Source organism: Neorhizobium tomejilense (assembly GCF_964254135.1).
Lineage (GTDB): Bacteria > Pseudomonadota > Alphaproteobacteria > Rhizobiales > Rhizobiaceae > Neorhizobium > Neorhizobium tomejilense.
Genome location: NZ_CAXUSO020000001.1, coordinates 3,775,268 through 3,888,875, shown reverse-complemented (window position 1 = coordinate 3,888,875; position 113,608 = coordinate 3,775,268). Strand labels below are relative to the sequence as shown.

Genomic DNA, 113,608 nt, shown 5'->3' with positions numbered 1-113,608 from the left:
CCATTGAAATGTTGAAGAGCTGGCCGTTGGTGCGCGGGTTGTCGATAGCAGCCAGGATCGCGCCGACCAGATCGTCGACATGGACGAAATTGCGCTTGAGGTAGCCGCCACCGGCATCGCGCATGACGGGCGCATAGCCGCCCTTGCGGCACTCTTCGAGCGCCTCTGCGTCGATCAGTTCCGCCCAGCTTGGACCGCCGAACTGGTCGTCGCCCAGGGCAAGCGCGAAGCGGAAGTCATCCTTTTCCATGATCCAGGGCGCCCGCAGGGTCGTCCAATTCACCCCATACTGGATGCCGAACTGCTCCAGCATCACCTCCTCCAGGGTCTTGGTCAGGGCATAGCAGCCCTTGTATGCACGGCGCGTCGAGGTTTCCGTGATCGGCTCATCGTAGCGCTGGAAGATATGGCCCACGGTGCAATCGCCGCTGAGAAGGATGAACTGCCGGGCGGTTTCGGATTTGCGGAACGCGTCGAGCAGCAGGAAAAGGCCCTTCAGCGCGACATCGAAGATCTGTTCCGGCGTCTCCTTGACGGCGGCCATGTGGATCACATGGCTTACGCCCTGCAAGGCCCCGGCGACCACGGCGGGATCCGACATGGAACCGGCGACGACGGACAGGCGGTCTGCAGGCATGACGGTCCTGTTGTTGCAAAGCGCCACCACCTCCCAACCCGCGAAACGGAGATCAGACAGGAACGCCGGCAGGAAAGCCTGCCCCACCTTCCCCGTGCCGCCTGTAACCAGCAGTTTCATGTCGCACTCCCCTGCAACATTTTTTGCATGAGGGATTTTGTTTACTAATAATATTAAGTCAAGTAATTAGTTATTAAATGCGCAAAACGGGAACGCCGGCGGGCAAAGAGCGGCCTGCCGGCGCGCCAGGAAACCATCGCGGGGAGGGAGAACCACGTGTCGCGACTTGTCTTTTCAGGAATTTCGAAAAACTTTGGGGCGATCCAGGCACTCAGCGACGTGTCGCTGTCCATCGAACCGGGAGAAGTGCTGGGACTGATGGGTGACAACGGCGCGGGCAAGTCCACGCTGGCCAAGATCATCGCCGGCAATTTCCGCCCGTCTACCGGCGAAATCAGCATCGATGGAATTTCCGTCGTCTTTCACAAGCCGATCGATGCGCAGCGCGAGGGGGTGGAGATGGTCTATCAGGACCTCGCGCTCGCCGACAATCTCTCGGCCGCCTCAAACGTCTTCTTGGGCAGGGAGCCGCTGCGCCGGTTCGGACCGATCCGATACATCGATTACAAGCGGATGAACACGGTCTCTGCCGACCTGTTCAAGCAGCTCAAGTCCGAAACCCGCCCGCGGCAGCTCGTGCGGCGCATGTCCGGGGGGCAGCGCCAGGCGGTCGCGATCGCCCGCACACTGCTGTCGGAACCGAAGATCGTGATGATGGACGAACCGACGGCGGCCATCTCGGTACGCCAGGTGGCCGAAGTGCTCGACCTGATCCGCCGCCTGCGCGACCGCGGCATCAGCGTGATCCTGATCAGCCATCGGATGCCGGACATCTTCAGCGTGTCCGACAATATCGCCGTCCTGCGCCGCGGGCGCTTGGTCTGCCGAAAACCGGTGGGCGCCTCGTCGCCCGAGGAAGTGACCGGACTGATCACCGGCGCCATCGACGCCGCCTAGGAGAAAAATAGCCATGACGACACTCGACGACATCATCAACAATTCCCGGCACGACAGCTGGTTTGCCCGACTGAAGAACCTGCAGGTCTTTTGGGTCTTCATAGCGGCCGTGCTGGCATGCCTGGCCCTGTCGCTGATGACCGATGCGTTCACCAGCGACCGCAATCTCTTCAATGTCGCCCGAAATTTCGCCTTCGTGGCGGTCATTGCCATCGGCATGACGGCCGTGATCGCATCGGGCGGCATCGACCTGTCCGTCGGCTCGAGCGTGGTGCTGAGCGCCATGGTGATAAGTGTGGCCATGGCCAGCGGCATGGGCTTCTGGCTGTCTGCCGGTCTTGCGTTGGGTGCCGCCCTGCTGATCGGCCTGTTCAACGGGATCCTGATTGCCTATGCCGGTATGCCGGCCTTTGTCGTGACGCTCGGGAGCCTGTCGGCCGCCCGGTCCCTGGCGATGGTGCTTTCGGACAACAAGATGATCTGGGAGTTCGGTCCCGATCACGACCTGCTGCTGTGGATCGGCGGCGGCTCGACACTCGGGCTTCCCCATCCACTATATGTGCTGTGCGTGCTGGCCGTGGTCATGTCGCTGGTGTTTCGCTGGACGAGGTGGGGCCAGCATCTTTTCGCGATCGGCGGCAACGAGAACGCGGCTGTGCTGGCCGGCATTCCGGTGCGGCGGCTGAAAGTCAGCATTTACATGTTTTCGGCCATGACCGCCGGGCTCGCCGGCATCCTGATGGCCGGCTGGCTGGGAAGCGTCACGACCAATCTCGGACAGGGAATGGAACTGACCGTGATTGCCGCCGCCGTGATCGGCGGCGCCAACCTGGCGGGCGGGGAGGGCAATGCGCTTGGCGCGGTGGTTGGCGCATTGTTGATAGAGGTGATTCGCAACTCCCTGATCCTGTTGGGCATCTCGACTTTCTGGCAAGGAATGTTCATAGGTACGTTCATAATCGTTGCTGTGGCATTCGACCGATTCCGGAATATGCGGAGATAGGTGGAAAACTTTGCGGTGTTGTGGCGAGCGACATGGAGAACGCCTTGAAACCAACCATGATGGATGTCGCGGCGCGAGCAAGTGTGTCACAGGCAACCGTTTCCCTGATCCTCAACGGCAGCGCCGGCGCCCGCTTCAGCGAAGCCACGCGCAAGAAGGTGATGGATGCGGTTCAGGAGCTTGGATACAGGCTCCCCAACAGGTCGCCGTCGGGCGACCTGTCCGACAGCAGGGTCATCTGCTTCATCACGGACGAGCTGACAACCGACCCCTGGATGGCGCTCGCTTTCGAGGGCGCGCGGGAAAAGGCGCTCGAATTCGGCATTATCGTGACGCTCGGCATTTTTCGCGCCGGCGAGGACCCCGAGGAGGACGTCTTTTCGCTGTGCCAGCAACAGCCCTTGCTGGGCTATATCTTCGGCACCATCCTGACCCGCAAGATCGATCCGCCGGCGGCCCTGTTCACCGTGCCTTCCGTGCTGGTCAATTGCTACGACCAGGACAGGCGACTGCCCTCCATCGTGCCGGGAGACGTCGCCGGTGGCCGCGCCGCCACGGAGCGGCTGATCCGTGCCGGCCGCAGCCGGGTCGCCTTGATCAACGGCCAGGAGGGTCTCGACAATCCGCGTGACCGGTTGCGCGGCTACAAGCAGGCGCTGGCCAGCAACGACTTCACCTTCGACCCGCAACTGGTGCGCTACGGAAATTGGGAGCCGTCTTCAGGCTATAGCGAAACCCATCTCCTGATGGATCTGCCCAATCCCCCCGACGCCATCTTCTGCGCCAACGATCTGATGGCGCTGGGGTGCGTCGAGGCGCTCAAGGAGCGGGGAAAGTCTGTCCCGAAGGACGTCTCCGTGATCGGGTTCGACAATCGCGACATCGCCCAGTTCATCCGTCCGCCGCTGACGACCCTGCACCTGCCGCTGTTCGAGATGGGCGCCATGGCCGTGGAAATGATCCACGACATCGCCGGCGGCCTGAAAAGCAGCCATGACCAGCTGAAGGTCGAATGCGCCCTCGTCGAGCGTGAATCCGTCTAATCGACCGCGGGATACAGCACGGTTTAGAGAATGCTTTTATTGCCGGACGCTTGCGAGAAACTGCTGAAACCTAGGTGATTTCGGAGACTGAAAAAGCTCCGCGGGAGAGCCTTCCTCTTCCACGGCTCCCTTGTGAAGAAAAACAACTTTATTCGAGACGTCGCGGGCGAACGCCATTTCATGGGTGACGACCAGCATCGTTCGTCCCTCCTCGGCCAGCGATCGCATGACCTTGAGGACCTCTCCGACCAGCTCCGGATCAAGCGCCGACGTCGGCTCGTCAAACAGCATAACCTTCGGGCGCTGGGCGAGTGCGCGGGCAATTGCAGCACGCTGCTGTTGCCCGCCGGATAGATGCGAGGGATAAAAATGCCGTTTGTCGGCTATGCCGACCCGGGCAAGCAGGGCCTCAGCCTCTTCGATACATTCGGCACGATTGCGCCTTTGCACGTGGACCGGAGCTTCGATCACATTTTCCAGGATCGTCATGTGAGACCAGAGATTGAAGTTCTGGAATACCATGCCGACATGCTGGCGGATGCGATCGACCTGGCGGCGATCGGCAGGTTCTGCTTTGTGCCGCCCTTTTTTCATGAGATATGCTTCCCCGGCGATCGAAATTTCGCCGCTATCGGGCACCTCCAGCATATTGATGCAGCGGAGCATCGTCGACTTGCCCGATCCTGACGACCCCAGAATGGAAATGACATCGCCCTCGCGCGCCTCCAGGGAAACGCCCTTCAGCACTTCCAGCGGGCCGAAACATTTGTGCAGGTTTTTCACCGAAACCGTCGGCGTCTTCGTGTTCTCGGTAGCCAAATTCATCCCTCTGCTCAGCATGCAGTTTCCCTAGGTCTCGGAGGCAGTGGCGGAAGGCGCAAATGCGGCGAAAGCCAGCGCTCCAGGCCGACGAGAATGCGCGTCAGCACGAAATTGATCAACAGATAGATGGCGCTCGCGACAATGAACACTTCGAACGCCCGGAAACTGTCGGCGATCAGCTTTCCCGCCAGGCCGGTGATTTCCATGATCGTGATAACCGATGCGAGAGCCGTCGCCTTTACCATCAGGACGATCTCGTTGCCGTAGGCCGGCAGCGCCTGGCGCAATGCGATCGGGAAAATGATCCGTCGAAACAGGAGAGCGCCGGACATGCCGCACGCGCGGGCGGCTTCCACCTGCTGCGCTGACACCGATTGAAGCGCACCGCGGAAAATTTCGCCCGAATAGGCGGCCGTGTTGAGGGTCAAGGCGATGACGGCGCACCAGTAGGGTTCGCGAAATATCGTCCATATACCGAGCGCCTGCAGGGACGGCCGGAATTGCCCCAGGCCGTAGTAGATGAGAAACATCTGAACGAGCAGCGGAGAGCCGCGAAACACGAACACGTAGGCGCTGGCGATTGCGCGCCCGGCCGTTCCACCCAAAACGGACGTCAACGCAATCGAAACGGCAAGAAGCGTCCCGGCGGTGATGGATATGGCGGCCATGCTCAAGGTCAGGGGGAGACCGCCCATCAGGGTCTGGAACGTCTGCGCGAGGAAGTCGAAATCCATCACAATGCCCTCCGAATTCCGCGCAAGCTTCGCATCTCCAGCCGACGAAAAAGAATGGAGGAGATCCAGGTGATGACGAGATAGAGAACGATGGCGGTGAGGTAGAACTCGAAGGGCTTGCGGGTGGAGCCGGCAGCGATCTGCGACTGACGCAGGATTTCAACGAGGCCGGTGACGGATATCAGCGCAGATTCTTTCAGCACCAGCTGCCACGTGTTGCCAAGACCTGGCACGGCGTAGCGAAGGACGAGAGGGGCAATGATCCTGCGGAACTTCAGCCATGGTCGCATGCCTATCGCGGTGGCGGCTTCGAGTTCTCCACGCGACACGGACTGATAGGCGCCACGCAAGACCTCGGCCTGATAGGCAGCGGAGACGACGCCGAGCGCGATCGTTCCGGTCAAAAACGCGGGCATGCCGATATAACCGTCATACCCGACCATTCCCCCCAGATGACCGAGGATGGCGCTGCCGCCGAAATAAAAGAGATAGATGACGAGAAGATCCGGCACGCCGCGCAAAACGGTCGTGTAACAGTCGCCCGCCCAGCGCACCGCGAGATATCGGGACAGCTTCATGGCAGCAACAAGCGAGCCGATCATGGTGCCTGCCAGAAAACCGCAGACCGAAACGGCGACCGTCATAAGCAATGCGGTCAGCAACAGGCTGCCCCAGCCGCCCTGACCAAAACTCACAAGTACCAAGTACTTCTCGATGGCTTCCATAGACTTTCCCGTGCGGCGTCTCAGCCCGAACCGACAGCGCGTCGGTGATGCCAAATACGTTCGAGTTTCGACATGTTCTTCAGTGAGCTCTGCACATGAGCGCTCGCCGCCTTGGCGGCTTCTTCGGGATCGCGAGCCAATATTGCGTCGGCGATCGCCTTGTGCTCGTCAAAGTCCGTGTGCTCCAGATCGACCCAAAGGACCTCCAGCCAAAGGGCAAGGCGCAGCTGCTGGTAGATCTGATCCGTTGCACGTACCAACGCATCGTTCTTTGTTGCCTCGGCGATGACCCGGTGGATATAAAGCCCGAGCTGCAGGTTTTGCGCAGCGTCCGATGGCGTTCGGTTGTCGGAAACCTTCAGGACCGCCATCTGTTCGATGACGTCACGAAGGCGCGCGAGATCCTCGTCCGTCGCCTTCTCGCATGCGAGCTTCGCGGCGCAGACGTCGAGCGCCTCGCGTACGACGAGGAGATTGCAGAAACCCGTAATATCAAGATCGGTGACCGTGTAACCGAGGTTTCGCTGCCCGACGACCAGCCCCTCTTCCTCGAGCTTCATCAACGCCTCCCGCAGAGGCGTGCGGCTCACGCCGAAACGTTTTGCAAGATTGTTTTCCGATAGGCGCTCCGATGGCCGAAGTTGGCCGTTCAGGATCAAATCCTTCAATTGGCTGTAGGTCGCTTCGCGCAACGAAACCTTTGGCTCTTTGTTTGTCGCAGACACCGAATCCCTCTCAATGCTTCCATCGCTCTCACACAAATAGCGTCAAACTTGATTTGTCATGCTCATCGTTTGGCCACTTGCATCTTTTTATGGAATACGATTATGTATACAATATTGCGCACATCAATCAATCGCTTTTGCGAGATTGTTTTTCATTGCGTGATCTGAGCGTGGTCAGGAGGTCGGATGATAGAAATTCTCGAGCTTGACGAATTGCGGGCCCGATACTCGGCGGCATCCGGTGGCGACATCTTCGATCCGGATTTCAGCAAGGTGGCGAAGCTTGTTTTCGGGGATGGCGACAGCCGTCAGGCGCCCTATTGCGGAGTGCCGTCGCTGTTGAAGGCGCCTTATCGACCTGACGCCGCGCCCGCTTTTGCCGGGATCGACGTTGCACTCCTTGGTATTCCCATGGATCTCGGCGTGACCAACCGGAGCGGAGCCCGGTTTGGGCCGCGTGCTGTGCGCAATGTCGATCGGGTAGGGCCCTATGAACATGTCCTTCGCGCAGTTCCGACAGCGCAAGTGCGGGTCGCCGATGTCGGCGACGTGCCATTCCGAAGCCGGTTCGATCTGGCTTCGTCGCATGACGATATCGAGAGTTTCGTAGCAGCCATCGTTGCGGCCGGTGTCGTGCCGCTGTCGGTTGGCGGCGATCATTCAATCGGGTTGCCCATCCTTCGCGCGGTCGGAAAGGAACGCCCTGTCGGCATGATCCATATCGACGCGCATTGCGATACAGGCGGATCATTCGAAGGCTGCAAGTTCCACCATGGCGGGCCTTTCCGGCAGGCGGTGCTGGACGGCGTTCTTGATCCGAAACGCACTATCCAAATCGGCATCCGGGGTAACTCCGAGTATCTCTGGGAATTCTCGTTTGCGTCAGGAATGACGGTGATCCATGCGGAAGAGGTAGACGAGTTTGGCCTGCAAGCAGTGATCCGCAAAGCGCGTGAGGTCGTGGGGGATGGACCAGTCTATGTCAGCTTTGACGTCGATTCGCTGGATCCGGCTTTCGCGCCAGGGACCGGCACACCGGAGGTCGGGGGTCTCTCCTCCGCGCAGGCGCTTGGCCTCCTGCGTGGTCTGAAAGGTCTTGATATCGTCGGCGGCGACGTTGTCGAGATTGCCCCGCAATACGATCCGACAACGAATACCGCACAGGTCGCAGCGCAGGTTCTCTTCGAGCTCCTGTGCCTGTCGGCAGAGGCGTTCACGGCTCGCGCGTCAGGAAAGGAAAATATCTGACGGGCAGATTTGGTTGCAACCGCTCCGTTCAAAACGGGGCACAAGAAAAGGGGAATGAACAATGAAAAAGACCATGATAGCAATCATCGCCACCATGCTGGCGGCTGGCACTGCCCACGCACAATCGAAGCCAACGGAAATCAAGATCGCCACGGAAGGTGCCTACGAGCCGTGGAATTTCACGGGACCAGACGGCAAGCTCCAGGGGTTTGAAATCGATCTCGCAAACGATCTCTGCGGCCGCATGAAAGTCAAATGCACGATCGTAGCGCAGGATTGGGATGGCCTGATCCCCTCGCTGAACGCCAAGAAATTCGATGCAATCATGGCGTCGATGATCGTCACCCCGAAACGCCTGGAGGTGATTTCCTTCAGCAAGCCTTATGCTTCAACGGCTGCGGCTTTCATGGTGCAGAAGGATGGACCGTTGGCAAACCTGCCGGGCACCGGCACGGTCGTGGACCTGAATGGTGACAGCGCAACGCTTGATGCCGCATTGAAGCCGCTTGAAGGCGCCCTCAAAGGCAGCAATGTCGGCGCCCAGGTATCGACCGCAAATGTCGCCTTTCTCGATAAGTATTTCAAAGGTGCCCTGAAAACACGCGAATACAAGACGACTGAGCAGCACGATCTCGATCTGCAGGCCGGTCGCATCGATGCCGTCGTCGCCCAGAAGACGGCTCTGACGGCGACGCTCTCGAAAGCCGATTTCAAGGACTACAAGATTGCCGGCCCGACATTCACCGGCGGCGTCTTCGGCCAGGGCATCGGCGCAGGATTGCGCAAGGACGATACTGCCCTGAAGGCGATGTTCGATGCCGCGATCGAGGCAGCCAAGGCCGACGGAACGATCGACAAGCTCGCCAAGAAATGGATCAAGACCAGCGTCGATTGATGCTTGGATCCGGAAAGCGAATGGACCCGGCAGGCGCGGAGCGCGCTTGCCGGGTCCCAACAAAACAGGCGCATCTGCGCTCGATAAATCAGGAGACACCAAGTGACGGTTTTGCCAAACTCCCTGGAAGCGCGCGATGTGGCCTTTGTATTGCACCCCTATACGAACGCATCGCAGCATCTGAAAGACGGGCCGCTGTTGATCGCGAAAGGCGACGGTGTCCACGTCATCGATAGTGATGGCAACCGCTACATCGAGGCCTTGGGCGGGCTCTTTTGTGCGTCGCTCGGATTCAGCGAGACGCGCCTCGTGGAAGCGGCATACCGGCAGATGCAGGAATTGCCTTTTTACCACAGCTTTGGCGGCAAGTCGCACGAGACGGCAATCGAATTGGCCGAGCGGCTGATCAAACTCGCGCCGGTGCCGATGTCGAAGGTGTTTTTTGCCAATTCGGGGTCGGAAGCAAACGACACGGCGATGAAGCTGGTTTGGTACTACCACAACGCCATCGGCAGGCCCGAGAAGAAGAAGATCATCTCGCGGATGAGAGCCTATCACGGTGTGACGATCGCCTCGGCAAGCCTGACGGGACTTGCGAACAATCATCGAGACTTCGACCTGCCGATCGACAGGGTCCTCCATACCGATTGCCCGGAATTTTATCGTTATGGGCTTGAAGGCGAGAGCGAGGAAGAGTTTGCAACACGATGCGCAGAATCGCTTGAGCGTCTCATCCTCCAGGAAGGCCCGGAGACGATCGGGGCGTTTTTTGCCGAGCCGCTGATGGCGTCGGGCGGATGCATCGTCCCGCCGGCGACCTACTATGAAAAAGTTCAGGCAATCCTGCGCCGCTACGATATTTTGCTGATCGCCGACGAAGTCATCTGCGGTTTTGGCCGCCTGGGAACGATGTTCGGATCGGAAAGCTTCGGCATGCAGCCGGACATGATCACCATGGCAAAACAGCTTTCAGCCGCTTACCAGCCGATTTCGGCAATCATGATCAACGACAAGGTTCATCAGGCGATCGTCGCGGAAAGCGAAAAGATCGGCACCTTTGGTCACGGCTTCACCTATAGCGGCCATCCCGTGGCCACTGCCGTCGCGCTGGAAACGCTGAAGATATACGAGGAGCGCGACATCCTTGGGCATGTTCAGTCCGTTGCGCCGCTATTTCAGGAGCGTCTGCATGCCCTCGGCGAACATCCACTTGTCGGCAACGCACGTGGCCGCGGCATGATCGGGACGCTTGAACTTGTCCGCAACAAAGCAACTCGGGAAGCGTTCAAGCCGACCGATGGCGTCGCGATTCAGGCCGGAAAACGCGCCCAGGCGCATGGCGTAATCACGCGTGCCCTTGGCGACAACTTTTCTTTTTGCCCGCCGCTGATCATGACGGAGGCCGAAATCAACGAGATGTTCGATCGGTCTCAAGTTGCCATCGACGAGACATACGGCTGGGCGAAAACGCACGGCCTGATTTGAGGGGGTCCATCATGCGGAATTTTGAAAAACCGGGACGATCGGTCGCCATCGGCCGCAATGGAATGGCAGCGACCTCACATCCGATGGCGACGCTTGCCGCGCTTGAAATCCTAAAGGCGGGAGGCGCCGCTATCGATGCGGCCGTCGGGGCTTGCGCTGTCCAATGCGTCGTCGAAGCGGGTTCAACCGGCGTCGGCGGCGATTGCTTCGCTCTCCTGAGCACCAATGGCGGGGCTGACGTGGTCGCCTTCAACGGATCGGGACGAACGCCCGCGGCTGCGGATCTGTCCTGGTACCAGCGTCAGGGAATCCGGACGATCGAACGATTTTCGCCGCATGCCGTGACTGTGCCCGGCGCCGTCGACGCCTGGACTCGGCTCGTTGTAGATCACGGTCGAATGCCGATGGAAGTCGTGCTGTCGCAGGCAATATCGCTCGCACGCGAGGGTTATGGAATAACGCCGCGCGTCGCCGCCGACATCTCGCACCAGGAGGAGTTGCTGAAGCGCGATCCATCTTGTCGGCGCCTATTCCTCGTTGACGGCAAGGCCCCTCGCGTCGGCGCGGTTCAATATCAGCCAGAGCTGGCTGGCACGCTTGAAGCCATAGGGCGCGAGGGCCGCGATGCCTTCTATCGTGGCGGCATCGCCGAAGAGATGGTTTCTCATCTTGCCGCGCATGGCGGCCTTCATACGACCGAGGACTTCGCCACCGCGGGCGGCGAGTATGTGAAGCCGATCAGCGCCAGCTATCGGGGCTGGGACGTCCATGAATGTCCACCCAATGGTCAAGGCATAATCGCGCTCCTGATCCTGAAGGTACTGGAGCGCTTCGCACCAGCCGGAAATCCGCTCGATCCTGAAAACCTCATCGTAGAGGTCGAAGCGACGAGACTGGCTTATGCGGCGCGCGACAGATGGCTCGCAGATGCTTCCACATCCGAAACTCCTGTCGACTTTCTCCTGTCCGATGAGCTTGCCGATGAACTTGCCGCAAAGATTGACCGCAAGGCCCCAGTGGATGCCAAGACCATCCTCGGCGGCGTCGAACACTCCGACACGGTTTACATTTCAGTCGTCGACAAAAATCGCAATGCCGCGAGTTTCATCAATTCGATATTCCACCCCTACGGAAGCGGCTTGATGGCGCCGAAATCGGGCGTGCTTTTTCATAACAGAGGCCAAAGTTTCGTACTGGAAGAAGGGCATCCCAACGCCATAGGCCCCCGCAAGCGACCGATGCACACGATCATCCCGGGCATGGTGACGAAGGGCGGGCGAACGATGATGTCCTTTGGTGTCATGGGCGGCCATTACCAGGCGATGGGGCATGCCCAGTTCCTCTCCAAGCTGATCGATTATGGCCTCGACATTCAGAGCGCCATCGACCTCCCGCGCCTCTTCCCGCTACCGGGAACGGCAACGGTCGAGATGGAAGAAAGCCTTCGCCAGTCTGCCGGCGACTATTTTACGGCCAGGGGCTTCAAAGTGCAGCCGCCGAACTGGGCCATTGGCGGTGCCCAGGCCATATGGATCGATTGGGAACAGGGAACGCTTCACGGCGCGTCGGATCATCGCAAGGACGGTTGCGCCTTGGGATACTAATCGCGGTAGGACGCCAGCCGTTATCATCGATTGGCGGAGCACCGATCTCGATATCGATGGCGGCTGGGGGAATGGCTCAAGGGAGTCCCAACCTTAGCCCCCGGCCTCCGGCGATGTCACAGGTTCGGCTATTGCAATCAACAATCGGCAGAAAACTCCCCGAAGCCTATCCGAAGGCGAGAGCGGAGCATCGCGTTTCAAATCAGCGCGACACAGCGTTTCGTCTCCACGACCGATCGCCGACCTCTTTCACATTCCCGCCACGAGATTCTATCCCGCCACCATCGTGAACTGGGAGGCATAGCCTCGGATGCTTGGCGGCAAAGCGCACGCCTTCACGCCACCTGAACCGCAGCCGTACCCCGAAGGTGCTGTCCGAGGCGAGGTATTTGATGACTGCGTAGGCAGCATTTTGAGGCATATGCCGAATTCATGATCAGCTAATGATATGAAAATACGGGCAACTTCGAAAAATACGCTATAAAAATATCAATTGACATATTACAGAAGATACTGGAGGCTCGCCGTGATTATCGAATAGGGCTGTGATGAAAATTCTTGTTCTCAATCCGAACAGTTCGGCGAAGGTGACCGAGGCAATCGCGGCAAGCATCGCGCCGTTGCAGGCGGTGACGGGGCACACGATCGTATGCGATCGCCTTCCCGATGCGCCGATCGGCATCGAGACCGACGAGGATGTGGCGCTTGTCGCGCCTATGGTCGTCGACGCGATCGCTGCAAGCGATGCGGATGCCTTCGTCGTAGCCTGCTTTTCCGATCCGGGTGTTGCTGCATCGCGAGCGGCGACGAGCCGACCGGTGGTCGGCATCGCGGAGGCTGCATATTATGCTGCCCTGCAGCTCGCACCGCGCTTCGGCGTCGTCTCGCTTGGAGCTTCTTCGGTTGCTCGCCATGCGGCCCATATCGAACGGCTGGGCCTGACTGCGCGTCTCGCAGCGGACAGGGCTGTCAACATGTCCGTGGCGGAAGCGAACGACCTGAACCTGGCCGGCGCGTCGGTCGCGCGCACCGCGAAGCTGATGGCGGAAACGGAGGGTGCCGGTGTCGTGATCCTCGGCTGTGCCGGCATGGGCGGTCATCGTCCCGTGCTGCAGCAGGAGTTGGGCGTGCCGGTCGTCGATCCCGTTCAGGCGGCCGTTGCGGCCGCGATCAACGCGCTCGATCTCCAATATTTCGCTAGGGGATGATCCGGTGGAGCTTGTCGTCAAGGGTCGCGTTGTGGTGCCGGATGGCATCCTGGAAAACGGCTGGGTCGCGATCTCCGGCGGTCGCATAGCCGCTGTCGGAACGGGCGAGGCGCCTGCAGCCGCGCGCATCGACGACCGTGGGAATGCGCTTATCCTCCCCGGTGTGGTGGATGGCCAAACCCATGCGACAAGCTACAAGGGCCTCCCCGGCATCGCCGACACGACGCGCTCGGCGATCGCAGGAGGGGTCACCACGCTGGTCGACATGCCGTATGACAATCCGGAACCGCTTGATCGGCCGGAGCGTCTGGATGCCAAGGTCGCAGCGATCGCAGCTTATTCTCATGCCGACATGGCGCTTTATGGAACGGCGACCCGTGAGACGGGCACGGCCAACTTGGTGGCGCTGATCGAAGGCGGCGTTGTCGCCTTCAAAATCTCGTCGTTCGAGAGCAATCCCGTGCGCTTCCCGCGGATCGGCGAGGACCTAGCGCTCGACCTGATGGAGTCGCTGGCTTCGACGCGCATTCCGCTCGGGCTGCACAATGAGGATCAGGAGATCGTCATGGCTCGCATCGCGCAGGCGAAGGCGGCTGGCCGCAACGGGATCGTTGCGCATGCACAAGCACGGCCGGAGGCGGCCGAGCTGGCGGCGACCGGCCAGTTTCTGGCTCTCGGCCTTGCAAGTGGCGCGCATGTCCATCCGGTCCATCTGACGACGGAAGCGGGCTTTCGCCTGACCGGAGCGGTCGCCGGACTTGGTGCTGCGGCAACAGGCGAGCTTTGCGTTCACTATCTCTGGCTGGATGCCGCGCGCGACGGCGATCGGCTCGGAGCGCGGATGAAGGTGAACCCGCCCATCCGTTCGGCTGCTATCGATGGCCTGTGGCAGTCGATTTCCGACGACCTCGTGGCATTCGTTTCCTCCGATCATTCGAGCTGGCCGATCGACAACAAGCTGACCGGCTCGATCTTCGATGCAGGTGCAGGCGTTCCCGGCCTCGAGACGCTCTTCCCGGCGTTCTTCACGGCTGCCGAAGCGCGTGGCTTCGACGCTGCGCGCCTCAGTGCCGAATATCTGGCTGAGCGTCCCGCCCGCTTCTTCGGCATCGACGACCGCAAGGGCGCGATCGTCGTCGGCCGCGATGCCGACCTAGTCGCACTCGAACAGGGTTCGTTCGTCTGGGACGAGACGGCCTCTCATGACGGCCTGAACTGGAGCCCCTTCCACGGCGAGACCTTCACGGTCCGCGTGGCGGCAAGCTGGCTGCGCGGGCAGCTCGTCTGGGACGGCAAGGACATTCTCAACAGCCCCGGCAGCGGACAATTCGTACCGCGCGCCACCGCGGGCTGGTATGCGACCGAAAAGGACTGACGATGGCACGTCTTGACGAAAAGGTGCGCGGCGTCTTCGTGATCTCGGCCACTCCGTTCCGGGATGACGGATCGCTCGATCTGGATAGCCTCGACCGCGTGACAGACTTCTACCTGGAGGCGGGTGCCGATGGTCTGACCGTTCTCGGCATGATGGGCGAAGCGCCCAAGCTGACGGGCGCCGAGTCCCGACAAGTCATCCAGCGCGTCATCGCACGGGCGCAGGGTAGGCCGATCGTGGTCGGCGTCTCGTCGCCCGGTCTCGCGGCGCTCGCCGAGGTCAGCCACGAGGCGATGGCACAGGGTGCTGCCGGTGTGATGATCGCGCCGCCGATGAGCCTGCGCACGGACGCGCAGATCCTGAACTACTACCGCCAGGCCTGTGGATTCCTGGGCAGGGACGTGCCGGTCGTGCTTCAGGACTTCCCGCTGGCGACGACGGTGCAGATCAGCGACGATCTGCTTGGGCGCTTGATCGACGACCTGCCGCAGATCGTCATGCTCAAGCATGAGGACTGGCCGGGCCTGTCGAAAATCTCGAAGCTTCGCGATGCGGAAAAGAAGGGTCGACGGCGCATTTCCGTGCTTTGCGGCAATGGCGGCGTCTTCCTGCCGGAAGAGGTCGCGCGCGGCGCCGATGGCGCCATGACCGGCTTCGGTTTCCCGGAAATGCTGGTGCAGGTTACTGATCTGGCGGGTCGCGGCGAGATGGATCGTGCTCAGGACCTTTTCGATGCCTACCTGCCGCTCGTCCGGTACGAACAGCAGCCCGGCGTCGGGCTTGCCGTTCGCAAATACGTGCTGGCCAAGCGTGGCGCGATTGCCTCGGCCGCGCAACGCCAGCCGGGCGCTCAACTGGATGCGCTGGCGCAGGCCGAAGTGGAGCGGCTGCTTCGCCGCCAGGAGAAACGCCTCGCGGAGCTGGGCTGATGGATTACGGATTTACCGGACGCAAGCCGCCGCTTTGGTGCGGTGCGCAATACGTGGAAATAAATCAGTAAGTAAAATCGAACCAACAAAAAGGGGAATGACATGATGAAAAAAACACTGTGCGTTGCTTTCCTTGCCATGATGACGACCTCCGCGCTGGCGGAGCCGACCCTCACCAAGGGAAAGATCTCGTTTGCCGCAGATTTCGCCGCGGCTCCGAACCAGTTCATCCGCACCGATGGCCAGAAGGACGGCCTCAATGTGGACATGTGCGGTGAGATCGGAAAACGCCTTGGGCAGGAAGTCGAATGGACCAACCTTGCGTTTCCCGGCCTGGTCCCCGGCCTCCAGGCAAAGCGCTTCGACAGCCTCTGCACCGCGATCTTCATCAACCCGGACCGCCTGAAGATCATGAACATGATCGCCTATGTTCAATGGGGTGAAGGCATGATGGTTCCGAAGGGCAATCCGGGCGGCATTTCGTGCGAAGGTAAGATCGGCGTGCCCGCGAGCTACAATGCCTGCTTTGACGGTTTGGCCGGCAAGGTCGTTTCGGTCGCAGCTGGCGGTACGACCAACAAGAACCTTCAGGCGCAGAGCGACCGCATGGTTGCCGCCGGAAAGAAGGCGATCGACATCCGCGCCTTCGATTCCAACTCGGAAGCCATCCAGGCGGCCGTGACCAAGCAGGTCGATGCGGCCTATCTGAACGACCCGCAGGCAGCCTATTACATCTCCACCAGCAAGGCGCCCTTCGACATGGCGTTCACCGGCAACGCGGCCAACCGCCTTGCGATCACGACGCTGAAGGACAATGCCGAGCTGGCGAACATGATCGTCAAGGCGCTCGAAGCGATGCGCGCGGACGGCACCTACAACAAGATCGTCCAGAAATGGGGCGTGGCTCCGGTCGATGCATTCGTCCTCAACCCGCAGTGATCTGATATAGGTTGACGATGCAGTTCTCGGTCGAGACATTCCTGCATTATCTGGCCCAGCCACGGTTTGCCACCGTGGCTGGCGTCACCCTGCTGGTCGCGATCGCGGCGCAGGCGATCGGAACCGTGATCGGGTTGATCCTGGCGCTGTGTGCCCTGTCGCGGCACAGGGTCTTGCGGATATTCTCAGGGACCTGGGTCTGGCTTTGGCGTGGCACGCCGCCGCTGGTCCAGCTTTTCCTTCTCTATTTCGGCTTGCCCCAGCTCGGCATCCGGCTCGGGGTGCTGGAGGCGGGGTTGATCGGTCTCGGTTGCTACTCGGGCGCTTACATGTCCGAGATCATACGCGGTGCATTGCAGAGCGTGCCCCCCGACCAGATGCAGGCCGCCCGGGCCATGGGCATGAGCTGGCTCGGAGCCATGCTGCACGTGATCCTGCCGCAATCGGTGCGGTTGATCCTGCCGCCGTTCGGCAACGAATTTTCCTCGATGATGCGCACCACATCGCTTCTTTCGGTCATTTCCTTCAGCGAGCTTCTGCGCGTCACGCGAACCGCCATCAACGAAACCTACGCTGTCGTCGAACTCTATGCGGTCGCCGCTTTCTGGTACCTGCTGATGTATTCCGCCTGGATCATCGTGCAGAGCCAGCTCGAACGTTACGCCGCAGCCGGCAACGTCAAACGAAACATGACCAACGTCACGACCCCGGTGGCGAAAGGTTGAGACACTCGTATTGCGGAGAAACTGAATGAAGACCGCTGTTCTGTTCGGCGTCGGCGCCATGGGCGGGCGACTGCTGCGCGTACTCGAAGCCGACTATCCTTGCGTCGAGATCGTCGCGGCCGTGGACGCCGATGCCGCGAAGATCGGCCGCACGCTGGCCGACGTCACGGGCTATCAGCGTTTCGGCAGCGTAAAGATTGTCGGCGATCTCGCTTCGGCGCTCGCCGGAATTTCAGAGAAGCCGGACGTGCTGGTGCATATGACGGAGTCCAAGCCTCACCTTATCAAGGAGCAACTGCTTGATGCCCTGAATGCAGGCCTCAATGTGGTGTCGGCTGCCGAATCCATGTTCTATCCCGGCCTTCGCTATGGCGAGTTTGCTGAAGCGCTGGACAGCGCGGCGCGGGCTAACGGTGTGTCGATCACCGGCACCGGCATCAATCCCGGTTTTTCCTACGATGTGCTTCCGCTGGTTCTGGCGCGCGGCACCAGCGCCGTAAAACGCCTGACCATCCATCGCTGCATCGACGTCACCGGCACGGGGCCAGGGGATATCGAGCATGTCGGATACGGCCTGACGCCCGAGGAATTCAACCGTCGGATCGCAAATGGCCGCGTCGAGGGTCACATGGGTGCGCCGGAATCGCTGATCCGCATCGCAGATGCCCTCAATCTGGAGATCGATGAGATTACCGAGGCATGGGATCTGGAAACGGCTGATTTCGAGGTCGACAGCGGCGACCCGACGCTCGGCATCCTGCCGCCCGGCCGTGTCATCGGCATCACCCAGCGTGCCCGGGCGCTGGATCAGGGCAGGGAGGTGCTCAGCACCTCGCTTGCCATGTACTACCAGCCGGAAAAGTTCAATCTCGTCGAGGAAGACCGTATCGAGATCGACGGCGCCATGCCGGTGAAGATGTCGATCAAGCCTGCCATGCAGTCGCTGTTCGGTGCGGCCAATATCATGGCCAATACGATCGTGCCGCTGGCCGAGGCCCAGCCGGGTCTCGTGTCGCCGCTGGATCTGCCTACGGGCGGCACCGTGCGCGGCGTTTCGCGCTACGCGGTGGATCCGTCGCGCCAGGCGAAGCCCGGTTACCTGCCGGTGACGAGAAGGGTCTGATTTCGTGGGTTTCGACGCTGGCATATTCCTGGATATCGTTCAGTCGCCTCTGCTGCTGAAGGCGGCCTGGGTGACGATCTGGGTTGCCGTCGTCGCTCAGACGATTGGAACGGTCCTCGGCTTTGTCCTGGCAGGCATGCTGGCGGCGCCCAAGCTGCTGCGCTGGCCGGCACTCTGCTTCATCTGGGTGTTCAAGGGCACGCCGCTCCTGGCGCAGATCCTGTTCTTTTATTCTGCACTGCCGCAGATGGGCGTTCCCTTGAGCCTGATCGCAACCGGCCTGCTGTCACTGGGCCTGAACGAAGGGGCCCGCATGGCCGATATCGTGCGCGGCGGCCTGATGTCCGTCTCGCGCGATCAACGCGAGGCAGGCCTGGCGCTGGGACTTCATCACTGGCAGATCTTCCTCAAGGTGGTGTTCCCGCAGGCGATAAGGGCAATCATACCACCGCTCGGAAACAATTTCAGTTACATGATCAAGGCAACATCGCTGCTCGCTGCCATCTCCTTCGCCGAGCTCCTGCGCGTCTCCCAGCAACTCGCCCAGTCGACCACCCGCGCGCTGGAAGTCTATCTGGCCGTCGCGCTCTGGTATCTCGTCATCCTGACGATCTGGATGCTGATCCAGCACCGGATAGAAAAGGCGGTTGCGCTGAAGACCTCCAGTCACGTATCCGCACCGCCGCCGATCGTCGAGCGCAGCGTGGTGCGAGGCGGCCTGGGACCGGATGCGCCTTCTCGTCGCGACCCGGTGCTCGAGGCGCGCAACCTCACCCGCAGCTTCGGGCCGATCAAGGGACTGGACGATGTCTCGCTTTCCGTCGGCAAGGGTGAAGTCGTGGTCATCCTCGGACCGTCGGGGTCGGGCAAGAGCACGCTGCTGCGCGCGCTGAACTGGATCGAGCCGGCGGACAGCGGCGATGTCCTGCTTGCTGGCGAAAGCCTGCCGTGGGCCGACGCGGCCCGCCACATCCCGCGACCGGAGCGTGAGCTTGACAAGCGCCGCCGGCGCATCGGCATGGTGTTCCAGAGTTTTGCCCTGTTTCCGACGATGACGGCGCGGCAGAACGTTGCTCTCGGCATGCGCAGGCTTCTCGGCATTGCGAGGGCGGAAGCACTGGCGGCTGCGGACGGGCTGCTCGACAAGGTCGGTCTTGGTGACAAGGCGCAATCCTATCCCGTGGAACTGTCCGGCGGGCAGCGCCAGCGCGTCGCCATTGCCCGGGCATTGTCGATGAAGCCGGATGCCCTGCTTTTCGACGAACCCACTTCCGCGCTGGACCCGGAATCAACCGGGGGCGTGCTGGGTGTGATGGCTGAGTTGGCGAGGCAGGGTTTGACGATGGTGATCGTCACCCACGAGATCGGCTTTGCCCGACGAATAGCCGATCGTATCGTCTACATGGAGCGTGGGCGACTTCTGATGGATCTGCCGCGCGAGCAGGCTTTCAACGATGAAGCGCCTGATTACTTTCGTGCCTTTCTGTCTCGCGAATAGTCAGGGATAAGCCATGTGGAATTGCTTGCCGGCAAGGAACGCTGTCTATCCGTTGCGCTTTGGACGTGCATATCTGCTTGAACAATCGCTGGATTGCAGGCCGAAACGCTGAGTTACATATAGGAGAATGCATGGGTGAGGTAACCCCAATCAGGAAGAGGCGGCGCGTGGTGCAGCCGGCAAAGCCGGCCTCGCTGACCGAGCAGGTCTATGATGCGCTGCGAACCCAGATTCTGACATGCGTCATCCGGCCAGGTCAGGAATTGAACGAGGCCGAAGTCGCGGAGCGCTTCGACATATCCAAGACGCCGGCCCGCGAGGCATTGGCCGCCTTGCGGCAGGAGGGACTGGTCAGGTCCTTTCCGCGCCGTGGCTACCAGGTCACGCCGATCACGTTTGCAGACATGGACGAACTGTTCGATGTGCGAACCATCCTGGAAGCGGGAGCGGCCGAGCTCGCCTGTACGAAGCTGACGCCGGAGCAGATAGATCGCCTGAATTCCCTGGCCGATGCGACCTACAATCAGGGCGAGGAGCTCAGTCTGGCTACGTTCATAAGGTCCAACCGCGAATTCCATCTGGCGATTGCGGAAGCGACCGGTAATGGAAGGCTCGTCCAGCTGCTCACCCATCAGATCGATGCGCTGGAACGCTTCTTCTATCTCGGCGCCCAGTTGCGGGATGTGAACAACGAGACCAACGTCTCCCACCACCAGATCGTGGAAACCCTGGCCCGCCGTGACCAGGCAGCGGCGCGGGAAATCATGATCCGTCACAACGAGCAGACCCGCCAGGGCCTGTTCCAGGCGCTTGCAACGGGGCGAGGGTACGACCTGATCAACCTCTAGCGCTGGGAGATCCGCACCGAAATTTTGAAGGCGCGGGCCAAGGTCCCGCATGAACAGGAATGAAGATGGAAGTCGGGTCATTGTGGGAGGCGGTTACGCCAGCCGCGCCCAAATGCGCAAAGCTGACGGACGCGATCACCGCCGATGTCGTGGTCGTGGGTGCGGGATTCCTTGGCCTTTCATCCGCCCTGCACGCCGCCGAAGCGGGGCTCGACGTGGTGCTGCTCGAGAGTCATCAGCCCGGCTTCGGGGCATCCGGGCGCAATACCGGCTTCGTGGTTCCAAGCCTCAAGACGTCGCTCGGCCCTGCCGAGGTCGTGGCGGCGCTCGGCACCGATCATGCGGGACGCTTGCTGAAGCTCGTCGCCGAATCCGGCAAGGCGGTGTTCGACCTGATCGAGCGCCACGAGATCGACTGCGACGCTGTGCAGAACGGCTGGTTGCAGCCGGCACATTCGCGTGCGGCGGAAGGAGTGCTTCACGGTCGCATGCCGCGGCTGCTCTCGGCGGGCGTCGATGCCGAATGGCTCGATCGCGATGCCATGCTCAAGCGCACCGGGCTGCCGTCGCTGCATGGTGGAATACGAGTGGCTTCCGGCGGGCAGATAACGCCGCTGGCCTATGCGTACGGGCTCGCGCGCGCTGCCATATCGGCGGGCGTGCGACTGTTCGGCGACAGTTCCGTAAAGAGCATCGAACCCGATGGGCAGGGTTGGCGCGTGCGGACTGCGGGTGGCGAGGTTCGCGCCCGCCGCGTGCTCATGGCCACCAATGCGCTGATCGGCAACCTGTTGCCGGAGCTGCGTGCGTCGATCATTCCCGCCCGCGTTTTCCAGATCGCGACCCAGCCGTTGCCCCGGGCTCTTCGTGCGACCGTGTTGCCTGACATGGCCCCGATTGCCGATACGCGCCGTCATACCTTCGCATTGCGCTGGTCTCCTGACGGACGGCTGGTGACCGGGGGTATGGTGCCGCCGCTGCCTGGACGAATGGCGTTGGCCCGCAGGCTTTTTGCAAATCGTCTTCGCCGCATGGTTCCGGATCTCCCGGAAGTCAGAGTGGAATATTCATGGACCGGGATCATCGCCGGTACGCTGGATTTTCTGCCGCGGATGATGCGCATCAAACCCGGCATCTACGCGGTGATCGGCTGCAACGGCCGCGGCGTAGCACTGACGACGGCTCTCGGGCGAGAAATTGGCCCCTGGCTTGCCGGCCGGACGGCGGACGCTGACCTGACCTTGCCGCTGACCGCTCCGCGGCCGATTCCCTTCAGCCGCATATCCGGGCTTGGACCGCATCTCATCCTGCCGGTCTGGGAGGTCCGGGACGCTTTCGAAGCGCGGTTCCGATAGAGCCGCCACACGTCTGGAAATCCAATTTTGCAATCAAGGAGTCATGACATGAGCGAAGAAAGGGTTGGCGGCAAGATCAAGTGGTCTCGCCAGGAACAGGTCGCGCTGACCTGGGTGCATCCGGACCAGGAGTTCAGCCACCGGCTGATCACAAGGAAGCTGCACGGCTCGTCGATTTCCTTCCACATCACAACTTACATGCCGCACTTCGACACCATGGTCGAGGGCGATGGCGTGCATGAGGTGATCCTCTATTGCCTGCATGGCTGGTCGAAGCAGATCGTCGAGGAGACCGGCGAGGAGCACATCTTCAAGCCTGGCGATGCGATGTACCTGCCCGTGAATTACCGCTACCGCCACATCATCGGCGAGGCCGGCCTCGTGATCGCCGTCTGCGCCAACCCTTCGAAAGAAGCGGGTGACATGTAATTTCCGTGCGGGCGGGGATAAGCTGCCGCCCGCTACTCCAGCCGCGAGGGTTCCGGACATGACAGGCATTGCACCCAGGCATTTTGCACCGTCTTCTTTCATATGGGCCGAATTGACGCGTGCGGAGCTGGCGTCGAAGCGGGATGCCGGTGCTTTGGTCGTGGTGCCGACCGGTGCGATCGAGCAGCACGGCGACTTCCTTCCCGTGGAGACCGATACGCTGCTTTCGGCCGCCGTTTCCGAACTCGCGGCAAGCCGCGTAACCAGGGTGGAAATTGTCGTGGCGCCCGCTATTCCCGTTGGCTTCTCGCCGCATCACCTCAGCCATCCGGGCACGATCAGCCTACGGCTGGAAACCTATCTGGCGGTTCTTGCCGATACCGCACGGTCCATCCTGGATTCCGGATTTCCGCGCGTCGTCTTCGTCAATGGCCATGGGGGCAACTCGGCGCCGTTGCGCTCGCTCTGCGCCCAGATGGTGACTGACGGATATGCGGTTGGCATGGTCGATTATTTCGCACCGGGCGAAAGAGACTGGATGCCCCTTCTGAAGGGCGCACTGCTGCGCACCGGCCATGCCTGCGAACAGGAGGCGGCGCTGACGATGGCATTGACCTCTCCGGAAGCGCGCGAACGGGTCCGATCGGCGATCGAAGGGCTTCCGGCGCGCCTGGTACAGCCCTGGATCGCGCCGGGCCACGCGGACGATCCGATCACCGCGTTCGGGGCCGGTTGGCCACCGATCTTCCAGGCCGACGACTGCGGCTATTTCGGCGATCCGGCAAAGGCTACCATGGAAAATGGGGCCCTGATCCTCGAAGCGACGGTTAGGGGGCTGGCAGCATTTTTGGAAGCATTCGCCCGTACACCGTTGCGGCTGGGAATCGCTCGTGACGCCGCCTCGCCGAGACTTACGCGTGAGATCTCAAATGCAAAACAAGCAAGCTGACCTCGCCGAAGGCTAGCGCCTTCGACAGCGGTATTCCGATCACCATGATCGGCCTCGATGTTACTCGCAGGCGACCGTGACGGATGATACGATACGTAAGGTTCAGGCGATTTGATACCACCGTCGCCAGGGAAGCGGCGCATCCGCTGATCAACTACGGCTCAAAGGGCGCCTGCCTGCATGATCCGGCGGCTATCGCCTGGATGCTGGAGCCGGAAATGTTTGAGACCCTGCAGGCGCATGTTACCATCTGCACCGATAGCGGACCGGCCGCCGGACAGGTGGTTGCAGCAGTCAGCGAGCGGCATCTAGCCGGACGGACAAACGAATTGCACGGTGCCCTGCAACCAAACCCGGCGCGCCTTTCAGTCTACCGGAGCGTATTGGGCTTGACCTTGTCCGAAGGACCAGTTTTCCGTCTGAACTTCCACCAGATTGATCAGAACATCTTCCGGCCTCACACCGGGGTCGGCCGCCAGCCGTTCGGCAATTTTGGCATAAAGCGCCTTCTTTTGCGCGAGGCTCCTCGTGTTGTTGGCCGTAATCTGGATCATAACGAGCTCGTCCGAGCGGTGAATGCCGAGGTAGTCGGCACCAAAATCGAACTGATGGCTGGTGTGCTCGGTCAGGGTCATGAACCTGTCTTCCTCGGGAACATTGAAGGTTTCGCGCATTGCGAGGTAAATCTGCTCCATCAAGGCGCGATGGTATTCGGGGGATTTGCCCGTCTTGAGCGAGATGCGTGTCATGGGCATTGCAGTTCTCCTTCGAAAGGGGTTCTTGGAACGAGTCTGGCGGTCGGCTTGGATCGGATCGACAATCAGCCATTTTAGACGTGGGACCTTTGTCCTGCGATATTGGAACAGCGCAAGACCCAGCACGATCGGAAGCGCAGCCAAGGCGAATCCGTCGGGCAGTCGTTCGCTGAGTGCGAGAGCGGCCACGGAGCTGCCGACGATTGTTGCCGCCACCGAGCTGATCTGGCTGAGATAGACCGGATCGGCGATCTGCTGGAGTTCCGCCCTCAGCCGGGCGAGGCCTGGTCGACAAATCTTACAAGGATGACGGATGGAGGTGGATCGAGCTGAAGTTTCCGGATGCCGAAACCACCCTGCAATTCGAACGTCGCGAAATGACAAGCCCAGCGCATCTCCCGCTCTGGTGCTCATCGACTCCGACATAGATTTGACCATTGCTTCGCTTAGGTCTCAAGGCGTTGAGATCATCACGGATCCAAAGGAAGCGCCGTGGAAGCCTGGCAGACGATTTGCGGAGTTCCGTGACAGCGAGGGCAATCGCATCGTCATCGCGACAAACTAGGCAGCGCCCAGCACTTCGGTCGGGATTTGAAACAGGTGGCTGGCGAAGCCGAATTGAGCGCGGAGATTGTCGAGCGTATGGCCGGTGGTCCTCGGGTGCGAGCGCGCCCAAAAGATTTGCGGTGCGATTATTTGTTTGCATCATGCAAGGAACTCATGGCGGTGCAAAACAGGAGGCGCAGATGCCGAGCTATTCCTATGCTATCCTCGAAGCCCCCTCCACGCTGGGCCTGGCGACAGACGGAGTGGAACGATTGCCCGATCGGCTCTTGGAATTGGGTTTTGCGGAGCGGATCAATGCGCGTCGCGCCGGTCGGCTGGCGGTGCCGCCAAAAGATCCAGCGCCCGATCCGGAGACCGGAACCCTCAATGCCGAGGCGATCGCGAGGTGGTCGCCCGAGCTCGCTGACGCGGTCGAGACGTTGCTCGACGCGGGCGAGTTTCCCGTCGTGCTGGGCGGCGACTGCACGATCCTGCTAGGCTCGATGCTCGCCCTGAAACGGCGCGGCCGCTACGGTTTGCTCTTTATCGATGGCAACGCCGACTTCTTCCAGCCCGAGGCCGAACCCAACGGCGAGGGTGCGTCAATGGATCTTGCGTTCGCGACCGGACACGGGCCGACGCTCCTGACCAACATTGAGGGCCGCGGCCCGCTGGTGCGATCGGACGACGTCGTCGCGCTCGCCTATCGCGATCATAAGGATCAGGAAGAGTTCGGAAGCCAACCGCTTCCCAAGGAACTTAGGGCGCTCGATCTTCCCACCGTGCGCAAGGTGGGAATCGAAGTCGCGACGCGCAATGCCGTCGACCATTTGCGGCGTCCGGAACTCGAAGGCTTCTTCATCCATCTGGACGCCGACTGCCTTGACGACTCTATCATGCCAGCAGTCGATTTTCGTGTCCCGGGCGGGCTGTCGTGGGACGAGTTGGGGATGGCGCTGCGGATTGCCATGGGGAGCGGCAAGGCCGTTGGTATCGAGGTCACCATCTACAATCCGCGTCTCGACGAGGATGGCAGCGCTGGGCGCGGCCTAGCCGACGTGCTGGCCGCAACACTCGGAACTGTTGCGAGTTAACGCTGCTTCGGTTGATACATGATCGTGAAAATAGGCGGCAGGAATGCAATATCGACCGACCCCAATTGAAATCGCTGCAAACGCCGCATCCATGAAACCTGTCGATGGTTACACTGGCACGGATACTCCTGGCGGCGAATAGAAATCCGGCTCACCTGAGACTGGGCAGTTTCCACACCCGGGGCTCATCAGTCCGAATGGTCTCTAAACCTCCATGATCGGACCATCTGAGCCGACGCATCGCCTCCGACAATTACGCGACGTGGACCAGAGGCCGAGCATATGGTTCCGAAGGCACCAGAATCCGTCCTTCGAACAGGCGTCGCGCCGTCCTCAGGATGCCTGCCACGGCGATCCCGTTGCGAAAGCTAAATCGCACCTCGATCTTCCCGCTAGGATGCTCGATACTCACGGTCGCTGGAGGGTTTTTGATCCCCCGGAGACCCGACACGAGGGTCCCTTCATGTAACGATGCCGTCGCAATTCCGACCGCGCCCGTACTCGCCAGGGCAGGGTGGCAGGTATGCGGCATTAGGTACCTTACGGAAAGATCTCCGCCTGTTCGCGGTTGTGCGAGAAGTACCGGTTTTGGGATGACCCGATCGGCAACATCTCCCAGCCCCATTCGTTCACCAGCCGCCAGACGTATAGACTCGATCCTTGCAAGCAGATCCATGTTCCGGTTGATCTCTGCTGCTGTCTCGTAACCCGTGGCACCGACGTCGGCGGCGAGCAGCAAAACCATGGGCATTGCCGCATTGATGCAGGTTACGGATACTCCCCCGATCTCGTCAAGCTTTGCTCCGGTGGGGAAGAGATTGCCTGTGTCCGGATTACTCGCGTCGAGAAACGTGAGGGAAACGGGGGCTGCATTTCCCGGAACGCCATCGATTGATGCGTCTCCCTGATACGATACCCGTCCATTGGGCGTCTGCACTTCAGCTTCGATCAGCGTGTTGGTGTTTACGTTGTAAATCCTCACGACAGTAAGAGGTGACGAGGCTCGCATAAGACCTGCCTCAATGGCAAAAGGGCCAACTGCCGCGAGCATGTTCCCGCAGTTGGGCGATGTATCCACGCGGCGCTCAAGTACGCTGACTTGGGCAAAAAGATACTCGACATCTGCATCTGGTCGATCTGAAGGACCAACTATGGCCACCTTACTGGTCACGGGGTTGGAACCGCCCACTCCGTCGATCTGTAGAGGATGTCCAGATCCCATCGCCGCAAGCAAGACCTCGTCGCGCGCAGCGATGTTGCCGGGTAGATCGTTGCTGAGAAAAAACGGCCCTTTAGAGGTGCCTCCCCTCATCAGAACACACGGGATGGCCATCAGGTCATTCATGTCGCGGGCAGTTCCTTTATTCAGCAAATCGCATCAATCGTTTCCGTTGTTGCAAAATGCGCTAGGCCTTTTATTAAGTGAAATGCCAATTTCGAAGGAACTGATGCGGTATGGCTATCAATTGCGAAATCTTGGATCTCCGTGCCTTCATGTATGTGCTGGACCTCGGAAGCTTTCACCGAGCGGCAGAGGCGCTTAACATTTCACAGCCTGCACTCAGCAGAAGGATTCAGAAGCTGGAAGGCGTCGTCGGTGCAGCGCTACTGGAGAGGACTACCAGGTCAGTAGCCGCCACTGCTCTAGGGATGGAGCTGATCCCGCTTGTGCGCCGAATGTTGGAAGAGTTCGATCAGTCGCTGTTCACTGCCCGGGACTCGGGGCTGCAGCGAAGTAGCGTAGTGAACATGGCGTGTATTCCGACTGCGGCCTTCTACTTCCTTCCAACCGTCATACGGAAGTTTGCCGCTGAATTTCCGCACGTCCGCTTCAGCATCATGGACTTGACCGCGACTGGCGGCATCCAGGCGGTGGCCCGCGGAGAGGTTGAGTTCGGCATCAACATCATGGGAAATCTGGATCCTGATCTCGACTTCATCCGGTTGATCGAGGACCCGTTTGTTCTCGCCGTACGGAAAGATCATCCGCTGGCAGAGTTTGAAAGCGTCACCTGGGCCCATCTCGAGAAACACCCCATGATCTCCGTCCACAGATCAAGTGCAAATCGCACGTTGCTCGATGCGGCCCTGGCGCGAGCCGACGTCCAGCTGAAGTGGTCGTACGAGGTCACTCACCTGTCGACGTCTCTTGGCCTCGTTGAGGCGGGGCTCGGGATATCTGTCTTGCCGGGCCTCGCTACGCCGCAAGGCGACCATCCTATTCTGAAAGCGATCCCCATTGGGGGGCCGGAGGTATCAAGGACGATCGGTGTTGTTAAACGGCGCAATGTCACCCTCTCCCCGGCCGCCGAGCGTTTTCTCGGGATGCTGGTCGGGACCTGGGCGAAAGACTGAACCTGAGCAGAGCGGCCGATTGATGCGCAAAGAGGATCAATGATCCGAATCTTTGCATTTCCGGCAAAAAGGGTTTCGCTTTACAGCATTTGCATCGGCTCATGTGGAGGCGGTGGCCGCCAAGCGGTCGCGAGGAGAATCCATTACTTGTTCGCTGGGAGGCGGCAAGTCATACAGGGAGGTGACGATGTTCAATCGCCGTACATTCTGTGCGTTCGTAACTCTGGCTGGCGTGGCGATTGCAGCGCCTGTTTTCGCTCAAGCTGACGACTACCCGACACGTCCTATCAAGCTCATCGTGCCTTACGCTGCAGGCGGCGGTACTGACGCAATCGCTCGACTGGTGGCGAACGGCGTGGGTGCGAAGATCGGTCAGTCCATGGTTGTCGAAAATAATGGCACGGCAGGAGGTAACGTGGCTTCGCAGACCGCTGCGAACTCGGCCGCCGATGGTTACACCGTCCTGATGGCGAACCAGGGGCCGATGGTCGTAAACCCGCACCTTTTCAAGAACATGAAGCTCGACCCGCTGGCCGCTTTTGATCCGGTGATCCTCGTCGCGCAGACGCCGCTGGTCGTTGTCGTATCGAAAAGCTCGGCATACAAGAGCTTCAAGGATGTTATCGAGTACGGAAAGCAGAACGCAGGGAAGCTCACCTACGGTTCCGCCGGTAACGGATCCGCCAGCCATCTCGCTACTGAGATGCTGCTTACGCAAGCTGGTATTACAGCTGTACACGTTCCTTACAAAGGCGCTGGTCCGGCCCTTAACGACATGCTCGGTGGCCGCGGTGACTTCATGATCACGACGCTTCCATCGGTGCTTGGATTGATCGACAGTGGAGACATGATCCCTGTCGCAGTTACGACCTCGGAACGCGTACCGAAGTACAAGGACGTTCCGACCATCGCTGAAAGCGGGTTCCCCGAATACAGCTCAGCGGCATGGTACGGCTTTGTGGTCCCGAAAGGCACGCCTGGCCCGATCATCGAGAAGCTCAGAGCGGCGACCACCGAGGCTCTCGCCACGTCTACCATCAAGGAACGCCTGGAAGCGGAAGGCACGACCATTGTCGGTAACAAGCCTGCTGAGTTTGCATCCATGATGGCTGCAGAATCCAAGCGTTGGGCAGAATTTCTGACCAAGACCGGAATCAGCATCAAGTAGTCATCTCCTGCTGAAATTGCATCGCTCGTCCCGGCGTCATTAAAAACCTGGCGCCGGACCCGACCTGAATGGAGACCTTCATCATGACGACAGGGGATCTACCGGTACGTCCGACAGAAAAAGGCGGGCTTGCGATCCGCTCGCCGGAAAATGTCCTGGGGGGTCTAGTGCTCATCGCACTCGCCTTGTTCGCCCTATGGCTAACTCTGGATCTGCCAAGGGGAACCTTGACAACCGTGGGGCCTGCAATGTTGCCCCAGGCGATCGCGGTTCTGATCGGGGTCTGCGGATTTGTCCTTCTCATTGCAGGATTTAAACGGCGCTCAGAACACGGCGCGCCGGTTTGGTCACTGCGCGGACTGCTTCTGGTCAGCATCTCAATTGGACTTTTTGCGGTTACCATCAAGGAACATCACTTTGGGAACTGGCGAACTATCGAGTTCGGCTTGATGTTCGCGGGTCCGATGGCGATCATCATTGGCGGCTATGCGTCAAGTGAAGCCAGGTTTCGGGACCTTCTCCTGCTTGCTCTTACTTTGACCCCGTTCTGCATGCTGCTTTTCGGCGACATGCTAAACCTCCCAATCCCCATCCTGCCCCGCTTTCTGTCGGAAGCGCTATTTGGCGGCATGAGCTACAAGTCCGGTCTTCGCGTGACAGCCGCGGTTCTCTTCGCCGCCGCGATACTTGTGTTCCGGTTCACGAAGGGCCGAAGCGGCTCGCGGATCGAAGTCGCCAAACATGAAGTGAGGAACTGAGACGTGTTTGATCTGCTCTCAAATCTTTTTCTCGGCTTTGGCGTCGCGCTCACATTCAACAATCTCTTCCTGTGTCTCCTCGGTTGCCTGGTTGGAACCCTGGTGGGCATTCTTCCCGGAGTCGGCCCCATCGCAACCATCTCGATGTTGTTACCGATAACGTTCGGGTTGGATCCGGTCGGCGCGCTTATCATGCTCGCCGGCATTTATTACGGCGCGCAGTACGGAGGTTCTACGACGGCGATCCTGGTAAACATTCCTGGTGAAGCCACTGCTGTGGTGACAACCCTCGATGGCCACCAGATGGCACGTCGAGGCCAAGCCGGAATCGCGCTTGGTATTGCTGCAATTGGCTCCTTCCTTGCTGGAACGGTTGCAACCATCGTGATCGCGGCACTGGCAAAACCTCTTACCGGCCTTGCTCTGGTTTTCGGACCCGCGGAATACTTCTCCTTGATGGTGATGGGCCTGGTTTTCGCGGTTGTGCTTGCCCACGGCTCAATCATCAAAGCAATAGCGATGATTCTTGTCGGCATCCTTCTGTCGACGGTGGGCGTCGATCTTGAAACTGGCGAAGACCGCATGACCCTCGGGCTCAGCTTCCTGTTCGACGGAATCGACTTCGCGGTTTTGGCGATGGGCGTTTTTGGCATCGCCGAAATACTTCGTAACCTTGATAACGTTGAGACTCGCGATGTGGTGCGTCAAACGATCGGTCGCCTTCTGCCTGGGTGGAAAGAGCTCAAACAGGCCGCTGCACCGATCACACGAGGCACTCTTATTGGCTCTGTTCTCGGAATCCTCCCAGGTAACGGAGCCGTTCTGGCACCGTTCGCCTCGTACTCTTTAGAAAAGAAGATTTCCAAGCATCCAGAGCGGTTCGGCAAGGGAGCTATCGAAGGCGTTGCCGGGCCGGAAAGCGCGAATAATGCCGGAGCGCAAACGTCGTTTATTCCTCTCCTCACCTTAGGAATCCCGCCAAATGCTGTTATGGCCCTTATGGTGGGAGCCATGACCATCCACGGCATCGTGCCTGGACCTCTGGTCATGACAAGCAACCCTACTCTATTTTGGGGTATGATAGCCTCGATGTGGCTAGGCAACCTTATGCTGCTCATTATCAACTTGCCGATGATTGGCCTTTGGGTACGGCTCCTCAAAGTGCCATACCAGCTGCTGTTTCCCGCAATTCTCATGTTCTGCTGTATCGGGATCTTCTCGATTAACTCCGAACCGGTGCAGGTTCTGATGATCGCGTTCTTCGGCATCGTCGGCTATGCCATCAGCAAGCTGGGCTTCGAGCCAGCTCCGCTTCTCCTCGGCTTTGTTCTCGGGAGGCTAATGGAAGAGAACTTCCGGCGCGCACTGTTGATGTCGCGCGGGGACATGATGACGTTCGTCGAGAACCCGATATCAGCAGTGCTGTTGGCGATTTCAGTGTTTCTGTTAGCCGTCGCGTTGCTTCCGAGCCTAAGGAAAAACAGGGACGAGGTGTTCACGGAATAGGGCTGTGTCAATCCTGTTCGAGCGGGTCAACCGCTCCCTCCCGGAAAGGGCCGTGGGCGATGCCCACGCCGCCTGATCCAGCGCGACACCTTCCGAAACCGCGCGCCGAAAGACGGCGTAAATGGGATGGTCGACTTATCTATTCGAACCTATCAAAACCGACAAATTTACAAGTCTCTGTGTGCTCGGATCCCGCAACCAAAATTCCTAAACTCCGGTAGCAAACGCTCCGGGAGTTTTTTTGTTGTTGAGGCCTCGACGCCTCAGTTCGGATTGTAAATGCCGCCCAACAAAATCAATCACCTATGCCGTAGATACCGATCGACATTCCCCGAACCCGCGACCAACTGCGATACGGCAACCGGAGGAGAACCGGCGCGGGATTGTATGCTGATGCCTACTTGATCCTGTTCTGCAGCCGCTGGGTCGCGTTCGGCGTGGACGATGTTGCGCGGGGTGGGGCTTCCGCGGCTTCCGCTTGCAGGAACGTGGCGATGTCACTAAGCAGCATGAGTTCGGTCGTGGCGTGGGCTGGATCACCCGAAAGATTGACCGTCTCCTGCGGGTCGGTCTGAAGGTCGAACAACTCCCGCTCGCTCGATCCTCCGCTCGTATAGAGCGTCAGCTTGAAGCGCTGGTCCCGGGCCATGGTCGCGCGCATCGGCGGATCCCAGAAACTGCCGCTGTCGTTGACACCGGAGTTGCGGTAGGCGCAGATCGCGCTGCTGCGCCGCGTCGCGTTCCGCGATGCCATGGCCACCAGATCCTCGCTTTCCGGGCAGGATTGCGTATCGAGGCCTGCTGCTGCGAGGCACGTGGCCGCCACGTCGCGACCTTGCGCAAGCGCGGTAGGTCGGATGCCGGCGTCGACGTGGCCCGGCCAACGCAGCAGTAGCGGCACTCCGACGGTCGGTTCGTAGAGCGCAACTCCCTTGACGAAAAGCCCGTGATCGCCAAGCTGGTCGCCATGGTCGGATAGGAATACGACCAGCGTGTCGTCGGCCATCTCGGCTTCGTCCAGTGCCGCCAGAACGCGACCGACCTGTTTATCGAGAAAGGCAATGGAAGCGGCATAACCGAGACGGATCCGGCGGATCTCCTCCGAAGAGAAGTCTGAGAAACGTCCGAGATAGGAACCCTGCTGCTCCTGGCGGACACATCCGGGCTGTATCGTGCGCGAAACGACCGGCTCGGGAATCCTCGCCGCATCTATGCAATTTCCGAAGGCGAGGGGGTAATCCTCATAGGGGTCGTGAGGGTCGAACAGGCTCATCAGGCAAAAGAAGGGCTGCTTCTCTGCTTTCATCGACTGGATGAAGGCAATGGTCCGGTCAGCCGCCCACTTGCTCATGTGTTGCGCTTCGGGGTGATGAAGTTCCTTTCGGCCGTTGTGCTGTAGGGCAGCGAGGAAATCCGGCGCCGTCTCGCGAAGCCAGGCCGCATAGCCGTTGAAGGGGCTGCCGATCGAAACTGATGGCTCAAGGCACCATTCGTAGATGTCGAAACCGTCATGCGGATGGCGTTGCCGTTCTTCCTGAATACGGCTGCTGACATGCAGTTTGCCGAAAAGCGCGGTCCGATAACCGGCCTCCCGCCGCAGCCGTTCGGTGAACAGCACTTCGTCCGGCGGCAGGTTGTCATGCACCCGCTGGACCGCATGATCCGGCACGGGCTTGCCGGTGAAGATGCTGGCCCGGGAAGGCGTGCAGATCGGGTTGTCGACTGTGCAGTGCTCGAATACCGCTCCGGCTTGGCCCAGCCGGTCGAGGTGAGGTGTCGGAATCCAGTCGCAGCCATAGATGCCGAGCGTATCCCGACGCTGCTGGTCCGTCATGATCATCAGGATGTTGGGTCGTGTCACGATGCCACCTCGACGTTTCAGAGCATGATCTCGGGAAGGGCAATCCTGGCCTTCTCACGCAGTGCGGAAACGACCGACGGATCGATCCAGCGATAAGGCCGACGCAGCCGGGTGCCGATCTCCGCCCATCCCCCGATTGCAGCCAGGAGCTTGTCCAACGCGGCGTTGGAATATCCGTGCACCCTGGCAAAGGGCGCTATGTGGTCATCCAGGAAGGTGCGCAGCCGCTGCTCGATATCAAGCGCCCGGTCGATATCGTCGGCCATCGATGCGGTCCATCGCTGTGCTCCGGACGGGCTGAGGCAGGCAACGTTGGAGAATGCCCCGACCGCAACGCCCTGCTGGACGCCTGTCGCGAGATGATGCCCCGGGACATAAATTCCCCACGCATCGAGATGCTTGCGGGCCTGATCGTACCAGGACGCATCGCCATCCCCAAGCTTGATACCCACGACTTGCGGTACGCCTGAAAGGATCGTCGCCAGTTCCTCCGGGGCAAAGACGCGCTTGGCATGTGGCGGCTGGTAAAGCACCAGCGGCACCGGACCGGCAGCGCCGGCGGCCATCTGCAGGAAGTCGACCGCCTCCGCGGCCGTCACCGGCCACCAGTCGGGAAGGATCACCTGGATTGCCTCGGGCTCAAGCGCCGCCGCCCGGCGTACCCGGTCCAGGGATATGCGGGGATCGGGCTGACATGCACCGATGACGAATGGCATCGCTGCAGGACTGCAGCGGTCTGCCAACATTTGTTGAATCCGGTCGAACTCCGCTTCCGTCTGGTTGTGGAATTCGCCGGCGGTGCCGTTCGAGTAGATGCCGTCCACCTTGGCGGCAATCAGCTGATCGATCGCACTGGCCAGACGCGGGAAATCGATGGATTCATCTTCATTGATCGGCAGCAATAGCGTCGCCCAATTTCCGCGAATGCGGCCCCAGCGGTCATTCCGCCGCTCAAACTTCGTGGTTCCCACACTCCGCCTCCCCTTTTGCTGAAACCGAATCCATCCCGGCCGCACCCGCTCAATCGTCATCTGCAATTTATCGACTTGCTAGATATCCTACAAGTCGATATACCTCAATCATGTTGATTGTCGAAATGTGCATGGAGCAGCATTGGCCAAGCCCATAAAACCTCTGGAGCGCCCGCCGCTTCTGCATGTCAGCGTGCAGGAAAGCCTGCGCAGCTATATCGAGGACAATGACCTGACGGCCGGCGCGGCTCTGCCGCCGGAGACTTTCCTGGCGCACCAATTGGGCGTGGGGCGCAATTCGGTTCGCGAAGCGATCAAGGCGCTGGAATCCGTCGGCATCCTCGAAACGCGGCGCGGCATTGGCGTTTTCGTCAAGGAATTCTCGTTCGCGCCGCTTCTGGACAATCTCGCCTATGGGCTGCAGGCGTCGCTGCGTGATGTGGAGGAATTGCTGGAGATCCGTCGCGTATTGGAGACGGGCCTTATCGACAAGACCATCGAAATGATCAGCGACGAGGACGTGGCCGAGCTTAGACGCCTTACCGATCGCATGCGCCAGCGCGCTGAGCGCGGCGAAAGCTTCGCCGAGGAGGACCAGCAATTTCATCAGCTTCTGTTCCGTTGCCAGAACAACAAGATGCTGAGCGCACTGATCGATATCTTCTGGTCCGCCTTCTACAAGGCCTCGGGCTTCGCAAATCTCGCAAGTCCCACGCCCCTGGCGACCTGGCAGGATCATCACGAGATTGCGGAAGCCGTGGCGGCGAGAGATGTCGAAGCGGGCCGCAAACGCCTGAGCGCACACTATTCCGGCATCCGGAAAGTCATCGCGATCAACCGGCCCGAGGAGGTCGATCCGGTTTAGCGATAGTCGAAATATAAAAGAGGAGGAGAGCATGCATCGACGGAATTTCGGTCGCCTTCTGGCGGCGGGAGCTTTGCTTTTTGCCACGACTGCCGCAATGGTGCCCGCAATGGCCCAGGCGCAAACGGGCAAGACCATTGTCGGCGGGTTCGACGTGGGTCCAGGCGGTTTCCAGGGCAATTTCAACCCGCTGACTGCAACAGCCGGCTTCACCTGGCTTAATACCTATTTCGAGCCGCTGGTCATCTACACATCCGATTTATCGAAGCTTACCGGCGCGCTGGCTTCGGAGTTCGTCCTCGGCCAGGACAACCTGACATACACGTTCAAGCTCGCCCAGACGAACTGGCATGACGGCACGCCTTTTACCTCGGCCGACGTCAAGTTCACCCTCGAGCTTGCCAAGAATGCCGAGAGCGGCAGCATTTTTGCCGCACGGCTTGCCGATATTGCATCGGTCGAGACGCCGGATGCGCGCACGGCAGTCGTCAAGCTCAGCAAGCCGAACTCGGCATTCCTCTCCGTTCTGTCGCAGCTGATGATGCTGCCGCAGCATGCGCTGTCGTCCGTGAACGTCAAGGAGGTCGCCAAGAGCGCGTGGTGGTCCACCAAGCCAGTCGGAACCGGTCCTTTCAAGTTCGTGAAGCATGTCAGCGATCAGTATGTCGAACTGGCTGCCTATGATGGCTATCGGGGCGGAAAGCCGAAGGCGGATCGCCTGATCAACCGCTATTTCGCCAATCCGGCGGCGGCCGTCGCGGCTCTCAGGGCGGGAGAGATCCAGTTCACCTTCGCCGAACCCGACGACGCCAAGACCTTCAAGGGCAACGGCGGTTTCCGGGTCATCGAGGGCGATTCCTATGTGGTGAACTATATCGGCTTCAACCACCGCGCCGGAATCTGGAGCGACCTTCGCGTTCGTCAGGCGGTCATGCACGCCATCGACCGAAACGCCATCGTCTCGAGCCTGTACGGGGGTGCAGCCAAACTCGCCAACTGCGGCTATGTCGCGCCGCAGCTTCTTGCGAAGGATATGGCCGACTATGCCTACAATCCGCAAAAGGCAAAGGACCTGCTGGCGGAGGCGGGCTGGGAGAAGATCAACGGCAGCAAGCCGATTCCGTGGCTGACCTACTACAATACGCCGCAGGTCGCCAACGTCATGGCGGCGATGCAGGCCATGCTGGCGCAGGTCGGCGTCAACGTGGTTCCGCGCGCGCTCGACGTTCCGAGCTACAACGGCATCGTGCGAAGCGAAAAGTGGCAGGATTTTCCGCTGGTCTATGCGGGGCTGCAGAACGGCCCCAATCCGGGATCGCTCAATGTCGGGCTGAATGCCGCACAGACACCTCCGTCCGGCAACAACATCATGCGCGTCGAAATGCCTCCGCTGACCGATGCGTTGAATGCGGCGATGGGGGAAACCGATCCGGCCAAGGCCGACGGCAGGTGGCAGAAGGTCTGCAAGGAAATGAATGCTGCGCTTCCCTGGGGGCCGATGTGGGTTGCGAGCCGCTATGGGGTCGTGTCCAGCAAGCTCAAGGACTTCTTCTGGACGCCTGCTCCAGGCGGCGGCCCGTTCGTCTCCCACCCGGAAAAATGGGATCTCGCTCCGTGATGTGCCCGTAAGCCGAGATGCGGTTTGGCGGGCAAGCCCGACCGCATCTCCTGCGGACCCTGTTGGTGAAAACATGCTGCAATACATCCTTCGCCGTACGGCTGTCGGCCTGCTGATGCTGCTGGCCCTGACGGTTCTCATCTTCACGTTGCTGCGGCTGACGCCCGGCGATCCGATCGATGCCTACATCAATCCGTCTGTCCCGATTTCCGCGTCCGATCTCGAGATGCTGCGCACCCGGCTCGGTCTCGAGCGGCCGCTGCCTGTGCAATATTTCGCCTGGCTCGGCGCGGCCCTGACGGGGGATTTCGGCTATTCCATCCAGTATAACGGCGAAGCGGTGCTGCCGCTTGTCTTGAGCCGCATCGGCCCGACGATCCTGCTGATGTTCAGTGGGCTTGTCATCTCAGTGGTCGTCGGCATCGCGACCGGCATCTTTGCGGCCGTCCGCCGCAACAAGCTGGCCGATCTTTCACTTTCGACGGTGGCTTTCGTCGGAATTTCAAGTCCGGCTTTCCTGACCGCCCTGCTGGGGCTCTACGTATTTGCGGTCAATCTGCGCTGGGTGCCGGCCGGAGGCATGTCGACGCCGGGCGCGCCTTTCTCCGTCGGAGACTTGCTGGCGCACCTCATCCTGCCCGCCGCCCTGCTTTCGATCGGCCATGGCGCATTGATCATGCGCTACATGCGCTCCTCCCTGCTCGAGGTGCTTTCGCAGGACTATGTGCGCACGGCGCGCGCCAAGGGCGTCCGGGAGTTCTGGGTCATCGTCAAACATGCGGTCCGCAACGCCTTGCTGCCGGTGATCACCCTGATCGGCTCCACGATCGGCATGGCCATCGGGGGGGCGATCTTCATCGAGAGCGTGTTCGACTGGCCGGGCATGGGCTTGCTGATGGTCAACGCCGTCGTCAGGCGGGACTACCCGGTCATCATGTGCGCTACGCTGCTGACCGGCGCCTGCGTCATCCTGGTCAACCTGCTCACCGACATCGCCTATGCCGCTGTCGATCCGCGCATCAAGGTGGCATAAGATGGCGAGCTTGACACATGCCGGCTCCGCCGGTCCCATCCGACGCGCACTTTCCCGCTTTTTCGAGAACGGCGCGGCCGTGGTCGGTTTGGCTATCCTGATCCCGATCCTGGTCCTGACGCTCACTTACGATCTCTGGTGGCTCTACAAGCCCAACGACATCGACCTGCTGGCGATGAACCAGGGGCCGTCGGCGGCCCATTGGCTCGGCAGCGACGGCGTAGGGCGCGATATCATGGCGCGGCTGCTGCAGGGCGGGCGGATTTCGCTTCTGGTGGCGACGGTATCGATGGCGATCTCCACGTTCCTCGGTTTCTTCCTCGGAGCCATCGCCGGCTTTGCCGGACGTTTCGTGGATGGCGCCACGATGCGGTTCGTAGATCTCGCGATGACCTTGCCGCCGGTCATTTTCCTCCTGGTTCTCGCCTCGATCGTCGGCAGCGGCATAATACCGACCATCTTCGTGATTTCGCTGCTGTCGTGGCCGGTTCTCGCCCGCATGGTACGGGCCCGGCTGCTGGAATTGCGCGAACGCGACTTCGTGGTGGCGTCCCGGGGCATGGGTGCCGGCCTCTGGCACCTGCTGATCCGGCATGGTCTGCCCAATACGATCGATATTCTCGTGGTCTACGCCACCCTGCAGGTGGCAAGCGGAATCCTGCTGGAGGCCGGTCTCTCCTTCCTCGGTCTTGGGGTCACGCCCCCGGAAGCGAGCTGGGGCAATATGCTCAATGCTGCCCGCGCCACGCATGTGCTCGAAAATTACCCCTGGCAATGGATGTTTCCGGGCGGAGCGCTCGTCTTGACCGTTCTCGCCATCAACTTCGTGGGCGATGGGCTTCGCGATGCCTTCGATCCACGCTCCGAACTCAAGTGAAAGGTTGAACATGCCTCTCTTTACCGGCGTCATTCCGCCCGTCGTCACTCCGCTCACCACGACTTTCGGGGTGGATTATCCTTCCTTCACGCGTGTCATAGACCATCTGCTCGATGGTGGCGTGCATGGCTTGTTCGTTCTCGGCTCCACCAGCGAAGTCGTGTTCCATGACGAAGCCACGCGCCGCAGCATCATCGAACATGCCGTCGAACAGGTGCGCGGCCGCGTGCCCGTCCTGGTCGGCGTGATTGACCCCACAACCGAGCGCGTGATCGCTCATGCAAAGGTGGCGCAGTCGGCGGGTGCCGACGCGGTTGTCGTCACGGCGCCATTCTATGCCCGGACAAACCAGGCCGAGACCATCGATCACTTCCGCTATATCCGGGAGGCGGTCGACATGCCGGTCATCGCCTATGACATCCCTGTCTGCGTCCACACCAAGCTCGAACGCCGGACCACCGTGACGCTTGCCCGTGAAGGCACGATCGTTGGCGTCAAGGACTCGAGCGGCGATGACGGCAATCTTCGTTATGTCATGGCAGACACGGCCGATCTGCCGGATTTCTTCGTCATGACAGGATCCGAAATCGTCGCCGACAGCGTCGTGAACATGGGCGCGCACGGCATCGTGCCGGGCCTCGGGAATGTCGATCCGCACGGTTATGTCCGCCTGTGGGACCTCTGCCAGGCGGGTGATTTTGCCGGTGCACGACTGGAGCAGGAACGGTTGTGCCGGCTTTTCGAGATGGTCTGGGTCAGCCTGGGCCGGACCAGTGCGGGCTCGGCCGGAGTGGGGGCCTTCAAGACCGCCATGCGCAGGCTTGGGGTCATCGACACCAATGTCATGGCCCGCCCGCAACGATCCCTGAACGACGAAGAGGCGGCCGTCATCGACGGCATCCTGCGGCAAACCGGCCTTCTGGATTGACGATGAGTGCACAGCCGATCCTCGAAATTTCCGGGCTCAAGACGGTGTTCCGCATCGGCGATCGGGAGATCGTCGCCGTGCGGGACCTCAGCCTTGCCGTGGCGACGGGAGAAACTGTGGCGCTGGTTGGCGAATCCGGCTCGGGAAAGTCGGTGACCAGCTTGTCGATCATGGGCCTTCTGCCGCGCGGCGTGGGCCGTATCGCTGCGGGCACGCTCCGGCTGAAACGCAAGACGGGCGAAGTCGTCGAACTGCAGACTATTGGCGGCGACACCCTGCGCCGGGTGCGTGGCAATGATATCGGCATCGTCTTTCAGGAGCCGCTGACCAGCCTCAATCCGGTTTTTACGATCGGCGAACAGATTGCCGAACCGATCCGCATCCATATGGGCAAATCCCATCGGGAGGCCTTGTCGGACGCCATCCAGCGGCTGGAGGATGTCGGCATTCCCGATCCGCACCGACGTGCCCGGCAATATCCGCACGAACTCTCCGGTGGCATGCGGCAACGAGCGACCATTGCGATGGCGCTCGCCTGCAATCCGACGCTGTTGATTGCCGACGAACCCACGACGGCCCTCGATGTCACGATCCAGGCGCAGATCCTCGACCTGCTCGGCCGGCTGCAGAAGGAGCGTGGCATGGGCATGTTGTTCGTCACCCACAATCTCGGGGTCGTTGCCGAGATCGCCGACCGCGTGGCCGTCATGTATGCCGGTTCGCTCGTTGAGACCGGCAGCGTGGCGCGGGTCTTCTCCCATCCGCGTCATCCCTACACCAAGGGGCTGATGCGTTCGGTGCCGCAGCTTGGAACCGCGACCCTTCTCAGGGAGGCGGGCACACCGCTGCCGACCATCGCAGGGTCGGTTCCGAGCCTCATGGACCTGCCGTCAGGCTGTCCTTTCGCTCCCCGCTGTCCCTACCGCATAGAGGCCTGTTCAGAAGCCTACCCGGCGTTGGCAGACGCCGGCGAAGGGCAGTTCAGCCGCTGCATCCGATGGCAGGAGATCTGACCGATGTCACAGGAATTTCTGCTCGAAGTGAACCGGCTGGGCAAGGATTTTGCCCCGGTGGCATTTGCCCGCGGACCGGTCGTCCGCGCCGTCCAGGATGTCTCCTTCAACATCAAACGTGGCGAAGTCGTCGGGCTGGTTGGCGAATCCGGCAGCGGCAAGACCACCATCGGCCGCATGGTCGCGCAACTGATCGAACCCACTTCCGGCAGTATCCGTTTTGAAGGTTCGGAAACGACGAGCCTGACGCGCCGCGAACTTCGCAGCCTGCATGCGCGGGTCCAGTATATTTTCCAGGATCCCTTCGCCAGCCTCTCGCCGCGGATGACGATCGGCGAGATCCTCACGGAAGGGCTGGATATCCAGCGGATCGGCAGCAGATCGGAACGGACCGCAAAAGCCGCCCACGCCCTCGCCTCGGTAGAGCTGCCGCCCGATGCGATTTCCCGCTACCCGCACGAGTTTTCCGGCGGCCAGCGCCAGCGCATCGGCATCGCCCGGGCGCTGACGCTTGCGCCCGAGCTGATCGTCGCCGATGAACCGGTGTCGGCGCTCGACGTGTCGATCCAGGCGCAGATCGTCAATCTGCTGCGCGATCTGCAGATGCGGCTCGGCCTGACCATGCTGTTCATCGCGCACGATCTCGCGGTGGTCGAATATGTCGCCGATACGGTAATCGTGCTCTATCTCGGGCGGATCATGGAGATGGCGCCGAGCTGCGAGCTTTATGCCAGCCCACAGCATCCATACACGCGCGCCCTGCTTTCGGCCGTTCCGTCGCCTGACCCCTCACGGCATGCGAACCGGCAGATCCTCAAAGGTGACATCCCAAGCCCCGCCAATCCCCCAAGCGGCTGCGTCTTTCGTACCCGTTGCCCGGTTGCGATCAAGGCCTGTGCGGGCGTCGTGCCGCCACTCAGGGAAGGGGCGAAAGGACACTTCAAGGCCTGCATCCGGGACGATTTGGATTGATCCGGCAGAGCAGGAGAGATTTTCACCCATGACTTGCCGAGCCTCATCGCATGAGGCTGGCGACGGACGACGTTGCTGCGTGCGATGAAAAGCATGCTTTCGAACTGGCCGTAAGCCCTATCCGGGCCGCCGCACCGCGCGCACCTTGCCGCTGCTGCCGCCGCCGCAGAAAAATTGGCCGGCGCCATCGGATTCCAGACCCGATACTCCCAGTCCCAGCGGCATTTCGAGCGTTTCCAGCGTGTTTCCCGTTTGCGGATCGACGCGCCTCACTTCGCCCTCGTCGCCTTCCCAGACGCCATGCCAGAGCTCGCCGTCGACCCAGGTGACGCCGGTGACGACGCGATTGGACTCGATGGTGCGAAGGATCTTGCCCGTATCGGGATCGACCTGATGGATCTTTCGACCACGATATTCACCGACCCAGAGCGTTCCTTCGGCCCAGGCGAGCCCGGAATCGCCGCCATTCCCGGGTGCCGGGATCGTCGCGAGCACGCGGCCCGTCTTCGGGTCGATCTTCTGGATACGATCCTCGGCAATCTGAAACAGGTGCTGGCCGTCGAAGGCAGTCCCCGCATGCGCGGCGACATCGATCGAGCGCACCGTCTCGCCGCTCGCCGGGTCGAGGGCGTTCAGCTTGTCTCCCGAGGCAAACCAGACGTGCCGGCCATCGAAGGTGACGCCATGCACGTCATCTATCCCAGGGAAGGGCCCGTATTCTCGGATTATTTCGGCTTGAGATTTTTTCATGCGCTCATCCTAGTCGTTGGGGAGCGGACTTGGGAGTAACAAGATTGTCGGGAACCCCGGCACGGAGGGAGCCATCCACCGGCGCGCCCGCCCCTGGCCGAACCATTGCACCTTGCCGTCTGCCAGAAGCTGGTCCAGCGCCCGCTGCACGGTGCGGGAACTGGCGCCAAGCGCGATCGCCAGCGCCGAACTCGACCAGGCCTCGCCGTCCGCAAGGAAGGCGAGCACCGCCGCATGCTGCTCGTCCACGGGCGGGGCCAGTACGACGACTTCGCCATCTCCAAGCGACGACAGCGCAAAACCTCTCTTCGTCGCCGTGACATTCGCCAGCGTCTGAAGCTCAAGGCGCAGCCGGCCAATTTCCACGCGCAGCCGGGCGCGATGCGATTCATCCGCGTGCCTGGCTCGAAAGGCGCGGTAGAGCAGCGTGGTTCTCGGCACGTCGCCCGGCCAAGCCTCACCCAGGGCGCGGGCGAGCGCGAACAATATCGGCCGCGACGAGAGCGCTACCTGCGTGTCGCCGATCCGCACGACGTTGCGGCATGCATCCACCACGAGCGCGCCCGAGGCGAGGACCGTTTCGACCTCCTCCAGCAGGATCGGACGTTCGATTCCCCGCGCCACCAGCCGCGCCGCAGGCGTTTCCAGGACCAGCGCCGAGCTTTCGACCTCTGCGGTCAGCGGGGGAATGTCGGCTTCCCGTGCCGCCTGTCCTGCGCGCGCAAGCGCGGCGCGGGCCGCCTTTATCCGCAAGCGCCGGAGCGCGACGCCTGCGACGACCAGTTCATACGCAGCTCTCGATGCGGGCGGAAGCGGAGGCGGATCGAAGGCGGCGAGCTTCCGCTCGGCCTCGTCGAGGCGGCCGATCAGCAGGAGGCGCCGGACCTCCAGAGTGAACGCATGTGCGGCATTTACCCTGTCGCCATGCGCTTCGAGTGTTGCCCGCGCGGCGTCGAGGGCCTTTACCGGCCAGGCAAGATCGCGGGAGACGAGCGCGATCTCCGCCTCGGCAACAACACATCTTGCGCGCGCCATCGTCTCCTTGGGGCCGAACGCACGAGTGGCGCGCTTGAGCAGGGCCTTTGCGCGGACGAGATCGCCGAGCTGCGCCATGGCGATGCCTCTGAGGGCGAGCGCAGCCGCATCGTCGCGCAGGGCCACCCGTTTCAAGGCGCCAAGCGGATCACCGGAGGCGAGCGCACGCGCCGCGGCGGTGATCAGCGAGTCCATCGGAATCCCGTCACACTTGTCACTCTCACCATTCGATATCCGGCCCTAGTCTATCCCTCGACCATCAAGCTGCATTCCAACAAACAGGAGGTTGATATGCAAAATCAAGTTGTTTCGCCGGAAGAATGGTTGAAGGCTCGCCTTGATCTGCTCGCTGCGGAGAAGGAATTCACGCGTCAGCGGGATGCGCTGACCCGCCGCCGGATGGCGATGCCCTGGGAAAGGGTCAAAAAACCCTATCGGTTCGAGGGACCGGATGGCGAGCTTTCGCTGGCGGATCTTTTCGACGGCCGCTCGCAACTAATCGTCTATCATTTCATGTTCGGCCCCGATTGGGAGGAGGCATGCAAGTCATGCTCCTTCTGGGCCGATAATTTCAACGGCATCCCGGTTCATCTCAACCACCGCGACGTGACGTTCGTCGCCATCTCGCGGGCTCCGCTTGCCAAGCTCGACGCCTACAAGAAACGCATGGGTTGGAACTTCCCGTGGTTCTCTTCACATGGCAGCGATTTCAATTTCGACTATCAGGTGTCGGTGAGGCCGGAAGATCTCCCCAAGGGCGTGGCCTATTACAATTACAAGGTCCAGCCGAGCAACGCATCCGAAGAAGTGGGCATCAGCGTCTTCTACCGGGATGAGAGCGGCGAGGTGTTCCACACCTATTCCTGTTACTCGCGCGGCGTCGACATGCTCAACGGCGCCTACCATTTTCTGGATCTCGTGCCGAAAGGCCGCGATGAGGACGACCTCGATTACCCGATGGCGTGGGTGCGCCGGCACGATCAGTACTGAGGCAGGCCTCGGAAGAACAGACAGGGTTCGATCGGAACCAGAACCGGCCATCGAGGACCTGTCCGGACAATAGAACTTTCTGACACACCGGCATTTCCGGGCAGCGCGGTCAACATCGTTGACGCGATGGCTGGCTGCCGGGTGCCGCAAACGGAGACGAACATGACCAATATTCAATATCGATGGGTAATCGTGGCGGCCGGCGGCCTGCTTGGCTGCCTCGCCATCGGAGCGATGTTTTCCCTGCCCGTTTTCCTCCTGCCCATCGCGCGCGACACCGGATGGTCGGTCACCGGCGTCTCGAGCGCTATGACCATAGGATTTGTCGCGATGGCATTCGCCAGCATCGCATGGGGCAGCCTGTTCGATCGGTGGGGACCGCGTCCCATCGTTTTTGCCGGCTCTGTCCTGCTTGCCGCCAGCCTCGCTTCGGCAAGCCTGACGACATCGCTGGTGGGCTTCCAGCTCATCTTCGGGCTTGCCGTCGGCACCGCGATCGCGGCAATCTTCGCACCGATGATGGCCTGCGTCACCGGCTGGTTCGACGCGCATCGAAGCCTCGCGGTCTCGCTGGTTTCAGCCGGCATGGGCATGGCGCCGATGACCATGTCGCCTCTCGCGGCATGGCTCGTGTCGATCTACAACTGGAGAACATCCCTGCAGATCATCGCCATACTCGTGGCCGTCGTGATGATCCCGGTTTCTTTCCTCGTCAGGCGTGCCCCGGCTCCGAAAGAAAGCGATGCCGCTGCCCCCGCCGACGGCGAACTTCAGTCGTCCATGTCGACGGCGCAGGTGTTGAGATCGCCCCAGTTCATCATCCTGCTGCTTACCAATTTCTTCTGCTGCGCCACCCATTCGGGCCCGATCTTCCACACCGTGAGCTATGCGGTGACCTGCGGCATTCCGATGATAGCGGCCGTTTCGATCTATAGTATCGAAGGACTGGCGGGCATGGGCGGGCGTGTCGTCTTCGGCATTCTTGGAGACCGGTTCGGCGCCAAGCAGGTTCTCGTTCTCGGCCTGCTGGTCCAGGCTTTCGGGGCGCTGGCCTATGTTTTCGCGCAGGGCCTCGGATCGTTTTATACGGTCGCTGCCCTGTTCGGCTTCATCTATGCCGGCGTCATGCCGCTCTACGCGGTGATCGCCCGTGAGAATTTCCCGATGCGGATGATGGGCACCGTGATCGGCGGAACGGCAATGGCCGGCGGTCTGGGCATGGCAACCGGCCCCCTGGCCGGAGGACTGATCTACGACACGCTTGCCAGCTACACATGGCTCTATGTCGGCTCCTGGGGTATCGGGATCGGCGCCTTCCTGATCGCCTTGACCTTCAAGCCTTTTCCGAAGGGTCGACAGGCGGTGCCGGCCCTCGACGCCGCCTGATGCCCCGGCGAGCAGCAGTGATCCCGACGAGGCAAAGGCCGCGCGGGATATCGGCTGCGAGGAGATGGAAGACCCTTTGCGACGAAGGCGCCTTGTTTTTTGCGATCAGCGTTCTCTATAGATGAGGACGGCGAGGTTTTTTCCGAATGCAAAGCAATGAGATCGCGGCCTTGGTCAATCGCGTGGCGATGGGTGATCGCAAAGCGTTCGCGTCGTTGTATAATGCGACGAGCCCGAAACTATTTTCGATCTGCCTGCGTATCTTGAAAGACAGGGCCGACGCGGAAGAGGCGCTCCAGGAAATCTATGTCAGGGTCTGGCAGCGCTCCAGGACTTTTGCCGTGGATACCGGTTCGCCCCTTGCCTGGTTGGCGGCGATCGCGCGCAACCACGCGATCGACATCCTCCGGGCCAGGAAGCCTGTCACAGAGGACCTTGACGATGCCTACGACCTTGCCGACGACGGCACGCTCGACCCCGAACAGCAGGTGGCCAATGCGGATGAAGGCCGTCGCATCGACAGGTGCATGGAGGAGCTCGACTCTGCGCATGCGCGTGCGGTTCGACGTGCCTATGTGGAAGGTTTGAGTTATCTTGAACTGGCGGAAGATTTGAAGGTGCCGTTGAATACGGTGCGCACGTGGCTGCGCCGGAGCCTTCTGAAATTGAGAGAGTGCATGGAGCGATGACGTCGGGCGAACAAAGTCAGGGCAGGCGGCCGCAGGACGAGATCCTGGCCGGCGAGTATGTGCTCGGCGTCCTGTCGCTCGAGGCCCGCCGCGCCGTGGAGCAGCGGATCGCCAATGACCGCGCTTTTGCCCGGATAGTCGAGCGATGGCAGGCGGACCTTGCCTCATTCAACGAAGACTACGAGGACGTGGCGCCGAATCCTGCGATTCTCGGCCGGATCGAAACGCGGCTCTTCGGCCCCGCCCGGGCTGCTCCATCCTCATGGGGTCTGTGGAATTCCGCGCTGTTCTGGCGACGGCTCTCATTCGCCACGACGGCGGTTGCGGTGGTTGCCGTCGTCTATGCGTCGGGTGTGATCCAAGGGCCGCAGGGATCCGCGCCTCTGGTGGCGGAATTGTCCTCGACCGATAGCCAGATCAACCTGCTTGCCTCCTACGATGCCGGAAACGGGCGTTTGCGGATCGTACCGGTCGCGGCCGGCGGACGCGAAGAGAAGTCGCTGGAGCTCTGGCTGGTGCCCGGAAGCGGCGACCCGCGGTCTCTCGGCGTCTTTGAGCCGGATCAGGCAGGAGAGCTCGTGATACCTGCCGATCTGCGTCGCAACATGACCGAGGGCGCGACGCTTGCCGTCAGCCTCGAACCGTTCGGTGGCTCGCCGACCGGTCTGCCGACCGGTCCGGTGGTGGCAAGCGGCGCTACCCGCAGGCCTTGACGCCGAAGCTGAAGGTCACGCCGTAGTCTCGCCGATATCCCAATAGAGCCCGGCCATCATCGCAAGCCCCTCGCGGACGATCGAGATCGGCAGGTGTTCGTTCGGCGCGTGCTGCAGGCAGCCCGGATAGGAATGCGGGATCCAGATGGTCGGGAGGCCGAGCAGATCCGAGAAAATGTTGTTCGGCAGCGAGCCGCCCAGATTGGGCAGGATCGCCGGTGGCGCGCCGACGGTTTTTTCAATCGAAGCGGCAACGCGTCGGACCCATGGATGATCGGGATCGAGACGGCTGGCGGGGAAAATCGCGTCCGTCGGATCCTTGACCACGACGCGGTCGTAACCTGCGTCCTTCAATGCTTTGCGGACGGCCGGGACGACGGCATCCGGATCGACGCCGACCGGGAAGCGAAGCTGCATGCGGGCCCGGGCCTTTGGCGGGATGGCGTAGAGCGGCTGGGCGAGGTTACCGCATTCCATCTCCATCACCTCGAAGGAACTCCAGGCAAACACCTTCTCTTCCGGCGTCAGGCCGGGCTCGCCCCACCAGGGCTCGATCGGCGGATCGCCGGCGGCGGGCGTGATGTGGCAATGCTTCAGTGCTGCACGGACGTTTTCCGGGATCGAACCCGGTGTCATCTCGGGCACCTTGATCTGGCCGGTGCGACCGACCAGCGCGGTGATCGCGTGGCAGAGTTCTATGCCCGGGTTGGAGAGGATGCCGCCCCAGTTGCCGGAATGCTGAAAACTTTCGCGGGCATCGATCTCCAGATGGAAGGACATGCCGCCGCGGGCGCCGAGGAAGATGGTCGGGCGGTCGAGCGCGAGGCGCGGGCCGTCCGAGGCGATGAAGACGTCCGCCTTCAGCTCGTCCCGATGCGCCGCGCACATTTCCTCCAGTCCCAGCGATCCGGACTCTTCGCCCATCTCGATCAGGTATTTGAGGTTGAAGCCGAGCGAACCCTTTGTCGCGAGCAGCGCCTCGACCGCGGCGAGATTCACCGCGTGCTGGCCCTTGTTGTCCGCGGTACCGCGGCCATACCAGGCGCCGTTCCTCTCGGTCATCTCGAAGGGCGAGAGACCCGTCTCCCATTGGCCGTCAAGCCCGGCGACGACATCGCCATGGCCGTATTGCAGGACGGTGGTGAAGTTCGGGTCTTCGATACGTTCGGCAAGCAGAAACGGGCCAGGTGCCGAATCGTTCTCGTAGATTTTGGTGGTGAAGCCGAGCCGCTCGAAAAAGGGCTGCATGTCCTCGGTGACATAACGCCAGAGGTCCGGCTTGTTGGCCGCGACGCGGCTCGCGGACGGGATCGCCACGCGCCGGCGCAAGGTTTCTTCGAAGGAGCCGTCATCGAGATAGCCGACGGCGTTGTCTATCGTTGCTTGGCGGGAGACGGTCGTCATGGAGCATCCTTGAAATTCAGGCCATCTTGACCTGTGCGGCTGGCGGAAAGACCGTCGCGTTCGACAGATCAAGATCGAAATGACAGCGGAACATGCCGCCGCTCTCGGTCGCTTTCTGCGGCGGCGAGGTGTTGCGACATATCTCCTGCGCGAAGGGACAGCGGGTGTGGAAACGGCAGCCGGAGGGCGGGAAGGCCGGGTTCGGCAGCTCGCCGGCAATCGGGTGCAGCGAGCGGTCGCTGGTATCCATGTCCGGCGCGGCATCGATCAGCAGGCGGGTATAGGGATGGCGCGGCTTGCGGAACAGCTCATCCGACGTCGCCTCCTCGACCAGTTCGCCGAGATACATGACGCCGATCCGGTCGGCCATGATGCGTACGACCGAGAGATTGTGAGTAATGAACAGGCTGGTGAGATGGAGGTTCTCCTGCAGGTCGCGTAGCAGATTGAGAATCTGCGCCTGCACCGAAACGTCGAGCGCCGAAGTCGGTTCGTCGAGAACCAGGAAGTCCGGTTCTCCGGCAAGCGCCCGGGCGATGCAGATACGCTGCCGTTGGCCGCCTGAAAATTCCTGCGGGTATTTTTCCGCGTCCGCTGCGGAAAGGCCAACCTGGACCAGCAGTTCGTCGACGCGGGCGCGGATCGCGGCGCGGCCCTGGCGGAGCTTATGCACCCGGATGGGCTCCGCGATGATGTCCTCGATCGTCCAGCGACCATTGAGTGAGGAATAGGGATCCTGGAAGATCATCTGCAGGCGCGGCTTGTTGCCGGATGCATTCGGCGGAAAGCTGATCTCGCCGGATGTGGGCGCCATCAGGCCGGAAACGAGGCGTGCAAGCGTGGACTTGCCGCAGCCGCTTTCGCCGACCAGGCCCATGGTCTCGCCATGGCGGACGGTGAGGCTGACGTCGCTGACGGCCTTCGTGCCGCCGCTCTCGCTCTTCTTCAGCCGTTCGATAAGGCTCTGGTTGCGGCGGTAGACCTTGCTGACGTGATTGAGGACGAGGAATTCGGAAGCGCTCATGCGGGCACCCTTTCCAGCGGGTGGAAACAGGAAAAGGCGGAGCTTTCCTGGCTGTAGAGCGGCGGTATTGTCGCGCGACAGTCACCCTCCGCCCTGAAACAGCGCGGGTTGAAGGCGCAGCCGGGTGGGACCGCACCAAGGCCCGGCATGGCACCGGGGATCTGGTCGAGCCGCATCTCGCCCGTCGCCGACGGCATCGGCGTCGCGCGGATCAGGCCGCGCGTATAGGGATGTTTCGGGGCATTGAACAACTCGCCGACCGGGCCGATCTCGGCGACGCGACCGGCATAAAGCACCGCGACGCGATCGGCCATCTTGGCGATGACGCCAAGGTCGTGGGTGATCAGCATCATGCTGACATTGCTTTCGCGGTGCAGGTCGCGCAGCAGTTCGAGGATATGGGCCTGGACGGAGACATCTAGGGCGGTGGTGGGCTCGTCGGCGATAACCAGAACCGGATCGGCGCAGAGTGCCAGAGCGATTACCACGCGCTGCCGCATGCCGCCGGAAAGCTGGTGCGGGAAACGCTTGAACTGGACGTCCGGATTGGGCAGGCCGACGCGGTCGAGCCAGTCGAGCGCCCTCTTTTTCGTCTGGTTGCCGCCAAGCTTCAGATGCGCCTGGATGGTGTCGCAGAGCTGCTGGCCGATTGATATGACCGGGTTGAGGCTGGTCATCGGGTCCTGGAAAACGAAACCGATCCGGCCGCCGCGCACGCCGCGCATCGCTTTTGGGGAAAGCTGGTCGAGACGGGTGCCGGCAAGGGTGATGGTGCCGCCGGTGCGCTTCAGGGGCGGCACGAGAAGGTCGATGATCGCAGCGCCGGTGATCGACTTGCCGGCACCGGATTCTCCGACGATGCCGAGCACTTCGCCGGGATTGACGAAAAAGGAGACCTTGTCGAGCGCGGTGACCAACCGTCCGTCGCGGTTGATGGTGACGGTGAGGTCGCGGACGTCGAGGAGTGGAGCGGTTGCGTTGATCATGAGCGGCCCCGCAGGCGCGGATTGTAGACGTCGCGCAGGTGGTCGCCGAGGATGTTCACCGAAACGACGAAGAGGACGAGGATCAGGCAGGGCCAGACCGAGATCCACCATTCGCCCGACTGCAGGAAATTGTTGCCGTTGCGGATCAGCGTGCCGAGCGACGGCGAGGTGACCGGAATGCCGATGCCGAGGAAGCTCAAGGTCGCCTCGGTGATGATGGCGATGCCGAGATTGATTGTGGCGATGACCAGGACCGGGGCCATGACGTTAGGCAGGATATGCAGGACGATGATCGCGACATTGCTGCGGCCGGTGATGCGGGCGGCCGAGACATAATCCTGATCGCGCTCGATCATCACGGAAGAGCGGATGGTGCGGGCATACTGGACCCAGAATGCGATGCCGATCGACATCACGACGATCGCGATCGCGGTGCCGACGCTGCGCTCGGTGCCGAGTGCTGCACGGGCCGCGCCGTCGATGATCATCGCGAGCAGCAGGGCGGGATAGGCAAGCTGCACGTCCGCGACGCGCATGATGAAGGCATCCACCTTGCCGCCGACGAAACCGGCGATCAGGCCGAGGCTGCCGCCGAGGACGAGGCCGATGGTGACTGACAGGAAGCCGACGATGATCGAGGTGCGCATGCCATAGGCCATCGCCGTGATCAGGTTGCGGCCCTGATCATCGGTGCCGAGCGGGAAATCCGGAGAACCGTCCGCCATCCACGCCGGCGGAATGAAACTGTCCAGCACCGACATGCCGGAGAATTCGAACGGGTTCAGCGAGAACAGTGGCACGACGAAGGCGTAGACCAGCAGCGCGAAGATCACCATCGCACAGAAAGTGGCGCCCTGCGCCTTGCCCATGGCGCGCAGAAGCTTGGCGCCTCTGCTGCGGCGAGCCGGGCCGGCTGCCGGGGTGTTGACGACTGGCGTCATGATTGCCTCCTCAACACACGGGCGTCGATCAGCGGATAAAGCAGTTCGACGATCAGATTGATGACCATGAAGACCAGCCCGACGAAGATGAGATAGATGGCGATGACCGGAATGTCGGCACCCTGAATCGATTGCAGGAACAGCGAGCCGAGGCCCGGCCAGGCGAAGACGTTTTCGGTGACCACCGAGAAGGCGATGATGTTGCCGAGTTGCAGGCCAAGCATAGTGATGACCGGCAGCAGCGTGTTCTTGATGGCGTAGACATACCAGATGCGCGCTTCCGACAGGCCGCGGGCGCGGGCAAAGCGAATGTGCTCGCTCTGGCCGACCTCCATCAGCTGGGTGCGCAGCATGCGGATGATGAAGGCAACCTGGAAGGTGGAAAGCGTCGCTGCCGGCAGGAGGATCGCCCGCCAGCCGGAGACGGTGAGGAGCCCGGTCTTCCAGAAGCCGAGATCGACCACGGTGCCGCGCCCGAACGACGGGAGCAGGCCGAGCTGGACGGAAAACACCGCGATCAGCAGGATGCCCACGACGAAGTTCGGAAGCGTGATGCCGGCGGTCGAGATCAGCATGATGAAGCGGCCGAACAGCGAATTCGGGTTGACGCCGCAATAAATGCCGGCCGGCACGCCGACCACGATCGTAATCAGCAGGCTGACGAAGGCGAGCTCGACGGTGGCGGGCAGGCGTTCGGCGATCAGGTTGGCGACCGGGTCCTGGGTGCGATAGGAAAAGCCGAAATCGCCCTGCAGCATGTTGCCGATGAAATGCAGGAAGCGCGTCCAGAGTGGCTGGTCGAGGCCGAGCTTGGCGATCAGTTCCAGCCGCTCGTTGACGGTCGCGTCTGCGGAGAGGAGCGCCGCCAGTGGGTCGCCGATATTGGCGACCAGCAGGAAGGCGATGAAGCTGATCACCAGCAGGACGATGATCGTCTGCACGATCCGTGACGCGGCATAATTCAGCACGACAAATTCCTTAGCAGCAGCTATCCCCGAGCCGGTCGAGGAAGACGGCGCATTTCTCGAGCTCGGAAATCGCAACCGATTCGTCCGGCTGATGAGCGTCGGCGATATCGCCCGGACCGATGACGACCGAGGGGACACCGGCGATCTGGAAGATGCCCGCTTCCGTGCCATAGGAAACATAGCGGGGTTCGGTGCGGCCGAGAAGCGCCAACAGTTCCGCATCGAGCGTCGGGTCGTTATTGGGCTTGAGGCCCGGGATACTGGCCTGGACGTCGAAGACGATGCCGCAGGACGGATCGATCGCCTTCATGGCCGGTTCGAGCCTTTCGGCCGCAAAACGCTTCATGTGGTCCAGAACCTCATAGGTGTTCTGACCCGGGATGAGGCGCATTTCCCAGAAGAACTCGCAGTTTTCCGAGACGATATTGCCGTGCAGGCCGCCCCTGATGACGGTGACCTGAGTGGTCGAATAGGGCGGGTCGAGCCCTTCGAACTGCGGGCCGTTGCGCATGTCCTCGCGGATGCGGTTGATTTCGGCGATCATGTCGCCGGCGACCATGACGGCGTTGACATAGCGATCCGGCTGGGAGGAATGGCCGGGCTTGCCCTTGATGCGGCACCAGCCGATCAGGCCGCCCTTGTGGGCTGCGATCATGTCCATGCTGGTGGCTTCGCCGATGACCGCAAGCCGCGGCTTCAGGTCGCTCTGGCCCACCCATTCGGCCATCGAGCCGACGCCGGTGCAGCCGACCTCCTCGTCATAGGAAAAGGCGAGGTGGATGGGCTTCTTGAGGTTCTTGGCGGCAATGCCCGGCACGGCTGCCAGACAGCAGGCGAGAAAGCCCTTCATGTCGGTCGCGCCGCGACCGACCAGGCGGCCGTTGGTCTCCCGCAGCGTCCAGGGATCGCCGGTCCAGGCCTGGCCTTCGGTTGGCACCACATCCGTATGGCCGCTGAAGATGATGCCGCCGGGCGCTTCCGGGCCGATCGTGATCAGCACGTTTGCCTTGTCACCCTCGGGATTGGCAAAGCGCCGGACGCGCCCGCCGAAGGGGGCGGTCTGGGCTTCGACGTATTCGATCAGGTCGAGGTTGGAAACGGCGCTGACCGTGGGATAAGACACGAGGCTGGCGAGCTGCCTCGTTATATCGGATGCAATGGTCATTACTTCACCGTGAAATAACGCAGCGGATAGGCAAGGTCGGCCGGCTGGACGACGGTGACGTTGTCCTTGACGCCCCAGAGAATGTTCAACTGGTGGAGCGGAATGAAGGCGGCATCTGCCTTCATGAGCTTGAAGGCCTGGGTGATATAGCCGGTGCGCTTGGCCTGGTCGGTCTCCTTGCCGATCAGGTCGATCAGCTTGTCGACTTCCGGATTGGAGTAGCCGCCGATGTTGAAGGCGCCGAGGCCGCTCTTGGGATCGCGGGTGGCGGCGATCGAGGTCAGGAAGATGTGTGCGTCATAGGTGGCTGGCGAATAACCGAGCATCGCCATGCTGGTATTGTATTCCGGCGGGTTGACCTGGGTCGCCCACTTGGCGGTCGGCTGGGCGCGTGGATCGACCTTGATATTGATGCGGGCGAGCGAGGCGGCGACCGCAAGGCAGGTCGCTTCGTCGTTCATGAAACGGTCGCTGGTGCAATCGAGCGTGACGGAGAAGCCATTTTCGTAGCCGGCTTCCTTCATCAACGCCTTGGCCTTGTCGACGTCGGGCTTTACCGGCGCGCCGAGGGCCGCATCGAAACCGTTGACTTCCTTGCCGATCGGCAGGCCGACCGGGACAGAGAAGTTGCGCATGATACGCTTCTGGATCGCGCCGGTATCGATCGCCAGTTCCATGGCCTGGCGGACCTTCAGGTCCTTAAAGGGGTTCTTGGTCTTTTCGCTGCCGAAGATCAGGCTGTCGCGAGCGACGTCGGGCTGGATGTAGATGGTGCGAAGGTCGGGACCCGCCTGCATGTGCAGTTTTGCATCGTTCTCGATGCGCTCGGCATCCTGCGGCGGCACGCCGTCGATCATGTCGACTTCGCCGGAGATGAGGGCGGATACGCGGGTCGACGGGTTGGGGATCACGAAGAACGTCGCGTTGTCGACATTGCCGGTCTTCTTGTCCCACCAGCCCGGGTTCGGCGCAAAGACCGTCTTCACGCCCGGATCCCGCTCCTTGATGACGTAGGGGCCGGTGCCCATGGCATTGCGGTTGGCAAAGGTCTCGGTGGCGTTGTTGGCGGCGCCCGGCTGCACGGTGTTGTTCGCCTCGGCCCATTCCTTGTCCATGATGTACCAGTTGGTGATCTGGTTCGGCAGGATCGGATTGATGGCGCGGGTCTTGATGCGGATCTTGTAATCGTCGATCTTCTCGATCGAAGCGATCGAATTGAGGTTTGCCTTGATGCCGCCGGCCTGGCCGCGAGTCAGCGAGAAGATGACGTCATCGGCATTGAAGGCATTGCCGTTCGAAAATTTCACATCCTTGCGAAGGTTGAATTCCCACGTCGTGCCGTCGATCTGCTTCCAGTCGGTCGCAAGTGCCGCCTCGATCTTCTGCTCGGCGTTACGGCGCACAAGCGGTTCGTAGACATTGGCAAGAACGGCGAAGATAAGCGTGTTCGAAACCGCATGGGGATCGAGCGTATAGGCATCGAGCGGGCCGGCGAACTTGAAATCCGCTGCCTGGGCCATGCTTCCAAGCGGAGCGACAATCGCGGCTGCAGCGATGGTGCCCAGCAGCATATTACGTTTGAATGCAGAAAACGGGAAAGGCATCATGATCTCCTAAGCGCGCCACGTGACAGTCGGAATACGGGACAACGATGCGGAAGATATTTTATAGTTAAAATATCTCAACGGAGTGAGCTCTGTAATTGCGAGCATGCAGCGTTCCCTGTCGTTGTTTGGAGATGCCTACTTGAGAGGCTTGGGCAAACAATAGGCGAATTAGGGAAACATGCAAGCATGTTTGATCAAATGAGCGTAACTCTTTTGGATGGGTAAAACACGGGCACGTGAAAGCGTTTCCGCAGCCTTTAGCGGATCAAGATACTGCAGATATTTCAGCCCGTTAGATCATAAACGCCACCTGGCGGCGCTCAAGTCCTGGCAAACATCGGGCCGCCCTTGTGAGCCGGGAAGCCGTAGCCATTGATCATCACCAGGTCGATATCGCTGGCTCGCGCGGCGATCCCTTCCGCCAGCAATGCCTCGCCTTCCAGAGCCATCGCGGCAAGCATCCTTTCGACAATCTCTCCCTTCGAGAATGCGCGTGGGGCGATGCTCTTTTTGGCCCGAGCGGCTTCTATGATTGCGGTGACCTCCGGGTCGATGGTGCGCTTGCCATCCGGATAAGCGTACCAGCCGCGGCCGGTTTTCTGGCCCAGGCGACCCGCCTCGCACAGCGTATCGGCAATTTCGACGTAGCGCGCCGAGGGATCGCGGGTGGCCGCCTGCCGCCTGCGGCGGGCCCAGGCGATTTCGAGGCCGGCCATGTCGTAGACGGCGAACAGGCCCATGGGAAAACCGTAGTCTTCCAGCGCAGCATCGACCTCGTGCGGCAGGGCGCCGTCTTCCAGCAGGAATTCGGCTTCGCGGCGATAGGCGGAAAAGATGCGGTTGCCGATGAAGCCTTCGGTGACGCCGGTGACGACCGGCAGCTTGCGCAGTTTCTTGGCGACCGCCAGCCCCGTGGCCAGCACGTCCGGCGTTGTCTTGGCGCAACGCACGACTTCGATTAGGCGCATCACATGGGCGGGCGAAAAGAAATGCAGGCCAAGCACCCGTTCCGGGTGGGCGGTCGCGGCGGCGATCTCGTCCGGGTTCAGGTAGCTGGTATTGGTCGCCAGCACGGCATCGGAGCGGACGACCTTGTCGAGACGCTGGAAGAGCTCGGTCTTGACCGCGAGATCGTCGAACACGGCTTCGACGACGAGATCGCAGGGAGCGAGATCGATATCTTCCGCGGTCACGGAAAGCCGCGCCTTCTGGGCTTCGAAGCCGGCCTGGTCGAGGCGGCCCGAGGCAACATTGCGTTCCAGCAGGCCGATGATGCGCTGGCGGCCCTTTTCAGCGGCTTCCGACGTTTGATCGAGGCCGATCACTGAATAACCGGCGCCAAGAGCGGCGACGGCGATGCCGCTGCCCATCAGGCCAAGGCCGCAGATGCCGATCGTCTCGACGGGGCGAGGTTTGACGCCTTCCAGGCCCTCGACCTTCGAGGATTCCCGCTCGGCGAAGAAGACATGGCGCAGCGCCGCAGCCTCTCGGCTGTCGCGCAGTGCCAGGAAGGTGGCGCGTTCGTCCGCCAGACCTTCGGCAAGCGGGCGACCGGACGCGGTGACAAGCCGGACAGCTTCAGCGGGTGCCCTCTGGCCGCGCGCCCTGGCGAGGATCTTGGCCGAGGCTTTTTCAATGTCGGCCGGATCGGCAGCGGCGACATTCAGCTCGCCCGTGCGGCGGAGAGGTTTGCCGGCGAGCGCCGATGCCGCGGATATTGCGGCCTCGACGAGATCGCCCGCGGCTACCTCGTCGATGATCCCGAGCTTCAGGGCTTCCTCGGCCTTCACCGAACGTCCGGAGGTGATCAGGTCGAGTGCTGCCGGAATGCCGATCAGGCGCGGCAGGCGTTGCGTTCCGCCGGCGCCAGGCACGATACCGAGTTTGACTTCCGGTAGGCCGACCTGTGCAGCCGGCGAGGCGATGCGATAGTGGCAGGCAAGTGCTACTTCGAGACCGCCGCCGAGTGCAGCGCCATTAAGTGCTGCGACGACCGGCTTCGACAGGCCTTCGATCGTCTCGATGACATCAGGCAAGGTCGGCTCCATGGCCGGTTTGCCGAATTCCTTGATATCGGCGCCGCCGATGAACGTCTTTCCGGCGCCGGTGACGACGACTCCGGTCACATCGCCGGCCGTTTCGGCATGGGCGAGCGCTTTCTCAAGCCCACTGCGGACATCAACAGAGGTGGCGTTGACCGGCGGATTGTCGATCGTGACGACCAGAACTCCGTTGCGGGTCATGGTTGATACCGTGGCGGAAAATTCGATCGTCTCGTTCATGATCTGCCTCAGGCCGGAATGACGGCGGTCGCCTGGATTTCGATCTTGGCGCGGTCTTCCACCAGCGCCACGACCTGCATGGCGGCCATGGCCGGAAAGTGCTTGCCGATGATTTCCCGGTAGACCTGGCCGATGCCCTTGAGGTTGCCGAGATACTCGGCCTTATCGGTGAAATACCAGGTCATGGTGGTGATATGCTCGGGCCCGGCGCCTGCCTCGGCCAGCACGGCGACGACGTTCTGCAGCGTCTGCTTGACCTGGCCGACGAAATCGTCGGTTTCGAACTGGCATTGGCCGTTCCAGCCGATCTGCCCGCCGACGAAGATCTGGCGGCCGGTGGCGGCGACGCCGTTGGCGTAACCGATCGGTTTTGCCCAGCCTTCAGGCTGCAGGATGGTGTGCATTATTCTTCTCCAAATGCTGTGTCAGCGCTGAGCGCATATCGTCGGGCCAGGGTAGGGCCTTGTGGGTTTCATTCGATGTGGCGACCAGCCGCTGCCTGGCGGTCCAGAGCAGCCGATCGCCGGCCCGCACCTCGTATTCGAGATCGGCGGAACTGTTGCCGATCCGCATTATTTTCACGGTGAAATCCATCACATCGCCGTGGTAGCCAGGGCTCTTGAACGCGACGTCCAGCGTCACGGTCGGCACGCCGATCTTGCGGCGGCTGATCATGTCCGGCCAGGGCGAGCCGATCGCGCCGAAAAATTCCTCGCAAACGCCGACCATGATGTTCAGATAGGAGGGGAAATAGGCGATGCCGGACGGATCGCAATCTCCAAAGTTCAATCGGCGGGACGTCGTATAAGCCATGATCGTCTTCAGGCCTTCAACAGTTCGCGGGCGATGATGAGCTTCTGGACCTCGGTCGCGCCTTCATAGATGCGCAGCGCCCGGATTTCCCGGTAGAGGCTCTCGGTGATCTCGCCGCTCTTCACGCCGCGGCCGCCAAAGATCTGAACCGCCCGGTCGATGACGCTTTGGGCGTTCTCCGTCGCGACCATCTTGGCCATCGCAGCCTCCTTGGTGGTCGGCAGGCCCTGCACGTCGCGGCGCCAGGCGGCCCGGTATGTCAGCAGCGCGCCGGCATCGATCTGGGCTGCCATGTCGCCGAAGGCGGCTTGCGTCAGTTGCAGGTCGGACAGGTGATTGCCGAACATCGGCCGCGCCTTGGCATAGGCGAGCGCCTCATCCAGCGCCCGCTTGGCAAAGCCGAGAGCGGCTGCGGCGACGGAGGCCCGTAAAATGTCCAGGGTCCGCATGGCGATCTTGAAGCCTTCACCCGGCGCGCCCAGCAGGCGCGAAGCCGGGATGCGGCAGTTCTCGAAGCGGATCGTCGCCAGCGGATGCGGGGCGATCACATCGATGCGCTCGGCGATCGAGAAGCCGGGATCGTCGGCGAACACCACGAAAGCGGAGATGCCGCGCGTGCCGGGCGCCTCGCCGGTGCGGACGAAAACCGTGTAGACGTCGGCGATGCCACCGTTGGAGATCCAGGTCTTTTCGCCGTCGAGGATATAGTGGTCGCCGTCCTTTCGGGCAGCGCAAGCCATGGCGGCGACATCTGAACCGGCTTCCTTTTCCGACAGTGCGAAGGCCGAAATCCATTCGCCGGACTGCGCTTTCGGCAGGACGGTTCGGCGAAGCTCCTCGGAACCGGAAAGGCCGATCGCGCCGGTGCCGAGGCCCTGCATGGCGAAGGCGAAATCGGCAAGGCCGTCATGCCAGGCGAGCGTTTCGCGGGTCAGGCAGGCAGCGCGGCTGTCGATAGCCTGGCTGCCGCCGGCGCCGGTCGCCGCGTCGAGAAGGCCGGCGTTTCCGAGCGCCTTGACGATCGCGCGGCAGGCGCCGTCCGTGTCCGAATGGTCGATATGGCTCAGCGCACCGGAGGCGGCGAAGGCGTCCAGTTTTTCGGCGAGCGCCTTGTGGCTGTCGTCGAAGAAAGGCCAGTCGAGGAAATCGCGTGCCGGTCCTTTGAGTGTCGTGGGGTTGGCCATCAGTTGCCCTCGAAGACCGGCTTGCGCTTGTCGGCAAAAGCCTCGAAGGCGCGGCGGAAATCCTTGGTCGCCATGCAGATCGCCTGGGCCTGGGCTTCGGATTCGATCATCTCTTCGATGCCCATCGCCCATTCCTGGTTCAGCATGGTCTTGGTCATCGTGTGCGAGAACCACGGACCGTCCGCCAACGAATGGGCGAGCTTGACGGCCTCGGCTTCGAGAACGTCACCAGGATGGATGGTATTGAAGAAGCCCCAGGCTTCGCCTTCGCGGGCGTTCATCGTGCGGCCGGTGAACAAAAGTTCGGCGGCGCGGCCCTGGCCGATGATGCGCGGCAGGATCCCGCAGGCGCCCATGTCGGCTCCCGCAAGGCCGACGCGGGTGAAGAGGAAGGCGGTCTTGGTTTCGGGCGTCGCCAGCCGCATGTCGGAGGCCATGGCGAGGATCGCGCCCGCGCCCATGCAGATGCCGTCGACCGCAGCCACGATCGGCTGCGGGCATTTCTTCATCGCCTTGACGAGATCGCCGGTCATGCGGGTGAAGGCGAGCAGGTCCGGCATCGCCATATGGGTCAGCGGCTCGATGATTTCGAAGACGTCGCCGCCGGAGGAGAAATTGCCGCCGGCGCCGGTCAGGACGATCGAGCGGATGTCGGAGGCGTAAACGAGATCGCGAAAAAGATCGCGCAACTCCGCATAACTTTCGAAGGTCAGCGGGTTCTTGCGCTCCGGACGATTGAGGCGAACCGTCCCGACGCGGCCGTTTTCGCTCACTTCCCAGAGGAAATGTTTCGGCTGGTAGTCGCGAAAACTGTGCTTCATTTCCTTCATCACGTCACTCATGTTCGTCTCCTCTCCTTTTCATCGCCCGTCCTTTCCGGGCGGCAGGACCTCTCCCGGGTCAGTCGTTGGCGGAGGGCGGCAGGAAATCCACCTCGTGTGCGGCGGAAACCTTCACGATCTCCTCCACGTCGGTCATTTCGTGCAGCTCTTCGAAAAGTTGTCGGAGCTTGCGGGCCGGTGATACCCAGAAGAGTGCCCGGCACGGCTTGTCGGACTTGTTGAAGTAACCGTGAGGTATGCCACGCGGCATGCGCACCAGATCTCCGGCCTTCGCCTTGACCCATTGGCCGTCGAGCTTCAGGTCAAGTTCACCCTCCTGCACGAGGATGAATTCGTCCTGGGTCGGGTGGACGTGCACAGGCACGAACTGTCCCGGCAGACTGTTGGTTTCAAAGGCGAAGGTGTCGTCGCAGACCGCCTTCGGGAAATAGACCTGGCCGAGGATATTCCAGCTGGTGCCGTTATATCCGCTACCATTCTCGGTTATGCCCTTTTCCAGTTCCATCCTGATCTCCCGGTTCTTGTTCCTTGTTCATGCCGAGGCCGACTAGCCTGCCATGACTTCTCCCCCGGCAACCGCGATTGCCTGTCCGTTGATCGCCGCCGCTCCGGGCGATGCCAGCCACAGAACGGCGTCTGCGACTTCCTCCGGTTTCACCAGCCGTCCCTGCGGATTGCTCCTGGTAAATTCCTGTTGCGCCTGCTCTTCCGTCCGTCCGGTCTTTGCGACGATCGTCTTGATCGAACGGGCGATCAGCGGCGTGTCGGTAAAGCCGGGGCAGACGGCGTTGACGGTGATGCCGGTCCTCGCAAGCTCGAGCGCCAGCGAACGGGTGAGGCCGACGACGCCATGTTTGGCGGCCACGTAGGCCGAAACATAGGCGTAGCCGGTGAGCCCCGCAGTCGAGGCGATGTTGATGATGCGGGCGCCCGCGCCAAAAGCCTTGAGATCCGGCAGCACGGCCTGGGTCACGAGGAATACGCCGGTGAGATCGACCGACATGACGCGGTTCCACATCTCCAGCGAGGTCTTTTCGAAGGGCGCGCTCGGGCCTTCGCCGGCGTTGTTGACGAGGATATCGACAGGACCGAACGCGGCTCGCGCCGTCTTCAGGCCATTGTCGATAGCCACCTCGTCGGTGACGTCGAAACCGTCTGCGACGCAGACCTTGTCCCTGCCAAGCGTTGCGGCAAGTGCCTCCAGAGGTTCGGCTCGTCGGCCGGCGAGGGTGACCAGCGCACCGGCTTCCACCAGCGCCGTCGCGATCGCCGCGCCGATGCCCGAGCCCGCACCGGTGACGAGGGCGTGACGGTCGGCAAGTCTGGCTGAGGGCGCTTCGCTCATGATGCGATCCTTATTTCGCCGCCGCCGGGCCGACAGCCGGAGGGGCAACGGCGGCCGCGGCACGGGCAAGGTTGGTCTCGTATTGCGCCTTGCCGGAATAATATTGTTTTGGCCAGGGAATATCCGTCAAGCCGATCTTGGCCGCCTCGTGAAGAACCCAGGCCGGATCGGCGAGATGCGGGCGGGCGACGGCGCAGAGATCGGCGCGGCCGGCGGCGATGATCGAATTCGCATGATCGGCCTCCGAAATCGCGCCGACGGCGATGGTCGGGATACCGATCTCGTTGCGGATCTTGTCGGAGAAGGGCGTCTGGAAGAGGCGGCCATAGACCGGCTTTTCTTCCTTCCACACCTGGCCGGACGAGCAGTCGATCAGGTCGGCACCGGCATCCTTGAACATCCGCGCGTAGATCGCCGCGTCTTCCGGCGTGTTTCCGCCTTCGAACCAGTCATGGCAGGAGAGACGCACGGAAATCGGCTTGTTTTGCGGCCAGACCGCGCGGACCGCCTTAAAGACTTCCAGCGGATAACGCGCGCGGTTTTCGTGGCCGCCGCCGTATTCGTCAGCGCGGATATTGGTGAGCGGCGAAAGGAAACTCGACAGAAGATAACCGTGGGCGCAGTGCAGCTCCAACCAGTCGGCGCCGGCTTCTGCCGCATATCGGGCCGCCCGGACGTGGTCGGCCGTCACCCGATCCATGTCGGCGCGGTCCATTTCCTTCGGAATCTGGCTGGTCTTGAGGTAGGGGAGCGCCGAAGCCGAGATCAGCGGCCAGCCACCTTCTTCGATCGGCTGGTCGATACCCTCCCAGGCGATCTTGGTCGAACCCTTGCGGCCGGCGTGTCCCAGCTGGATGCCGACCTTGGCGGCGGAATTGTCATGCACGAAGGTGACGAAGCGTTTCCAGGCGGCCGCCTGCCGCTCGTTCCAGAGGCCGAGGCAGCCGGGGGTGATGCGAGCGTCGGGCGAGACGCAGGTCATTTCCCCAAACACGAGGCCGGCGCCGCCGAGCGCACGGGAGCCGAGGTGGACCAGATGAAAATCGTCCAGCAGCCCGTCCCTGGCGGAGTACATGGCCATCGGCGACATGACGATGCGGTTCGGCAGATGGGTTTCGCGCAGCGAATAGGGCGTGAACATCGGCGGCAGGGTGCGGCCGTTGCCGGTCACCTCGATGCCGTTTTTCCTGGCGAACCAGCGCTCGTAACCTTCCAGCCATTTGGGATCGCGCAGGCGCAGGTTTTCGTGGCTGATGCGCTGCGAGCGGGTCAGCATCGAATACATGAACTGCTCCGGCTCCAGCGTATCGGCATAACGCTGGCCGACCACTTCGAACCATTCCATGGCGTTGCGGGCGGCATTCTGGATGCGGGCGACGTCGACGCGGCGGATTTCCTCGTAGGTTTCGAGGACTTCCGGGATCTTGTCCTTGGAATGGCCGAGCTTATTGAACTGGTTGCTGAGCTCGATCGCGTCGTCGATCGCGAGCTTGGTGCCGGAGCCGATCGCGAAATGGGCGGTATGGGCGGCGTCGCCCATCAGCACGACATGCGAATTGCCGTTGAAATGGCTCCACTTGCCGCAGATCAGGCGGTTGAAGTTGAGCCAGGCGCTGCCGCGCAGATGCCGGGCATTGGTCATCAGTTCGGAGCCTTCGAGGACTTCCGAGAACAGGTCCTGGCAGAAATCGATCGAGCCCTGCTGGTCCATCTGGCCGAGGCCGTGCTTTTCGTAAGCCTCTTCCGTCGTTTCGACGATGAAGGTCGAGGTCTTGTCGTCGAACTTGTAGATATGCGCCTGGAACCAGCCATGATCCGTCTTGCGGAAGTCGAAGGTGAAGGCGTCGAAGAGCTTGTTGGTGCCGAGCCAGATATAGCGGTTCGGACGCACGACGAGATCCGGCTCGAAGACCTCCGGATAACGGTTGCGGATCTTCGAGTTGAAGCCGTCCGACGCAATGATCAGGTCCGCATCCGGATAATCGACATCGCCATTGGAATCGGTTTCAAAAACAAGCTCGACGCCGAGCGCCTCGCAGCGGCGCTGCAGGATGTTCAAGAGCTTCTTGCGGCCGATGCCGACAAAGCCGTGGCCGGAGGTGCGCTGGCGCGTGCCCTTGAACAGCAGCTCGATATCGTCCCAGTGGTTGAAGGCATCCTCGATTTCGGCCGCGCTCTCCGGGTCCCACGCCTTCATCGACACCATCGTGGCGTCAGAGAAGACCACGCCCCAGCCGAATGTGTCGTAAGGCTTGTTGCGTTCGACGACGGAAATGGAATGCTCGGGATGCAGCTTCTTCATCAGGAGCGCGAAATAGAGACCGGCCGGGCCGCCACCGATACAGACGATGCGCATATCCAAGTCCTCCTGACGTTCAGTCGCTCATTATTTTAAGTTTAAACTATATGGCGTTTGATCGACCCGTCAAGCGGATTTGCGGCGGTTCCGGCAGTTTTCGTCCGGGATCGACCAAATAATATGCATCAGCATATATATTGATGGCTGTCGCTCGCCTCTCTGTCTTGCACGATGTTCGGTCACGGCAGTACTTGCTGTTCTGCCGGCATTTGTGAATTGACAAATGGCGGCTGCCGAAAATATGCTTTTGCAAATGATTATAGATTGAAGCCGACAAGGCGAAGGGGAACTGCCATGGCCGAGCGATCTTTTGCGCGCGAAGTCGAGGATCTCAAGCTTGGAGAAGGCGAGATTTTTCGTGGGGAAGGCATTCTCGCCATCACCAAGGCGCTGCTGCAATCCGGCGTTTCCTATGTCGGCGGTTACCAGGGTTCACCGATCTCGCATCTGATGGACGTATTGGCTGACGCCAAGGACATCATGGAGGATCTTGGCGTTCATTTCGAGACCTCGGCTTCTGAAGCCGCAGCGGCGGCGATGTTGTCTGCCTCGGTGATGTATCCGGTACGCGGCGCCGTGACCTGGAAATCGACGGCCGGCACCAATGTCGCCTCCGACGCGCTTTCCAACCTTTCCTCCGGCGGGGTCAACGGCGGTGCGCTGATCATTCTCGGCGAAGACTTTGGCGAAGGTTCGTCGATCATGCAGGAGCGCAGCCATGCGTTTGCGATGAAATCGCAGATGTGGCTGCTCGATCCGCGGCCGAACCTGCCGTCGATGGTCCAGGCGGTCGAGGATGGTTTCCAGCTTTCCGAAGCTTCGAATACGCCCGTCATGCTCGAAGTGCGCATCCGCGCCTGTCACGTGCATGGCCAGTTCGTTACCAAGGATAACCAGCGGCCAAAATTCACGCTGCGCCAGGCGCTCGAAAACCCGGTCCGCGACGTCAACCGCATCGTCCTGCCGCCGGCGAATTTCGGGCAGGAGAAGGACAAGCTGGAACGCCGCTGGCCGGCTGCCGTCAACTTCATCAAGGAAAGGAAGCTCAACGAGCATTTCGGGCCCGAAGAAGGCGAGATCGGCATCATCACGCTTGGCGGTCTCTACAACGGCGTCATGCGCGGCCTGCAGCAGCTGGGTCTGGCCGATGTCTACGGCAACTCGTCGGTGCCGATCTATGTGATGAACGTCGCCTACCCGACGATCGACGACGAAGTGGTCGAATTCTGTCTCGGCAAGAAGGCCGTGATCATGGTGGAAGAGGGCGCGCCGGAATATGTCGAGCAGACGCTCCATACGCTGATGCGCCGCCGTGATATCCAGACCCGCCTGCACGGCAAGGACATTCTCCCGCTCGGCGGCGAATATACCGCTCCTGTGATGATGAAGGGGTTGAAGACCTTCATCGAGATGTACGATCGCCTGCTGCTCGGCAACCAGCCGCCGGTGCCGGATCCGAGCGATGTTCTCAACGATCCCAAGGTGAAGGCGCTGGCCGAAGTCGTGCCGCAGCGTCCCGCTGGCTTCTGCACCGGCTGCCCGGAGCGACCGATCTTTGCGGCCATGAAGCTGGTCGAAAAGGAGCTCGGCGAACACCACGTCTCAGCGGATATCGGCTGCCATCTGTTCTCGATCCTGCCGCCCTTCAATATCGGCGGCACGACGATGGGTTATGGTCTCGGCCCGGCTTCCGCTTCCGCGTTCAATGTCGAGGCGGACAAGCGCTCGATCGCGGTCATGGGCGACGGCGGTTTCTGGCACAACGGCCTTGCGACCTCGGTCGGCAATGCGGTGTTCAACAAGCAGGACGGCGTCATCCTCGTCGTCGACAATTTCTATTCGGCGGCAACCGGCGGCCAGGACATCCTGTCGTCACGGGCTATCAACCCGAACCGCAAGACCAACAATTCGATCGTCAACGCGGTAAAGGGCATCGGCGCTACCTGGGTGCGCCAGATCGATCGGACCTATGACGTCGCCAAGATGCGCGACACGCTGAAGGAAGCGCTGACGAGCAAGGAGAAGGGGCCGAAGATCATCGTCGCCTCTTCCGAATGCATGCTGAACAAGCAGCGCCGGGTAAAGCCGCAGTTCAACCAGGCGGTCAAGGACGGCAAGCGGATGGTGAAGGAGCGTTTCGGGGTGGACGAGGACGTCTGCACCGGCGATCACGCCTGCATCCGGCTTTCCGGCTGCCCGTCGCTGTCGGTGAAACACACGGATGATCCGCTGAAGGACGATCCGGTCGCGGCGATCGACAACAGCTGCGTCGGCTGCGGCAATTGCGGCGAGGTTTCCGAGGCGGCCGTTCTCTGTCCTTCATTCTATCGCGCCGATGTGATCATGAATCCGACCGGCTGGGACAAGTTCCTCTCGAAATTCCGTAGCTCGGTGATCGGCTGGCTGCAGGCCCGCCGCGCTGCTGGCCGCGTCGTTTTCGCGGAGGCTTGATCGATGAACGAGACCGTGAACCTCAAGACGCTCTACGCTTCCGACAAGCCGCTGACGCTGGCGATCATGGCCATGGGCGGCCAGGGCGGCGGCGTGCTGGCCGACTGGATCGTCGGCCTTGCCGAGGAGCAGGGCTGGATGGCGCAGTCGACCTCGGTGCCGGGCGTTGCCCAGCGGACCGGCGCGACGATCTATTACATTGAGATGCTGCCCGCCCGCGATGGCGTGTTGCCGATCTTCTCGCTGATGCCGACGCCGGGCGATGTGGATGTCGTGCTGGCCGCCGAGCTGATGGAAGCCGGCCGCTCGGTGTTGCGCGGTCTGGTGACGCCGGACAAGACCACGCTGATCGCCTCGACGCACCGTTCCTTCGCGGTCGGCGAAAAGGAAAAGCCGGGCAACGGCATCGGCGATCCGACCGTGGTGGTTGGTGCGACCGATTTCGCCGCCAGGCGCACTATCGCCTTCGACATGGACACGCTGGCGACGAAAAACGGTAGCGTGATTTCCGCCTCGATGTTCGGCGCGCTTGCGGCGGCCGACGTGCTGCCTTTCCCGAAGGAAGCCTTCGAGGCGATAATTCGCGGCGGCGGCAAGGGCATCGAGCCCAGCCTCAGGGCTTTCAATGCCGCCTATGAGCGGGCGAAAACCAAGCCGCGCGACGAAGTGGTCGCGATGGCGCCGAAACGTTTCGACGTCATGCCTGAAACCGCCGGCCATCCGGATCTCGACCGGCTGGTGCACCGCCTGCGCGCCGAATTTCCGGAAGTCGCCTGGCCGCTACTGTTTGCAGGCGTCAAGAAGCTCACGGATTTCCAGGATCCGGCCTATGCCGGCGAATATCTCGATCGGGTCGGCAAACTCTATGCCCTCGACCGTGCCAATGGCGGCGGGGATCGCGACTATGCTTTCACCGTCCAGTCGGCGAAATATGTCGCCGTCGCCATGGCTTATGACGATGTCATCCGCGTCGCGGACCTCAAGACCCGCGGCACCCGCTTCAATCGGGTCGCCAAGGAAGTCGGCGTCAAGCAGGACCAGATCCTCTACATGACCGAATACATGCATCCGCGCATGGAAGAGGTCGTCGGGACCATGCCGAAGCGGCTCGGTCTCTGGGTCGAAAACCGCCCAAAGGTCTTTGCCTGGCTCGACCGCCGCATCAACAAGGGCCGCCGGGTGCAGACCGGCACGCTGTTCTGGTTCCTGACGCTCTACACGCTGGCAGCCTTGCGCCGCACCCGTCGTGGTACGCTGCGTCACTCACGCGAAACCGAACATCGCGAAGCCTGGCTCGATGCGGCAACCTCGCTGCTTCCGCGGAACTATGATCTCGCGGTGGAAGTGATCAACAATCGCCGGCTGGTGAAGGGTTATTCCGATACCCATGCACGCGGGCTCTCGAAGTTCGACCGGGTGATGTCGGCGCTGACGAGCCTGAGAGATCGGGAAGACGGCGCGGCCTGGATGAAACGCCTGCGTCAGGCGGCCCTTCTGGACGAAAGCGGCATTGCTCTCGACGGTGCGTTGAAGACGGTCTCGACGCTTTAGGTTTTAAGCATAAAGACACATTATAGCCGCGATCCCGTTGCTTTTGCTGCGCATCTGACCAAACTCTAGATGCGTAATTTTTCCAGCACCGGCAGCCCCCATGGAATCCACGGTTCGTCAGCCAAGTCGCTTTCGAGACATCCTTGAGACGTACCGTCCTTACCTCATCGCCCTGGCGGCGCTGGCGGTTTTCGCGTTCACGACATTTGCCATCTACAACCTCACCAACGAGGTCAGCTACGACGACGTCATCGAGGCGCTTGCCAATACGCGCTGGACTTCGATCGGCCTTGCGGTTTTCTTCACGGCATTGAGTTTCGCAGCGCTGGTCGGATACGACATCAACGCGATCACCTATATCGGCCGGACGCTGCCTTTCGTGCCTGTGGCGATCACCGCCTTCAGCGCCTATGCGGTCGGCAACACGGCCGGTTTCGGAGCCCTCAGCGGCGGGGCGATCCGGTTCCGCGCCTATTCGCGCCTGGGGCTTTCGCCGGACGACATCGGCCGCGTCATCGCGTTCGTGACGCTCGCCTTCGGCATCGGGCTTCTGGCAGTCACCGCGCTCGCGTCGCTGGTCACGGCGCCGAGGATAGGAGCAATCCTCGATATCGACGGCATGTGGGTTCGCGCCGGCGCGATCGTGATCATCCTCGTGCTCATCGCTCTTTTGATCCTCGGGCGGGGCGGACGGACGGTATCCGTCGGACGCTTGAGCATCCGCCTGCCGGACAGCCGTACGTCCTCGCAGCAATTCCTGATCACGGCGCTTGATGTCGCCGCCTCCGCCTCGGTCCTCTACGTGCTTCTGCCGCAGACGGAAATTGGCTGGCCGTCCTTCCTGGCGATCTATGCGACCGCCGTTGGCCTCGGTGTCCTCAGTCATGTACCGGCCGGTCTCGGCGTCTTCGAGACGGTGATCGTCGCGGCGCTCGGCAATACGGTCAGCCTCGATGAAGTGCTCGGCAGCCTTGTCCTGTACCGCGTCATCTATCATGTCCTGCCGCTGCTCATCGCAACGCTGGTGGTAATCGGCGTCGAAATTCGCCAACTTGCCCATCACCCCATCGCATCGACGCTTCGAAAGCTTGAATTCCGCCTCGCGCCGCCGCTTCTGGCGACCTTCTCGATGATCGCCGGCGCAATGCTGATCTTCTCGAGCGTGACGCCGACGCCGGATTCCGACATCAATTTTCTTGGCAACTACCTGCCGCTGCCGGTGTTCGAAGGCGCGCATTTCCTTTCCAGCATCCTCGGCCTCCTGCTGTTCGTCGCGGCGCGCGGCATCGGCCAGCGGCTGGACGGGGCGTGGTGGACCGCCATGGTCTGCACCTCTCTGGCGCTGGTTTTCGCCTTCATGCGGGCGATCGCGCTTTTCGAGGCGACGTTCCTGATCATCCTGCTGATCAGCCTGCTCCTCAGTGCCAAGCAGTTCAAACGCCGGGCGTCGCTGTTCGGGCAGGTGCTGACGCCGAGCTGGATCGCCGCCATGTTCATCGTCGTGGCCGCGGCGATCACGGTGCTGCTCTTCGTCTATCGCGAAGTGGATTACAGCCGCGAACTCTGGTGGCAGTTCGAGTTTTCCGAGGAAGCACCGCGCGGATTGCGCGCGGTCCTTGGCCTTGCGATTTTTGCGGCGACAATCTCGGTGTTCAGCCTGTTGCGGCCGGCGGCCCGACGTTCGGCACTGTCCACGGCGGACGATCTCGAGCGGGCGATCCAGCTCGTCATGGCCCAGGATAATGCCGATGCCAACCTCGTCCGGATGGGCGACAAGCGGCTGATGTTCTCCGAGAGCGGCAATGCCTTCATCATGTACGGCATCCAGGGCCGCTCCTGGATTGCGCTTTTCGATCCGGTCGGGCCGCAGGAGGAGACAGCCGATCTCGTCTGGCGTTTCGTCGAGGAAGCCCGGGCTCGAGGCGGCCGCGCCGTGCTCTATCAGATTTCGCCCAGTCTCCTTTCGCACTGCGCCGACGCAGGCCTCAGGGCCTTCAAGCTCGGTGAATTGGCGATCGTCGATCTGTCCAGCTTCGACCTCAAGGGCGGCCGGCTGGCCGGGCTTCGTCAGGCCGTCAACAAAGGTGCGCGCGAGGGGCTGGAGTTTTCGGTCATCGAGCAGCCGGATGTGATGGCGCATATCGAAGACCTCCGGCGCGTTTCCGATGCCTGGCTCGAAGATCACAACACGCGCGAAAAGACCTTCTCGCTCGGCGCTTTCCGGGATGACTATGTCAGTGCCCAGCCGGTCGCGGTGCTCAAGAAGGAAGATCGTATCGTCGCCTTCGCGACGCTGTCGCTCACCGACACGAAATACGAAGGCACCGTCGATCTGATGCGCTTCATGCCGGACGCGCCGAAGGGCTCCATGGATTTCCTGTTCGTGAAGATTATGGAATATCTCCGCGATGCAGGTTATGGACATTTCAATCTCGGCATGGCGCCGCTTTCCGGCATGTCCACACGCGAGGCGGCACTCGCCTGGGACAGGATCGGCAGCGTTGTTTTCGAGCACGGTGAACGGTTCTACAATTTCAAAGGGTTGAAGGCTTTCAAGTCGAAGTTTCATCCCGCCTGGGAGCCCCGTTATCTGGCTGTGGCAGGGGGCGTCAGCCCCGCCATCGTGATGATGGACGCGACGCTCCTGATCGGCGGCGGCTTGAGGGGAGTGGTTGGTAAATGATGTATCTGCGTTTTCTTGCTGTCGTGTTTGCGGCGCTGCTGTCCGGTGCCCCGATGGCGGCTGCCCAGGATCAGCAGGATTACCATACGGGCCTTATTCCGCAGCCGCGCATCCTCGTGCCGAACAATGGCAGCGAGCTCGAAGGCATCGTCTTCCTGATTTCAGGCGGGCAGGGCTGGGGGGCTCGGGAGGACACGGAGGCGCAGAAGCTGCTCGCTGCCGGTGCCGCCGTGGTCGGCATCGATTTCCCCTCCTATATCAAGTCGCTGGCCGCCGATGACGGCGACTGCATCTATATGGTTTCCGATATCGAGGACGTCTCGCAGCAGGTGCAGCGACGGATCGGCAACACGCAATACCGCCACCCGATCGTCGCCGGCATCGGAGAGGGTGGCGCGCTGGCGCTGGCGATGATCTCCCAGAGCCCGAATGCGACGATCGAGGAGGCGATTGCGGTCGATCCGTTGGCCGGCGTCCCGCTTGCCAAGGAACTCTGCACGCCGGCTTCCAAGCAGAAGGTCGGCAATCGCACGGTCTATGGTTTCGACGATGGCGCTCTGCCGGCCGTCGTGACGATCATTTCCTCCCCGACCGCCGATACCGCCGGCAAGGCACATGGCCTTCGCCTGAAACAGGATCACCCCGAGGTCGAGCTCAGCAATTCCAGCGAGACTTCCGATGTGGCGCTCTCCCAGGCGCTTGCCGCTCGCATCGCTGCCGCGGGCCGGACCAACCAGCCGCTCGACCTGCCGCTGAACGTGCTCGAAGCCAAGCCGGCCATGAACACGATGGCGGTGATCTTTTCCGGCGATGGCGGGTGGCGAGACCTCGACAGCGAAGTGGGGGGCTATCTGCAATCCCAGGGGATCCCGACGATAGGGCTGGATTCGCTGCGGTATTTCTGGTCCGAGCGCAGCCCCCAAGCGACGGCGGATGACCTGGCCAAGATCATCGAACATTATCGCCGGCAATGGGGCGTTCAGAACGTGTTGCTGGTCGGTTATTCGTTCGGCGCCGATGTACTGCCCGCCACCTACAACCTCCTGCCGGCCGAGGACCGGGCTCGCGTCAAGCAGATCACGCTGCTCGGCCTGTCGCATGAAGTGGACTACGAGATTTCCGTGACCGGCTGGCTTGGCGTCTCAGGCGACGGCAAGGGCGGCGATCCGATGACCGATATCGTCAAGATTGATCCGAAGTTCATCCAGTGCGTCTACGGCACCGATGAGGACGACGATCCCTGCCCGACGCTGAAGGACAAGGGCGTCGAAGTCGTGCCGATCGAGGGCGGACATCATTTCGACGAGAACTACCAGGCGCTGGGCAAGCGCATCCGCGACAGCCTTCAGACACGACTGACGAAATAGACCGATCAGATCTCGTGCTTGCGGATGTTGAGGAGGATCTTGTGAAGCGTGCCCGTGAACGCCCGGTATTCCTCCTCGTCGATGCCGTCGAACATCCGCAGCAGTGAATCGTACATGGTCGGCCAGAAGCGCCCAAAGGCGGCGCGGCCTTCCTCGGTGATCGTCACATCGCGGATGCGCATGTCCTCGGCCCGCGGCGTGCGGCGGATGTAACCCTGGTCTTCGAGGGAATCGAGCGTACGGCTCATGGTCGACTGTTCGATGACGGCGAACACGGAGAGCTCGTTGATGGTGAGCGAAGCGGAGACGCTGAGGACGGCGAGCGTGCGCATCTTGGCGGTCGACAGGTCGTATTCGCGCAGTTCCTCCGCCATGTTGGAGTTCCAGCGGGAGATGATGCGGTTCATCAGGTAGGGTGCGAAATGGTTGAGGCCGATCTCGCCCATGGTCGGCCGATTTTCCTGATCGCCCTCCTGATGCCAGCGCAGCACCACGCCTGAAAACCGTTCTGCCATGAAATCCATGTCTCCTAGACCACGTCGTTTCAACGCAACGACGATGCGAGCAGAAAGCCGGAGCCCCCGGCAAGCCCCGGTCCCGGATGGGTCGAGGCGCCGATATGATAAAGGCCCGGCACGTGGGTGCGGTGGTTAACAGACGACTTGAAGGGCCGCCAGAGGAAAAACTGGTCGAGCCCGCAGAAGCCGCCATAGGGATCGCCACCAACGAGGTTCATGTTCATCGCCTCCAGATCGGCCGGCGAGTAGGCGCGGCGGGCGAGCTTGATCTCGGCAAAATTCTCGATGTGGCGGGAAAGCAGAGCCTCGACGCGGTCGGCATAAAGTTCGCGCAGCCCATCGGTCCAGCGGCCGTCGGCAGGTGCGGCGATCTCACCGGCCGCATCGCCCTTGATAAAGCGCGGCGCTTCGGGAAGCTGCAGCCAGAGTATCGACTTGCCGTCCGGCACGCGCGAAGGATCGAAGCTGGCGGGCTGGCCGACGCAGACGGTTGGCTCGGCGGGCAGCAGCCCGCGTTCGCATTCGTTGGTGGCGCGCGAGACGCCGTCGAGACCGGATGTCAGGTGCAGCAGCGCCACCTTGCCGAGTTCCGGATCGCCCTTCCAGCGCGGCGGTGCGGAGAGGGCGTAGTGGATCTGCATGTTGCCCTTACCGTAGCGATAGCGGGCGACGCCTTCCCGGATTTCAGCCGGTGCGGGCTGCGGCCAGTCCTTGAGCAGCCGGTCATAGATCTGGTTCGGTGTCGTGGAGCAGACCACGCCGGCTTTAGCGTCGATCGTCTCGCCGCTTGCAAGCCTCACCCCGGCGACCCTGTTGCCTGGGCCGGCAACAATGCGTTCGACGTCCGCACCGGTACGGATCGCGCCGCCCTGATCCGCGATCAGTCGCTCGAAGGCCGTGACGAGGTTGGCAGCGCCGCCCTTGACGATCGGGCAGCCGGCGAGCTCGATTGCAAAACCGATGACTTTCAGCATTTCGGCCGAATAGGCGCTTTCCGGCGCCAGGCCGCAATGCAGGACCCAGGGTGCCCAGAGGGCGTGCGCGGCCTCGGATTTGTAGGTGGTTTCCAGGTAGCCGCGCGCTGGTGTCAGCGCATCGCCGAACCAGGCGGCGAGTTGGCGCAGGCCTTTGCCCCACCCCTGCCTGGCGACCGTCTTCAATGTGGTGCCGGACCACAGCGCGCCGCCGAGCAGCGAAAACAGGAAGGCGGCATCGGCGCCGAGCGCATTCATTTCCTTGTCGAACGTCTTGCCGTCGCCGGCCGCGAGTGCCTCGAAGGTGGCGATATTGCGCTGGCGATCTTTTGAGAAGACGACGGAAGAACCGTTCGGCCGCAGCACCCCGGTCGGCAGGTCGGCATGGGCGAATTCCAGGCCTCGGGCTTCGAGGTCCTTGCCGAGCGCGGCATAGGCGGGAGACGTGAGGAACAGCACCATGGTGGTGGCCATCACGTCGTGGATGAAGCCGGGCTCGGTGATCTCTTCCGTGCGCAGGCAGCCGCCTATGCGGTCGCTGCGCTCCAGGACGAGGACCTTCTTGCCCTTCTTGCCGAGCATGGCGGCGGCGACCAGCGCGTTGATGCCGCTGCCGACGATGATATAGTCGAAATCCGCCATGCCACCGGTCTTCCTGCTGGATACAGAAAGGGCCGGAACCTCCCGGTCCGGCCCTTTGATCGGATCAGGCGATCAGAGCCAGCGCCCGGACCGGCGAGCCGGTGCCCTTGACGAGCTTCAGCGGTGCGGCGATCAGCACGGCGCCCTTCGGCGGCAGCTGGTCGAGGTTCGATAGCGATGCGAGGCCGTATTTGCCGGCGCCGTGCATGAGGTTATGGGCGGGGAAAGGCGGGTTCATGCCGCCGGCCGAACCGGCATCGGTGCCGATGGTTTCCTGGCCCCAGCCGATAATGTCCTTCGAAATCAGGTATTGGATCGCTTCGGCGGTCGGGCCGGGAGAGTGCGGGCCGTTCTCGTCGGCATTCAGGAAGGTGTCGGTCGAGCCGTTGCGCTTGTACCAGTCGGAGCGCATCAGCACCCAGCTGCCGGCCTCGATCGCGCCGTGCTCGGCTTCCCATTCCTTGATGCTGTCGACGGTCAGCAGATAATCCGGGTTTTCTGCCGCTTCCCTGGAGCGGTCGATGACATTGACCGGCGCCACGAAATTCTGCGGCGGGATGGTGTCGGTGGTGTTGTTCGGTTTGTCCTTGCCGGTGATCCAATGACAGGGCGCATCGAAATGGGTGCCGGTGTGCTCGCCGAGCTCCAGCCAGTTCCAGGCCCAGAACGGCCCGTCCTCGTTATATTCGGAGATCGTGTGGACGGCGACCTTCGGCGTGTTCTTGCCGAACTGCGGCGGCAGGTAAAGAACGGGGGTGTCCGGCCCGAGCGGCGCCGTCAGGTCCACGACCTTGACCGAGCCGGAGAGAAGAGCGGAAGCGAGACTGGTGAGCGTGCTGGAAGACATGGTGCCGGGTTCCCCTTGAATGACCGGTTTCGTTAAGCCGGGCAGCAGCCGGTTTTCCTCTCCGGATGCCGCTAACCGATGAGGGAGCCTATTGCAGAAAATATGAGGATACAAGCAATTGGGTGGGGCTGCGTCGAGCAAATTTCCGTGGCGCATCCCCGATCAAAAAGCGCGAGTTTCCATAGGAAGAAGCTTGTTTCTGACTCCTTTGCGGGCAAGTTCGAGCGGCAATTCGCCTGCCGGAAAATTGCCCGTCCATGCTCCTCTCGTGAGAAAGTATATGCATATGGATGAATAATGGGAGCGAGTGAGGGCGCCTTTTGACCCGGCGGTGATCGGGAGGCGGTGATAAAAGGCTTGCGAGCGGCATCCGTCAGCCGGGCGATCGCAGCCTGCGAACCTTTGACATTTCAAATATCTGCTTCTAGACGGTGGGTCGGTTACAGAGGCAACATTCGCAATGGCAGAAGCGGAAGCGATCGACGTCGATCTGGAGGTCATCGTCCAGGGCGCCCACGGGCGGTCGAAGCCCGAGCTGCGTCTGTGGCTGCGGATGCTGTCGACGACCAAGTTGATCAGCCAGGAAATCCGCCGTCGGCTGCGTGCCGAATTCGGCGCGACCCTGCCGCAGTTCGACCTGATGGCGCAGCTTTATCGGGAGAAGGACGGGCTTCGCCTCGGCGAGCTTTCCAAGCGCACCATGGTCACCAACGGCAATATCACGGGGCTCGTCGAGAGGCTCGAAGCCGATGGTTACGTCCAGCGGGTGACGCCGCAGGGCGACCGGCGCGTGACGGTCGCAAAACTCACCGAGGCGGGTGCGACATTGTTTGCGGCGATGGCCGCGGCGCATGAAGGCTGGCTGCAGGATATGATGGCCGATATCGACCCGCATGCTGTTGCCGCGCTCTGGTCGGAGATCGGCACGGTCAAGGCTTCCGCCAACAACCACCTCTCCGGCGCCGCCTTCGAATAGGCCTCGCCGCCAGCGTCAGCGCTTCTTTTCCTTGTTGAACCTCTGTTCGAGAAGATTGACCAGCCGCACCATCGGCCAGAGGAAGGCGATGTAGATCAGCGCAGCCCCGATCAGCGGTGTCGGGTTTGCATAGAGCGCCTGCGCGTCCGTCGCCTCCTTGAGAAGTTCCGGCAGCGCGACTGTGGAGGCGAGCGACGTATCCTTGAACATCGAGACGCAGTTGTTGGTCATCGGCGGAATGACGATGCGGATCGCCTGCGGCAGCACGACCTTGCGCAGCGTGACGAAGAAGGGCAGGCCAAGGGCCGCCGCTGCCTCGAACTGGCCGCGAGGGATGCCCTCGATGCCGGAGCGAAAGATTTCAGCCGAATAGGCGGCCATGACGATCGAGAAGGCAAGGCCGGCGGACGTCCAGGAGGACAGGCGGATGCCGACGAACGGCAGCGCGTAGTAGATGAGGATCAACACCACCAGCATCGGCGCTGCGCGAAAGATGTCGATGTAGAAAACCGTCAGATAACGCACCGGCTTCGGCCCGTAGAGGCGCAGGAGCGCGATCACCAGGCCGATCGGAATACCGATGCCGATGCCCGCCACGCCGAGCAGGAAGGTGTTGATCAGTCCGCGCAGCAGCGCCGGAAACGCGTCGCCGAGAACCTCGAGGTTGAAGAATGTATCGAGGAGGGTCATTTCCTGGTGCCTCTAAGCTCACGAAAAAGCCGGCCGTCGCCGGCCGGCATGATTGGGTGCGATATCGGTAGCCGGCTCAGGGCTTCGGCAGCGGCTGTTCGACGGCGGAGGCGGAACCGGCGGCCGGATCTGAGCCGAACCACTTCTTGTGGATCGCGGCCAGCGTGCCGTCCTTCTTCATCGCGGTTATCGCGTCGTTTGCCTTTGCGAGCAACGGATGGTCCTTGGTCATCATCAGGCCGTATTGTTCGCCGGTCTTGATGCGCACCTTGACGGCAAGGTCCTTCATCTTGAGGAAGGCGTATTCCATGCCCGGGACGTCGCTGACGGCCACGTCGGCACGGCCCGAGGAGAGATCCATCAGCAGATCCTGCTGGGCATTGTAGCTCTTGATGTCGGTGATACCGTATTTTTCCTTGTTGTCCTTGGCCCACTTGTCGCCGGTGGAGCCGGCCAGGACCCCGACCACCTTGCCCTTCAAGTCTTCGACCTTGGACACGGTCGCTTCCTTGCGGGTGGCGATGCCCATGTCGGCGTCATAATAGGCCTGCGTGAAGGACTGGCTGCCGAGACGCTCCTTGGTGATGGTGATCGAGGAGATCGCCACATCGATACGCTTGGAGGAGGTGGCGGCGAACAGAGCCTGGAAGCCGAGGTCGGAAATCTCGACCGTCATGCCGAGGCGCTTGGCGACTTCGTTGACGATGTCGACTTCGAAACCCTCGAAAGTACCCGTCGCCGTCTTGTATTCGAAGGGCGGGTTGCTCGGATAGGAGCCAACGGCAAGCGCTGCGGCGGAGGCCAGACCGGCACTTGCGACGGACAGGGCAGCAGCACCCGCGAGGCCTAAAACGGCGCGGCGGAAAAGGCTCATGGTCATGATTGCGTTCCCTCTGTTTTGGTGACCGGCGGGCTTTTTTCCTGCCGGATCGGATGCGAAATTGTTCTTGATGGCCGGCAGGTGGAGCGACGAGACGCGAGCCCTCTCCCAAGAGCTGTCCGGCGTCGTCCCTATCCTCTTCAACGCGCGTGAGAGCGGATCGTGATCGAAATTCCAGCAAGATTCAAGCGGAAAGATTGAAGCTTAAATCATGTCTGGAGGCTCATTTTTGTCAGGCAAACAGGCTTGAAAATAGTTTAGGTCTAAACTTGTTTTTCGCTGCCGGCGGTCCGATAGTGGACCACCAACGGGGAACAGAGGCCGCCCGCAATCGTTGCGGTCCCATAGAAAGCCAGGAAGCCACGCCATGCGTTTTGCCTATTTCGCCTTTTTCGAGAATGTCGATGGAAGTCAGCTCGCCGTGAGCAAGGCGGACGCCGAGACCGTTGCTGAAATCATCAAGCTGACGCCGGGGCTGACCACCGCCAATCTCTACACGCCTGAAGTCACCAAGGACATGTACAACAAGGACGAGCAGTCTCCCATCTTCGGCATGCAACTCTATTTCAACGAGCTGAGCGAGCTCGAGGATGCCATGGCGCCGGCCGGCCACCTGCACCAGCTTGCGGCATCCGGCGTGCTGTCGAGCATTCGCGGCGCCAGGGGCACGCAGCAGGCCATGTATGCGCGGCATTTTCCGGTCGACGACGCCAAGCTCGATACAGAAAAGAACGGCAATCCCTGTTCCTACGTGGTGCACTATACCGGTCCGGCCGAGGACCTGAACGTCTGGATGCACCATTATGTCAGCCATCACCCACAGGTGATGCGCACCTTCCCGGGGATCCGCAAGATCGAGGTCCTGTCGCGGGTCGACTGGTGCGGTTTCCTTCCCTGGGAGCGGGTCAACCACATGCAGCGCAACCGGGTGATGTTCGACAGCCCGGCAGCACTGCAGGCGGCGCTGCAATCGCCGGCGCGCATCGCCATGCGCGAGGACTTCAAGACCTTCCCGCCCTTCGAAGGCGGCAATTCCCACTTCCCGATGGAAACGCAGATCATCGTCCCGTAGAAAGGCTCGCCGGCTGAAGGCGAAGTCATTCGACCTGATAGCCGGCTTCCGCCAGCACCGGCGACCATTCCGCATTGACGTCGTCCGGGGGCACGGCGGCGAGCAGGCTGCGGGTATAGGCGTGTTTCGGGTCGGCAAACACCGTTTCCGTTCGGCCGCTTTCCACCACCTCGCCGCGATACATGACCATCACCCGGTCGCAGAGATAACGGACGACCGAAAGGTCGTGGCTGATGAACAGCATCGAGAAGCCGTGTTCGTCGCGCAGTTTCAGCAGAAGGTCGAGAAGCTGTGCCTGAACCGAGACGTCGAGGCCGGAGACGATCTCGTCGGCGACGAGGATGCGCGGCAGGGTGCAAAGCGCGCGGGCGATGTTGACGCGCTGCTTCTGTCCCCCCGAAAGCTGGGAGGGGAAGCGCATCGCGGCATCCGGGGGCAGGCCGATTTCCTTGAGAAGCTCGGCGGCGCGGTCCATGCGCTCGCGGGTGCTGTTGTGCAATCCGCTCGCCTCGTTCGCCTGGGTGACGATGCTGCCGATCCGCCGGCGCGGGTTGAGCGCCGATTGCGGATCCTGGAAGACCATCTGGATATAATCGCGGCGATAGGCCCTGTCGGCATTGCCGTTGGCGGTGACGTCTCGGCCGGCGAGCATGATCTTGCCGTCGGTCGGCGTATCGAGGCCGACCACGAGGCGGGCGAGCGAACTCTTGCCGCTGCCGCTTTCGCCGACGATGCCGACGAACTCACCCTCGCCGAGCGAAAAATCGACGCTGTTGACCGCCTTGAAGCTGCTGCGCTTGGCGAACGGGCTCCAGGCTGTGGTGTAGGCCTTGGTGAGCTTCTCGCCGTTGAGATGGATCCTGGCCGATGCGATCTCGCGGCCGGGCGCCAGCGGCGGCGGAACGATGTCCGGCGTCTTTTCGGTGCGGATGCAGGCAGCGATATGGTTCGGGCCGATATCGGCCAGCGGCGGTTCGATCTCCGTGCAGGCCTCGATCGCGTTCGGACAGCGCGAGGCAAAACGGCAGCCCTTCAACTCCTTCAGCACCCGCAGGCCCGGCATCCGCTCGGGAAGGATGAAGAGGCCGCGGCGCGGGCCGGTAATGGTCGGATTGGCGAGCTGCAGGCAACGCGTATAGGGATGGGCCGGAGCCGAGAACAGCTGTTTTGCCGGGCCGCGCTCCGCGGGCCGACCGGCATAGAGCACCATGATCTCATCGCTGATCTGCGAAGCGAGGCGCAGGTCGTGGGTGATGAAGATCACCGCCGTGCCGTCGCGCTTCTGCATTTCGGCGATCAGCTTGACGATGCGGGCCTGGATCGTCACGTCGAGCGCGGTGGTCGGTTCGTCGGCGATCAAGAGACGCGGGCGGCTGGCAAAGGCCATGGCGATCAGGATGCGCTGGCACATGCCGCCGGAAAGCTGGTGTGGGTATTTTTCGAGCAGCGCCGCGCCATGTGGCAGATGTACGGATTCGAACTCCTTCAGAGCCCGTTCGCGCCAGTTTTCACCGGGGGCAAGGCCGATCCGCAGAAGGTGTTCCTTGATCTGCTGGCCGACCGTCAGCACCGGGTTGAGGCCGGAAAGCGGCTCCTGCGGGATGAAGGCGATGTCGCGGCCGAGCAGGTTGCGGCGACGTTCCGGCAACATGCTCACCAAGTCCTCGCCATCGAAGGCGAGCGTGCCCTTGGTGACCGCAAAACCCTTCGGCAGATATTGCGAAATGGTGCGGCCGATCATCGACTTGCCGGCACCGGATTCGCCGACCAGGCCGAGGATCTTGCCGGGCTCCAGCGAGAAGTTGAGATCGGTGAGGACGGGGAAGTTTTCCTTGGCTCCTACCGATTCAACGCAGAGATTTTGCGCGGAAAGAATGGGATTTTTGGGCGAGGGAATGGCCATGTCAGGTGCGCTCCGTCTGGGTCAGGCGCGTGTCGAGGGTGCGGCGCAGGCCGTCGCCCAGGATATTGAAACCGAAGACCGCGAAGAAGATCGCGAAGATCGGCGCGATCAGGTTGAACGGCGCCTCGTAGATGTTCTGGCGCGCATCGGCGATCATCTGGCCCCAGGCCGCCGTCTCCGAGCCGACGCTCATGCCGACGAAGGAGAGGATCGCTTCGACGATGATGGCGACGCCCATTTCGAGGCTCATCAGTGTGATGAGCAGCGGCAGGGTACCGGGCAGGATTTCGCGGGTGATGGTGCGCCAGTGCGAGAAGCCGATGAGCTGTGCGGCGGAGACGTAATCTCGCCGGCGCAGGACGATGACCTCGCTTCGCAGCACCCGACAGAAGCGGGTCCAGTCGACCAGGATGATGGCGAGCACGACGTTGCGCAGTCCGGTGCCGAGGCCGACCATCAGGATCAGGGATAGAATGACCGGCGGGAAGGAGAGCCAGATTTCGACGATGCGGCCGATCACCCAATCGACCCAGCCGCCGAAATAACCGGCGACATGGGCGAAGAAGGCGCCGATGATCATCGCGCCGATCGAGGCTGTAAACGCCACGGTGAGCGCCACGCGGGCGCCAAAAATCAGCCGGGACAAGACGCAGCGGCCGAGGCTGTCGGTGCCGAGCGGAAACATCGCATCGCCGCCATCGGCCCAGACGGGCGGCGTCAGGATCGACAGCAGGTTCTGCTCGTTCGGATCGTTGGGCGCCAGGTAGGGCGCAAAGATCGCACAGACGGCCAGAATGAAGATGATGACGAGGCCCGTCTGGACGCGGCCGGATTTCAGCCAGAGCGGAAGCGGTCGCCCCTTCGCATATCGTAGCATGTCAACGCACCCTCAGTTTAGGGTTGAGGATCAGGTAGAGGCTGTCGACCACGATGCTGATCACCAGAACGGCGACGCAATAGGTGAGCCCTGCGCCCTGGATGATCGGCAGGTCGGCGTTGCGGATCGCATCGACCATCAGGTTGCCCATGCCCGGATAGGAATAGATGATTTCGACCAGCAGGGTGCCGCCGAACAGGAAGCCGAACTGCACGCCCATCAGGCTCAGCGTCGGCAGGATGGCGTTCTTCAGGCCGTGGCGGATCAGGATGCGCTTTTCGGAAAGCCCGCGCAGGCGCGCCTGCTGGATGTAGTCGTCCTGATAGGCATCGAGCAGGCTCGAGCGCAGCACGCGCATGAGCGACGGAGACAGCGCGATGCCGAGTGCAAGGCACGGCAGGATCATGTGTTGGAGCGCATTGAGGAAGGTCGGGATATTGCCGGTGATCAGGCTATCGAGCAGCAGGAAACCGGTGACGAGCGGGCGCTCGAAACCGGGGCTGAGGCGGCCGGTGAAGGGCAGGACCTCGAAAAAGACGCCGAATATCAGGAGCAGGAACAGGCTCCAGAGGAATTCCGGAAGCGAGAGCAGCAGGATGGAAACGAAATCCATCACCGCTTCGGCGCGAGTGCCGCGCACGTAGAACAGGAAGAGGCCGCCGGCGAGGCCGAAGACGGTTGCGACCATCATGGCGATGACGGCGAGCTCGATGGTGGCGGGCAATGTAGAACCTATCAGGCTTGTCACATCCTGGCGGAAATGGATGGAGCGGCCGATATCGCCGTGGAAGAGCTTGTTCAGCCAGATGCCATATTGCTGATAGAGCGGCAGGTTGAGCCCCATCTCCGTGCGCATGGCCTCGACTTCCTGGACCGTCGCGTTGGGCGGAAGGGACATGGCGGCCGGATCGACCGGCAGGATGCGCAGGATGCAGAAGAGAAGCGCGGAAACAAGCAGCAGGATCGGTATCGCGGTGAGGACACGCTTTACCAAGAGCTTGGCAATGGTCGCAAACATGCGCATGCCCCGTATGACGATGTGAAAGAATGGGTCCGGGCATACCCGGACCCCAGGATGGCGAGGTCAGCCGGTATCAGGACCAGGACATGGTGCTGCCCAGAACCCAGGCATTACCGTACTTGACGTAGTTCAGGCTCTTCTTGCGCACCAGCGTCTGGACGCTCTGCAGGATCGGGATGTTGGCCCCGGTCTCGACAGCTTCCTGCGCGACGGCCTTATAACCGGCAATGCGCTTCTCATAGACCGGCTCGACAAAGAGTTTCAGGATCTTGTCGCCGATCTCCGGACCTTTCCAGGCGCCGAACGGCATTTTCGGGTTCATCAGATAACCGGAGAAGATCTCCGGGTCGCCGGTGGCGTTGTCGAAGCTGTAGAGGGTCGCTTCCGGCAACTGGCCGCCGCGATTCAGTTCGAAATATTTGGAATACTCGATCTGCTGCAGCTCGACCTTCAGGCCGACCTTCTGCCACATCTGCACCAGCGCCCGGGCGATATCGAAATCGCTCGGGAACTGGCCGTTGGTGGCGGCAAGCGTGAAAGTGGCCGGCTTGTCGGCGGTGTAACCCGCATCGGCCAAAAGCTTCTTCGAAAGTTCCGGATCGTAGGCGAACTTATAGTCGGGCAGGTAGCCCGGCGTGCCGGGCGTCGCCGGCACGGAGAGCGGCACGGCCGCGCCGCCGTAAAAGGCTTTGGAGAGCGCCGCCTTGTCGATCGCGTGATGGGCTGCAAGGCGGACGGCCATGTCCGTAAATCCCTTGTCGTTGCGCATCTGGAGGAGGATCAGACGGGTGAAGGGGTTGATCTCGGCGGTCAGGCCCTCGGTCTTGCCGAGGCGCTCGGCTTCACGGACCGGAATGTTGACCGTCAGGTCCACCTGGCCGGACTGGATGGCTGCGGTACGCGCCGACGGATCCTTGATGATGTCGATGGTGATGCGCTTGATCTTCGGCTTGGTGCCGAAATAGGCGTCGTTGCGCTCCAGCACGATGCGGGAATTCATCTGGTAGTCGACGAGCTTGTAGGGGCCGGTGCCGACCGGCTTCTTGGCGAATTCTTCCGGGCCTACGGATTCGATATATTTCTTCGGCACCAGATAGCTGCCCAGAAAAGCCAGCCACTGCGGCGCGGTCGGAGTCGGGGCGGAGAACTTCATGACGCCGGATGTCGGCGACAGGATTTCGATGTCGGTCAGCGTGCGCCAGGAATTGGCGATGTCGAGCTTGAGGCCGGACTTGATACGGTCGACGAAGGTATATTTGAAGTCCTCCATCGTCATCGGATCGCCATTGTGGAACTTCACGTCGCTGCGGATCTCGAACGGCATCGAAAGACCGTCCGGCTTCAGGTCCCACTTGGTGATGAGGTTGCCGATGAGCTTCAGGTCCGGCGACTGATCGAGCGGCTGGTCGAAGACCATCTTGAAGAGCGGCTGCGCATCCGGGACGAAACGCAGGTTCGGGTCCCAGGACGGCACGTCGGACGGCCAGCCGATGGTGACGCTGTCGGTATCTGCAGCGAAGGCGATTGTGGCCTGCGAGAGCACGGAGCCGCTGACCGCGGCAAGGCCGAGCATCTGCAGGAGATTTCTGCGGTCGATTTCAAAAGTCATGACGATCCCTCTGGTTTGCCCGTCGATCGCGACCGACGGACCTGCGGCGGTTGGTGAAACGCAAGCCTGCAATCCTGCCAGGGGCTTCGGTTTTTTCTTCTGACCCGCTTTTCGCGGTTGTCCCCTTAACAATTGAAGGGATCGTAGAACGAGGTATAAATTACTTCAAGCCTAAAATTTCCGATCGTCAGAAATTGAGAATCCTGTCGACTTCTGCGTGTAGAAGGCCGGAAATGCCGGGTTTTTCTCAGCCTGCAGGTTGAGAACGTGATGAGCGACGATTGCCAAAGCGGCAGGCGAAGGCCGAGGACACAAAAATCCATTGACGTTCTTTCCGATTATTTTATGCTTAAAATGTCTTTTAGGAAAATGATGCCTCGGTGCGACTGAAAGAGGGACGCTCATGATCGATCCGCATTGTCATTCCAGCAGCATTATGGTGGAGCGCCCGGCGGCGGTCGCGTTCGAGCTGATGTCGGACGGGCTGAAACAGGGCCAGTGGGCCTGGGGCAGCCTCAACCGCACCGAGGTCGAGCCCGGCCTCTTCGTCGGCATCTCGACCTTCACGGGGAAGCAGACATTCGTACGGCTCCATGTCGACCGCGACCGCTTCCAGGTGGATTACGAAGTCGGCGCGGCCAAGGACGCCATGCAGTTCCGCAATATGTCTCGCGTCATCCCGGGCGAACTCCTGCGCATGGGGCCGAACAGGTGCGTGGTGACGCTGCTGACATGGCGGCTGGAGACGCAGACGGATGCGGAATGGATCCAGTTCGGCACGATCCACGAGGCCGAGATGTTCCTGATCAAGGGTATCCTGGAACGGGCATAAGGACAGAGCCATGCATTCTCCCTATCTCCTATTCGAGGACCAGGCGCTGAAAAACCCGGATGCGCCGATGCTGGTCGCGCCGGCCAGTGCCAAGCTGCCTTATGCGCCCGAGGGCTTTCGCTACAGCTACGGGGACGTTTTCGCCCGTGTCGGCCTTCTGAAGCAGAAGTTTGTGGCGGCAGGATATGGGACCGGAGGCCGTGTCGCCCTCCTTCTCGAAAACCGCCCGGAATTCTTCGACTACTGGCTGGCGCTGAACGCGATCGGCGCCTCGATCGTGCCGATCAATCCCGACCTGCGCCGCGACGAGCTGCTCTTCCAGCTCGACATGGCCGAGGCTCCGTTGATGGTCGTTATCCGCGAGCGGCTGGATGATCTGCGGGATATCTTGCCCGATAAGGTGACGGTGATCGCTGTCGGCGGCGACATTCCGCCTTCGCCGGAAACACGCGAGGCGCGGCCCGGCGGTCCGGATGCCGAGTGCGCGCTGCTGTTCACCTCCGGCAGCACCGGCAAGCCGAAGGGCTGCATCCTTTCGAACATCTATTTCATCGGCATCGCCGAATGGTACACGACGCAGGGCGGCATCGCCGAAATGGGCGAGGGAGCCGAAGTGGCGCTGACGCCGTTGCCGATGTTCCACATGAACGCGCTCGGCTGCACGGCGGTCGGCATGATCATGAAGGGCGGCGCGATCGTGCCCCTCGACCGGTTCCATTCAAGCAGCTGGTGGGCATCGATCGCCGATTCCGGCGCGACGATCATCCATTGCCTCGGCGTCATCCCCGCGATCCTGCTGCAGCTCCCGGCCGTCGAAGCGGAGCAGGCACATAAGGTGAAATTCGCGCTGGGACCGGGCGTCGATGCCCGTCACAAGATCGAATTCGAGGCGCGCTACGGCATCCCGATCGTCGAAGCCTGGGCGATGACCGAAACCGGCGGCCGGGCAGTGACCACCACCGCGGCGGACGACTATACGCCAGGCCTGCGCTGCATCGGCCGGCCACGTGCGGGCATGGATTTTCGGATCGTCGACGATGCGGGGAACGACGCGGAGCTCGGCAAGCCGGGTGAACTGCTGGTGCGTGCCCAAGCCGCGAACCCGCGCGACGGTTTCTTCAGTGGCTATTTGAAGGACGAAAAGGCGACCGAGGAGGCCTGGGAGGGTGGCTGGTTTCATACCGGCGACGTCATTTATGCCGACGAGAAGGGGCTTCTTTATTTCTTCGACCGCAAGAAGAGCATCGTGCGGCGCAGCGGCGAGAATATCGCGGTGCTGGAAGTGGAAGCGGCTCTTGCCAAGGATCCGGCGGTCAAGGCATCCGCGGTGACGCCGGTGCCGGACGACCTGCGCGGCGAGGAAGTTTTTGCATTCATCGTTGAAAGCGAGACCGCCGGAGCGGGCGAGCCGGCCGAAAAGGCAAAGCGGATCATCGAGGCCGCCGGCGCTCATATCGCCTATCACAAACTCCCCGGCTACGTGGTCTTCATCGACAGGCTGCCGGTGAGTTCGACCCAGAAGCTGCAGCGCGGCGAGATCAAGACAATGGCGGCAAAGGCGGTCGAGGACGGTTCGGCGGTCGACCTCAGGAAGCTGAAGGCATCGATCCGCAAGACGGGATGAACTCCCTTACGGTTCCTCATCGGTTCTGTTATAGAATAAATCACAGCTTAAATCGCGCTATGGAGGCATGCATGACCCCGGAAAAGATCCTCTATGAGACCTCCGTTACCGCTTACGGCGGCCGGGAAGGAAAGGCGCAGAGCACCGACGGCAGTTTCGCGGTCAATCTTTCGGTGCCGAAAGGGCTCGGTGGCCCGGGGGGCGAGGGGACCAATCCGGAGCAGCTTTTTGCCGCCGGTTACGCGGCATGCTTCCTCGGTGCGGTGAAACTCGTGGCGCGCACCAGCAAGATCGCGCTGCCGGACGACGTCTCGATCACTGCCAAGGTCGGCATCGGCCCGGTGCCGGTCGGTTACGCGCTGGCGGTCGAGCTGATGGCGTCCCTGCCCGGCATCGAGCGCGCAGTCGCAGAAGAGATCATCGCGGGTGCGCACGAACGCTGCCCCTATTCCAATGCGACCCGCGGCAATGTCGACGTCAAACTGACGGTGGCCTGATGGTCTTGTCCCGGGCGCGGCAATCCTACGACGGTGTGGTTCTGGCGGTGCCGGTGACGGTGCCCTACCAGCGCTATTCCATCGAGACCGCGCATTGGTGGATGGGCAAGGCGCTCAGGGCATTGGCGGAGGGTGCCGGTATCAGCCACCGGGATTTCGATGGCTTTTCGGTCGCGAGCTTCACGATGGGGCCAGACGTCGCAGTCGGTCTCACCCAGCATTTCGGTTTGTCGCCGCGCCACATCGACCACGTGCCGATGGGGGGCGCCGCGGGCATCGTCTCGCTGCGCCGGGCGGCGCGGGCGGTGCAGGCGGGCGATGCGGACATCGTCGCCTGTGTGGCGGCCGACACCAATCAGGTCGATACGTTCCGCAAGACGCTCGCCAATTTCTCCCGTTTTGCGCAGGATGCTTCCTATCCCTATGGCGCAGGTGGCCCCAATGCGAGTTTCGCGTTGATCGCACGCCACTACATGGATCGCTACGGTGCAACTCGGGAGGATTTCGGCAAGCTTTGCGTCGCCCAGCGCGACAACGCGCTCAGAAACCCGGATGCGCTGATGAAGAAGCCGCTGACGCTTGAGCAATATATGTCGGCCCGGCCGATCGCCGAGCCGTTCCATCTGTTCGACTGCGTCATGCCCTGCGCCGGTGCGGAAGCCTTTCTGGTGACGCGCGAGGAGACGGCCGTCTCGCTCGGGCTGCCGTTCGTCCGGCTGCTGTCGGCCATCGAGCGGCACAACGCGTTTGCCGAGAATCCTGTGCAGGTGCGCGGCGGCTGGGTGGTCGATCGCGACGAACTTTACGGCATGGCGGGTTCGAAGCCGGACGACATGGATCTTGTCCAGACCTACGACGATTACGCGGTGATCTCGATGATGCAGTTCGAGGATCTGGGTTTCTGCGCCAAAGGTGAGGGGCCGGATTTCGTCCGGCAGAATACATTCACGATCGACGGGTCGTTTCCGCACAATACGTCCGGCGGCCAGCTTTCGGTCGGCCAGGCGGGGGCCGCGGGCGGGCATCTCGGGCTTACCGAAGCGATGCGCCAGCTTTTGGGGACAGCGGAAGGCAGGCAGGTCGAGGATGCGAAACTCGGGCTGGTTTCAGGTTTCGGGATGATCAACTACGACCGCGGGCTCGCCTCTGCGGCCGCCATTCTGGCGAGGGCGTGATGACCGAACCCTTCCTCAAGCCGAGGCGAAAGAACCCGCTCGCCCGCACCACTCAGCCGCTGCTGCCTCCCTCGGCCCGCAGCCGCAAGGCGCACGGGCTGACGCTTGCTGCATCGGTTGGACGGTTCATGCTGCAATGCTGCGGCGAATGCGGCCGCTACACCTATCCGGCACGCGACGCCTGCCCGAACTGCCTTTCGTCCGACCTGCCGTTCCGGGACGCACCGGCCGGTGGCTTGCTGCTGTCGGAAACGCGGATCGAGGTCACCAGCGATCCCTATTTCCGCGAGCATATGCCGTGGCGCACCGGCCTGATTCAGCTCGACTGCGGACCGGTTGTCGTCGTGCATCTGCATGGCGATTGCGGCGGGGCCGGTAGCCGGCTCAAGTTGTCCCTGCAGCTGGACCGGACCGGACAGGCCGTGTTCTTTGCCAAGCCCGTTTCGGAGACGCCGCACATGGAAGACGATCCTCAATGGCGTGAGATGAGCGCCGATCCAAAGCACCGTCGGGTCTTGATCACCGATGGACGCAGCCCGCTTGCATTGCCGCTGGCGCAGGCTCTCGGGAAAGCGGTAGCGGCCAAGATTTTCGTCGGCGTGACAGATCGCTGGAAACCTTTCGACCAGCAGGCGTCGCTGGAGGCGATCGAAGGCGTGGAAATCGTCGATCTCGACCTGACCAGCGAACGTTCGGTGCAGGACCTGTCGATGGATATCGGCGCCAAGGTAGAGATCCTGATCAACACCGCCGATCACGTCCGGCCGGTGCATCTCTTCGACGTTAGCGCGGCCAATATAGTACGCGAGGCGATGGATCATACCGTGATGGGATTGATGCGTCTTGCCCAGGCTTTTGGGCCGGTGATGCGCTCGCGCGGCGCCGACGGTGCGGCCGGGGCCGTTGCCTGGGTCAATGTGCTCTCGGTTCATGGGCTCAGCAATGCGCCGCAGTTCGGCGTCCATTCCGCCGCGCATGCGGCCTGTCTGTCGCTGTCGCAATGGCTGCGCACCGAGCTCAGGCCGGGCGGTATCCGGGTCGTCAACGCATTCACCGGGCCGCTCGATACCGAATGGTTCCAGACGGTGCCACCGCCCAAAGTGGCGCCAAAGGCCCTGGCCGACGCTGTTCTTGACGGATTGAAGCGCGGACTTGAAGACATCTATGTCGGCGATGTCGCCAAGGATATTGAGGCGCGGCTGTTCGACAATCCGAAAGCCGTCGAGCGGGAGGCTGGCCAATGAGCGGCGATATTCTTGGTGCCTTTGCGGGGGCATTGGCGAGCGGTGCGGTTCGCGTCATCGATCTCACCCACACGCTGTCGCCCGATTTCCCGGTCATCGTCATGCCGCCGGAACTGGGGCAATCCGCGCCATTCCGGATGGAGCGGATTTCGCGCTACGACGGCGGCGGGCCGGCCTGGTATTGGAATAATCTCTCCTTCGGCGAACATACCGGCACGCATTTCGATGCACCGATCCATTGGTATACGGGCCGTGACCTGCCGCTCAATTCGGTCGATACGCTGCCGCCGGCCGATATGATCGCGCCGGCCTGCGTGATCGACTGCTCGCAGCAGGCGGCCGAGGATGCGGATTTCCTGCTGACGGTTGCCGATGTCGTGAAGTGGGAAGAACAGCATGGCCGCATTCCGGCGCGATCCTGGGTCTTCCTGCGCACGGACTGGTCGAAGAAGTCAGGCGCCGCCTATGCCAATCTGCAGGCGGATGGCGCCCATACGCCCGGACCGGATGCGGAGGTGATGCGCTTTCTGGTGGCGGAGCGTGGCATCATCGGCTTCGGCACCGAGACGATCGGCACGGACGCCGGCCAGGCCGGGCATTTCTCGCCGCCCTATCCGGCGCACCACTACCTTCACGGCGCTGGCCGCTACGGGCTGCAATGCCTCACCAATCTCGACCGGCTGCCGCCGACCGGCGCGATGGTGGTTGCGGCGCCGCTCAAGATCCAGAACGGTTCAGGCAGCCCCTTGCGCGTTCTGGCGCTCGTTCAGGAACGCTCCACCAGATGAGATCCGCTCGCCACCCGCCGGGCGGCGGTATCGTAGAAGCTTGTCAGCAATTCCAGCATTTCGGTCGCCTCGCCAAGCCCCTGTTCCGCGTGATCCATCTTCTGGATCAGCGAGACGAGAAGCTGCCGCCGCAGAGCCCGATAATCCTGGGTAAGCTTGGTGCCCTTGCGGGTCGGCGTGTAGAGCGTGTCCTTGCGCGATCGGCCCTTGACCCGCTCGATGAGCTGCAGCGTCTGGAGCTTCTTGATAGCGTATTGGATATTGGCGGTGTCGTCGCGGCCGAGCAGGCGGGAAATCTCGCCGAGCCCTTTCGGCTTGTTGCGATAGCGGATCGTGTGCAGGATGGCGGTGTCGAGGCCGCTCAGGCCCGCGCCGGCAAGCTCGCTTGAACTTTCCGACTGCCACCGCAGGAAGGCAGCGGAAATTCGCCAGAGCGACCATTCGAACTCGGTCAGCGCTGCTTCCGACATCTCGACGGTCGTATCGCTCAACGGGTTTTCAGGCGTGGTCGACACAGTCATGCGGCTCTCCGGGCGGTTTCTGTGCCTGGAGTAAAGCCTTAAATTGGGGTTTTGACGAGTGCGAATCGCACCCGGAAAATGAACGAAACGAGGGGAACATGCGCATCTTCTGGCAGAGCTTCATCGATGCCACCGCAAGCGCCGCCTATATGACGCGGCTCTCGGACTATCTGAACAGCATTGCCGAACCGGGCACGACAGTCGACGTGTTCGGGATCAGCCCGCCGGACCGGCATTTCGGGCGGTTGGCGGAGTTCCGCTGCGCGGCGATCGCCATCGACAACGGGCTGGAGGCCGCGAGCCGCGGATATGACGCCGTCGTCATCGGCCATTTCCAGGATCCCGGCCTCTATGAGCTCAAGTCGGCACTGACCATTCCGGTGATCGGCGCTGGTGAGGTCTGCATGCATTATGCGGCACGGCTCGGGCGGCGCATGGCGCTGGTGACCCTCGATGACGTGTTCCAGACCTGGCATTACGAGCAGGCCGACCTCTACGGCCTCGGCGGCCGGGTGAAGCACGTCGCCGGCATGAACTGCGAACCGTCGGATTTCAGTGCTGCCTTTGCGGGAGACGATGAGGCGAGACGGCGGATGCTTGCCAGTTTCACCGCCTGCGCCGAACCGCTGGTGCGCGACGGCGCCGATGTCGTGGTGCCGGCAGGCGTTCTGCCGGGCCTGCTGGTTGGCGGCGAATACGGGTTCAAAATCCTGCATGCGCCCGTCGTCAACACGGCGGCAGTGGCGCTGAAGAGCGCCGAGATGGATGTGCGGCTGCAGAAGATCAGCGGCATCGAGGTGAGTCGCGGGCCGTTCTGCGCGCTCGCCAACGCGCATGCGATCGAGGATTTCCGGACTTTCGTCGCCAACGGCCGTCAGGCGCCGCTGTTTCCGACCGGCACCTGACCTTGTTCGTTCTGCATGTCGTTATCCCAAAACCGCGTCACACTTTTGGGCGACATGCACGTCACATCGTCAGCATCAGGCGCCCGCGCGAGATGGCGCCCTTTTCCATCAGACGGTGGGCTTCGGCTGCCTCCGACAAGGGCATGGTGCGGGCGACCTGGGGCTTGAGTAGGCCTGCGCCGGCGAGGCCCATCATCGCTTGAAGCGCCGACTTGTCGTCGGTGATCATCGCACGGGTTATCTTGACGCCGAATTCCTCACCCCGGTCCCTGATCGGGTCGGCGACCAGCCAGACCATGTGGCCGCCCTTTTTCAGCACCTTGTAGGACTTGTCGTGGACTTCGCCGCCCATCAGTTCGAAGACGATATCCTGATCGGTAAGGAGCTCCGAAAAATCCTCCTCGTCATAGGCGACGACGTGGTCGGCGCCGAGGCCGAGGACATAATCGCGGTTCGTCGAGCGGCAGGTGGCGGTGACATGGGCGCCGAGATGGTGGCAGAGTTGGACCAGCAATCCGCCGACCGCACCGGAACCGGAATGCACGAGGACCTTGTCGCCGGATTTGACTTCCGCGGTCCGTACCGCGATCCAGGTGCTCAAGCCGGCATTGGTGAGCGCCACCGCATCGATGGTCGAGAGGCTGTCCGGAATTTTGACAGCATGCTTTTCATCGACGGCGATCATTTCTGCATAACCACCCTGGGCAAAGACGCCGGCCATGACTGCGGCCCGGTCTCCGACCTCGAATTCCGTGACGCCGTCGCCGACGGAAACCACCGTACCGCCGCCGTCGCGGCCGGGCACGCTCGGCATCGGCAGGGTGAAATGGTTTTGCAGATGTCCGGCGCGGAGTTTCCAGTCGAAAGGCGTGACGCTGGCGGCCTCGAGTTTTACCAGGATCTGGCCCGGTCCGGCGACCGGATCGGGCAGCTCGACATAGTGCATCACATCGGCCGGGCCGTGCTCGCTGTATTGGATGGCTTTCACGTCGTCACTCCTGGAAAATCGATGCAGCTTATGCGGAGCGTGCGGCGGCAACGTCGGCAGCGATGCCGGCGCCGAGAAACCTCGTATCGCTTGAGAGCAGATAGAAGCTGATGCCGGCTTCCGACCATTTGCCGACGTCATCGGCGGAGGGGCGGAATATGCCGACGGCCTTGCCTGCCTTGCGCGCGGCTTTGGTGATCCTGAGAATGGCCGCGTCCAGCTTCTCGGCTCCATCCGGCCCTATCGCGCCGATCGAGACGGAGAGGTCGCCGGGGCCGATGAAGACCACGTCGATACCTTCTACGGCGACGATTTCTTCGACATTGGCCAGCCCTTCGGCGGTCTCGATCTGGATTGCCAAGACGAGGCTTTCGTTCGCCGATTTCAGATAGTCGGGAATGCGGTAGCCGTAGCCCGCGGCACGTCCCGGGCCGACGCCGCGTTCGCCTATCGGCGGATAGCGGGTCGCCAGAACGGCGGCCTTGGCCTGGGCGACGGTCGAGACGCGTGGCACCAGCACGCCGGCAGCTCCGGCGTCGAGCACGGCGGCTATCGATTCCGGGGCGTGGCCCGGAACGCGCACCATGGCGGGCACGCGATGGACATCGGCGGCACGGACGAGGTTTTCGATCAGCTCACGGCCGATCTGAGCATGCTCGGCGTCGATGCAGATGAAGTCGAGGCCGCTCGCCGCAGTCACCTCGATTGCGACCGGATGCGGGATCGCCGCGAATGTGCCGATGACGCGCTCATGACCAATACATTTCCTGCGGAAGTCGCTCATCGGGATGCCTTATGAAGTCTGCTGAAACGGCTTTGAACTACGCCAAATTAAAATTTAAGCCTAAAATTCCTGGAGCTGCAAGTGAATTAAACCGTATACTGAAAATGACGTTAATTAAGGCATTGACGCGCAATATAAGGGAACCCCCTTGATAAACGACAAAATCAGTATACTGTTTCCACAGGAGATTTCGATGTTAAAGCCGAGCGACAATCTGGTGGATGCGATCTATGCCGATCTGCGGCTGAAGCTGCAGCGGAGTGCCGTTTCGCCGACCGATCGCCTGGTGGATACCGAAATCGCCAACGCTCACGGCATTTCCCGCATGCCGGCGCGCGAGGCGCTGCTTCGGCTGGTTTCCGAAGGCTACCTTGTCGGCACGACGCGCGGCTTTGCGGTGCGGGAATTGTCGCTGGACGATATTTCCGGGCTTTTCGAGGTGCGCCGCCAGCTAGAGCCGCGTGCCGCGGCCTGTGCCGCCCGCGACATGACGCCGGAGATCGAGGCGGAGATCACGGCGGCGATGAACCGGGTGGAGCTGTCGCTGAGCCAAAGCGATATTCCAGCCCTGCTGGCGGCCAATGTCGATTTCCGCAATGCGTGGCTGAAGGCCGTCAACAACCCGCATATGGCGGCGACGATTTCCCGCTTCATCGATTATTTCCAGTCGGTGCGGCTCGGCACGTTCGCCGATCCGGCTACGGCCGGCCTTTATATCGACGGCCTTTCCCGCATTCATGCGGCTTTTCTCGCGCATGATCCGCTGATGGTCCAGGACCGCATGACGCTTTTCATGTTCGCGGCGGAGGAGGCCTACCTCTCCGTCCGGCGGCGCCAGTTGCAGGAGGCGGAGACCGCGCGTCCCGCCCGCAGAAGAATACCAAAGAGAGGAACAGCATGATCAAGCCGCATCCGCTGAAAGGCCCAAGCAGACTGAAACTCGGCGTCTTTTCGCCGAATGCCGACGGTGGGCTTGCGATCACCGACGTGCCGGAACGCTGGCAGGCCCGATGGGAAGACAATCTCAATGCCGTGCAGATCGCCGACCGCGGCGGGCTCGACTTCTTCCTGCCGATCGCCCGCTGGAAAGGTTTCGGCGGCAAGAACCGGGTGCGCGAATGGTCGTTCGAGACATTCACTTGGGCGGCCGGCCTTGCTTCCGTCACCGAGCGGATCGGGCTGTTCATGACCGTGCACGTACCGCTCCTGCACCCCCTTTATGCGGCAAAGGCGCTCGCCACCGTCGATCATATCAGCGGCGGCCGGGCGGGCCTCAATATCGTCTGCGGCTGGAACCCCAAGGAATTCGGCATGTTCGGCGTGCCGCTGGTCGAGAAGGGTTATGACCAGGCCGACGAATGGCTGGAGATCATGGAGCGGGCCTACACGTCGGACGCTCCGTTTGACTATGACGGCACCTATTACAAGCTCAAGGACGTCGTCAGCCGGCCCGCCAGCCTGCAGTCGCCGCGGCCGGTCACCATGAACGCTGCCTTCGGAGGCCCCGGCCGGGATTTCGCGGCCAAGAACTGCGAATACCTGTTCACGACGTTCACGGAGATCTCCGAGGCTGGAAAACACGTGGAGGACATCAGGAGCCGGGCCGACAAGCTCGGGCGCGATGTCGGCGCCTATACGGTCTGCCACGTCGTCTGCCGCGAGAGTCAGCAGGAGGCCGAGGATTATTACGAACGGTATGCGGTGACGATGGCCGATCACGCGGCGGTCGATGCGCATATGGCCGGCAAGAAGGAGTTCACCCAGTCGCACGACAAAAATGCTTACGATCTGTATCGAAAGCGGTTTGCAGGCGGCGCCGGCGGTTATCCGTTGATCGGTACACCGGAAAAGATCGTCGAAGACATGATCGCGATCGCCGAACAGGGGTATTCCGGCATTGCCATGTCTTTCGTAAACTACACCTATGAGCTGCCTTTCTTCTGCGATCGCGTCATGCCTTTGTTGAGAAAAGCGGGGCTGAGGGTCGAATGACGATAAATATTCAAAGCGACGAAGTGGACGCGACGCGGCTCGCCTTCCGGGAAGGCATGGCGCAGCTGGCAGCGGCCGTGAACATCGTCACGACAGACGGACCGGGCGGGCTTGCGGGCTTCACGGCGTCGGCCGTCTGCAGCGTGACGGACCGGCCGCCGACGTTGCTCGTCTGCCTTAACCGGTCAAGTTCGGTCGCCGGCATGTTCGAGAAAAATCGCGTGCTCTGCGTCAATACACTGGCTGCAGGCCACGAGCCGATGTCGAGGCTGTTCGGCGGCTCGACGCCGCAGGATGACCGGTTTGCGGTGGGCGATTGGGTGCTCGCCGCGACGGGATCGCCGCGGCTGACCGATGCGGTCGTGTCTTTCGATTGCGAAGTGGAAAATGTCGTCGAGAGCGGCACGCATCACGTGCTGTTCTGCCGGGTCGTCGGGATTGCCCATGGTCCGGAGGACGAAGAAGCGCTCGTCTATTTCCGGCGCCGCTATCACCACCTCAAGTGAGATGAATACCTCCGCGGGATCGGCTCCCGCGGAGGGCTTTGCATCACTTGGCCTTGGCGATGATCTCGCCGAGCACTGTGTCGAAACGGTCGATCTCTTCCACCTTGTTGTAGTGGACCATGGACACGCGCATGCAGCCCGTTTCCATGGTCAGCCCGAGGCGCTTCATCAGCCGCGGCGCAAACATGTGGCCGTCACGGCTGCCGATGCTGTTCTTGCCGAGCTCGGTCGAGAGAAATTGCGGCGTCAGGCCCGGAATGTTGAAGCAGATCGTCGGAACCCGCTTTTCCACCTGGGCTTCGTCGGAGACGCCGTAGATCGTCGCGCCGTGCTTCTTCAAGACCGACAGCATCTTCTTCGACAGCGTCTGCTCGTAGGCGCGGATGGCGCCCATGGCAGCGGCAAGTGCATCTCGGCGCGAATGTTCGCCGTCGGGAAGGAACCTGTGGCCGAGGTCTTCGAGATAGAGCACGGCAGCATTCATGCCGGCGACGTTCTCGTACGTGAAAGTGCCGACCTCGATCTTGTAGGGCGGCACGTCCGGAATGAAGTCTTCCTTGAAGGTAGGCAGCTTGACCAGCGCGTCATAACGGCCCCAGAGGAAGCCCATATGCGGCGAAAAATTCTTGTAGCCGGAGCAGACGAGGTAGTCGCAATCCCAGGCCTGAACGTCGATCAGCGCGTGCGGGCCGTAGTGCACGCAATCGAGGAAGACCTCGGCGCCGGCCGCATGCGCCAGCTTGCCGACGGTTGCCACGTCGACGATCGTGCCAATCGAATGGGCGGTGACGGTGCAGGCGACCAGGCGGGTCTTGTCGTTCAGGAGCGGCTTCAGGTCGTCGGTATGCAGCATGCCGTCTTCGCGCATCTTCCACCAGACGATCTGGGCGCCGTCGGCCTCTAGCGCCATCCAGGTGGCGATGTCGGCGTCATGGTCCATGTCGGTGACGATGATCTCGTTGCGCTCCTGCAGCATCTTGGCGATGCCGAGGCTGACGAGGCGGATGAATGACGTGGCGTTGAGGCCGAAGGAGATTTCCTCCGGACGGTAGGCATTGACCAGCAGGCCGACCGAGACGCGGGCTTCGGCAATGGTGCGGTCGACGCCCTGGCTGTGGAGATAGGGCGCCATGCGCTGCACGTTGCAGTCTACGAGATGGGCCGCGACCGCATCGACGACGGCCTGGGGAACCTGGGCACCGCCGGCATTTTCGAAGAAGATGAAGTCCTTGTATTTCTGAAGGGCCGGAAATTTCAGCCTCAGCTCATCGACCGGAAAAGCCTTGGCGAGATTGTCGCCTGCCGTGACATGCGTGTTCATGGATTTCTCCCAGGTGTCGTATTCATCGATGAAGAGGGGATGCAGGTGACAACCAACTTCCCCGTGTCTATGTTGGGCCTGTTGCCGAATGAGCATTTGATCAAACTTTCAAATGTTCTATTGTGCCATTGGCATTTGATCAAGGGGAATCGCGTCGGGAACAGCAGAGGGTCCGACGCCCAAGAGACTTGAAGAGCGTGGCCCGTTATGCGAGGCCTGGTTGTGATTTGAATGGGATCAGAGGGCAAGGATGGCGGATAGCGGGCTTTTGAAGGTCACGTCGCGCGTGACCGTTCAGGATACGGTCTACGAACAGCTGCGCCGGGCGCTGATGTGGGGTTCCTTTGCCCCGTCGCAGGCGATCACCATTTCGTCGCTGGCAACCGAGTTCGGCACCAGCCACATGCCGGTGCGCGAGGCGCTCCGAAGGCTTGCGGCGGAAAACGGACTGGAAATCGGGCATAACGGTTCGGCCCGGGTGCCGGCGGTTTCGCGCGAGCGGCTCGACGATCTCTGCCAGGCGCGTATCGCGCTCGAGGGGCTGGCGACGGAACTCGCCGCCAAGCATATGAGCGACGAGGATATCGACCGTTCGGAAGTGCTTGCGCGCGAGCATGAGGAAACCGGCAAGGCCGGCGACGTCTACGGCATGCTGCGCAAGAACCAGGAATTCCATTTCGGCATCTACGAGGCTTCGCGTTCCGAGGTGCTGCCCCAGCATATCGAGATGCTCTGGCTGCGGTTCGGCCCCTATATGCGGATGCTGACCAATTACGTGGAAAAGGAATTCGACAAGGGCGTCGTACACCCGTTCTCGTCCTATCACTTCCGGATCGTCGCGGCGCTTCGCGAGCGCAACGGCGCGCTGGCGCGGGAGATGATGGTGGGGGATATCCTCGCCACCCAGTCGCACCTGCGGGACATGTCTCCGGAACTGCGGTAACCCCGGCGCCGTGCGCCGGGGTGTAAGCTTTCGAAGTTCAGCCTACTGGCCGAGGCCGAGCGAAGCGAGATACTCGACGGAAGCCGGGATCTTCGACTTGTCCTTGATCTCGACGATCAGGCGCGGATTGCTGGTGAGATCGGCAAGTGCCTGGAAGACCGACGGCCAGAGGATATTGCCTTCGCCAAGCGCCCAGTGGCGGTCTGCGTATCCGTCGGCGTCCTGCAGGTGGACGTGCTGCAGGCGGTTGCCGGCTGCCTTCACATAATAATCGACCGGCGGAGCGCCGGTGGAGCCATGCGCGTAATGGGCGTGGCCGGTATCGATCGAGACCGCGACGGCCGGTGAGTTGAAGCTGTCGGCGAGTGCCACGCGGACGTGCTGGTCGATATCCTCGATGTTTTCCAGAACGATCACGGCGCCGATATCCTCGGCCTGCTTGACGGCATCGCGCATCGTCAGATGCACGTGCTCGACGACGCGCTCCGGCTCGCCCTTGTTGTTGTCGAGGTTGTTGTAGGACCAGGTCGTATAGGGGCTGTGGGCAACCATCTGCGTCGCGCCGATTGCCGCGCAGACGTCGAGGCCTTGCTTGAGGCGCTTGGCGACGACGGCGCGGATATCCGGGTCATTCGAGGCGATGGTGAAGCCCCAGAACGGGCCGTGGATGCCGAGGCGGCCGTCAAAACCGTCCAGCAGCTTCCTGGCGCGCTCGGCAAGCGGCGTCCAGTCGCCGTTCAATACGTCGGCGGTGGTGAAATCCTGGAGTTCGAGATCGCGCTGTTTTTCGAAAAGCCAGTTGCGGTGAATTTCGAGCTCGCCAAGCGTCATGGCGGCGCCGATCACGGGAAGGGAGGACATGGAAAACTCCATCAAACAAAGAAAATGTGGGGAGGGGGAATGCGCCGGAAGAAACTCCACGCAGAGGGTTCGATGCCAGAATTTTGTGTCGGCAATATTACATTTGTAACGCGAGACGATGAAATTTGCATCCGTGTTCAATTTCATCGAATCGCCAAGATAGCGTCACGGAACTGAAACACAGGCTGGCCAAATAACCCCCGTAAATCAGGGGGTCGTCGTGAGCGGCAGCAAGACGCTTCTTATCGTTGTTCATCGGGCGAGCGGCTTTCATGTCCGCGGCCCGAGCAAATGGCGTGTCGTTGGCGGGCCAGGCTCTGCGAACCCCTTAAGCCGTCACCGCTCGGGCCCGCAGGGACTGATCGAGCTCGTCCATCAACCGAAGCCAAAGGACAATTTCCATGGTCAACTTCACCCGCCGCAGCACGCTTGGTCTTGCCGGCGCCGCTGCCGGTTCGCTGATCCTGCCGCGCTTCTCGATCGCACAGGGCGACAAGCGCCCCTCGATCACCATCGCCGTCCAGAAGATCACCAACAACAACACGCTCGACGTCTGGCACGAACAGTCGAATGTCGGCGAGCGCGTTTTCTTCCCGAACCTTTGGGAAGGCCTCATCCTGCGCAACTGGATGGGCAACCAGGGTCCGATCCCGGGTCTCGCGACCGAATGGAAGCGGATCGACGACAAGACGCTGGAACTGAAGCTGCGCCGGGGCGTCAAGTTCCACAACGGCGACGAGCTGACGGCCGACGACGTCGCGTTCTCGTTCTCCAGGGAGCGGGTGTTCGGCAATACGGAGCCGGCCGGCGGCAAGACGATCTTCGAATCCGAGCACAAGCCGACCACCGTCAAGGAACTGCCGGCTACCGTTCCCGGCGTCGGCCGTCGTCTGTGGCCGGCCCTTGCCGGCGTCGAGGCCGTCGACAAGTACACTGTCCGTTTCCACAACGCGACGCCGGATGTCACGCTGGAAGGCCGCCTCTATTCCGGCGGCAGCCAGATCACCAACCGCCGCGCCTGGGACGAAGCCAAGTCGTTTACCGAATGGGCTCGCAAGCCGGTTACCACCGGTCCCTACATGGTTGCCGAATACAAGCCGGACGTCTCGCTGACGCTCGTCGCCTTTGACCAGTACTGGGGTGGCCGCCCGCCGCTCGCCCAGATCCGCTTCGTCGAAGTTCCGGAAGTCGCCTCGCGCGTCAACGGCCTGCTTTCCGGCCAGTACGACTTCGCCTGCGACCTGCCGCCGGACCAGATCGCCACGATCAGGGCGGCCAAGGGCTTTGAAGTTCAGAGTTCGACCATCTGGAACCACCGCGTTTCGACCTTCAACACCCAGAACCCGATCCTTGCCAATCCGCTGATGCGCCGCGCGATGACGCACTCGATCGATCGCAAGGCGATCGTCGAGGCGCTCTGGGCCGGCCAGACCGTCGTCCCGGCCGGTCTGCAGTTCGAATCCTTCCGCACCTCGGACATGTTCATCGAAGGCTGGGCTGCTCCGGAATTCAATCCGCAGCTGGCGAAGGACCTGATCAAGCAGGCCGGCTACAAGGGTGACCCGATCCCGTACCGCCTGCTCAACAACTACTACACGAACCAGACGGCCAACGGCCAGATCATGGTCGAGATGTGGAAGCAGGTCGGCATCAACGTGCAGATCGAAATGAAGGAAAACTGGGGCCAGATCCATGATCCGGCAGGCGTCAAAGGCGTCCGCGACTGGTCGGCTTCCAACACGATCAACGACCCGATCACTCCCCTCGTCGTGCAGTTCGGCCCGAATGGCGAAGTCCAGCAGAAGAAGGACTGGACGAACGGCGAAATGAACAAGCTTGCGCAGGTCATGGAAACCTCCACCGACCGTGCGCTGCGCAAGAAGGCGATCGCCCGCATGCTGGAAATCTGCGAGCGCGAAGACCCGGTCTACCAGGTCCTGCACCAGAACGCCGTGTTCACGGGCATGAAGTCGTCGCTCAAGTGGAAGGCCGCTCCGGCCTTCGCGATGGACTTCCGCTCCTCCAACTGGGCGATCTGATCGGATTGTCTCCACTGCTCCGGCGACCGAAGGGCCGCCGGAGCATCTGTTTTGAAAAGCGGCAATGTCGTCGGCCGGAAACGGCGGAAGGCAGGAGTATGGCGGGATATGGATAGAGCATCGTCCAATCTGGTGGAGTTGCGCGACCTCAAGGTCGCTTTCGACGGCGTTCAGGTTCTGCACGGCATCGATCTCAACGTGGGTCGGGGTGAAGCGGTCGGTCTCGTCGGAGAGTCGGGATGCGGAAAGTCGGTGACGTGGCTTGCGGCTCTGGGGCTGCTTCCCGGCAAGGCGAGTGTCACCGGTTCCGTGCAGCTCGATGGACAGGAGCTTGCCGGCGGTTCCCGCGAGGCATTCGAACGGGTGCGTGGCGGCCGGATCGCGATGATCTTCCAGGACCCGTCGAGCTCGCTCAATCCGGTGCTCCGGATCGGCCGCCAGATCGTCGAGGCGCTGGCGCTGCATCGTGGGCTCAGGGGCGACCCGGCCAGACGAGAGGCGCTGCGGCTCTTGGACATGGTCGGCATTCCCGATGCCCGCCGCCGTTTCGACCTCTACCCCCACGAATTCTCGGGCGGCCAATGTCAGCGGCTGATGATCGCCATGGCGCTTGCCGGCGAGCCGGACCTGTTGATCGCCGACGAGCCGACCACCGCGCTCGACGCCACGATCCAGGCGCAGATTCTCGACCTGCTGATCCAGCTCCGGGCCGAGACCGGCATGGCGACGGTGTTCATCAGCCACGATCTCGGTGCCGTTTCACAAGTCTGCGAACGGGTCTGCGTCATGTATGCCGGCCGGATCGTCGAACAGGGCAGCGTCGCCCAGCTCTTCTCCGAGCCGCGCCATCCCTATACGCGCGGTCTTTTCGACGCGATCCCGCGGATCGACGGTCCCCGCCACCGGCTCATCCCCATCCCCGGCACGGTTCCGAACCCGAAACATCTGCCCGAAGGCTGTTCCTTCTCGCCGCGCTGTTTTCGCGCGGTCGAGGCCTGTCGCAGCGAGCGCCCTGCGCTCGAGACGTCGACCGATGGCCGGCAGCTCGCCTGCTTCCGGCCGGTTCCGGCCAATGAGCCTGTCGAGGCAAGAACCAGAGTGACCGAGGACATGCTGCTATGACCGCCCTCATCGAAGCGGACAATCTCGTTCGCATCTACCAGATCCGCCGCGGCATCTTTGCGCGGCCGCATCCGGTGCGCGCCGTGGACGGCATCTCGCTGGCGCTGAAGCCCGGCGAGACGCTGGGTGTGGTCGGCGAGTCCGGCTCGGGCAAATCGACGCTCGGCCGGATGCTGCTCGGTATCGACGCCGCACAGGGCGGCGAAGTCCGGTTCGAAGGCAAGCCGATGCCGCATCTGAAGACGCCGCAATGGCGCGCCCTGCGGGCGAAGATGCAGTTCGTCTACCAGGATCCGCTGGCAGCCCTCGACCGGCGCGTGACGATCGCAAAACAGATCGGCGAGCCGCTGGAGATCCACAAGCTCATTCCGAAGCAGCATCAGGAAGCCCGCGTTGCCGAGCTGATGACGGCCGTCGGCCTGCGTCCGGATCAGGCCGGGCGTTACCCCCACGAACTGTCGGGCGGCCAGCGGCAGCGGGCCGTGATCGCTCGCGCGCTTGCCGCGCGCCCCAAGCTTCTGGTCTGCGACGAGCCGGTGTCCGCGCTCGACGTCTCCATCCAGGCGCAGGTGGTCAACATGCTGCGCGACCTGCAGGAGCAGAACGGCATCGCCATGGTCTTCATCAGCCACGACCTCAAGGTGGTGCGCAATATCGCCGACCGGGTGGCGGTGATGTATCTCGGCCGGATCGTCGAGGAAGCCTCTTCCGACGTGATTTTCCACTCGCCGCAACATCCCTATACCAAGGCGCTGGTCTCCAGCGTGCCGGTGCCGGGCAAGATTCTCGAAGGACGCGTCATCCTCCAGGGCGAACCGCCGAACCCGGCCAATCGTCCGTCCGGCTGCGCCTTCCATCCGCGCTGTGCGCTGGCACGGGATGTCTGTCGTTCCGTCGTGCCGCAGCTTCGCCCGATCGGCAATGGCCGCACGGCCGCTTGCCATGTCGTTGCCGGCGAAGCCGCCTCGATCGCAGCCTGAGAGGAGCCTTCGATGATCCGCTTCGTAGCCGTTCGGCTCCTTCGGGCCTTGATCACCATCTTTGCCGTCGTCACTTTTGCCTTCGTTGTGCTGCGTATGTCGGGCGACCCGGCCCAGGTCATGCTCGGCCCGGACGTGCCCCAGGAGGCCGTCGACGCGTTCCGCCGTGCCTGGGGACTCGACCAGCCGCTCTGGGTCCAATACCTCGCCTATATCAAATCGATCTTCACCGGCGATTTCGGCGTGTCGATGCGCGACAAGGCGTCGGCGCTGGATCTGGTTCTGCAGCGCGTGCCTGCGACGCTGCAGCTGACCCTGCCGGCGCTGCTGCTGAAGCTGTTGTTGGGCATACCAGCCGGCGTCTACGCGGCGCTGCATCGCCAGAGTTTCGCCGATCGCGGCGTGATCCTGCTGGCGGTCCTCGGCTTCACGATCCCGTCCTTCGTGATGGGCCTGGTGCTGGTGCTGATCTTTGCGGTCATCCTCGGGGTGTTGCCCTCCGGCGGCCAGGATACATGGGTGCATGGCATCCTGCCGACGATCACCATGAGCATCGGCGGCATCGGCATCCTCGCCCGTTTCTCGCGCAGCGCCATGATCGAGGTGATGGGCCAGCCTTATATCCGCACCGCCTCCGCCAAGGGCCTGAAATGGCCTGATGTCGTCTGGAACCATGCGTTGCCGAATGCGGCCGTGCCGATCGTGACGATCGTCGGCTTCATGGTCGGTTCGCTGATCGCCGGCGCCGTCGTGGTCGAATCGATCTTCTCGTGGCCGGGCATCGGACGCCTGCTGATCGTCTCGGTCGGCAACCGCGACCTCGCTGTCGTCCAGTGCATCCTGCTGATCATCGCGGCCACCATGGTGGTTTCGAACCTCGTCGTCGACCTGCTCTACGGTTGGCTCGACCCCCGCCTTCGCTCCAACGCGGCGCATTGAGGACAAAGAGATATGGCTACGATCAATCTGTCGGAAACCTCGCGGACGCCCGGCTGGTATGCGACGTTCATCTCGCGCCTGCGCCGCAACGTGCCATTCACCGTCGGCCTCGGCATTCTCTGGCTGGCGGCCATGGTTGCGGTTGCGATCTTCGCCGACCAGATCCGCCCCTACAACATCACCGCGATGGACCTGTCGAGCCGGCTTTCCCATCCAGGCGCCCTGAAACACCTGCTCGGCACTGATGAGCTCGGCCGCGACGTGCTTTCGCGCCTCCTCCAGTCGGTCCGGGTGTCGCTGATCATCGCCTTCGGCGCCACCATCCTGTCTGCGGTGTTCGGCACGGCGCTCGGCTTTGCGGCCGCGCAGTTCCGGGGTGCGGTCGAACATCTCGTGCTGGTGCTTGCCGATTTCCAGGCGGCGCTGCCGTTCCTGATCATGTCGCTCGCGGTGCTCGCCTTTTTCGGCTCGTCCATGGTGCTGCTCGTCTGCCTCATGGGGTTCTACGGCTGGGAGCGTTACGCCCGCATCGCCCGCGGCCTGGCGATCTCGGCAAGCTCGCAAGGCTATGCGGCCTCCGTCGTGCAGCTCGGCGCAACACCGGCGCGGGTCTATTTCCACCACATCCTGCCGAACGTCGCCTCGACGCTGATCGTCTCGATGACGCTGACCTTCCCGGAAATCATCCTGATGGAAAGCGGTCTTTCCTTCCTCGGCCTCGGCGTGCAGCCGCCGGAGACGAGCCTTGGCAACATGGTGGGTTTCGGGCGCGAATACCTGACCCGCGCGCCGTGGATCATGCTTGCTCCATCGGTCGTAATCATGCTGACGACCCTGTCGATCAGCATTGTCGGTGACTGGCTGCGCGACAAGCTCGACCCCACCCTTTCGTAATCCCGGTGTGGTTCGCTGCAAGCCCGGTGGCCACTTCCACCGATGCCGCTCTTGGGCGCTGTGGGCAGATTACAACGGATCGTCAACGATCCCGGGCGAAAACAGCCCAAAACCGGCTGTTTCATAAACTCGCCACTTGAGTTTCCGCGATCATGCCGCTAAATCTCACGCCACCAGGACCGGGCCCCTCTGACAGTTCATGCTTGAGCTGTGATGTCGGACTGGATTTAGTCCAACTTGGGTGCCTGGTGTTCGTGGAAATCATGTGACGACAACGGCGGTGACCTACGACAGGCGGAAATGCAGGTCGTGAGCGTCTCAAGTTCGTCTCGGTCCACTCGCGGGCACTCCCGCCTTTTGAGAGATTGGGTGCCAAATGATGGAATTCTTTACGCCGGAGGCATTGTCCGCCCTCCTGCAGGTTATCATGATCGACCTCGTGCTGGCCGGCGACAATGCGATCGTCATCGGCCTTGCCGCCGCCGGCCTGCCGAAGGAACAGCGGTCCAAAGCCATTCTGGTCGGTATCATCGCAGCGACAGTGCTGCGTATCGGTTTCGCGCTTGCCACGACCCAGCTTCTGCAGATCGTCGGCCTGCTGCTGGCCGGTGGTGTCCTGCTTCTCTGGGTCTGCTGGAAGATGTGGCGCGAGTTGCGCACGCCCCATCAGCATGAGGACGAAGCCAACGAAGCGCTGCAGGATGCCGACCTCAATGCCGATGGCACGATCGCCGGCGGGGCTCCGCGCAAGACTTTCGCCCAGGCTGCCTGGCAGATCGTCATTGCCGACGTCTCCATGTCGCTCGACAACGTGCTTGCCGTCGCGGGTGCTGCCCACGAACATCCGGGTGTGCTGATTTTCGGCCTGATCCTCTCGATCGCGCTGATGGGTATTGCGGCAAGCTTCATCGCCCGCCTGCTCAACAAGCATCGCTGGATTGCCTATGTCGGTCTTGCCGTCATCCTTTACGTGGCGCTCGAGATGATCTGGCGCGGCTTTCACGAAGTCGCACCTTATCTCGGCGCGTAATATCGCCTGGCGCGGCGGTTCTGCCGCCGCGCCCTTTCCTTCGGGCCTCTGACGCCCGTCTTTGCCCGCCGTTTGCCGGGCGGTTTTTCCTGATCTCAACCAAAACTTATGCCGCGTCAGCAGAACCTATTCGTCAGGCTGCCGATCTGCTTTTATGTCTTCATGCCAAGCTGCGGCGCCCATGCGCCGGCCGTGTTGGAGTGGAGGACGCGGGCTCGATTTTTGGAGGAGATGCGCCTGTCCGCCGGGCGCGATAGATCGACCATCTAGGAAAAGCCATGACCGAACCCTGTTATGATGTCGCCCATCTCGGCCACGTCGAGCTTTATTCAGACCGTTTCGACGAGTCGCTCGACTTTTTCACCCGTGTCTACGGGCTGACCGAAAGCGGCCGCGAGGGCGACAGCGTCTATCTGCGCGCCTATGACGACTACGAATTCCACACGTTGAAGCTCACCAGGCATCACACCACCGGTGTCGGCCACATCGCTTATCGCACCTCGTCCGCCGAAGCGCTGGAGCGCCGTGTCAGGGTAATCGAGGAAAAGGGCTGGGGCGTCGGCTGGACGGAAGGAGACCTCGGTCATGGTCGCGCCTATCAGTTCAAGAGCCCCGACGGCCATCTGTTCGAGCTCTACTGGGACACCAGGGAATATGTGGCGCCGCCGGAAGAAAAGCCGGCGCTCAAGAACATCGCCCAGCGTTACCATGGCCGCGGCGCAAGCCCGCGCCGCCTCGACCACGTCAACCTGCTTGCTGCCGATGTCAGCCTGATCCGCGAGTTCATGACCACGGCGCTCGGCAGCCGGGTCACCGAAATGATCCAGCTCGACAACGGCCGGATCGGCGGCTGCTGGTTCACCATTAACAACAAGACCTATGACCTTGCCTGCTCCGAGGACCATACCGGTTCGCACGGCCGTTTCCACCATGTCACCTATGCCTGCGACCAGCGCGAGGACATTTTGCGCGCCGCCGACATCTTCCTGGAAAACGGCGTTCACATCGAATCCGGCCCGCACAAGCATGCGATCCAGGGCACGTTCTTCCTCTACGTCTGGGAGCCCGCCGGCAACCGCGTCGAGCTTGCCAATGCAGGCGCGCGCCTGATCCTTCGGCCGGACTGGAAGCCGGTCGTCTGGACTGAAGCCGACCGCAAGAAGGGCCAGGCCTGGGGCATGAAGACGATCGAAACCTTCCACACGCACGGCACGCCGCCGGTGGCACACAAGTAAGTCAAGAGGCATCCCATGGCAAAGACAGCATTGGTCATCAGCGCCCATTCGGCGGATTTCGTCTGGCGTTGCGGCGGCGCGATCGCACTTCACGAGGAAAAGGGCTACGACGTCACCGTCGTCTGCCTGTCCTATGGCGAGCGCGGCGAAAGCGCCAAGCTCTGGAAAAACCCGGGCATGACGCTTGAAAAGGTGAAGACCGAGCGCCGCAGGGAAGCGGAAAACGCGGCCAAAGCGCTAGACGTCACCGACATCCAGTTCTTCGATCTCGGCGACTACCCGCTGGTCGTCGATCAGGACGCCAAGTTCAAGCTGGTCGACGTGATCCGCAAGGTTCAGCCGGAATTCATGCTCTCCCATTCCAAGTGGGATCCCTACAATACCGACCACATGTACGCGACGCAGGTTGCGATCGAGGCACGCATGATCGCCCAGGCCTGGGGCCACAATCCGGGCGAAAAGATTCTTGGGGCGCCGCAGCTCTACCTGTTCGAACCGCACCAGACCGAACAGATGGAGTGGAAGCCGGATGTCTTCCTCGACATCTCTCCCGTCTGGGAAAAGAAGTGGGCGGCCATCCAGTGCATGGAAGGCCAGGAACATCTCTGGGACTTCTACAAGAACGTCGCCGAGAACCGCGGCAACCACTTCATGCGCAATTCCGGCGGCCAGGCCAGTGGACGCAAGTCGACCCATGCGGAAGGCTTCCAGTCGGTCTTCCCGCGCACCGTCGACGAACTTTGATAGGGGACGAACTCTGATGCCGGTCGTCGTCCAGAATATCGAACGCGCGGATCAGTCGGTCATCGACCGGCTGGCAGCCTGCGGTGTCGCAACCGTCCATGAGGCGCAGGGCCGCAAGGGCCTGCTCGCCAGCTACATGCGGCCGATCTATCCGGGTGCGCGCCTCGCGGCGAGCGCCGTCACCATCTCCGCACCTCCGGGCGACAACTGGATGCTGCACGTGGCGATCGAGCAGTTGAAGGCGGGTGACATCCTGCTGCTCGCCCCGACCAGCCCCTGCGAAGACGGTTATTTCGGCGACCTGCTCGCCACCTCCGCGCAGGCGCGCGGCTGCAAGGGCCTGATCATCGACGCCGGCGTGCGTGACGTGGTCGATCTGACCCAGATAAAATTCCCGGTCTGGTCGAAGGCGGTCTATGCCCAGGGCACGGTCAAGGAAACGCTCGGTTCGGTCAACATTCCGGTCGTCTGCGCCGGTGCCTATGTCCGGCCGGGCGACGTGATCGTCGCCGACGACGACGGCGTCTGCGTGGTTGCCCGTGAAGAAGCCGAAGCGGTTGCCAAGAAGGCGGAAACCCGGGTTGCGGCCGAAGAAGACAAACGCAAGCGGCTTGCCGCCGGCGAACTCGGCCTCGATATCTATGACATGCGCGGCAAGCTCGCCGAAAAAGGCCTGAAGTATATCTGAGCGGTGGAGGCCGCTTTCCCTTCTCCCCGCTGGGGAGAAGAAGGGAGATCGAGATGAGTGACATTGATACCGGCGTGCGCTGCATGTGGATGCGTGGCGGCACCTCCAAGGGCGGGTATTTCCTCGCCTCCGACCTGCCGGCCGACCGTGACAATTTTCTTCTGCGGGCTATGGGATCGCCCGATCCCCGCCAGATCGACGGCATGGGCGGCGCCCATCCGTTGACCTCCAAGGTGGCGGTGGTTCGGAAATCCAAGCGGGAAGGGGTCGATGTCGACTATCTGTTCCTGCAGGTCTTCGTCGACCAGCCGATCGTCACCGACGCGCAGAACTGCGGCAATATCCTTGCCGGCATCGGGCCTTTTGCCATCGAGCGCGGGCTGGTGGCGGCAAAGGGCGAAAAAACCGAAGTCTCGATCTTCATGGAAAACACCGGGCAGATCGCCATTGCGACGATCGAAACGCCCGGCGGCCAGGTGACCTACAAGGGCGAGGCCCGGATCGACGGGGTGCCGGGAACTTCGGCGCCGGTGCCGATCGTATTTGCCGATACGGCCGGCTCCTCCTGCGGCGCGCTGCTGCCGACCGGAAACGCGGTCGACCTCATCGAAGGCATTGCCTGCACGCTGATCGACAACGGCATGCCCTGCGTCGTCATGCGTGGCGATGTGCTCGGCATTACCGGCACCGAGAGCCCCAAGGATCTCGAAGCGAACCAGGAACTGCGCGCCAAGCTGGAGGCGATCCGGCTGAAGGCTGGGCCGATGATGAACCTCGGCGACGTTACCAAAAAATCCGTTCCGAAGATGACCATGGTTTCGGCGCCGACGGCGGGCGGGGCGATCTCGACCCGGACCTTCATCCCGCATACGTGCCATGATGCGATCGGCGTGCTCGGTGCTGTCAGCGTCGCGACCGCCTGCCTCCTGCCGGAAGGTCCGGCTTCGGAACTGGCCGTCATTCCGGAAGGCGACGAGAAGCTGCTGTCGATCGAACATCCGACCGGCGAGATGAGCGTCATTGCCACCATGAAGGGCGGCGAAGTCTATCGCGCGGCGGTGCTGCGCACGGCGCGCAAGCTTTTCGACGGCGTGGTTTTCGGCGACTGAGAGTAGGGCACGGCCATGAGGATCGCATTTCTGGGTTTTGGCGAGGCGGCACGCGCCTTTCACGACAGCCTGGCGCCGAAGCTCGAGAACGGCGAATTCGGTGCCTACGATCTGCTGCTCGACGATGCCGAGAAGGCGGGCGAGATGCAGGCGGCGATGGCGAGCCGCGGCGTGCAGGCGGAAGCGTCGCCTGCGGGTCTTGCCGATGCCGAGTGGATCTTCAGCGCGGTCACCGCCGACCAGAGCCTGGTTGCCGCCCGATCGATCGTGCCGCATCTCGGCCAGGGCGCGCTCTTGATCGACATCAATTCCGTGTCCCCCGGCCGCAAACGCGAGACTGCCGCGCTGGTCAACCAGGCCGGTGCCGACTATCTCGACATGGCCGTCATGGCGCCGGTCCATCCGAAGGGCCATGCGACCCCGGTTCTGATTGCTGGCAAGAGCGCCGCCGAGCTACTGGAGCGTTTCCGCGGCCTCGGCTTCAGCGCTGATGTTGCGGGCGAGACGGTCGGTTCGGCGACGGCCATCAAGATGGTGCGCTCGGTGTTCGTCAAGGGCCTGGAAGCGATCACCGTCGAGGCGCTGCTTGCGGCGGAGGCCTCGGGTTGTTTCGAGGAAATTTTAGCCTCGCTCTCCCAAAGCTTTCCGGGCCTCGACTGGTCGAAATTCCCGGATTACCAGTTCGAGCGCACGACCCGCCACGGCCGTCGCCGGGCCGCCGAGATGCGCGAAAGCGGCGTTACCCTCGATGCGCTGGGGCTGAACGGCGGTCTTGCCCGCGAGATTGCCGCCGTCCAGGACGAGATGGCGGGGAGCGGCGCAAAGCCGGCCAGCGATCTCAGGGAAACCGTTGCGCGGGTCCTTTCGGCGCGGCGCCAAGGCAAATAAGCTCGCCTCTTCAGCGCGTTGCCTTGTATACGCGCCATGCATTTGCGCTCCAAACCCGCACCGTCATCCACAGCCTCTGCCCCCTGTATACATGAGGCTTGGCCAATCCATCAGATGTGGCTAAGATTTGGGGATCGACAGGCGGAGGTTGCGCCGGCTTGTCTCAGGCAAAGGTGCGGATTTGGAAGAGACCTCGAGAACGACCCACACGATGCGCGCGCTGATGGAGCTGCGCAAGAAGATCCTGAGCGGCGACTACCCGGGCGGCACTCGGCTCTTCGAAGTTTCGCTGGCCGAGACGCTGCAGATTTCCCGGACGCCGGTGCGCGAGGTGATGTCGCGTCTTGCGGAGGAGGGATTGCTCGACCGGTTGGCGAATGGCGGTTTCGTGGTCCGAAGCTTCACCTATGCGGATGCCGTCGATGCGATAGAGCTGCGCGGCGTGCTGGAAGGGACAGCGGCGCGGCTTGCCGCCGAACGCGGCGTCTCCCAGGCAGGATTGGATCAGCTTCGGGAAATCCAGGCCCGGCTTGACGATTGTTTCGGCGAAGCCGCGGACGAGGTGGATCTGGAAGCCTATTCGGAGGCGAACGCAAGGTTTCATGTGGTGCTGGTCGAGCTTTCCGGCAGCACGGTAATCCAGCGGGAGGTCGAGCGCGCGACACGGCTGCCGTTCGCGTCGCCATCGGCTTTCCTGTCAGGCCGGGCCCACGTGGCGGCCTTCCGTCAGTCGCTGCATATTGCGCAGGAACAACATCGCACCTTGGTGCAGGCAATCGCCGGGCGCGAGGGCGCACGGGCGGAGTTCATCGCCCGCGAGCACGCCCGCATCGCCCGCAAGAACCTCGAATACGCCGTGTTCGAGGATCCGGAACTGATGCTCACCGTTCCGGGCCTGGTGCTCCTCAACTCCTGAGACCCGACCGCCTGCCGCGAGTTTTGATGGACGGAAGCCTTCGGTTTACTATCCCCGAGGCGATCATCAGCCTGCCGAATATTTCCCCTTGAATTTGTCTTCCGATGCCGTCATGTATACACGACATTGCAAGCCACAGACAAACCATAGGGAGGAATTCCGTGACTCAGGCCAATCTCACTCAAGTTTTGAAGGATGCGGGCAACACCGTCGAGCATCTGCGCAACTCCAAGACCGGCATCTATGTATACCCGGTCGTGGCTCCGGAATTCTCCAACTGGCGTTCGGAACAGGCTGCATGGCGTGAAGGCGCGGTTCTTTTCGACCAGTCGCATCACATGGACGAATTGGTCGTCGAAGGCCCGGACGCCGCCAAGTTCCTCGAGAGCCTGTCGATCAACAGCTTTGCCAATTTCGGCGTCGACCGCGCCAAGCACTACGTTCCGGTGACGCCTGCCGGTCATGTCATCGGCGACATGATCATCTTCCGCGAAACGGAAGAAAAGTTCGTCCTCGTCGGCCGTGCACCGACCGCCAACTGGCTGCTCTACAACGCGTCGCTCGGCAAATATAACGTCAAGCTGACCCACGACCCGCGTTCACCTTCGCGCCCGGACGGCAAGCTCGTCACCCGCATCCACTACCGCTTCCAGATCCAGGGTCCGGATGCGCCGAAGGTCTTCGAAAAGATGAACGGCGGCCCGATCCCGGAGATCAAGTTCTTCCACGTCGACTGGATCAATGTCGGCGGCCGCAAGGTTCAGGCTCTGCGCCACGGCATGGCCGGCGCTCCGGGTCTCGAAATCTGGGGTCCGTATGCGGAGAAGGACGAAGTCCGCGCCGCCATCATCAAGGCTGCTGAAGAAGCCGGCGTCGATCTGCGCCCGGTCGGCAGCCGCGCCTATGCCACCAACACCCTGGAATCCGGCTGGATCCCGTCGCCGCTTCCGGCGATCTACACCGGCGACGAACTGCAGGCCTATCGCGACTGGCTTTCTGCCCAGAGCTACGAAGCTTCGGGCTCGATCGGCGGCAGCTACGTCTCCGACAAGATCGAAGACTACTACCTCAACCCCTACGAACTCGGCTACGGCGTTTACGTCAAGTTCGACCACGACTTCGTCGGCCGCGCGGCCGTCGAAAAGCAGAAGGCAACCCCGCAGCGCCGCAAGGTCACCTTCGAGTGGAATTCCGACGACGTCGTCAAGGTCATCGCCTCGGCTTTCCAGCCCGGCGAACAGGCCGCCAAGTGGATCGACTTCCCGCTCTCCAACTACGCCTCGTCGAGCTTCGACAAGGTATTGAAGGACGGCAAGGTCGTCGGCCTGTCGATGTTCAACGGCTATAGCTACAACGAGCGTTCCATGCTGTCGCTCGGCGTAGTCGATGCCGACATCGAGGAAAACGACATCCTGACGCTCATCTGGGGCGAGCCGGATGGCGGTACCTCCAAGACCTCCGTCGAGCAGGGCCATAAGCAGGCTGAGATCCGCGTTCGTGTCGCAGCGGTGCCCTACGCCCAGGAAGCGCGTGAAAATTACGCCGAAAGCTGGCGCACAAAGAAGGCCCTCTAATCGATGGGCGTGCGAGAACGGGCTGTTCTCGCACGCCGCTCCGTCCGTCTGACCGGACGTTTTTCACTGGCTAAACGGGGGGAGGATCAACAATGGCATTTTTGAATCTGTTCAGGGGCAAGCAGGAAGAGAGGTCCGTGGAGCCGGCCAGCTTCAGGGACCTTATCGACGGCTATTCCATCGAAGTCATGCCGCGCACGGCGGCCAAGATCGAAGATTTCAAGGCACTGCTGCCGAAGGGCACCCGGGTCTATATCGCCCATATCGACGGAACGCCGATCGAGGACAT

106 protein-coding genes (2 of these 106 cut by a window edge) are annotated in these 113,608 nt (G+C 61.9%); 66 read left to right on the top strand and 40 right to left on the bottom strand.

Annotation, left to right across the window (positions count from 1 at the left end; translation table 11 throughout):
• A protein-coding gene (locus ACSQ3G_RS19230; RefSeq protein ID WP_436111165.1) for an NAD-dependent epimerase/dehydratase family protein crosses the window boundary here: on the bottom strand, positions 1–757 show its 5' portion. Its footprint begins 224 nt before the window's first position; the window shows 757 of its 981 coding nt (coding positions 1–757); its start codon is at positions 755–757; its stop codon lies beyond the left edge, outside the window.
• Between the two features lie 156 nt (positions 758–913).
• Here ACSQ3G_RS19230 and ACSQ3G_RS19225 point away from each other — a divergent pair, with 156 nt between their 5' ends.
• Genes ACSQ3G_RS19225 through ACSQ3G_RS19215 form a run of 3 tightly spaced genes read left to right on the top strand, consistent with a single transcriptional unit; the run spans position 914 to position 3,700 of the window.
• On the top strand, positions 914–1,654 hold the full coding sequence (locus ACSQ3G_RS19225) for an ATP-binding cassette domain-containing protein (protein ID WP_436111164.1): 741 nt from the start codon (positions 914–916) through the stop codon (positions 1,652–1,654).
• Between the two features lie 13 nt (positions 1,655–1,667).
• Positions 1,668–2,657: an ABC transporter permease gene (locus ACSQ3G_RS19220; RefSeq protein ID WP_038547039.1), complete on the top strand. Its 990-nt coding sequence runs from the start codon at positions 1,668–1,670 to the stop codon at positions 2,655–2,657.
• 44 nt (positions 2,658–2,701) lie between these two features.
• Positions 2,702–3,700 carry a LacI family DNA-binding transcriptional regulator gene (locus tag ACSQ3G_RS19215; protein ID WP_436111163.1) on the top strand — a complete coding sequence of 333 codons (999 nt, stop codon included), beginning with the start codon at positions 2,702–2,704 and terminating at the stop codon, positions 3,698–3,700.
• Between the two features lie 36 nt (positions 3,701–3,736).
• Here ACSQ3G_RS19215 and ACSQ3G_RS19210 read toward each other — a convergent pair whose 3' ends face one another.
• Genes ACSQ3G_RS19210 through ACSQ3G_RS19195 form a run of 4 tightly spaced genes read right to left on the bottom strand, consistent with a single transcriptional unit; the run spans position 3,737 to position 6,706 of the window.
• Positions 3,737–4,540 (bottom strand): ABC transporter ATP-binding protein, encoded by an 804-nt coding sequence (locus tag ACSQ3G_RS19210; protein ID WP_436111162.1) that lies wholly within the window; start codon positions 4,538–4,540, stop codon positions 3,737–3,739.
• Entirely contained in the window at positions 4,534–5,256 is a 723-nt protein-coding gene (locus tag ACSQ3G_RS19205; RefSeq protein WP_436111161.1) for an ABC transporter permease, read from the bottom strand. Before ACSQ3G_RS19205 ends, ACSQ3G_RS19210 begins: the two co-directional genes overlap by 7 nt.
• A complete protein-coding gene (locus ACSQ3G_RS19200) occupies positions 5,256–5,981 on the bottom strand; it encodes an ABC transporter permease (protein ID WP_436111160.1) in 726 nt (241 codons plus the stop codon). The genes ACSQ3G_RS19205 and ACSQ3G_RS19200 overlap by 1 nt, the downstream gene beginning before the upstream one ends.
• A gap of 20 nt (positions 5,982–6,001) precedes the next feature.
• Entirely contained in the window at positions 6,002–6,706 is a 705-nt protein-coding gene (locus ACSQ3G_RS19195; protein ID WP_436111159.1) for a GntR family transcriptional regulator, read from the bottom strand.
• A 186-nt stretch (positions 6,707–6,892) separates the two neighbouring features.
• Here ACSQ3G_RS19195 and speB point away from each other — a divergent pair, with 186 nt between their 5' ends.
• From speB to ACSQ3G_RS19120, 15 genes are all read left to right on the top strand, one after another.
• Positions 6,893–7,954, top strand: coding sequence for an agmatinase (speB, locus tag ACSQ3G_RS19190; RefSeq protein WP_436111158.1), 1,062 nt, complete (start codon positions 6,893–6,895; stop codon positions 7,952–7,954).
• 61 nt (positions 7,955–8,015) lie between these two features.
• Positions 8,016–8,849, top strand: coding sequence for a lysine/arginine/ornithine ABC transporter substrate-binding protein (locus ACSQ3G_RS19185; RefSeq protein WP_436111157.1), 834 nt, complete (start codon positions 8,016–8,018; stop codon positions 8,847–8,849).
• Between the two features lie 102 nt (positions 8,850–8,951).
• Positions 8,952–10,334 carry an aspartate aminotransferase family protein gene (locus ACSQ3G_RS19180; RefSeq protein ID WP_436111156.1) on the top strand — a complete coding sequence of 461 codons (1,383 nt, stop codon included), beginning with the start codon at positions 8,952–8,954 and terminating at the stop codon, positions 10,332–10,334.
• An 11-nt stretch (positions 10,335–10,345) separates the two neighbouring features.
• Positions 10,346–11,938, top strand: coding sequence for a gamma-glutamyltransferase family protein (locus tag ACSQ3G_RS19175; protein WP_436111155.1), 1,593 nt, complete (start codon positions 10,346–10,348; stop codon positions 11,936–11,938).
• Between the two features lie 548 nt (positions 11,939–12,486).
• Positions 12,487–13,146 carry an aspartate/glutamate racemase family protein gene (locus ACSQ3G_RS19170; RefSeq protein ID WP_436111154.1) on the top strand — a complete coding sequence of 220 codons (660 nt, stop codon included), beginning with the start codon at positions 12,487–12,489 and terminating at the stop codon, positions 13,144–13,146.
• Between the two features lie 4 nt (positions 13,147–13,150).
• Positions 13,151–14,521 carry a dihydroorotase gene (locus ACSQ3G_RS19165; protein ID WP_436111153.1) on the top strand — a complete coding sequence of 457 codons (1,371 nt, stop codon included), beginning with the start codon at positions 13,151–13,153 and terminating at the stop codon, positions 14,519–14,521.
• 2 nt (positions 14,522–14,523) lie between these two features.
• Positions 14,524–15,450 (top strand): dihydrodipicolinate synthase family protein, encoded by a 927-nt coding sequence (locus ACSQ3G_RS19160; RefSeq protein ID WP_436111152.1) that lies wholly within the window; start codon positions 14,524–14,526, stop codon positions 15,448–15,450.
• A gap of 102 nt (positions 15,451–15,552) precedes the next feature.
• Positions 15,553–16,389: an ABC transporter substrate-binding protein gene (locus ACSQ3G_RS19155; protein WP_436111151.1), complete on the top strand. Its 837-nt coding sequence runs from the start codon at positions 15,553–15,555 to the stop codon at positions 16,387–16,389.
• Positions 16,390–16,406: 17 nt separating this feature from the next.
• A complete protein-coding gene (locus ACSQ3G_RS19150; RefSeq protein WP_436111744.1) occupies positions 16,407–17,114 on the top strand; it encodes an amino acid ABC transporter permease in 708 nt (235 codons plus the stop codon).
• Positions 17,115–17,139: 25 nt separating this feature from the next.
• Complete coding sequence (locus ACSQ3G_RS19145) at positions 17,140–18,237, top strand: NAD(P)H-dependent amine dehydrogenase family protein (protein ID WP_436111150.1); 1,098 nt, start codon at positions 17,140–17,142, stop codon at positions 18,235–18,237.
• Positions 18,238–18,241: 4 nt separating this feature from the next.
• The gene (locus ACSQ3G_RS19140; RefSeq protein ID WP_436111149.1) at positions 18,242–19,735 is read left to right on the top strand and encodes an amino acid ABC transporter permease/ATP-binding protein; all 1,494 of its coding nucleotides are present in this window, start codon (positions 18,242–18,244) and stop codon (positions 19,733–19,735) included.
• A 131-nt stretch (positions 19,736–19,866) separates the two neighbouring features.
• Positions 19,867–20,583: a GntR family transcriptional regulator gene (locus tag ACSQ3G_RS19135; protein WP_105404514.1), complete on the top strand. Its 717-nt coding sequence runs from the start codon at positions 19,867–19,869 to the stop codon at positions 20,581–20,583.
• A 65-nt stretch (positions 20,584–20,648) separates the two neighbouring features.
• A complete protein-coding gene (locus tag ACSQ3G_RS19130) occupies positions 20,649–21,938 on the top strand; it encodes an NAD(P)/FAD-dependent oxidoreductase (protein WP_436111148.1) in 1,290 nt (429 codons plus the stop codon).
• A 48-nt stretch (positions 21,939–21,986) separates the two neighbouring features.
• The gene (locus ACSQ3G_RS19125; RefSeq protein WP_436111147.1) at positions 21,987–22,367 is read left to right on the top strand and encodes a cupin domain-containing protein; all 381 of its coding nucleotides are present in this window, start codon (positions 21,987–21,989) and stop codon (positions 22,365–22,367) included.
• A gap of 58 nt (positions 22,368–22,425) precedes the next feature.
• Positions 22,426–23,316 (top strand): creatininase family protein, encoded by an 891-nt coding sequence (locus ACSQ3G_RS19120; protein WP_436111146.1) that lies wholly within the window; start codon positions 22,426–22,428, stop codon positions 23,314–23,316.
• A gap of 365 nt (positions 23,317–23,681) precedes the next feature.
• On the opposite strand, the gene ACSQ3G_RS19115 is transcribed toward ACSQ3G_RS19120, so the two are convergent.
• Positions 23,682–24,485: a tautomerase family protein gene (locus tag ACSQ3G_RS19115; protein WP_436111145.1), complete on the bottom strand. Its 804-nt coding sequence runs from the start codon at positions 24,483–24,485 to the stop codon at positions 23,682–23,684.
• On the opposite strand from ACSQ3G_RS19115, the gene ACSQ3G_RS19110 reads away from it, so the two are divergent.
• Together ACSQ3G_RS19110 and ACSQ3G_RS19105 are read left to right on the top strand one after the other, a co-directional pair.
• Entirely contained in the window at positions 24,385–24,636 is a 252-nt protein-coding gene (locus ACSQ3G_RS19110) for a VOC family protein (RefSeq protein ID WP_436111144.1), read from the top strand. The two genes, ACSQ3G_RS19115 and ACSQ3G_RS19110, sit on opposite strands and share 101 nt — an antisense overlap.
• A 181-nt stretch (positions 24,637–24,817) precedes the next feature.
• The gene (locus tag ACSQ3G_RS19105) at positions 24,818–25,711 is read left to right on the top strand and encodes an arginase family protein (protein ID WP_436111143.1); all 894 of its coding nucleotides are present in this window, start codon (positions 24,818–24,820) and stop codon (positions 25,709–25,711) included.
• A 253-nt stretch (positions 25,712–25,964) separates the two neighbouring features.
• Here ACSQ3G_RS19105 and ACSQ3G_RS19100 read toward each other — a convergent pair whose 3' ends face one another.
• Positions 25,965–27,056 carry a 4-oxalomesaconate tautomerase gene (locus tag ACSQ3G_RS19100; RefSeq protein ID WP_436111142.1) on the bottom strand — a complete coding sequence of 364 codons (1,092 nt, stop codon included), beginning with the start codon at positions 27,054–27,056 and terminating at the stop codon, positions 25,965–25,967.
• A 110-nt stretch (positions 27,057–27,166) separates the two neighbouring features.
• Between ACSQ3G_RS19100 and ACSQ3G_RS19095 the strand changes: the two genes are divergently transcribed.
• From ACSQ3G_RS19095 to ACSQ3G_RS19080, 4 genes are all read left to right on the top strand, one after another.
• Positions 27,167–28,066, top strand: a complete 900-nt coding sequence (locus ACSQ3G_RS19095; RefSeq protein ID WP_436111141.1) for a LysR family transcriptional regulator — start codon at positions 27,167–27,169, stop codon at positions 28,064–28,066.
• A gap of 187 nt (positions 28,067–28,253) precedes the next feature.
• Positions 28,254–29,234, top strand: a complete 981-nt coding sequence (locus tag ACSQ3G_RS19090; protein WP_436111140.1) for a Bug family tripartite tricarboxylate transporter substrate binding protein — start codon at positions 28,254–28,256, stop codon at positions 29,232–29,234.
• A gap of 68 nt (positions 29,235–29,302) precedes the next feature.
• Complete coding sequence (locus tag ACSQ3G_RS19085; RefSeq protein WP_436111139.1) at positions 29,303–29,992, top strand: tripartite tricarboxylate transporter TctB family protein; 690 nt, start codon at positions 29,303–29,305, stop codon at positions 29,990–29,992.
• Between the two features lie 3 nt (positions 29,993–29,995).
• Positions 29,996–31,498 carry a tripartite tricarboxylate transporter permease gene (locus ACSQ3G_RS19080; protein ID WP_436111138.1) on the top strand — a complete coding sequence of 501 codons (1,503 nt, stop codon included), beginning with the start codon at positions 29,996–29,998 and terminating at the stop codon, positions 31,496–31,498.
• A gap of 397 nt (positions 31,499–31,895) precedes the next feature.
• Here ACSQ3G_RS19080 and ACSQ3G_RS19075 read toward each other — a convergent pair whose 3' ends face one another.
• Positions 31,896–33,359, bottom strand: a complete 1,464-nt coding sequence (locus ACSQ3G_RS19075) for a sulfatase family protein (protein ID WP_436111137.1) — start codon at positions 33,357–33,359, stop codon at positions 31,896–31,898.
• A gap of 17 nt (positions 33,360–33,376) precedes the next feature.
• Positions 33,377–34,390, bottom strand: a complete 1,014-nt coding sequence (locus ACSQ3G_RS19070) for a dihydrodipicolinate synthase family protein (protein ID WP_436111136.1) — start codon at positions 34,388–34,390, stop codon at positions 33,377–33,379.
• Positions 34,391–34,472: 82 nt separating this feature from the next.
• On the opposite strand from ACSQ3G_RS19070, the gene ACSQ3G_RS19065 reads away from it, so the two are divergent.
• From ACSQ3G_RS19065 to ACSQ3G_RS19035, 7 genes are all read left to right on the top strand, one after another.
• On the top strand, positions 34,473–35,195 hold the full coding sequence (locus ACSQ3G_RS19065) for a FadR/GntR family transcriptional regulator (protein ID WP_436111135.1): 723 nt from the start codon (positions 34,473–34,475) through the stop codon (positions 35,193–35,195).
• A 31-nt stretch (positions 35,196–35,226) separates the two neighbouring features.
• Positions 35,227–36,813, top strand: coding sequence for an ABC transporter substrate-binding protein (locus ACSQ3G_RS19060; protein WP_436111134.1), 1,587 nt, complete (start codon positions 35,227–35,229; stop codon positions 36,811–36,813).
• A 73-nt stretch (positions 36,814–36,886) separates the two neighbouring features.
• Complete coding sequence (locus tag ACSQ3G_RS19055) at positions 36,887–37,846, top strand: ABC transporter permease (RefSeq protein WP_105432604.1); 960 nt, start codon at positions 36,887–36,889, stop codon at positions 37,844–37,846.
• Positions 37,812–38,723, top strand: coding sequence for an ABC transporter permease (locus ACSQ3G_RS19050; RefSeq protein ID WP_436111133.1), 912 nt, complete (start codon positions 37,812–37,814; stop codon positions 38,721–38,723). The genes ACSQ3G_RS19055 and ACSQ3G_RS19050 overlap by 35 nt, the downstream gene beginning before the upstream one ends.
• A gap of 10 nt (positions 38,724–38,733) precedes the next feature.
• A complete protein-coding gene (locus tag ACSQ3G_RS19045; protein WP_436111132.1) occupies positions 38,734–39,651 on the top strand; it encodes a dihydrodipicolinate synthase family protein in 918 nt (305 codons plus the stop codon).
• Between the two features lie 2 nt (positions 39,652–39,653).
• A complete protein-coding gene (locus ACSQ3G_RS19040) occupies positions 39,654–40,664 on the top strand; it encodes an ABC transporter ATP-binding protein (RefSeq protein ID WP_105423157.1) in 1,011 nt (336 codons plus the stop codon).
• 3 nt (positions 40,665–40,667) lie between these two features.
• Complete coding sequence (locus tag ACSQ3G_RS19035) at positions 40,668–41,636, top strand: ABC transporter ATP-binding protein (RefSeq protein ID WP_436111131.1); 969 nt, start codon at positions 40,668–40,670, stop codon at positions 41,634–41,636.
• Between the two features lie 117 nt (positions 41,637–41,753).
• Here the strand turns inward: ACSQ3G_RS19035 and ACSQ3G_RS19030 are convergent, their stop codons facing one another.
• Both ACSQ3G_RS19030 and ACSQ3G_RS19025 read right to left on the bottom strand, forming a co-directional pair.
• Positions 41,754–42,386: a Vgb family protein gene (locus tag ACSQ3G_RS19030; protein ID WP_436111130.1), complete on the bottom strand. Its 633-nt coding sequence runs from the start codon at positions 42,384–42,386 to the stop codon at positions 41,754–41,756.
• A gap of 9 nt (positions 42,387–42,395) precedes the next feature.
• Complete coding sequence (locus ACSQ3G_RS19025) at positions 42,396–43,616, bottom strand: helix-turn-helix domain-containing protein (RefSeq protein ID WP_436111129.1); 1,221 nt, start codon at positions 43,614–43,616, stop codon at positions 42,396–42,398.
• Between the two features lie 96 nt (positions 43,617–43,712).
• Between ACSQ3G_RS19025 and ACSQ3G_RS19020 the strand changes: the two genes are divergently transcribed.
• The 4 genes from ACSQ3G_RS19020 to ACSQ3G_RS19005 all read left to right on the top strand — a co-directional run bounded on the left by ACSQ3G_RS19020 (position 43,713) and on the right by ACSQ3G_RS19005 (position 47,199).
• Positions 43,713–44,411: a DUF899 domain-containing protein gene (locus ACSQ3G_RS19020; RefSeq protein WP_436111128.1), complete on the top strand. Its 699-nt coding sequence runs from the start codon at positions 43,713–43,715 to the stop codon at positions 44,409–44,411.
• A gap of 162 nt (positions 44,412–44,573) precedes the next feature.
• On the top strand, positions 44,574–45,797 hold the full coding sequence (locus ACSQ3G_RS19015; RefSeq protein WP_436111127.1) for an MFS transporter: 1,224 nt from the start codon (positions 44,574–44,576) through the stop codon (positions 45,795–45,797).
• 146 nt (positions 45,798–45,943) lie between these two features.
• On the top strand, positions 45,944–46,486 hold the full coding sequence (locus tag ACSQ3G_RS19010) for a sigma-70 family RNA polymerase sigma factor (RefSeq protein WP_436111126.1): 543 nt from the start codon (positions 45,944–45,946) through the stop codon (positions 46,484–46,486).
• Positions 46,483–47,199, top strand: a complete 717-nt coding sequence (locus ACSQ3G_RS19005) for an anti-sigma factor (RefSeq protein WP_436111125.1) — start codon at positions 46,483–46,485, stop codon at positions 47,197–47,199. The genes ACSQ3G_RS19010 and ACSQ3G_RS19005 overlap by 4 nt, the downstream gene beginning before the upstream one ends.
• Before the next feature lie 15 nt (positions 47,200–47,214).
• On the opposite strand, the gene ACSQ3G_RS19000 is transcribed toward ACSQ3G_RS19005, so the two are convergent.
• From ACSQ3G_RS19000 to ACSQ3G_RS18930, 15 genes are all read right to left on the bottom strand, one after another.
• Positions 47,215–48,603 carry a M20 family metallopeptidase gene (locus ACSQ3G_RS19000; protein ID WP_436111124.1) on the bottom strand — a complete coding sequence of 463 codons (1,389 nt, stop codon included), beginning with the start codon at positions 48,601–48,603 and terminating at the stop codon, positions 47,215–47,217.
• Between the two features lie 16 nt (positions 48,604–48,619).
• A complete protein-coding gene (locus ACSQ3G_RS18995) occupies positions 48,620–49,627 on the bottom strand; it encodes an ABC transporter ATP-binding protein (RefSeq protein ID WP_436111123.1) in 1,008 nt (335 codons plus the stop codon).
• Positions 49,624–50,613, bottom strand: a complete 990-nt coding sequence (locus tag ACSQ3G_RS18990) for an ABC transporter ATP-binding protein (protein ID WP_436111122.1) — start codon at positions 50,611–50,613, stop codon at positions 49,624–49,626. The genes ACSQ3G_RS18995 and ACSQ3G_RS18990 overlap by 4 nt, the downstream gene beginning before the upstream one ends.
• On the bottom strand, positions 50,610–51,554 hold the full coding sequence (locus ACSQ3G_RS18985) for an ABC transporter permease (protein ID WP_436111121.1): 945 nt from the start codon (positions 51,552–51,554) through the stop codon (positions 50,610–50,612). The genes ACSQ3G_RS18990 and ACSQ3G_RS18985 overlap by 4 nt, the downstream gene beginning before the upstream one ends.
• On the bottom strand, positions 51,551–52,522 hold the full coding sequence (locus ACSQ3G_RS18980) for an ABC transporter permease (protein WP_046637975.1): 972 nt from the start codon (positions 52,520–52,522) through the stop codon (positions 51,551–51,553). The genes ACSQ3G_RS18985 and ACSQ3G_RS18980 overlap by 4 nt, the downstream gene beginning before the upstream one ends.
• Before the next feature lie 10 nt (positions 52,523–52,532).
• The gene (argE, locus tag ACSQ3G_RS18975; RefSeq protein ID WP_436111120.1) at positions 52,533–53,687 is read right to left on the bottom strand and encodes an acetylornithine deacetylase; all 1,155 of its coding nucleotides are present in this window, start codon (positions 53,685–53,687) and stop codon (positions 52,533–52,535) included.
• Positions 53,687–55,291: an ABC transporter substrate-binding protein gene (locus tag ACSQ3G_RS18970; RefSeq protein WP_436111119.1), complete on the bottom strand. Its 1,605-nt coding sequence runs from the start codon at positions 55,289–55,291 to the stop codon at positions 53,687–53,689. Before ACSQ3G_RS18970 ends, argE begins: the two co-directional genes overlap by 1 nt.
• Positions 55,292–55,614: 323 nt before the next feature.
• Complete coding sequence (locus ACSQ3G_RS18965; protein ID WP_436111118.1) at positions 55,615–57,576, bottom strand: 3-hydroxyacyl-CoA dehydrogenase NAD-binding domain-containing protein; 1,962 nt, start codon at positions 57,574–57,576, stop codon at positions 55,615–55,617.
• Between the two features lie 8 nt (positions 57,577–57,584).
• Positions 57,585–57,980: a RidA family protein gene (locus ACSQ3G_RS18960; RefSeq protein ID WP_151045073.1), complete on the bottom strand. Its 396-nt coding sequence runs from the start codon at positions 57,978–57,980 to the stop codon at positions 57,585–57,587.
• Positions 57,958–58,389 (bottom strand): acyl-CoA thioesterase, encoded by a 432-nt coding sequence (locus tag ACSQ3G_RS18955; RefSeq protein WP_436111117.1) that lies wholly within the window; start codon positions 58,387–58,389, stop codon positions 57,958–57,960. The genes ACSQ3G_RS18960 and ACSQ3G_RS18955 overlap by 23 nt, the downstream gene beginning before the upstream one ends.
• Before the next feature lie 8 nt (positions 58,390–58,397).
• Complete coding sequence (locus ACSQ3G_RS18950) at positions 58,398–59,573, bottom strand: acyl-CoA dehydrogenase family protein (protein ID WP_436111116.1); 1,176 nt, start codon at positions 59,571–59,573, stop codon at positions 58,398–58,400.
• Complete coding sequence (locus ACSQ3G_RS18945) at positions 59,573–60,415, bottom strand: enoyl-CoA hydratase family protein (protein WP_436111115.1); 843 nt, start codon at positions 60,413–60,415, stop codon at positions 59,573–59,575. Before ACSQ3G_RS18945 ends, ACSQ3G_RS18950 begins: the two co-directional genes overlap by 1 nt.
• A gap of 58 nt (positions 60,416–60,473) precedes the next feature.
• Positions 60,474–60,920 (bottom strand): cupin domain-containing protein, encoded by a 447-nt coding sequence (locus tag ACSQ3G_RS18940; protein WP_247038825.1) that lies wholly within the window; start codon positions 60,918–60,920, stop codon positions 60,474–60,476.
• Between the two features lie 42 nt (positions 60,921–60,962).
• Entirely contained in the window at positions 60,963–61,760 is a 798-nt protein-coding gene (locus ACSQ3G_RS18935; protein WP_436111114.1) for an SDR family NAD(P)-dependent oxidoreductase, read from the bottom strand.
• A gap of 10 nt (positions 61,761–61,770) precedes the next feature.
• The gene (locus tag ACSQ3G_RS18930) at positions 61,771–64,116 is read right to left on the bottom strand and encodes a bifunctional salicylyl-CoA 5-hydroxylase/oxidoreductase (protein ID WP_436111113.1); all 2,346 of its coding nucleotides are present in this window, start codon (positions 64,114–64,116) and stop codon (positions 61,771–61,773) included.
• 297 nt (positions 64,117–64,413) lie between these two features.
• Between ACSQ3G_RS18930 and ACSQ3G_RS18925 the strand changes: the two genes are divergently transcribed.
• The 4 genes from ACSQ3G_RS18925 to ACSQ3G_RS18910 all read left to right on the top strand — a co-directional run bounded on the left by ACSQ3G_RS18925 (position 64,414) and on the right by ACSQ3G_RS18910 (position 72,171).
• Positions 64,414–66,570, top strand: coding sequence for a thiamine pyrophosphate-dependent enzyme (locus ACSQ3G_RS18925; protein WP_436111112.1), 2,157 nt, complete (start codon positions 64,414–64,416; stop codon positions 66,568–66,570).
• Positions 66,571–66,573: 3 nt separating this feature from the next.
• Entirely contained in the window at positions 66,574–68,121 is a 1,548-nt protein-coding gene (locus ACSQ3G_RS18920) for an indolepyruvate oxidoreductase subunit beta family protein (protein ID WP_436111111.1), read from the top strand.
• Between the two features lie 100 nt (positions 68,122–68,221).
• Complete coding sequence (gene mprF / locus ACSQ3G_RS18915) at positions 68,222–70,804, top strand: bifunctional lysylphosphatidylglycerol flippase/synthetase MprF (protein ID WP_436111110.1); 2,583 nt, start codon at positions 68,222–68,224, stop codon at positions 70,802–70,804.
• Positions 70,801–72,171 (top strand): virulence factor family protein, encoded by a 1,371-nt coding sequence (locus ACSQ3G_RS18910; protein ID WP_436111109.1) that lies wholly within the window; start codon positions 70,801–70,803, stop codon positions 72,169–72,171. Before mprF ends, ACSQ3G_RS18910 begins: the two co-directional genes overlap by 4 nt.
• A 5-nt stretch (positions 72,172–72,176) precedes the next feature.
• Here the strand turns inward: ACSQ3G_RS18910 and ACSQ3G_RS18905 are convergent, their stop codons facing one another.
• From ACSQ3G_RS18905 to ACSQ3G_RS18895, 3 genes are all read right to left on the bottom strand, one after another.
• Positions 72,177–72,686, bottom strand: a complete 510-nt coding sequence (locus ACSQ3G_RS18905) for a MarR family winged helix-turn-helix transcriptional regulator (RefSeq protein WP_038549831.1) — start codon at positions 72,684–72,686, stop codon at positions 72,177–72,179.
• Between the two features lie 29 nt (positions 72,687–72,715).
• The gene (locus ACSQ3G_RS18900) at positions 72,716–74,305 is read right to left on the bottom strand and encodes a phytoene desaturase family protein (protein WP_436111108.1); all 1,590 of its coding nucleotides are present in this window, start codon (positions 74,303–74,305) and stop codon (positions 72,716–72,718) included.
• Positions 74,306–74,369: 64 nt separating this feature from the next.
• Complete coding sequence (locus tag ACSQ3G_RS18895; protein WP_105425737.1) at positions 74,370–75,152, bottom strand: cyclase family protein; 783 nt, start codon at positions 75,150–75,152, stop codon at positions 74,370–74,372.
• A gap of 460 nt (positions 75,153–75,612) precedes the next feature.
• Here ACSQ3G_RS18895 and ACSQ3G_RS18890 point away from each other — a divergent pair, with 460 nt between their 5' ends.
• Positions 75,613–76,128 carry a MarR family winged helix-turn-helix transcriptional regulator gene (locus ACSQ3G_RS18890; protein WP_436111107.1) on the top strand — a complete coding sequence of 172 codons (516 nt, stop codon included), beginning with the start codon at positions 75,613–75,615 and terminating at the stop codon, positions 76,126–76,128.
• Between the two features lie 15 nt (positions 76,129–76,143).
• Here the strand turns inward: ACSQ3G_RS18890 and ACSQ3G_RS18885 are convergent, their stop codons facing one another.
• Together ACSQ3G_RS18885 and ACSQ3G_RS18880 are read right to left on the bottom strand one after the other, a co-directional pair.
• Positions 76,144–76,818 (bottom strand): amino acid ABC transporter permease, encoded by a 675-nt coding sequence (locus tag ACSQ3G_RS18885; protein WP_105425739.1) that lies wholly within the window; start codon positions 76,816–76,818, stop codon positions 76,144–76,146.
• A gap of 76 nt (positions 76,819–76,894) precedes the next feature.
• On the bottom strand, positions 76,895–77,692 hold the full coding sequence (locus ACSQ3G_RS18880; protein WP_105423175.1) for an ABC transporter substrate-binding protein: 798 nt from the start codon (positions 77,690–77,692) through the stop codon (positions 76,895–76,897).
• Between the two features lie 373 nt (positions 77,693–78,065).
• Here ACSQ3G_RS18880 and ACSQ3G_RS18875 point away from each other — a divergent pair, with 373 nt between their 5' ends.
• Positions 78,066–78,770 carry a hypothetical protein gene (locus ACSQ3G_RS18875; RefSeq protein WP_436111106.1) on the top strand — a complete coding sequence of 235 codons (705 nt, stop codon included), beginning with the start codon at positions 78,066–78,068 and terminating at the stop codon, positions 78,768–78,770.
• A gap of 25 nt (positions 78,771–78,795) precedes the next feature.
• Here the strand turns inward: ACSQ3G_RS18875 and ACSQ3G_RS18870 are convergent, their stop codons facing one another.
• From ACSQ3G_RS18870 to ACSQ3G_RS18855, 4 genes are all read right to left on the bottom strand, one after another.
• A complete protein-coding gene (locus ACSQ3G_RS18870) occupies positions 78,796–80,673 on the bottom strand; it encodes a dipeptide ABC transporter ATP-binding protein (protein WP_436111105.1) in 1,878 nt (625 codons plus the stop codon).
• A gap of 1 nt (position 80,674) precedes the next feature.
• Positions 80,675–81,550, bottom strand: a complete 876-nt coding sequence (locus tag ACSQ3G_RS18865) for an ABC transporter permease (RefSeq protein ID WP_105403771.1) — start codon at positions 81,548–81,550, stop codon at positions 80,675–80,677.
• Between the two features lies 1 nt (position 81,551).
• A complete protein-coding gene (locus ACSQ3G_RS18860) occupies positions 81,552–82,568 on the bottom strand; it encodes an ABC transporter permease (RefSeq protein ID WP_046605374.1) in 1,017 nt (338 codons plus the stop codon).
• A gap of 76 nt (positions 82,569–82,644) precedes the next feature.
• Positions 82,645–84,180, bottom strand: coding sequence for an ABC transporter substrate-binding protein (locus tag ACSQ3G_RS18855; RefSeq protein ID WP_436111104.1), 1,536 nt, complete (start codon positions 84,178–84,180; stop codon positions 82,645–82,647).
• A gap of 403 nt (positions 84,181–84,583) precedes the next feature.
• On the opposite strand from ACSQ3G_RS18855, the gene ACSQ3G_RS18850 reads away from it, so the two are divergent.
• From ACSQ3G_RS18850 to ACSQ3G_RS18825, 6 genes are all read left to right on the top strand, one after another.
• The gene (locus ACSQ3G_RS18850; protein WP_436111103.1) at positions 84,584–85,012 is read left to right on the top strand and encodes a hypothetical protein; all 429 of its coding nucleotides are present in this window, start codon (positions 84,584–84,586) and stop codon (positions 85,010–85,012) included.
• A 10-nt stretch (positions 85,013–85,022) separates the two neighbouring features.
• Positions 85,023–86,636: an AMP-binding protein gene (locus tag ACSQ3G_RS18845; protein ID WP_436111102.1), complete on the top strand. Its 1,614-nt coding sequence runs from the start codon at positions 85,023–85,025 to the stop codon at positions 86,634–86,636.
• A gap of 71 nt (positions 86,637–86,707) precedes the next feature.
• On the top strand, positions 86,708–87,133 hold the full coding sequence (locus tag ACSQ3G_RS18840) for an organic hydroperoxide resistance protein (protein ID WP_436111101.1): 426 nt from the start codon (positions 86,708–86,710) through the stop codon (positions 87,131–87,133).
• Positions 87,133–88,308 (top strand): thiolase family protein, encoded by a 1,176-nt coding sequence (locus ACSQ3G_RS18835; RefSeq protein ID WP_436111100.1) that lies wholly within the window; start codon positions 87,133–87,135, stop codon positions 88,306–88,308. The genes ACSQ3G_RS18840 and ACSQ3G_RS18835 overlap by 1 nt, the downstream gene beginning before the upstream one ends.
• Positions 88,308–89,552: an SDR family NAD(P)-dependent oxidoreductase gene (locus tag ACSQ3G_RS18830; RefSeq protein ID WP_436111099.1), complete on the top strand. Its 1,245-nt coding sequence runs from the start codon at positions 88,308–88,310 to the stop codon at positions 89,550–89,552. The genes ACSQ3G_RS18835 and ACSQ3G_RS18830 overlap by 1 nt, the downstream gene beginning before the upstream one ends.
• Positions 89,549–90,340, top strand: a complete 792-nt coding sequence (locus tag ACSQ3G_RS18825; protein ID WP_436111098.1) for a cyclase family protein — start codon at positions 89,549–89,551, stop codon at positions 90,338–90,340. Before ACSQ3G_RS18830 ends, ACSQ3G_RS18825 begins: the two co-directional genes overlap by 4 nt.
• Here the strand turns inward: ACSQ3G_RS18825 and ACSQ3G_RS18820 are convergent.
• Positions 90,319–90,861 carry a winged helix DNA-binding protein gene (locus ACSQ3G_RS18820; protein WP_051903914.1) on the bottom strand — a complete coding sequence of 181 codons (543 nt, stop codon included), beginning with the start codon at positions 90,859–90,861 and terminating at the stop codon, positions 90,319–90,321. The two genes, ACSQ3G_RS18825 and ACSQ3G_RS18820, sit on opposite strands and share 22 nt — an antisense overlap.
• 98 nt (positions 90,862–90,959) lie before the next feature.
• Between ACSQ3G_RS18820 and ACSQ3G_RS18815 the strand changes: the two genes are divergently transcribed.
• Positions 90,960–91,766: an aspartate/glutamate racemase family protein gene (locus ACSQ3G_RS18815; RefSeq protein WP_436111097.1), complete on the top strand. Its 807-nt coding sequence runs from the start codon at positions 90,960–90,962 to the stop codon at positions 91,764–91,766.
• Between the two features lie 61 nt (positions 91,767–91,827).
• Here the strand turns inward: ACSQ3G_RS18815 and ACSQ3G_RS18810 are convergent, their stop codons facing one another.
• Complete coding sequence (locus tag ACSQ3G_RS18810) at positions 91,828–92,754, bottom strand: NADP-dependent oxidoreductase (RefSeq protein ID WP_436111096.1); 927 nt, start codon at positions 92,752–92,754, stop codon at positions 91,828–91,830.
• Positions 92,755–92,782: 28 nt separating this feature from the next.
• Positions 92,783–93,538: an HpcH/HpaI aldolase family protein gene (locus ACSQ3G_RS18805; RefSeq protein ID WP_436111095.1), complete on the bottom strand. Its 756-nt coding sequence runs from the start codon at positions 93,536–93,538 to the stop codon at positions 92,783–92,785.
• A 193-nt stretch (positions 93,539–93,731) separates the two neighbouring features.
• On the opposite strand from ACSQ3G_RS18805, the gene ACSQ3G_RS18800 reads away from it, so the two are divergent.
• From ACSQ3G_RS18800 to ACSQ3G_RS18790, 3 genes are read left to right on the top strand one after another with little or no spacing between them, the layout of a single operon-like run.
• Complete coding sequence (locus ACSQ3G_RS18800) at positions 93,732–94,439, top strand: GntR family transcriptional regulator (protein ID WP_436111094.1); 708 nt, start codon at positions 93,732–93,734, stop codon at positions 94,437–94,439.
• On the top strand, positions 94,436–95,530 hold the full coding sequence (locus tag ACSQ3G_RS18795) for an LLM class flavin-dependent oxidoreductase (RefSeq protein WP_436111093.1): 1,095 nt from the start codon (positions 94,436–94,438) through the stop codon (positions 95,528–95,530). The genes ACSQ3G_RS18800 and ACSQ3G_RS18795 overlap by 4 nt, the downstream gene beginning before the upstream one ends.
• Positions 95,527–96,036, top strand: coding sequence for a flavin reductase (locus ACSQ3G_RS18790; protein ID WP_105403783.1), 510 nt, complete (start codon positions 95,527–95,529; stop codon positions 96,034–96,036). The genes ACSQ3G_RS18795 and ACSQ3G_RS18790 overlap by 4 nt, the downstream gene beginning before the upstream one ends.
• 43 nt (positions 96,037–96,079) lie before the next feature.
• Here the strand turns inward: ACSQ3G_RS18790 and ACSQ3G_RS18785 are convergent, their stop codons facing one another.
• The gene (locus ACSQ3G_RS18785; protein WP_436111092.1) at positions 96,080–97,357 is read right to left on the bottom strand and encodes a cysteine desulfurase-like protein; all 1,278 of its coding nucleotides are present in this window, start codon (positions 97,355–97,357) and stop codon (positions 96,080–96,082) included.
• A gap of 250 nt (positions 97,358–97,607) precedes the next feature.
• Here ACSQ3G_RS18785 and ACSQ3G_RS18780 point away from each other — a divergent pair, with 250 nt between their 5' ends.
• Positions 97,608–98,300, top strand: coding sequence for a GntR family transcriptional regulator (locus ACSQ3G_RS18780; protein ID WP_046638008.1), 693 nt, complete (start codon positions 97,608–97,610; stop codon positions 98,298–98,300).
• A gap of 42 nt (positions 98,301–98,342) precedes the next feature.
• Here the strand turns inward: ACSQ3G_RS18780 and ACSQ3G_RS18775 are convergent, their stop codons facing one another.
• Positions 98,343–99,161 (bottom strand): sugar phosphate isomerase/epimerase family protein, encoded by an 819-nt coding sequence (locus ACSQ3G_RS18775; RefSeq protein WP_436111091.1) that lies wholly within the window; start codon positions 99,159–99,161, stop codon positions 98,343–98,345.
• Between the two features lie 401 nt (positions 99,162–99,562).
• On the opposite strand from ACSQ3G_RS18775, the gene ACSQ3G_RS18770 reads away from it, so the two are divergent.
• The 14 genes from ACSQ3G_RS18770 to ACSQ3G_RS18705 form a co-directional block, all read left to right on the top strand.
• A complete protein-coding gene (locus tag ACSQ3G_RS18770) occupies positions 99,563–101,200 on the top strand; it encodes an ABC transporter substrate-binding protein (protein WP_436111090.1) in 1,638 nt (545 codons plus the stop codon).
• A 108-nt stretch (positions 101,201–101,308) separates the two neighbouring features.
• Complete coding sequence (locus tag ACSQ3G_RS18765; RefSeq protein WP_436111089.1) at positions 101,309–102,322, top strand: ABC transporter ATP-binding protein; 1,014 nt, start codon at positions 101,309–101,311, stop codon at positions 102,320–102,322.
• Entirely contained in the window at positions 102,319–103,302 is a 984-nt protein-coding gene (locus tag ACSQ3G_RS18760; protein WP_436111088.1) for an ABC transporter ATP-binding protein, read from the top strand. The genes ACSQ3G_RS18765 and ACSQ3G_RS18760 overlap by 4 nt, the downstream gene beginning before the upstream one ends.
• Before the next feature lie 12 nt (positions 103,303–103,314).
• Positions 103,315–104,241, top strand: coding sequence for an ABC transporter permease (locus ACSQ3G_RS18755; RefSeq protein WP_436111087.1), 927 nt, complete (start codon positions 103,315–103,317; stop codon positions 104,239–104,241).
• Between the two features lie 12 nt (positions 104,242–104,253).
• On the top strand, positions 104,254–105,135 hold the full coding sequence (locus ACSQ3G_RS18750) for an ABC transporter permease (RefSeq protein ID WP_436111086.1): 882 nt from the start codon (positions 104,254–104,256) through the stop codon (positions 105,133–105,135).
• 376 nt (positions 105,136–105,511) lie between these two features.
• Positions 105,512–106,165: a TerC family protein gene (locus ACSQ3G_RS18745; RefSeq protein WP_436111085.1), complete on the top strand. Its 654-nt coding sequence runs from the start codon at positions 105,512–105,514 to the stop codon at positions 106,163–106,165.
• Positions 106,166–106,443: 278 nt separating this feature from the next.
• Positions 106,444–107,400, top strand: coding sequence for a VOC family protein (locus ACSQ3G_RS18740; RefSeq protein WP_046665259.1), 957 nt, complete (start codon positions 106,444–106,446; stop codon positions 107,398–107,400).
• 15 nt (positions 107,401–107,415) lie between these two features.
• Positions 107,416–108,144, top strand: a complete 729-nt coding sequence (locus ACSQ3G_RS18735; protein ID WP_046665258.1) for a PIG-L deacetylase family protein — start codon at positions 107,416–107,418, stop codon at positions 108,142–108,144.
• Between the two features lie 16 nt (positions 108,145–108,160).
• Positions 108,161–108,832 carry a 4-carboxy-4-hydroxy-2-oxoadipate aldolase/oxaloacetate decarboxylase gene (gene ligK / locus ACSQ3G_RS18730; protein ID WP_436111084.1) on the top strand — a complete coding sequence of 224 codons (672 nt, stop codon included), beginning with the start codon at positions 108,161–108,163 and terminating at the stop codon, positions 108,830–108,832.
• Between the two features lie 53 nt (positions 108,833–108,885).
• A complete protein-coding gene (locus tag ACSQ3G_RS18725) occupies positions 108,886–109,941 on the top strand; it encodes a 4-oxalomesaconate tautomerase (RefSeq protein WP_436111083.1) in 1,056 nt (351 codons plus the stop codon).
• A 15-nt stretch (positions 109,942–109,956) separates the two neighbouring features.
• Entirely contained in the window at positions 109,957–110,829 is an 873-nt protein-coding gene (locus ACSQ3G_RS18720; protein ID WP_436111082.1) for an NAD(P)-dependent oxidoreductase, read from the top strand.
• A gap of 181 nt (positions 110,830–111,010) precedes the next feature.
• Positions 111,011–111,745 carry a GntR family transcriptional regulator gene (locus ACSQ3G_RS18715; protein ID WP_436111081.1) on the top strand — a complete coding sequence of 245 codons (735 nt, stop codon included), beginning with the start codon at positions 111,011–111,013 and terminating at the stop codon, positions 111,743–111,745.
• 161 nt (positions 111,746–111,906) lie between these two features.
• The gene (gene ligM / locus ACSQ3G_RS18710) at positions 111,907–113,319 is read left to right on the top strand and encodes a vanillate/3-O-methylgallate O-demethylase (protein WP_046626242.1); all 1,413 of its coding nucleotides are present in this window, start codon (positions 111,907–111,909) and stop codon (positions 113,317–113,319) included.
• 92 nt (positions 113,320–113,411) lie between these two features.
• Positions 113,412–113,608 carry the beginning of a methylenetetrahydrofolate reductase gene (locus tag ACSQ3G_RS18705; RefSeq protein WP_436111080.1) on the top strand. 727 nt of this gene lie beyond the right edge of the window, so 197 of the gene's 924 nt are visible here — the first part of the coding sequence; its start codon is at positions 113,412–113,414; its stop codon lies off the right edge, out of view.

Bases quoted from the DNA above. Each gene is read 5' to 3' on its own strand.
- ACSQ3G_RS18800 (WP_436111094.1), top strand. From the start codon at position 93,732: ATGTTAAAGCCGAGCGACAATCTGGTGGATGCGATCTATGCCGATCTG.
- ACSQ3G_RS18875 (WP_436111106.1), top strand. From the start codon at position 78,066: ATGCGTTTTGCCTATTTCGCCTTTTTCGAGAATGTCGATGGAAGTCAG.
- ACSQ3G_RS18970 (WP_436111119.1), bottom strand. From the start codon at position 55,291: ATGCCTTTCCCGTTTTCTGCATTCAAACGTAATATGCTGCTGGGCACC.
- ACSQ3G_RS18935 (WP_436111114.1), bottom strand. From the start codon at position 61,760: ATGAGCGAAGCGCCCTCAGCCAGACTTGCCGACCGTCACGCCCTCGTC.
- ACSQ3G_RS19050 (WP_436111133.1), top strand. From the start codon at position 37,812: ATGCCGCTGTCGATCCGCGCATCAAGGTGGCATAAGATGGCGAGCTTG.
- ACSQ3G_RS19015 (WP_436111127.1), top strand. From the start codon at position 44,574: ATGACCAATATTCAATATCGATGGGTAATCGTGGCGGCCGGCGGCCTG.
- ACSQ3G_RS18770 (WP_436111090.1), top strand. From the start codon at position 99,563: ATGGTCAACTTCACCCGCCGCAGCACGCTTGGTCTTGCCGGCGCCGCT.
- ACSQ3G_RS18855 (WP_436111104.1), bottom strand. From the start codon at position 84,180: ATGACTTTTGAAATCGACCGCAGAAATCTCCTGCAGATGCTCGGCCTT.
- ACSQ3G_RS19220 (WP_038547039.1), top strand. From the start codon at position 1,668: ATGACGACACTCGACGACATCATCAACAATTCCCGGCACGACAGCTGG.
- ACSQ3G_RS18900 (WP_436111108.1), bottom strand. From the start codon at position 74,305: ATGGCGGATTTCGACTATATCATCGTCGGCAGCGGCATCAACGCGCTG.
- ACSQ3G_RS18765 (WP_436111089.1), top strand. From the start codon at position 101,309: ATGGATAGAGCATCGTCCAATCTGGTGGAGTTGCGCGACCTCAAGGTC.
- ACSQ3G_RS19125 (WP_436111147.1), top strand. From the start codon at position 21,987: ATGAGCGAAGAAAGGGTTGGCGGCAAGATCAAGTGGTCTCGCCAGGAA.
- ACSQ3G_RS18815 (WP_436111097.1), top strand. From the start codon at position 90,960: ATGCGCATCTTCTGGCAGAGCTTCATCGATGCCACCGCAAGCGCCGCC.
- ACSQ3G_RS18720 (WP_436111082.1), top strand. From the start codon at position 109,957: ATGAGGATCGCATTTCTGGGTTTTGGCGAGGCGGCACGCGCCTTTCAC.
- ACSQ3G_RS18840 (WP_436111101.1), top strand. From the start codon at position 86,708: ATGACCCCGGAAAAGATCCTCTATGAGACCTCCGTTACCGCTTACGGC.
- ACSQ3G_RS18910 (WP_436111109.1), top strand. From the start codon at position 70,801: ATGATGTATCTGCGTTTTCTTGCTGTCGTGTTTGCGGCGCTGCTGTCC.
- argE (WP_436111120.1), bottom strand. From the start codon at position 53,687: ATGACCATTGCATCCGATATAACGAGGCAGCTCGCCAGCCTCGTGTCT.
- ACSQ3G_RS18835 (WP_436111100.1), top strand. From the start codon at position 87,133: ATGGTCTTGTCCCGGGCGCGGCAATCCTACGACGGTGTGGTTCTGGCG.
- ACSQ3G_RS19170 (WP_436111154.1), top strand. From the start codon at position 12,487: ATGAAAATTCTTGTTCTCAATCCGAACAGTTCGGCGAAGGTGACCGAG.
- ACSQ3G_RS18995 (WP_436111123.1), bottom strand. From the start codon at position 49,627: ATGAGCGCTTCCGAATTCCTCGTCCTCAATCACGTCAGCAAGGTCTAC.
- ACSQ3G_RS19020 (WP_436111128.1), top strand. From the start codon at position 43,713: ATGCAAAATCAAGTTGTTTCGCCGGAAGAATGGTTGAAGGCTCGCCTT.
- ACSQ3G_RS18755 (WP_436111087.1), top strand. From the start codon at position 103,315: ATGATCCGCTTCGTAGCCGTTCGGCTCCTTCGGGCCTTGATCACCATC.
- ACSQ3G_RS18890 (WP_436111107.1), top strand. From the start codon at position 75,613: ATGGCAGAAGCGGAAGCGATCGACGTCGATCTGGAGGTCATCGTCCAG.
- ACSQ3G_RS18850 (WP_436111103.1), top strand. From the start codon at position 84,584: ATGATCGATCCGCATTGTCATTCCAGCAGCATTATGGTGGAGCGCCCG.
- ligK (WP_436111084.1), top strand. From the start codon at position 108,161: ATGCCGGTCGTCGTCCAGAATATCGAACGCGCGGATCAGTCGGTCATC.
- ACSQ3G_RS18985 (WP_436111121.1), bottom strand. From the start codon at position 51,554: ATGACGCCAGTCGTCAACACCCCGGCAGCCGGCCCGGCTCGCCGCAGC.
- ACSQ3G_RS18950 (WP_436111116.1), bottom strand. From the start codon at position 59,573: ATGGCCAACCCCACGACACTCAAAGGACCGGCACGCGATTTCCTCGAC.
- ACSQ3G_RS19060 (WP_436111134.1), top strand. From the start codon at position 35,227: ATGCATCGACGGAATTTCGGTCGCCTTCTGGCGGCGGGAGCTTTGCTT.
- ACSQ3G_RS18940 (WP_247038825.1), bottom strand. From the start codon at position 60,920: ATGGAACTGGAAAAGGGCATAACCGAGAATGGTAGCGGATATAACGGC.
- ACSQ3G_RS19205 (WP_436111161.1), bottom strand. From the start codon at position 5,256: ATGGATTTCGACTTCCTCGCGCAGACGTTCCAGACCCTGATGGGCGGT.
- ACSQ3G_RS18760 (WP_436111088.1), top strand. From the start codon at position 102,319: ATGACCGCCCTCATCGAAGCGGACAATCTCGTTCGCATCTACCAGATC.
- ACSQ3G_RS18920 (WP_436111111.1), top strand. From the start codon at position 66,574: ATGAACGAGACCGTGAACCTCAAGACGCTCTACGCTTCCGACAAGCCG.
- ACSQ3G_RS19150 (WP_436111744.1), top strand. From the start codon at position 16,407: ATGCAGTTCTCGGTCGAGACATTCCTGCATTATCTGGCCCAGCCACGG.
- speB (WP_436111158.1), top strand. From the start codon at position 6,893: ATGATAGAAATTCTCGAGCTTGACGAATTGCGGGCCCGATACTCGGCG.
- ACSQ3G_RS18725 (WP_436111083.1), top strand. From the start codon at position 108,886: ATGAGTGACATTGATACCGGCGTGCGCTGCATGTGGATGCGTGGCGGC.
- ACSQ3G_RS18860 (WP_046605374.1), bottom strand. From the start codon at position 82,568: ATGTTTGCGACCATTGCCAAGCTCTTGGTAAAGCGTGTCCTCACCGCG.
- ACSQ3G_RS19100 (WP_436111142.1), bottom strand. From the start codon at position 27,056: ATGAATGACCTGATGGCCATCCCGTGTGTTCTGATGAGGGGAGGCACC.
- ACSQ3G_RS18865 (WP_105403771.1), bottom strand. From the start codon at position 81,550: ATGCTACGATATGCGAAGGGGCGACCGCTTCCGCTCTGGCTGAAATCC.
- ACSQ3G_RS18745 (WP_436111085.1), top strand. From the start codon at position 105,512: ATGATGGAATTCTTTACGCCGGAGGCATTGTCCGCCCTCCTGCAGGTT.
- ACSQ3G_RS18830 (WP_436111099.1), top strand. From the start codon at position 88,308: ATGACCGAACCCTTCCTCAAGCCGAGGCGAAAGAACCCGCTCGCCCGC.
- ACSQ3G_RS19115 (WP_436111145.1), bottom strand. From the start codon at position 24,485: ATGAGCACCAGAGCGGGAGATGCGCTGGGCTTGTCATTTCGCGACGTT.
- ACSQ3G_RS19105 (WP_436111143.1), top strand. From the start codon at position 24,818: ATGCCGAGCTATTCCTATGCTATCCTCGAAGCCCCCTCCACGCTGGGC.
- ACSQ3G_RS18785 (WP_436111092.1), bottom strand. From the start codon at position 97,357: ATGAACACGCATGTCACGGCAGGCGACAATCTCGCCAAGGCTTTTCCG.
- ACSQ3G_RS19030 (WP_436111130.1), bottom strand. From the start codon at position 42,386: ATGAAAAAATCTCAAGCCGAAATAATCCGAGAATACGGGCCCTTCCCT.
- ACSQ3G_RS19120 (WP_436111146.1), top strand. From the start codon at position 22,426: ATGACAGGCATTGCACCCAGGCATTTTGCACCGTCTTCTTTCATATGG.
- ACSQ3G_RS18775 (WP_436111091.1), bottom strand. From the start codon at position 99,161: ATGTCCTCCCTTCCCGTGATCGGCGCCGCCATGACGCTTGGCGAGCTC.
- ACSQ3G_RS19005 (WP_436111125.1), top strand. From the start codon at position 46,483: ATGACGTCGGGCGAACAAAGTCAGGGCAGGCGGCCGCAGGACGAGATC.
- ACSQ3G_RS18965 (WP_436111118.1), bottom strand. From the start codon at position 57,576: ATGAACGAGACGATCGAATTTTCCGCCACGGTATCAACCATGACCCGC.
- ACSQ3G_RS18750 (WP_436111086.1), top strand. From the start codon at position 104,254: ATGGCTACGATCAATCTGTCGGAAACCTCGCGGACGCCCGGCTGGTAT.
- ACSQ3G_RS18960 (WP_151045073.1), bottom strand. From the start codon at position 57,980: ATGCACACCATCCTGCAGCCTGAAGGCTGGGCAAAACCGATCGGTTAC.
- ACSQ3G_RS19090 (WP_436111140.1), top strand. From the start codon at position 28,254: ATGTTCAATCGCCGTACATTCTGTGCGTTCGTAACTCTGGCTGGCGTG.
- ACSQ3G_RS19000 (WP_436111124.1), bottom strand. From the start codon at position 48,603: ATGACGACCGTCTCCCGCCAAGCAACGATAGACAACGCCGTCGGCTAT.
- ACSQ3G_RS18955 (WP_436111117.1), bottom strand. From the start codon at position 58,389: ATGGCTTATACGACGTCCCGCCGATTGAACTTTGGAGATTGCGATCCG.
- ACSQ3G_RS18990 (WP_436111122.1), bottom strand. From the start codon at position 50,613: ATGATCAACGCAACCGCTCCACTCCTCGACGTCCGCGACCTCACCGTC.
- ACSQ3G_RS18895 (WP_105425737.1), bottom strand. From the start codon at position 75,152: ATGTCTTCCAGCACGCTCACCAGTCTCGCTTCCGCTCTTCTCTCCGGC.
- ACSQ3G_RS18880 (WP_105423175.1), bottom strand. From the start codon at position 77,692: ATGAGCCTTTTCCGCCGCGCCGTTTTAGGCCTCGCGGGTGCTGCTGCC.
- ACSQ3G_RS19155 (WP_436111151.1), top strand. From the start codon at position 15,553: ATGATGAAAAAAACACTGTGCGTTGCTTTCCTTGCCATGATGACGACC.
- ACSQ3G_RS18885 (WP_105425739.1), bottom strand. From the start codon at position 76,818: ATGACCCTCCTCGATACATTCTTCAACCTCGAGGTTCTCGGCGACGCG.
- ACSQ3G_RS19095 (WP_436111141.1), top strand. From the start codon at position 27,167: ATGGCTATCAATTGCGAAATCTTGGATCTCCGTGCCTTCATGTATGTG.
- ACSQ3G_RS18930 (WP_436111113.1), bottom strand. From the start codon at position 64,116: ATGCGCATCGTCTGTATCGGTGGCGGCCCGGCCGGTCTCTATTTCGCG.
- ACSQ3G_RS19200 (WP_436111160.1), bottom strand. From the start codon at position 5,981: ATGGAAGCCATCGAGAAGTACTTGGTACTTGTGAGTTTTGGTCAGGGC.
- ACSQ3G_RS19185 (WP_436111157.1), top strand. From the start codon at position 8,016: ATGAAAAAGACCATGATAGCAATCATCGCCACCATGCTGGCGGCTGGC.
- ACSQ3G_RS18805 (WP_436111095.1), bottom strand. From the start codon at position 93,538: ATGAGCGACTTCCGCAGGAAATGTATTGGTCATGAGCGCGTCATCGGC.
- ACSQ3G_RS19045 (WP_436111132.1), top strand. From the start codon at position 38,734: ATGCCTCTCTTTACCGGCGTCATTCCGCCCGTCGTCACTCCGCTCACC.
- ACSQ3G_RS18825 (WP_436111098.1), top strand. From the start codon at position 89,549: ATGAGCGGCGATATTCTTGGTGCCTTTGCGGGGGCATTGGCGAGCGGT.
- ACSQ3G_RS19160 (WP_436111152.1), top strand. From the start codon at position 14,524: ATGGCACGTCTTGACGAAAAGGTGCGCGGCGTCTTCGTGATCTCGGCC.
- ACSQ3G_RS19110 (WP_436111144.1), top strand. From the start codon at position 24,385: ATGGAGGTGGATCGAGCTGAAGTTTCCGGATGCCGAAACCACCCTGCA.
- ACSQ3G_RS19130 (WP_436111148.1), top strand. From the start codon at position 20,649: ATGGAAGTCGGGTCATTGTGGGAGGCGGTTACGCCAGCCGCGCCCAAA.
- ACSQ3G_RS18925 (WP_436111112.1), top strand. From the start codon at position 64,414: ATGGCCGAGCGATCTTTTGCGCGCGAAGTCGAGGATCTCAAGCTTGGA.
- ACSQ3G_RS19070 (WP_436111136.1), bottom strand. From the start codon at position 34,390: ATGACGATTGAGCGGGTGCGGCCGGGATGGATTCGGTTTCAGCAAAAG.
- ACSQ3G_RS19010 (WP_436111126.1), top strand. From the start codon at position 45,944: ATGCAAAGCAATGAGATCGCGGCCTTGGTCAATCGCGTGGCGATGGGT.
- ACSQ3G_RS19175 (WP_436111155.1), top strand. From the start codon at position 10,346: ATGCGGAATTTTGAAAAACCGGGACGATCGGTCGCCATCGGCCGCAAT.
- ACSQ3G_RS19145 (WP_436111150.1), top strand. From the start codon at position 17,140: ATGAAGACCGCTGTTCTGTTCGGCGTCGGCGCCATGGGCGGGCGACTG.
- ACSQ3G_RS18790 (WP_105403783.1), top strand. From the start codon at position 95,527: ATGACGATAAATATTCAAAGCGACGAAGTGGACGCGACGCGGCTCGCC.
- ACSQ3G_RS18795 (WP_436111093.1), top strand. From the start codon at position 94,436: ATGATCAAGCCGCATCCGCTGAAAGGCCCAAGCAGACTGAAACTCGGC.
- ACSQ3G_RS19135 (WP_105404514.1), top strand. From the start codon at position 19,867: ATGGGTGAGGTAACCCCAATCAGGAAGAGGCGGCGCGTGGTGCAGCCG.
- ACSQ3G_RS19085 (WP_436111139.1), top strand. From the start codon at position 29,303: ATGGAGACCTTCATCATGACGACAGGGGATCTACCGGTACGTCCGACA.
- ACSQ3G_RS19040 (WP_105423157.1), top strand. From the start codon at position 39,654: ATGAGTGCACAGCCGATCCTCGAAATTTCCGGGCTCAAGACGGTGTTC.
- ACSQ3G_RS18845 (WP_436111102.1), top strand. From the start codon at position 85,023: ATGCATTCTCCCTATCTCCTATTCGAGGACCAGGCGCTGAAAAACCCG.
- ACSQ3G_RS19210 (WP_436111162.1), bottom strand. From the start codon at position 4,540: ATGCTGAGCAGAGGGATGAATTTGGCTACCGAGAACACGAAGACGCCG.
- mprF (WP_436111110.1), top strand. From the start codon at position 68,222: ATGGAATCCACGGTTCGTCAGCCAAGTCGCTTTCGAGACATCCTTGAG.
- ACSQ3G_RS18905 (WP_038549831.1), bottom strand. From the start codon at position 72,686: ATGGCAGAACGGTTTTCAGGCGTGGTGCTGCGCTGGCATCAGGAGGGC.
- ACSQ3G_RS18820 (WP_051903914.1), bottom strand. From the start codon at position 90,861: ATGACTGTGTCGACCACGCCTGAAAACCCGTTGAGCGATACGACCGTC.
- ACSQ3G_RS18735 (WP_046665258.1), top strand. From the start codon at position 107,416: ATGGCAAAGACAGCATTGGTCATCAGCGCCCATTCGGCGGATTTCGTC.
- ACSQ3G_RS19035 (WP_436111131.1), top strand. From the start codon at position 40,668: ATGTCACAGGAATTTCTGCTCGAAGTGAACCGGCTGGGCAAGGATTTT.
- ACSQ3G_RS18870 (WP_436111105.1), bottom strand. From the start codon at position 80,673: ATGGCCATTCCCTCGCCCAAAAATCCCATTCTTTCCGCGCAAAATCTC.
- ACSQ3G_RS18780 (WP_046638008.1), top strand. From the start codon at position 97,608: ATGGCGGATAGCGGGCTTTTGAAGGTCACGTCGCGCGTGACCGTTCAG.
- ACSQ3G_RS19025 (WP_436111129.1), bottom strand. From the start codon at position 43,616: ATGGACTCGCTGATCACCGCCGCGGCGCGTGCGCTCGCCTCCGGTGAT.
- ACSQ3G_RS19055 (WP_105432604.1), top strand. From the start codon at position 36,887: ATGCTGCAATACATCCTTCGCCGTACGGCTGTCGGCCTGCTGATGCTG.
- ACSQ3G_RS18945 (WP_436111115.1), bottom strand. From the start codon at position 60,415: ATGAGTGACGTGATGAAGGAAATGAAGCACAGTTTTCGCGACTACCAG.
- ACSQ3G_RS18740 (WP_046665259.1), top strand. From the start codon at position 106,444: ATGACCGAACCCTGTTATGATGTCGCCCATCTCGGCCACGTCGAGCTT.